Source organism: Bradyrhizobium cenepequi (genome assembly GCF_020329485.1).
GTDB classification, from domain to species: Bacteria; Pseudomonadota; Alphaproteobacteria; order Rhizobiales; family Xanthobacteraceae; genus Bradyrhizobium; species Bradyrhizobium cenepequi.
In genome coordinates this window covers 115,344-230,686 of the sequence record NZ_JAGKJI010000003.1, presented here as the reverse complement: position 1 = coordinate 230,686, position 115,343 = coordinate 115,344, and the positions used below count along the sequence as shown (strand labels likewise).

The window sequence follows — 115,343 nt, the reverse complement described above, 5'->3', positions numbered from 1 at the left end:
TGACCAGGATTGTTACAGGTCAGAAGACCGAATTCGCGATCGATCCGGCGATCCTCAACCTGCTTCCGGAGCAGGGCTCGATCGAATTGCAGCACGACGCTGCGGGCAAGATCCACAGCTTCCACACCCATCCGGTCGACGAGATCCTGATGATTATCAGCGGCAGGCTCAACTTCACCTGGGATGGCGGCGAGCGCATCGTCAGCGCCGGTGACACCATCTTCCTCCCGGCCGGCACGGTCCACCAATCGGAAGCGCTGGAAGGCGGTGCGGTCTATGCCATCGCGACCCAGCCACCGGCCAACCTGGCGCGGAACTGATCGTCTCGCTCGATGGAGCTCCGAGCCATCTATTGCAGCTCCGCAACACCACTGGGATTGTTCAACCGCATATTGAGAGAGGAAGAATTTATGGCATATCCAGGCAAACGCGACGGCTTGGCGAAGAAGGTTGAGACGGCCGCGCAGGAGGCCGAACGCCTCGGTCTGACCACGGCTACCTTGATACTCCGTATGGCACGCCTCGAGATCGATCGAGCCGAGCACAAGGAATCGGACGAGCGTCCAAACAATCTCCGCAGCCAGCCGAACTGAAGCTGCGGCTTGGCAGGTTCGCAGAGCAGATCAGCCCAAGGATAGAGATCGCCCCAGGCTGGTCCGCCGGACGACGGACCGCTCAGTCTGCCTTCCCCGTCTTCCCGAACGCACCAGCTTCGGCCAGCGTTGCGATACGGCGGTCGTCATAGCCGAGCGTATCGCGCAGCACGTCTCCGGTGTGCTGGCCGAGCAGCGGCGCAGCAACAGGATCGACGGTCGGCGTAACGCCCATCCCGATCGGCGGCTCGATGTTCGGAACAAAGCCGGCGGTCGGGTGCGGAATCCTGCTGAGGCGATCACGGTCGCGCACTTCCGGCGCGTTGAACCCCTGCTCGACCGTGCGCAGATAGCCGACGGGAATATTGGCCTTCTTCATCTTTGCCATCCAGTTTTCGAGCCGGTCGGTGGCAAAGATGCCGGCAATGATCGCGCGCAGCTTCTCCCTGTTTGCGGTCCGGTTCTTGCGATGCGCGAAATCGGGATGGGTGATGAGATCTGGTCGGTCGAACACTTCGGTGACGAGGCGACGGTACAGGCGGTCGTTGGCGCAGGCCATGTAGAGCGGACCATCGGCGGCCTGATAGAGGCCGACCGTCGGCGAACCGTTCGGAGAATTGCCGAAGCGGCCGGGGTTCTGGCCGCTGATCAGATAGGCCATGCCGTAGAATCCGGTCATGGCCACCGCCATGTCGATCAGCGCGACCTCGACATGCTGGCCGCGACCGAGCCGGTCGCGTGCCAGCAATGCAAGCAGGATCGCATTGCAGGCCGACATGCCGGTCGCCATGTCGACGATCGGCGGCCCGGTCCTCACCGGCTCGCCGTCGGGAAAGCCGTTCAGCGACATGAACCCGCTTTCGGCCTGCGTGATCGGATCGAAGCCCGGCCGCAAGGCAAATTCGCCCTTGCGGCCATAGGCCGAGATCGAGCAATAGATCAACCGCAGATTGCTCGGTGCGACCGAGGCATAGTCGAGGCCGAACTTCTTCATCACGCCGCCGGAAAAATTCTCCACCACGACATCAGCTTTGCTAATGAGCTCACGCACCACCTCGAGTGCGGCGGGATTGGTGAAATCGAGCGCAATACCCCGCTTGTTGCGATTCAGGCTGAGATAGGCCGCACTCTCGCCGCCGATTTCCGCATGTTCATAGGCGCGCGTGTCGTCGCCACCATCCGGATTTTCGATCTTGATGACCTTCGCGCCGAAGTCGGCAAGCGTCTGCGTACAAGCGGGACCAGCGACCACACGCGTGAAATCGATCACCAGCAGGCCATCGAGGGCGGTCGGTTCGCCCTTTGCGCGCGACGTGCGCTCGGGCAAGTGTGGTCCAGCGGTCATGGTTGGGCGCTTCCTCTTATTGTTGGTTGACGGGCAATGCCCACAATTTGTCGCCGAACGCGACGCCACGACGTTCTAGCGGAAGCACCGAGGTCAGGCCAAACCCGGATTTTGCAGGGCGGGATATCAGGCTGACATGGCTACCGACTTGGATGGGCAATATTCCGCAGCAAGAAAGCGTCTCTACTACCGCAGCAAGGGCTATGCCGATGCCAACGTTCGCCAGGATCTGGCCGGCCTCGGCGGCGACGTGAAGTTCCTGCGCACCTCCGAAGACGCCCGCTACTATCAGTCACCTCGCGGGTGACCATGGTGCGCGCTCAGGGCGGCTACGTCACCGGCTGGGGCGGTCAGCAGGTGCCGCCGATGAACAGCTTTTTCGGCGGCCCGACGATGGTCCGGGGTTTCACCACCAACGGCTTCGGCCCACGCGATCTGACGCCCGGCACCACCATGGATAACGTTGGCGGGAGCGCCTATTGGGCGACGACGGCCGAACTGCAGAGCGGAATTCCTGGCGTGCCCGACGAATACGGCCTCAGGGCATCGGCCTTCGTCGATGCCGGAAGTGTGTTCCGTTATACCGGTCCGACCAGCGTGGGCGGCACTGCGCTGCAAGTGGCTAACAAGAACGTCGTACGCTCCTCGGTTGGCATGGGCCTCACTTGGGCCTCCCCGTTCGGCGCCCTTACGGTGGACTATGCAGTGCCATTGACCAAGGCCGCCTATGATGTGGTGGAGCCGCATCGCTTCAGCGCTGGAGGCTTTTGACGGGAACGGGATGCGGCGTCGCAAAGCCGTAGATCAGCGCCAGCCGGTCGAGACATTCCTTGAGACGACGCGCAAAATAATCGTTCCAACGCTGCGTTCGCAGCCCCCGCCGCTCGCCGACCTGCTCCATTGTCATACCGAGAATCAGGACCTCGTGCACCAGTGCCGATCCGTCGGCACCGAGCTCGTGCTCGATCCGGTTGAGCCGCGATACCGCCTTGCGCTGAGCCTCGGTGATCGGCTCGCGCCGCGTGCCGCCGTCAACATATTCTCTTGTCGTGTCGACCGCGCGCGGTCCGCGCTCTGCCTTCTCCCAATCACTCTGAAACTCGCGGCCAGCCCGAAGCTGCGCATCATCGATCTGATGATGCGAATGCAGGCGTCCGAGCGGATCGTTGCGGATCGAACGCAGCGCGACGATTTTGTCCCCGGGCTCGAGCGCAAGGGGATCGTCGACCTCAACCGCAGCAACTTCAGCGTTGTAGGGCAGATCCTGTGCACGACGGTCATGCGCTGTTGCGGGATGATATGGCTTCTTGCGTTTGGCGCGCGGCATGGCTTGGCTCCTTCAAAGCAAAATTCGATCGGCGACCATCTCGCAGGCGGCAAGATGTGTCGTTTTGCAGGGTTGATGAGGTAGGAGGTGCGAAGGCGGCTATGCCGGCTCGCCCAGGTGCAGCGGTGCGACGCTCGGTGACGAGGCTGTCTCGAGCTCCGGGTTGCGGCTCAGGTGGAAATGGGGCGTGCAGTAGCTTGAGCCTGGCCGTCTCCGATGACCGCAGAAGGTGATGGGTTCGCCATCGCTGTCACCGCCATAGGGATATCGGCAGTCTCCGTGTTCAAGCTCCACCAGCGAAAGGTGGCGCGGCTCGATCTCGACGCAGCGGAGCTTGACCGGCGGCGCCTTCTCGAACATGGGCATCGGCCAAGGGAATTCGATCGATCTTGGCTCGCGTGGCTCGCTCGACCTGTTCAACTGCGGCACTGGCGTCAGCCGCGGCGGTGCTGGCGGCGAGCTGTCCGGCATCGTCAGACCGAGCCGCCTGGCACGGCCGATCGCGGCGCTTCTCGTATAGTCGGTGTTGAATCTGGCGTTGATCGCGTTGGCAATCTTCGCAAAGCTCATGCCTTGGGCAAAATATTCCCGCAGCGCGTCCGAATGTTCGGGCGCCCAGCCTGTCAGTTCCATTGTTGATGCTTGTCCTTCCCTTCGGCGCCGACGCCGCATCGCCAATTTCGGATATTCAGAAATTAAAGTCAAGCTTGATTTCTGATTATCAGAATTGCTATGGTCTCTCGCGGATTCGAGGAGGGATGCGCCATGCTGGACAACAGATTGATCGAGCGGGGACTGCAGAAGCCGGGCAAGACCAAGGGTGGGCTCGCGCAGGCGATGGGTGTTCGCCCTGGCGCGGTCTCCGAAATCCTGTCCGGGATACGCCAGATCAAGGCGTCGGAGATTGCACCGATCATGGAATATCTCGAGCTCAACTCGGTGCCGATCATGGGTCGTGTCGGCGCCGGCGCCTCGATCGAGCCGGAATATGAGCAAGTGCCGCCCGAAGGGCTCGGCGAAGTCGAGTTACCGTTCCCGATCGCAGAGGAAACCATCGCACTTGAAGTATCAGGCGATTCGATGCTGCCGAAATACGAGAATGGCGACATCATTGTCGTCTATCGCGAGCAGCGGCACCCCCTCTCGAGCTTCTATGGCGAAGAAGCGGCCGTTCGCTTGAAGACAGGCGAGCGTTATCTGAAGACGATCGAGCGCGGAAAGTCGCCGACGCTGGTCAACCTTACGAGTTTCAACGCCAAGCCGATCAACGGGGTGAAGCTCGAATGGATTGGCGAGATCTGCGTGACCTTACCGCGCGGACAAATCGAGCGCCTGCGCAGCAAGGCAGCCGCACGGTCCCGCAAAGCCGCCAAGGCGCTGGAGCCACGGAAGCCGGAGAAATAGGCGAAACCCGACTTCTGTTTTTCCGAAATCACACTTGACTTATTTCTGATCTTCGGAAATTATACGCCAATCGCTCCTGTCGAGAGAGGTGGCTGGTTTGGCCGACATGCAATACTTCGTCGTGATGATCGATTATGGCCGACGTGGCCGCGAGGCCGTCGTGGATCCCGAAATCACAAAGCGCGAAGTGATCGCGCGGGTTGCATCGGGCGAATATAGGAACATCAGCTTCATCCATGAAATCTCCGATTCGGCTGTCGAGGACGTGACGGCCGATATTCTCGCCGAGGCTGCCCTCCCCGATATCAGCGCTGATGAAGCCGATCTGCAGGCGAGCGCGTTCGACCATCGCCGAGACCTTCGCAAGCATGAGCAAGCCTGATCGGCCTCTCGCATGAATCGCGGTGGATCACATTCCAATTTCGAAAACGTGATCGTCCGCGGCTTTAATTCATCAATCGCGAACTAAATATTCCCCACGCAATGTCTATTCGGAGCAGCGGCGGGGCGCGATGGATTCGCGATTCGCTTCTCCGAACTTGTGAAGTCTTGCTCTCAATGAATCCATGTGTGAAGGCCGAGATCGCGGCACGCGACGGCGATCTACGCATCTTCCTTCTGCTCGGCATCGCGAATTGGTCCCTGTTCCTGGACCACATTCCGCATAACGCTGTCAGCGCGCTGACTTTGCGGAACTTTGGATTCAGCGGCGCAACCGAGCTGTTCGTATTTGTCATCGGTTATGCCGCTGCGATCATGTACGGGAAGGTCATTGTGGAACGCGGCTTCCTCGTGGGAGCGACTCGCGTCTTTAAGCGGGTATGGCAGCTCTACGCAGCCTACGTGGTGCTCTTCGTCATCTATGTCGACCTGATCGGATACGTCGCGGCCTGGTCCGCCGCGCCCGATCTCTTCGTTGAATTCAACATCACCGACTTCATCGAGCATCCAATTCGAGTTCTGATCCGTGGCCTGCTGCTACAGGCCAAGCCGCTCAACTTGGACGTATTGCAGCTCTCCATCGTCCTGATGGCGTTCCTTCCCGTCGTATTGTTCGGCATGACGCGCTGGCCACGCCTGACAATGATTGGATCCATTGCGCTCTATCTGTTGGCGCGCCACTTCGAGTGGAACCTGACCGCCTTTCCGGAGGGACGCTGGTATCTCAACCCGTTCTGCTGGCAATTGCTGTTTGTGCTGGGCATCTGGTTCGCGGTCGGTGGCGCGGGAGACGCGCATGCGATCCGCGCGATGCAGAAGCTTCCAGCCTTGCGTGCCACCGCATTGATCTATTTGCTCGTGGCCTTGGCGGTCATGTCGGCCGGGAAATCGCTCGCCCTGGCGGAGATGATACCCAACTCGGTGCTCGATGCGTTTCCGCCCAACGACAAGGAGAACCTCGCTCCCTATCGGGTGTTGCACCTGCTGGCGATGGCATTCTTCTTCACCATGCTGGTACCTCGCGACTGGTACGGACTTCAATTGCGGGCCCCGCAGCCCCTCATCAAATGCGGCGGGCAATGGCTCGCGGTCTTTTGCTCCGGCATCTTCCTTTCATTTGCCGGGCACCTGGTGCTGATCACTGGCCCCAAATCACTGGCGATGCAGCTGCTGGTCAGCGCCGCCGGCATCCTCGGTATGACCTGCGTCGCCTATTACGCGTGCTGGTCGAAGCGGCAGGATCAGAAATCCTCGGTTGGCGTGCGATCCTGACTGACGGACCATGGGGCCGTGCACGCTAGCGCTGCATTTGCATGATCTGGTCCATCGGCACCATGTTCTGATTGAGGTTCGCCATGATCCATAGCGAGCCGCCGATCACCAGGAAAACGATCAGCATGCCGAAGGCAAGCGCCATCACGTTGTTGGTGTTGTCGGGTCCGGTCGTGAGGTGAAGGAAAAAGACGAGATGCACGCCCATCTGGGCGATCGCGAGCACGATGATGGCGACGGGAATGCTCGGCTGCCAGACCAGGTCGGTGCCGGCAATAAAGAACGAGGTTGCCGTCAGCAGGAGCGCAAGGCCGAGGCCGGTGACATAGCCGAGTACGCGCAGGCCGACGCCGCCCTCACCTTCGTCGCCCGGCGCCAGATCGATGCGGTGCTGTTCCGAAATCTGATCGCTCATGGCTTGCTCCCGAGCAGATAGACCACCGAAAATACCGCAACCCAGATGATATCGAGCGCGTGCCAGAACAGCGCAAAGCACATGATGCGCCGCCCAATGTCGGCCCGAAACCCCTTCGCGAACACCTGCGCCATCATTGTCAGTAGCCAGAGGATGCCGGCAGAGACATGCAGGCCATGGCAGCCGACCAGACTGAAGAACGCCGTCAGGAATGCGCTGCGTGTCGGCCCCGCACCGCGTGCAACCAAATCCGCAAACTCGCGCGCCTCGAGGTACAGGAAGGCCAGGCCGAGGACGCAGGTCGCCGCCATGCCCACCTGGAACCAGAGCTTGTTTCGAATATCGGCCGCGATGTTGGCGAGGCCGCAAGTGAAGCTCGACAGCAACAGAAGGACGGTCTCGACCGCGACCCGCCTGAGATCGAACAGTTCGGAGCCCTTCGGCCCTCCTGCGGTCTGGTCTACCAGGACCGCGTAGGTCGCGAAGAAGCACGAGAACATGACGATGTCGCTAAGCAGGAATATCCAGAAGCCGAAGCCCGTGACGATCCGCTTCGGCGCTGGCCCCTCGTGCACGACCGCCGCATGTGGGATGCCGCGCAGACGATGCGGGTCGGGATGTGCATATGCCAGCGTCGTGTCGGCCATGGCTCAGGCCTCCGCAAGACTGGTCATGGCGCGCCGCTCCTCGACATTGGCGCGGTCGATGCGCGCCACCTCGTTCGCCGAGATGACGTATTCGTCATGGTCGCGCCATGCGAATGCGACGAAGGTAGTGAAGGCGCCGATCGCGCCGGCCGCGACCATCCACCAGATGTGCCAGATCAACGCAAAGCCCATAATGGTCGCGAAGAAGGCGCACACGAAGCCGGTCGGGGAATTGCGCGGCATCTCGATGTCCTTATAGTCCGGCTCGCGCTTCCCGAGGCTCTGCTGCTTGGCATGTACCTTCAGTGACCAGTAGGCATCTTCCCCGGTCACGTCAGGTGGAATCGCGAAATTGAACACTGGCGGCGGCGAGGCCGTTGCCCATTCCAGCGAGCGCCCGTCCCAGGGATCGCCAGTGCGGTCGCGCAACTCTTCGCGATGCCGAATGCTCACCACAAGCTGCATGATCTGGAAGACGATCCCGATCAGGATGATGACGGCGCCGGCCGCAGCGATCAGGAGCCAAGGCCGCCATTCCGGAACGTCGTAGTGCTGCATTCGCCGCGTCATGCCGAGAAAGCCGACCGCATAGAGCGGCATGAACGCAACGTAGAACCCAATCAGCCAGCACCAGAACGCCGCCTTGCCGAGTCCCTCATGCAGGCGGAATCCGAACGCCTTCGGAAACCAGTAGGCATAGCCCGCGAAAGCGCCGAACAGCACGCCGCCGATGATCACGTTGTGGAAATGCGCGACCAGGAACAGGCTGTTGTGAAGCAGGAAGTCCGCCGGCGGCACGGCGACCAGCACGCCAGTGAGGCCACCAAGGATGAACGTCACCATGAATCCGATCGCCCACAGCATCGGCGTATCGAAGCGGATCCGTCCACCATACATCGTGAACAGCCAATTGTAGATCTTCACGCCGGTCGGCACCGCGATGATCATGCTGGCGATCCCAAATATCGCATTGACGGTGGGACCGGCGCCCATGGTGAAGAAATGATGCAGCCACACCATGAAGGAGATGACACAGATCGCCATGGTCGCGAGCACCATCGAGCGGTATCCGAACAGCGGCTTGCCCGAAAACGTCGAGACCACCTCAGAGAAGATTCCGAACGCAGGCAACACCAGGATGTAGACCTCCGGGTGGCCCCACGCCCAGATCAGGTTCATGAACATCATCACGTTGCCGCCGGCCTCATTGGTGAAGAAATGGAAGCCGAAATAGCGATCGAGAATCAGCATCGCCAGCGTTGCTGTGAGGATCGGAAACGCCGCCACGATCAGGAGATTTGAGGCGAGCGTGGTCCAGCAGAACATCGGCATGCGCAAATATGTCATGCCCCTGGTGCGCAGCTTCAGCACGGTGGTGACGAGATTGATGCCGGCAACGAGCGTGCCGACGCCGGAGATCTGGAGCGCCCAGAGATAATAGTCGACGCCCACACCCGGAGAATAAGTGAGTTCCGACAGCGGCGGATAAGGCAGCCATCCGGTGCGCGCGAACTCGCCTACCACGAGCGAGATGTTGACCAGCAGCGCGCCTGTCGCCGTGAGCCAGAAGCCGACGGAATTCAGGGTCGGAAACGCCACGTCGCGCACGCCGAGTTGCAGCGGCACCACCAGATTCATCAACCCGATCACGAATGGCATCGCCACGAAGAAGATCATGATGGTGCCGTGCGCGGAGAAGATCTGGTTATAGTGCTCCGGCGGCAAATAGCCTTGCGACTGGAACGCAACCGCCTGCTGCGACCGCATCATCAGCGCGTCGGAAAATCCGCGCAGCAGCATAACCATGGCGAGCAAGGTGTACATGACACCGATCCGCTTGTGGTCGACGCTGGTGATCCATTCGCGCCAGAGATATGGCAGGTGGCCGGCAAGGACGACCCAAGCGAGAACGCCGAGAATGACGAGCGCGACCACCCCAGAGGCGATCATCGGAATCGGCTGATCGATCGGAATGGCGGACCAGCTCAGCTTACCGAACATCATGGTCTCCGATATGCGGCTGGACGCTTTCCGAGGTCAGCTTCGGTCCTGGACCAGCGGGTATCTGCTGGGTCACGATGGCGTGGAACAGCCGCGGATCTTCGAGCCGATAGGTCGATGTCGCCGTCTCGACTGATTGCTGGGCGAGCTTTCCATAGCTCTCCGCGTTCAAGACACGATCCGTCTGGGCCGTTCGTGCAACCCAATCAGGAAACTCAAGCTGCGGTACGACCTGAACGTCGAACATCATATTGGGAAAACCATCCCCGCTGAAATGGGATGACAGGCCCTGAAGGGTGCCTGGATTGTCGGCCCGCAGCTTCAACCGCGTCATCATGCCATTCATCGTGTAGATCATGCTGCCAAGCTGCGGGATGAAGAACGCATTCATCACGCTGCCAGAGGTCAGTTCAAGATCGAGGGGAGAGCCAACGGGCACCGTCAACGTGTTGACCGTCGCAATCCTCTGGTCCGGGTAGATGAAGAGCCATTTCCAATCGAGCGACACGACCTGGATACGAACCGGCGCGCCGGTCCCATCAATCGGCCGGGCAGGATCCAGTTGATGCGATCCGATCCATGCGACGCCGCCGAGCAGGATAATCGTCAGCGTCGGGATCGACCACACGACGAGCTCGAGGCGGCCGGAATACGCCCAATGAGGTTGATAGGTTGCCCGTGGATTGGACTCGCGAAACCAGAATGCAAAGGCAAAGATGGCAGCGATGGTCGGCAGGACGATCGCCAGCATGATCCCGATCGAATCGATCAGAATTGTCTTCTGGGCAGCGGCGATCGGACCTTGCGGATCGAGGATGTTCATCGCGAAGCCGTGACGTTGTTACTGCGAGGGCGTGTTGGAACGACACTTCAGCGGACAAGGATCGCCTTGGTCGGGAGCCAGGCAACGGCTTGCCGCAGCCGGGGTCCCGACAGGAAGATTATCGTAATGAGTTTAGAGCTTCATCCCGGAATTGTCCGATCAAATTTCACTCCCCCCGCGGCGATCCGCGGCCAGATCGTTCATTTTGAAAAAGGGTCGGCAGTTCTGCTGGCGCAATATTTGGCGCTCGTCATGATCGGGCCTCAGATCGAGTCGCGTGCTGGTTTCGGCTCTGACTCGATCAGAATCGAAAGCGCTTTACCGAAGACGTGGCACACGAGCTGCAGTTTCGCCGTGCTTGAATCGTCCCCGTCATACCCGCTCGATGATGATTGCGGGCGCCATGCCGCCGGCGGCACACATCGTCACCAGACCGCGCTTGAGATCACGCCGCTCCAGCTCGTCCAGCATCGTGCCGATCAGGATCGAGCCGGTCGCGCCGATCGGATGACCGAGCGCGATCGCGCCGCCATTGACGTTGACCTTCTCGCGATCGAGCTTGAGGTCGCGGATGAATTTCTCTGCGACCACGGCAAAGGCTTCGTTGATCTCGAACAGGTCGATGTCGTCGAGCGTCAGCCCGGCCTTGGCCAGCACCTTGCGTGCCGCCGGCACCGGCGCGTTCAGCATCAACGTCGGCGAATCCCCCATATTGGCCATCGCGACCACGCGCGCCCGCGGCTTCAGGCCGTGGCTCCTGGCGTAGTTGGGCGATGCCAACAGGATCGCGGCGGAGCCGTCGACCACGCCGGACGAATTTCCCGCGTGATGGACAAAGTCGATGTCGAGATAGGGATATTTCTCCACGATCAGCTTGCGATAGGTCGTGCCCTTGTCATCGAGGGCATAATCGGCGATCGCCGGAAAGGCAGGCTTCAGCGCCGCGAGCCCTTCCAGCGTGGTCTGCGGCCGCGGATATTCCTCCTTGTCGAGCGCAAGCGTGCCATCCTCGCGATAGACCGGAACCAGGCTCTTGTCGAAATGGCCGCCTTTGATCGCGGCTGCCGCACGTTTCTGGCTCTCCACCCCGAATTCGTCGACATCCCGTCGCGTGATGCCCTCGAGCGTCGCCACCGCGTCGGCGCAGACGCCTTGGTGCGATTGCGGATGCCTTGCGCGCAGGCGAAGATTGCCGGCATCCATCATGAACGGCCCCTCGCCGCGCCGCCCCTCCATCGACATCATTTCCGTGCCGCCGGCGATCACGAGATCCTCGGAGCCCGACATGATCGCAGCGGCGGCCATGTTGACGCTGGTGATGCCGGAACCGCAGAAGCGATCGAGCGTGACGCCACTCGCCTTCACGTCGTAGCCGGCATCCAGCGCCGACATGCGGCCGAGATCGCCGCTCTGCGCGCCGCGCTGGGAACTGGTGCCCCAGATGATGTCGTCGACATCTGCGGTATCGATGCCGGTGCGATCGGCCAGCGTGCGCAGCACCGTGGCGCCGAGCTGCTGCGGATGGATGCCTGACAGCGCGCCTTTGCCCGCCTTGCCGATGCCTCGCGGCGTCCTGCATGCATCAATGATCAGCGCGTCAACCATGGTGTGTTCCTCGTGATGTTGGTTGGTGCATTTGCGGCCGATCCCTCCGCAAAGTCAATTCGCGCCCGCGCGGGCCGCGCTTTCCGGTTGTGGCGGTTAGCGTCTTCAGCTTGCGCGCCGTTCTTGACGATCAATTTCGTTTATGCGCAGCTACTTCCAACAACAACACGTCTCAGGGAGGATATATGGTAGCGATCGGGCGGACCCTTGTCGGTTGCGCTTTCCTGGCTGCATCGACAGTTCTGGCGCAGGCCGCCGAACCGCTTCACCTGCGGGTGGCGGATTCCTTTCCAAAGGGCCATTACCTCGTCAAGCTCGTCCTCGAGCCCTGGATGGAGGAGGTCAAGAAGCGCACCAACAACGCGGTGACCTTCGAGCACTATCCGGCGCAGCAGCTTGGCAAGGCCGCCGACATGCTGAAGCTGACGCAGACCGGTGTCGCCGATATTGGCTATGTCGCGCCGGCCTATGTCTCCGACAAAATGCCGGTGTCGGAAGTCGCGATGCTGCCGGGCGCGTTTGAGCACTCCTGCCAGGGGACGCTGGCCTATTGGAAGCTCGCGCGGAACGGCGTCATTGCGCAGCAGGATTATACCGCCAACAATATCCGCCTGCTGCTCGCGGTCAGCCTGCCGCAATATCGCATCTTCACCGTCAAGCAGCCGGTCAAGGATGTCGGCGATGTCGCCGGCCTGAAGCTGCGTTCCACGGGCGGCGCGCAGGACCTCACGCTGCGCGCGATTGGCGCGGTGCCGGTGCGCATGGCAGCGCCCGATGCCTATGAATCGCTGTCGCGCGGCACCATGGACGGGCTCCTGTTCCCGCTCGAAAGCGTGGTCGCCTATGGCGCCGACAAGCTCGTGAAATACTCGACCGATGGATTGGGCTTTGCCAGTTTCGTCGTCGCCTATTCGATCAGCGAAACCGTCTGGAAGAAGCTTTCGCCCGAAGTGCAGAAGGCGATGGTCGATGTCGCCGAGGAGATCATTCCCTCCGCTTGCCAGCAGGTCCAGAAATCGGACGACGAGACCAAGAGATCGATGGAGGCCGCAGGCGTCAAGTTCGAGACGCTGTCGCCTGACGCCAGCGCGAAATTCAAGAACCTGATGAAGGGCGTCGGCAAGACCTGGTCGGAAGGCCTCGACGCGCGCGGCAAGCGCGGCAGCGAGGCGCTGAAGGAGTTTGACGCCGCAGTGGCGGCCGTTCCGGCCAAGTAAACTCGGGGGAGCTAATTTTGCTCGACGGAATATTGAAGGCGCTGGCGACGATCGAGAAGATCGCCTCCACCGTGGCGGCAGCGTTCATGTTCGCCATCATGATCATCGTGTTCGGCGATGTCATCATGCGCTACGCATTCAACAAGCCATTCTCCTGGGCCTATGACCTGATCTCGCTCTATCTGATGGCCGGCATCTTCTTCCTGGTGCTGTCGGAAGCCTATGCGAGCCATGCCCATGTGAGCGTCGATATCCTGCAGCAGAAGTTCTCGCCAGCGATGATCCGCATCTCCGAGATCATCACCTGCATCGTCGGCATCATGGTGTTTACCCTGATCGCCTATCTCGGCTTCCTCCGTGCCGTCGACAGTTTCCAGTCTGCCGACGTCATGGCAGGCGCCATTCCCTGGCCGATGTGGCCGTCGATTGCGCTCGTCCCCTTTGGGGCCGGGCTGATCACGCTGCGCCTTGCGCTGCACCTGATCGGTCACCTCCTCTCGCTGGCCACCGGCCGCGCGTTGATCGCGCTGCCGTCGTCGCACACCACTGGGGAAACCTTCGAATGACACTCACGCTCGCGATGATCGTGCTGTTCGTTCTGCTTGCGATCGGCACGCCGGTTGGCTTTGCCATGGCCGGTTCGGGGGTGCTCGGTCTCTATCTGATCGGCGGCATGCCGATGCTGTCAGGCATTCTGCAGACCGCGCCGTTGTCTGCAGTGACCTCCTACGAGCTCATCACCATCCCGATGTTCCTGCTGATGGCGGAGTTCGTGCTGGTCAGCGGCATCGCCGACGATCTATTCAAGGCGACCGCCGCCTGGGTCGGACGCATCCCGGGCGGGCTCGGCATGGCGACCGCGCTCGCCGGCGCCGGCTTCGGCGCGATCTGCGGCACCAGCACCGCTTCCGCTGCAACGCTGTCAGCAACCAGCCTGCCGGCGATGCTCAAGCAGGGATATGAGCCGAAAATGGCGGCCGGCGTGGTGGCGATCTCGGGCACGCTGGCAATGCTGATCCCGCCATCCGTGGCGCTCGTCATCTATGGCCTGCTCGCCGAAGTGAATATCGGCGCGCTGCTGATCGGCGGCGTCATTCCAGGTATCCTCGTCACCTTCACCATCATCGCGACAGTCTGGTTCCTGGCCTGGCAGGATCCATCACGCGCGCCGTCGGCTCCGCCGGTCTCGCTCGCGGAGAAACTCCGCATGCTCCAGGTGGTCGGCCCGATGCTGCTGCTGTTCGGCATGGTGACCGGCGTGATCTATACCGGCGTTGCTACGCCGACCGAAGCCTCCGCGCTCGGCGCCTTCGGCGCGTTCGTCCTCGCGCTCTGGAAGGGCAAGATCAGCTGGAAGAGCCTGCGCGCCGCGCTGCTGCGCTCAGCGCATGGCACCTGCATGATCGCGATGATCCTGTTTGGCGCCTCGATCTTCGGCTACTTCTTCACGCTGACGCAGGTGACGCAGAGCCTGGTCACCTGGGTCGGCGGCTTGCAGGTGCCGCCCTGGCTGATCCTCACTATCATCCTGTTCGGCTATATCGTGCTCGGCTCCTTCATGGACCAGATCGCGATCCTGGTGCTGACGGTGCCGATCGTGCTGCCGCTGATCAAGTCACTCGGCTATGATCCGCTCTGGTTCGGCGTCATCAAGATTGTCACCGCCGAAGTCGGCATGATCACGCCGCCAGTGGGGCTGAACTGCTTCGTGGTGGCCCGCTATTCCGGGCGCCCGGTCGGCGAGGTGTTTCACGGCGTTCTTCCGCATTTCATCGCCCACCTGATCGCAATCGCTGTCCTGGTGATCTGGCCGATGATCATCCTGTGGCTGCCGATGAAGATGGGCTACTGACATAAAGAAAGGGAGAGAAAACAAAATGAACTTTCGTCTGCAGAGACGCTTCGTCCTTGCTGCGCTGACAATTGCGGCCGTGACGTCTCCAAGCGCCGCCCAAGAAAAAATCACGTTGCGCCTCGCCGACAGCCTGCCCAACGGCCATGTCATCCACGAGCTGGTTGGCAAGCCGTTCTCCGAGCTTGTGACCAAGATGACCAACGGCCAGGTCACCTTCCAGCACTTCCCCGCCGAGCAGCTCGGCAAAGCCAAGGACATGGCGCAGATCACTGTCGCCGGCGTCGCCGACGTTTCCTATGTGGTGCCCTCCTATTCATCGGACAAATACCCGCTGACCGCGGTCGCCGAGCTGCCCGGCATCTTTGAGACCGAATGCCAGGGGTCGATCGCGTTCTACAAGATCTCGCACAATGGCGACATCCTCGAGACCAAGGAATTCGCGCCGAACCAGCTCCGCCCGCTGGTGACGATCGCGCTGCCCGCCTATCAGATCCAGCTCGCCAACAGCCGCGAGATCAAGACCGCGAAGGATCTCGAAGGCCTGAAGATCCGCACTACCGGTGGCGCGATGGACCTGATGACGCGCTCGATCGGCGCGGTGCCGGTGCGGATGGCGGCGCCAGAAATCTATGAATCGCTCACCCGCGGCACGCTCGACGGGCTGATCTTCTCCTACCAAAGCTCGGTTTCCTACGATTTCGGCAAGATCCTGAAATCCGGTACCGAAGGGCTCAATTTCGGCACAGCGATCTTCACCTATTCGATGGGCGAGGCGAAGTTCCGGTCGTTGCCCGAGAAGGTACGCAAGGCGCTGGTCGAAGCCGGCGAACAGACCACGCGCGAAGGCTGCAAGCGGTTCGAGGACGGCGAGAAGGCTGCGACCGAGAAGATCAAGTCGCAAGGCATGAAAGTCATCAACTTCAGCGCTGATGACAAGAAGCAGTTCGACACCGCCTTCAAATCCGTCGCCGAGGATTGGGTGAAGGACATCAACAAGCGCGGCAAGCCGGGCACCGAGGTGTTCAAGGCCTTCACCGAAGCTTTGGCTGCAGGCCGTTGAGCGCGCGTGCCCAAGACCACGCAGCGAAGCCGGCAGGTCCCCTCGCCGGCTTCAAGGTGATCGATCTCACCAGCGTCATGATGGGTCCCTATGCGACCATGATCCTTGGCGACTATGGCGCCGACGTGATCAAGGTGGAAAGTCCAGATGGCGACGTGATGCGCCATGCCGCGCCGATGCGCCATCCAAAAATGGGCGCGATGTACCTGCAGGGCAACCGTAACAAGCGTTCCATCGTGCTCGATCTGAAGACGTCGGGTGGGCGTGAGGCGCTGTTACGCCTCGCATCGACGGCCGACGTCTTCGTTCACAATGTCCGGCCGGCCGCTATGGCGCGTCTGAAGCTCGGCGCCGATGATCTGCTCGCGGTCAATCCGAGGCTGGTCTATGCGAGCCTGCACGGCTTCGGAGAGACCGGCCCCTATGCCGGGCGACCGGCCTACGATGATCTGATCCAGGGACTGACGGCGCTGCCGGCGCTCACCGGCAAGATCACCGGCGAACCACGCTACTCGCCGGCCACGATGGCCGACCGTATCGTCGGCCTGAACGCCACGCACGCGATCCTCGTCGCGTTGATCCATCGCGACCGTACCGGCGAAGGTCAGGCGATCGAAATCCCAATGTTCGAGACCATGGCGCAGTTCGTGCTCGGCGACCACATGGCCGGCCGGAGTTTCGAGCCGCCGATCGGCCCGCCCGGCTATTCGCGATTGCTGTCGCCGGACCGCAGTCCTTACCAGACCAGCGACGGTTATATCTGCGCGCTAGTTTATTCCGACAAGCAGTGGGACGCCTTCTTCCGCGAGATCGGCCTGAAGAACGAAGCCGATCGCGATCCTCGGCTGAACGGCATTTCGGCGCGCACACGCAACTATGATTTCGTCTACGACTGGTTTTCAAAAGTGATGAAGACCCGCAGCACCGCCGAATGGATGAACTTGTTCGAAGAGGCCGACATTCCGCACGCTCCCCTGCACGATCTCGACAGCCTGATCGACGATCCCCATCTCGCCGCGGTCGGACTCATCCAGTCCATCGAGCATCCGACCGAAGGAACACTCCGCGTCGCCGGCCCCGCCGCGACCTGGAGCAAAACCCCGCCCTCGATCCGCCGTCATCCACCGCGGCTCGGCGAACACGGCGAGGAAATCTTGCGCGAAGCAGGATTTTCGGAGGATGAGATAGCGCAGCTTGTCGCCGAGGGTGCGCTGATCAACTCAGATTCGTAGGGTGGGCAAAGCGCAGCGTGCCCACCTCTTCTAGCACCGACCGTAAATGGTGGGCACGCTGCGCTTTGCCCACCCTACGCACCACGCACCTTATCCCGCCGCAGCGCCAGGATCTTCTCCGCGGCGCGCAAATGCGGTTTGTCCAGCATCTTGCCATCCATCTTCACCACGCCGGACGGATTGCCCGCAAACACTGCAACGACGCGCTCCGACCACGCGATCTCCTCATCGGTCGGCATGAAGGCGGCATTGACGACGTCGACATGCTTTGGATGGATCACCGCCTTTGCCAGGAAACCGTCCTGCCGCGCCGTGATGCATTCCTCCCGCAGCGCGTCGAGATCGTTGATGTCGGTCGCGATCGTATCGATGGCGACGACGCCGGCGGCGGCCGCGCTGATCAGGCAGAGATCGCGCGCCAGCCAGAACGGGCTGTGAAAGCGGCCATTGGTGCGGTTGCGCGAGGCTCCGAGCGAAGCTGCGAGGTCTTCGGCGCCCCACATCATGCCCCACAGCCGCGGGCTCATGTTCTCGAAGTCGAGCAGTTTCAGCACCGCGCGCGCCGTCTCGGTCGCAACGGTCACAATGCGCGTCGTGCCCTGCTCGATATTGGACGTCGCTTCGAACGCATCGAGGTAAAGCGCGAGCTTGTTTACGTCGGTAGCCCCGGCACATTTCGGCAGGACGATGCCATCGGGTTTCCCCGGCATGACGGCTGCGAGATCGCCCAATGTCATGTCGGTATCGAGCGCGTTGACGCGGATATAGATCTTCTGATCCGGATTGCGGGAATTCAGCATTTCGCGCGTGATGCCCCGCGCCGCCACTTTCTGGTCTGGCGCGATCGAATCCTCGAGATCGAGGATCAGCGCGTCCGCGGCCGTCTTCTTCGCACTTTCGAATTTCCGGACACTGTCGCCGGGAACAAACAGGAACGAGCGCATCGTCTCACGCTTTCGGTTTGCAGAGCATCAAGCCGGTGCGGCGGCAGCTCGCCACCACCTCGCCGCGCTGGTTGGTCATGGTGTGCTCGAATTCCACGAGCCCCTGGGTCGGCCGCGACTTGCTCGGCCGCTTCGAGACGATCCTGGTGTGCGCCCGCAGCGTGTCGCCATGAAACACCGGTTTCGGAAACTTCACATCCGTCATGCCCAGATTGCCGACCGTCGTCCCGAGCGTCGTATCGTAGACGCTCATGCCGATCATGATGCCGAGGGTATAGAGGCTGTTGAACAGCCGCTGCCCATATTCGGTCTTCTCGGCGAAATGGGCATCGAGATGCAGCGGCTGCGGGTTCATGGTCAGCAGACTGAACATGGTATTGTCCATTTCGGTCACGGTCCGGCTGAATTCATGATGGAATTCCTGCCCGACCTCGAACTCCTCGAAAAATAGTCCTGCCATAGCTTCTCCTGTCCTTTGGCGCGCGTCGCTCAATTCGAGCAAGACTGGCGGACCGCACCCGCGTTGATCAATTCATCGATGGCCGCGCTGTCGAAGCCGGCCTCTGTCAGAACCTCGACACTGTCCTGCCCGATATCCGGCGAGGGACGCAAATCGTCCTCCGAAAGGCTGGCGATCCCCGGCGTCCGCGGTGCGTAGACCGGGCCGACGCCGGGCGTATCCTGGCAGACTGCGGCCTTGGTCGCCTCGACGTGCGCATTCCTCAGCCATTCGCCGGGATTGAGAATCCGCTCCGCGATGATATCGGCCGCATGCAGGCGCGTCAGCCACGCCTCGGCTGTTTGGGTCAAGAAGACCTCCCGTAGCTGCGGGATCAGCATATCAGCCGAATCCGCACGCCTGGCGAAATCGGCAAAGCGCGGATCGGTGGCGAGGTCTTCACGTCCGATCGCCGCACACAGCCGCTTGTACTGGGCTTCGTTCACCAAGGTGACCATCATCCAGCCGTCCTTGGCCTGGTAGGTGCCGGCCGGCACGTTGAGCGCGCGCGGTGCACCGCCCTCCAGGATGAACTCTGCAACCTTGTGGCCCAGCAGCGCCGCCGTCGACTGGCAGAGATTGACGTCGATCCAGCGCCCGGTGCCCGTCGTCGCGCGCGCGAACAGCGTGGTGGCGATCGCCTGGAAGGCATAGACGCCGGTGACCACGTCGGAGATCGTCGTGCCGACCCGGTGCGGTGTACCGTCGGCGCCAACATTGATCGAAACAAGGCCCGAAAACGCCTGCGCCACGGAATCCGATCCTGGACGCTTGGCATAAGGTCCGCTTTGTCCGAAGCCGCTGACCGAGAGATAGATCAGGCCGGGATTGTCACGCGACAGCGATTCATAGCCAAGCCCGAGCCGCGCCGCCACGCCGGGCCGAAAGCCTTCGATCAGGACATCCGCTTCCTTTGCCAGCTTCTGAGCAATTGCCATTCCATCCTTGTGCTTCAGATCGAGGCACAGGCTGCGCTTACCGCGGTTATAGACCGCCGACAGCGTGGTGTGGTTGCCATAGGTCGTACCGAGATAGCGCGACCAGTCGCCCTCGGGCGGCTCGACCTTGATGACATCGGCGCCGTAGACGCCGAGCAGCATCGCGCAATAGGGCGAGGCGATGCCCTGTCCGAAATCGAGCACGCGAAGGCCGCGATAGGGCGCCTCGTGCGTCGGCGCCAGCCTGTTTTCAACCGCCATTCATCCTCGCCATGGGACCGAAGGCTACAGCGCAAGATAACGCTGCCGAATGTTGTCGTTGGCCTTCAGCTCTTCGATGGGAGATGTGTAGACGATTTGGCCCTTGTCGATAACCGTCGCGTGGCTCGCAAGGCCAAGGCAAAAATGCATGTTTTGCTCGGCGATCAACACCGTGGCGCCGGTCGCGCGAAGCTGGCGCAGCAGTTCGCCTATCCGTTGCACGATGATCGGTGCCAGTCCCTCGCTCGGCTCGTCCAACAGCAGCAGCGCGGGGTTGCCCATCAGCGTCCGGGCGATGGCCAGCATCTGCTGTTCGCCGCCGGACAGCCGTCCCGCGATCCGGTAGCGCAATGGCTCGAGCAGTGGGAAGACGTCATAGATGCGCCGGATCGACCATTCGTCCTCGCCATTCGGCCCCTTCTTCTGGCCGATCACGAGATTGTCTTCCACCGTGTGCTCCGGGAAGATCTGGCGGTCCTCCGGAACAAAGCCGAGCCCGGCGCGCGCGATGCGATGCGGCCTCATCCCCGAGACGGTCTTGCCGTTCAGCGTTACCTTCCCGCGGCGCGCCGGCGCGAGCCCCATGATCGCCTTCATCGTGGTGGACTTGCCGGCACCGTTGCGACCAAGCAGCGCCATGGTCTCCCCCTGCCGCACCGACAAGCCGACACCGAACAAGATCTGGCTGGTGCCATAGTAGACGTCGAGATCCTCGATCTGCACGACCGGCAGAGCGCTCATGGCACGGCCTCGGCATGTTCTTCGGTGCCGAGGTAAGCCTCGATCACCGCTTCGTTGCGCCTGATGGCGTCAGGCGTGCCGGTCGCGAGGATGCGGCCGTAGCAGAGCACGACAATCCTGGGCGCGATCTTGAACACGATATCCATGTCGTGCTCGATGAAGACGACCGTGATCTTCTGCGTCTCCCAGAGCTCCCGGACCTTGTCGATCATGCGCCAACGCTCTTCGGTGCCCATGCCGGCGGTTGGCTCATCCAGCAGCAGCACCTTTGGGTCGAGCACAAGCGCCAATGCGATATCCAGAAGCTTCTGGTCACCATGCGACAGTGTCGCGGCGGTGCGGTGACGCTTGTTGGCAAGGCCCAGCAATTCCATCGCGTGCTCGGCGCGGTCCCGCGTCTCGGCGAGCGGGAAACGCCGGTGCAGCACGGTCGAGCGGCGCTGATCCGCGCACACTGCGGCGAGCATGGTCTCCTGAACCGTCAGCGAGGGAAAGATGCTGGCGACCTGGAACGCCCGCCCGATGCCATGCCGCACGATGTCGGATGGCGCCTTGCCGGCGAGATCGACGCCATTGAGCAGCACCTGGCCGGAGTCCGGCCTGAACGCACCTGTGATCAGGTTGAAGAACGTGCTCTTGCCGGCACCGTTGGGGCCGATCACAGCCGTCAGCGAACCATCGGTAAAATCCAGCGAAACATTATCCGTCGCTTTCACGCCGCCGAACGACTTTGAGAGCCCGCGAATATCCAACATGGCTAGCCGCGCTCCCCTGGCCCGCCGCGACGCTGCGCATACCACTCGAGCACGTAGTCCATCAGGCCTTTGCGCAGGCCGATGGCGAAGAACAGGATCACGACGCCGAGCACGATGCCATGATATTCCGTGAAGCGGGTGACGGTGTCGTTGAGGACCAGAAGCAGCACCGTGCCGACCGTTGGGCCCAGGAAGGTGGTGACGCCACCGAGCATGTTGATGAAGATGCCCTCGCCTGAAATCGTCCAGTAGGCGAATTCGGGGTAGGCACCGGAGACGAACAGCGCCATGACCATGCCGCCGGTGGACGCAAACAGCGCCGCCAGCACGAAGATCGTCAGCTTGGCGCGCCAGACATCGATGCCGATGAAGCTCGTGCGCCGCGCGTTGTCGCGGATCATGCGCAGCGTATAGCCGAACGGCGATTGCGCGATCTGGCGCATCAAGAGCAAACCGAGTACTAACAGCGCGCAGCTCGTGATGTAGAGATGCACATGATTGGCAAGGTCGATGCCCAGAAACGCCGGCCGCGGAATGCCGCCGCGCAGGCCCTGGTCGCCGCCGGTCAGCGACGCCCAGGTCAGGATCGTCGAATGGATCAGCATCTGGAATGCCAGCGTGACGAACGCGAAATAGATCTCCTTCAGCCGAACGCAGATCGCCCCAATGATCGCGGCGAAGACGGCAGTGATCGCGAGCGTTGCCACGAAAGCCACTGGTATGGGCACGCCGGTGCGCTGCATCAGCAGGCCGAAGCCATAGGCCCCGAGCCCGAAGAACATGCCGTGCCCGAACGAGATCATGCCGGTGTAGCCGACGAGGAGGTTGAGCGAGGTCGCGAACAGGCCGAAAGCCGAGCAGCGGATCACGAAATCGAGCAGCGCCTTGCTGCCGAAGAACAGCGGCAGCGCGGCCAGCACGGCAAAAGCTATCAGCGCGATCAGCACGTCGAGATAGCGCGAGCGGAACGAGCGCGTTTCGATGCGCGGCGTGCTCAAGGTCTCCGATGCCCGTTCAGCCTGCAATTCGGTCATGCGACCTCCTTGCCGAACAGGCCGCTCGGCCGCGACACCAGGACGATCACCATGAACAGGTACATCAGGCCTTCGGTGAACAGGGGAAAGCCGAGCGAGCCAAACGACCGGATCAGGCCAATGAGCAGCGCTCCGACCAGCGCCCCCAGGATCGAGCCCATGCCGCCGATCACGGTGACGATGAAGGATTCGATCAGAACCGAGAATCCCATTCCCGGCGTCAGCGAACGCACCGGCGCGGCAAGCGCTCCCGCCAACCCGGCAAGCATGCCGCCGAGCGCGAAGACCCCGCCATAGATCAAGCCGGTATTGATGCCTAGCGCCGATACCATGCCCGGATTATGGGCGGCCGCGCGGATCACCTTGCCGATCCGGGTGCGGGCAAGCCCAAGGCCGAGCACCATGGCGGCGGCCAGCGCAACGCCGATCAGCAGCAGATAATAAGGCGGCACGACGCCGCCGGCGATGAACAGTGGCGGCACCTGGAACGCCGATGGCATGCCCATCGACTTGAATTCAGGCCCCCACACCATGCGCACGACGTCGTCGAAGATCAGCACGAAGGCGTAGCAGACCAGCAATTGCATCAGCACGTCGGCGCCATAGACCCGGCTCATGAACACGCGCTCGAAGATCAGGCCGAGGATCGCCGTCCCCGCCGCCCCACAAAGCATCGCGAGCGCAAAGCTCTCGGAGAGCTGATAGGCCGTCATCGCGAAATAGGCGCCGAACATATAGAAGGCGCCGTGGCTGAAATTGACGACTTTGAGCACGCCGAAGATCAGCGTCAGCCCGACGGCGACGAGGAACAGCAGCATACCGATGATAAGGCCGCTGGTGGTTTGCGTCACCAGACAGGCCGGACTGGCGAGACAGCCAGCAAGCGCGTCTATATCCAATGCAGCATTTCCATCCCAGCGCGCCGAGACCCCCAGCGCGCAAACTTAAGCGAAAGCGTGAGTGGAAGCGGCCTGCCTGCCTCCACTCACGGACCGGTCAGGTATAGCCCTTGCTCTTCTTCCACTCGGCTTCGAGTTCGAAGATGGTCTTCCAATCGCCGGCTTTCACTTCCGGCACGTACGGCTCCTGCGGAATCGTGGTGCCCCAACCGATCGCATAGCCAACCAGGGTGTTGTCTTCCGCGCGCATTGTCACGGTGCCGTCGGCACCGAACGGGCATTTGATGGTCAGCCCGCGCAGCGCTTCCGCCACCTTCTTGCCGTCGGTGGAGTTGGCCTTCTTCGCCGCTTCAGTGAGCAGCATCACCGCAGTCGCATTCTGCCACGACCAGTTGGTCGGATATTCGTTGTACTTCGCCCGGTAGGCATCGCCCCACGCGGCGTTCTCAGGTGTTTTCGGGAACGTCTTGATGTAGCGGTTGCCGGAGTGAATGCCCTTCGGCAGGTTCTTCACCACCGTGAGGGCGGTATAGTCAGCCATGTTGACGGCGAAGAGCTCCATCTGCGTGAACAGCGCGTAGATGTTGGCCTGGTCGATATAGGAGGTGAGATCGCCGCCCCACAGGCACGTATACAGCGCCTGCGGCTTTGCCTGCAGGATCTTCGTCACCACCTCGGTGTAGTCAGGCTGGAACAGCTTTGGCCAGGACTCGCTGATGATCTCGACGTCGGGCGCAAAGCGCTTGAGGTAGAGCGCGAATTCGCCGGTGGTATCGCGGCCGTAGGCATAATCCGGCGAGCAGGTCGCCCATTTCTTCAGGCCCTTGGCTTTCGCGATCGCGGCCGCATAGCTGCCGCCGACGATGGAATCGTGGATGCCCTGCCGGACGCAGCGGAACGCGTTGGGAAGATGTTGCTTCGGATCAGCGGTCAGTGACGAGGCTTCCGAGCAGGTATGGATGCAGAGCACGCCGAGATCGCGTGCCACTTCATGCACCGCGAACGATCCGGACGAAGCCTCGGCGTCGAACAGCACCTCGCAGCCGTCGGTGTTGACGAGTTCACGCGCGACGCGGGCGGCTTCCTGCGGCTGGCCCTTGGAGTCACGGATCACCATCTCGATCTGCCGGCCGGCCAGGCCGCCCGCGGCGTTGACCTTCTCGACCTCCAGCAGCACGGCGTTACGCGAGGACGTGCCGAGCTGCGCAACGCGGCCCGACAGAATCGTCGGCATGCCGATCTTGATGGTTTTGGTCTGCGCGCGCACCACCCATGGCGCAGCAATCGTTACCGCACCGGCGCCCATCACCGCCAGAGTCGCACGGCGGCTGATGCCCGGTTGACGGGTTCTCGTCATTTTCCCCTCCCAGTCGGGTTGTCGTTCCCTATTCCCTTGCCGGAGATCATCTCGTCTCCGTGGTCACAAGGATTTCAGAGCATGGGGGGTGACGTCAAGCCAAAGATGAATTACGAGTCATGGTTCATCGGGGAAGGAAACAAGGCCGAAACGGCCCTTTGAGCGGCAGATGATCAACCTTTCGAGCTTCATCGCCTTTCATGCCAAGCGGACGCCTGATCGGTGTGCGCTGAAATATCGCGGGGAGGACATCTCCTATGGCAGCTTCGACCAGCGCATCCGCCGCGCGGCCGGCTGGCTCGCCTCCTGTGGCATCGGCCCCGGCGACGTCATCGCGGTGCTGATGAAGAACAGCGCCGCCTTTCTCGAACTGGTGTTTGCGACCAGCCATATCGGCGCGGTGTTCCTGCCGATCAACTATCGCCTCTCCGCCGATGAGGTCGGCTACATCGTCGGCAATTCCGGAGCGCGCATCCTGATCGCGGATGAAGAACTGGGGGCGATCACAGCGGGAAATGCGCCGGTCGTACTGCTCGATGAAGCCACGCAATCGACCGCCACGCAGCTCGCAGGCGATATCGCGCCCGCGCCGATGCATGTCCGCCAACCGCAGGATCTGATGCGGCTGATGTACACGTCAGGCACGACCGATCGTCCCAAGGGCGTGATGCTCAGCTACGAGAATATGTACTGGAAGTCGGCCGACCAGACGCTGGTGCTCGGCCTTGATGCGGATACGCGCCTCCTTGTCGTCGGCCCGCTCTATCACGTCGGCGCACTCGATCTGCCTGGAATCGCGGTGCTCTGGCACGGTGGAATGCTCTCGGTCCATCGCGACTTCAGGCCCGACCGGGCGCTCGCTGCGATCGAGACAGAGAAGCTGAACGCGGCGTGGTTCGCCCCTGTGATGACCACCGCGATCCTGACCTGCCCCACCCGCGACCGCTACGACGTCTCCAGTCTGCAATGGGCGATCGGGGGCGGCGAGAAGACGCCGGAGGTGCGTATCCGCGCCTTCTCCGACTATTTCAAGAATGCCCGCTACATCGACGCCTATGGTCTGACCGAGAGCGTCGGCGGCGATACCTTCATGGAGCGGGGCCGCGAGATCGAGAAGATCGGCTCGACCGGCCGCGCCATCGCTCATATCGAAATCGAGATCCGGGATGACCACGGCAATCGGCTTCCGGCCGGCGAGAACGGCGAGATCTGCCTGCGCGGACCGAAGATCACGAAAGGATACTGGCAGGATCCGGAGAAGACTGCGGCCGCCTTCTTCGGCGACTGGTTCCGCACCGGCGACGTCGGCTATCTGGATGAGGAGGGTTTCCTTTATCTCACCGACCGCAAGAAGGACATGATCATCTCAGGCGGCGAGAACATCGCCTCCTCCGAGGTCGAGCGCGTCATCTATGAAATGCCTGAGGTTCGCGAGGTCGCGGTCATCGGCGTGCGCGATGAGCGCTGGGGCGAGAAGCCGGTCGCGATCGTCGTGCTTGCGGAAGGCGCCGCGCTGGATCTGCCCGCCTTGACCGACTACTGCCGCGCGCGGCTCGCCGGCTTCAAAGTGCCGAAACAACTGATTATTCGTGACAGCCTGCCACGCAACCCTTCCGGCAAGGTACTCAAGCGCGTACTGCGCGCTGAACTGGAGGCTACTGCATGAGCCAAGCATCGCGCGCCGCTCCCGCCAAAGTCACCAAGCTCAATCGGGTCGAGCGCAACGCCTGGACCAAGCAAAAGATCTTCGATGCCGCGACCAAGGTGGTTGGTCAGTATGGCTACGCTGAAGCTTCCGTCGCCCGCATCACCGAGGAAGCGGGCGTCGCGCAAGGCACCTTCTACAACCATTTTGAGAGCCGCCAGGAACTGCTCGAACAGCTCTTGCCGAAGATTGGGCTGGACATGGTGCGCTTCATCCACGCGCGCACCGGCACCGCGCAAACGGCGCGGGAGGAGATCGAGCGCTTTTCCTCCTTCTTCGATTTCATCCTCGACGTGCCAGAGTTTCTGCGCATCCTCAACGAGGCCGAGTTCTTTGCGCCGATGGGCTACCAGAAACATTTCGAGAATATCTCGACCGCCTATGTGCGCATCCTCCGCCGTGCGCGGCGGGCCGGCGAGATCATTGATTTCAGCGACGAGGAGTTCGAGGCCGTCGTGCAGATGCTGATGGGCGCGCGCGGCTATCTCAGCCGCCGCTATTCCTACGCCGGCGGCAAGGTCACCGCCCCGCCCGACCATGTGATCTCCGCTTATCGCAAGCTTGTGACCCGCGGGCTGTTCAACAGAGCAAGTGAGGATAACGGTCATGAGCACTGACGGACTCGTTCTCGTCACCGGCGGCAGCCGCGGCATCGGAGCCGCCACCGCCACGCTGATGGCCGACCAGGGCCAGCGCATCGTCATCGTCGACATCGCGCCGGAACCGCTGGTCGGAACCGATGCGATCCTCTGGCCTGCCCCCTTCGACGTCGCGAGCGAGGCGACCGTCACAGCCGGCATTGCCGATATCGAGGCCGCGCACGGGCCGATCACCGGCCTCGTCAATGCTGCCGGCGTGTTCGGCAAGATGCATCGGATCGAGCGCGTGCGGATGGAGCAATGGGACCGCGAGGTCAATATCGACCTGCGTGGCACCTTTCTGGTCGCCCGCAGCGTCGGCGTGCGGATGGCTGCACGGCGAAACGGCGCCATCGTCAACGTCGCCTCCGTCGCCGGCATGACCTCCGGCCCGATCCACGCCTATACCGCGGCGAAGGCCGGCGTCATACAGATCACGCAAACGCTTGCAGCCGAGTGGGGCCGGGTCGGCGTGCGCGTCAACGCGGTATCGCCGGGCTTTACCCGCACGGCAATGCTGGAAGCCGGCATCGCCTCGGGCGCTCTTGACAAGGAACTGCTGTCACGGCCCACCGCCATGAACCGGCTGGTCGAGCCGTTCGAAGTAGCGCAGGCGATCGCCTGGCTGCTTTCCCCGAAAAGCAGTGGCGTCACCGGCATCAACCTGCCAGTCGATGCCGGCTTTATCGCGGGCAGCACATGGGCCGCCTATGGCGGGCTGCCGGAAGCACCGGAAGCGTGAGGACAACAGCATGAACATAGAAATGTCGCGCAAGAAACTGGACCTTGCCTCTGCGATCGCCGAAGGCGATATCCGCGTGCTGCTGATGGTGCTGGTGCACATGACCGGCGACGAGCGTTGGCTCGAACCGCCGTACAAGCCCAAGCGCGACGTGCGCCTGATCCCCGATCCGGACGCCGGCGTGCCGAAGGAGATCCAGGACGAAATCCGCGCGGCGGTCCTGAAGCTCTATGAGAACGGCGAGCCCAAGCCTGTTATAACCGACCCCGGCAATGAGTTGATGCTGAAGATGATGTGCGCGACGCTTGGCGAGAACGTCGCGGCGGAATATGCACCGCTGATGCGCGAGGAGATGGGCTTCATTCCGCGCGACGCGCGCTGGACCAAACGTCCATCGGACAAGAGGCTCGCCGAACAGCACGTCCTGATCGTCGGCGCCGGCGTGTGCGCGATTGCACTTGGTGTCGCGCTGGACCGGCTCGGTATTCCCTACACTATCGTGGAGAAACAGGACGAGATCGGCGGCACCTGGTACGTCAACCGCTATCCCGGCTGCGGCGTCGATACACCGAACCACTCCTACTCCTTCTCCTTCGGCGAGCGGAACCAGTGGACCCGCTACTTCGCGCCGCGACAGGAACTGCTCGACTACCTCTTGAAAGTGGTGCGCGAACACGGCATCCGCCGCCATGTTCGGCTCAACACCGAACTGACCGCGTCGCGCTGGGACGAGAACAAGCGGCGCTGGATTTCGATCCTCAAGACCAGGGATGGCGAAGAAACGTTCGAGTCGACGGTTCTGGTCAGCGCCATCGGCCAGCTCAATGACCCCGCCCCGGCTCGCTTCAAGGGCGAGGAGGACTATCAGGGTCTCGCCGTGCATTCGGCGCTGTGGTCCAATGATATCAACGTTGACGGCAAGCGCGTCGCCGTGATCGGCACTGGCGCTACCGCAATGCAGCTCGTGCCCACCATTGCCGATCGGGTTTCATCGGTCACGGTATATCAGCGCACCGCGCAATGGGCGCGGCCGGTCAAGGGCTACTCGGACCCGATCACGGAGGGCGCGCAATGGCTGCTCGCGCACTTGCCCTTCTATGTGCAATGGTACCGCTTCAACATGTTCTGGCGCTATGGCGACGGCCTGCTGCCGTTCCTGCGCAAGGATCCGAACTGGCCGCATCCGGCGCGCGCCGTCAACAAGGGCAATGACCGTCACCGGCAGGAGCTGACGGATTTCATCCTGTCCGAGCTCAAGGATCGCCCCGACCTCATCGAAAAATGCGTGCCGACCTATCCGCCCTATGGCAAGCGCATCCTGCTCGACAACAACTGGTTCAAGACACTAACAAAGCCGAATGTCGAACTGGTCACCGATCCCATCGATCACTTTGTACACAACGGCATCGTCACGGCGGATGGCAAGCAGCGTGCGCACGACGTCATCGTCATCTCCACCGGCTTCAGGGTTTCGGAGATGGCGGCACGGCTCAACATCACTGGGCGCGCCGGCAACAATCTCAGGAACGCCTGGGCCAACGACAACCCGACGGCCTATCTCGGTTTGACCGTGCCAAACTTCCCAAACCTGTTCCTGATGCTGGGTCCGAACTCAGGACCTGCGCATGGCGGCAGCGTGATTTTCCAGTCGGAATGCCAGAGCCGTTACATCTCGGCTTGCCTGGTCGAGATGATCGAGGAAGGCATCGCCGCCATCGATGTCAGCAAGGAAGCGCACGATCAATATGTCCGCAAGGTCGACGCCGAGCATGAGCAGTTGATCTGGACCCATCCGGGCATGACGACCTATTACCGCAACAGCCAGGGCCGCGTATTCTCGGCCATGCCCTGGCGCTTCGTTGATTACTGGGCGATGACCCACGATCCCGATCTCAGCCAGTATCGGCAGACGAAACGTGCAGATGCTTGAGAGCGGAAGGACGACCCGGGATGGAGAAGCCTCGCGTACGCATCTACACCGACTACAAGAGCCCTTACGCCTTCGTCGCCAACAAGCGCCTGTTCGAGCTTGAAGAGCAGCATGGCGTCGAACTGGAGTGGCTGCCCTATGCGTTGCGGGTCGCGGAGTTCATGGGGACGGTGGAAGAACGTACGCCGCATTTCTGGCGCAAGGTGCGCTACGCCTATATGGACGCGCGGCGTTTCGCCAACGCGCAAGGGCTGACGATGAAAGGGCCGCGGCGAATCTACGACGCGATCTATTCCAGCGCCGGCATGCTGTTCGCCCAACGCCATGGCCTGTTCAGGCCGTACCACGACACGGTTTTTCGCCGGTTTTGGAACCATGATCTGGAGATCGACGAACTATCTGAGATCGCTGGCGTGATCGCCTCGATCAGTGGCTCGGCGAAAGACTTCGAGGAATATGTTCATGGGCCCGCGCGAGCGGAACATGATCGGATCATCGGGGAAGCGGAAGCGCTCGGCGTGTTCGGCGTTCCGACGATGGTGTTCAACGGCGAACTGTTCTGGGGCGGCGATCGCATTGACGTGCTGATCGAGCGCATCAACGATCCGGTGTCCGCTGCGACGGCCCTTGGCAGCCGGCACAAGAAACGATCAGGCGCGTGATGGTTCCCTCGCCTCGTCAGGGAACCCCGACTTAACTTGACAGTCTCCAATATCTGCCGCAGCATTTTCTCGATGCACTTGTTGGGGTGCTGGAGCCTTGGCTCCCCGCCTCGCAGGAATTGCCGGCTGATCATGTGGTCAGACGGCAGGCAGAGGGTACGGACAGATGTCCGTCGGGCCCACTCTTGGAGAGGAGCATGACGCCACCGGGCCAGTCCAGTGACCTTGCTCACGAGCAAGGTCTCGGCGCACGTTGAGGTGAACAGCAGCTGCTAGCCGCCGCGTTGCGCCATCAACAATCTGAACATATCCGCAGGATTGGAGCGCAAAGGCCACGCGCTTGTCGATCCAGAGTTATCCTGGTGTCTACCAGAATCCTTCGCTAAAACGAAGATGCAGGGCCCCGCGATGCTCCAATGCACCGGGGCCCATTAATTTGCGGATGAGGCGGCACTGAGATCCGCCATCCCGATCCGGAACCGAACTCCCCTTCGCGCGCTAACTTCTCTCGAACCGAGGGAGGTCATGATGAAACGCTATCCGCTTTGTCTCGGCGTGGTCGCGGCGCTCGCGGCCGTCGCCCATGCCCCTGCTCTCGCCCAGAGCACGAGAACGGGTCCGACGTTCTATGTCGTGCTGAATTCGCTGACCAAGAGTTGCTCCGTCGCCGACAAGACGCCAAAGACGGATACGCCGAACATCACGGTCGCGAGCGACACGGTTTACAAGAGCCGGGCCGAGGCGGAGGAAGCCATCAAGACCTTGCCATCCTGCACGCGATAGGCAGGTTCGCTTGTTGCAAGGACAGCCGATTAGTCTAGTGGGCGGCGAGATGCACCCAGCATCCGGTGCGCTCGAGCAGCGGCTGCAGAGCGTCGCGGTCTGCCGCATTCAGCGCTGCAAATTTCTCGCGTAGCTGCTGCAGGCACTTGACCTGATATTTGAATGGCGCGAGCGCATAAGGCAGACCCCAGACGCTGATCTCGAGCCGCTCCAACCCCTTCGCAAGGGCCTCTGCATTGGCGACCAGGAACGGCAGATAGAGCTCGCCGGCAATCTTCAACAGCGCCTCGGCCCATCCATTCAGCGCCTGCTCGCGCGGATACCAGGCGCCATCGACGCCGGAAGCATCATCGAGCCGCCGCACCCAGTGGTCGGTGAATGGCGCCACGGCCCGCATGATTCGCATCGGCGTCGGATCGGTCGCCATTTCGCGGAGTTGGCCGAACCAAGCGAAATCCGCCAGCGAGGGCCTGCTGCCGAACAGATATCTGGTCATCCCGACATGCGGCTCGAACGCTGCGAGAATGCGCCGGTAGCTTTCTTCGAGCAGCGGCTTGTTCTCTGCGGTCGCCCCGAGGATCGCCATGCGCGAAATCTGTCGCTGCCGGAACTCCTCGATCTCCTCCGCGCTGCCGGTCTCCGCCTCCGAGGTCGACCATTCCTCGCCGGCCCAGCGCGAGACATAGGTCTGGTCTTCCACATCCCACCAACGGTAGAGGAACAACGGCTTCACCGCCCATTCGTCGGCGAGGTCTTCCAGGACATCGCAAATGAACGCGACCGACTTGTCCTCGGGGATCACCGATCGACCGGCATGCCGCGTCTCGAGATCGTAGGCGAGCGTCGTCGTTTCGCCACGATAGCTCCCGTCGGGATATTGCAGCACCGGGATCAGCATCGGCCGCAGATGCGCCGTTGCCTGACGCAGCGCCTTAGTCATGATCACCCAGTCATGCGGGATCCGGCGATAGCGCAGCAATGCGCGCAGCTTGAGCGCATAAGGCGACGCAGTGGATCCGATCAGCCGATAGCGTCCTTCGGTCATGACTGCCCTCGATTCCTCCCGAACTGTGCACGCCCAGTTTAGGCCATCGGATCCGGGCAAGCGATCTCGACGCGGCATCCCGCGCCGGGATGAATGGTCAGCCGGAAGCCGTGCAGCTTGACGATCGCAGCCACCAGATTGAGGCCGAGGCCGACGCCCGGCGTGTTACGCATCTTGTCGGACCGATAGAAGCGCCGCAGCACCGCGTCGCGTTCCTCTTCCGTGATCCCGCTGCCGGTATCGTGTACGCGGATCATCGTTTCGTTCCCGTTGCGCAACAGTTCGATGTCGACCTTGCCCCCCTCCGGAGTGAACTTGATGGCGTTGTCGACGAGATTGGTGACGGCTTCGATCAACAGGTCCCGATCGCCGCGCACGTTGAGCGGGTGCTCGGCGTGGACACTCAGCGCGATATTCTTGTTCTCCGCGATCGGCTCATAGATGTCGCAGACTTCGCGCAACATCTCATGCAGTGGCACGATGCCGAAGCCGGCCGACCGCCGGCTGTTCTCGATCTCGGCAAGCCGCAACAGCGCCGTGATGATCGTCAGCGACTGATCGATACCGGCGATCGCCTTGTCTGCGACCGTCTGAAGCTGCTCAAGCGACGTTGCATGGGTGCGCCCGCGCTCAAGCGCGAGCCTGGCGCGCGTCAGCGGCGTCCTGAGATCGTGGGCGATATCGTTGCCGACGCCGGCCAGAGCGTTGATCATCGTTTCCATCTCGTCGAGCATGCCGTTGACGACGACCGCGAGCTTCGAGAACGGCTCGCTGCCATCGCTATATGGCAGCCGTTCACGCAGATCACCGGCGATAATGCGCTGGACGCGCTGGTTGACCTCCTCGACCTGCCGCTGCGCGCGCACGCTCAGCCAGGCGCCGGCCAGAAGACAGATAATGAATGCCGGAAATAGTCCGAACGCAAGCGCTTCGCCGACGACATGCGAAATCTCGTTGGTCTCATCGACATTGCGCGCAATCACCAGGAGGTTGCCATTTGGCATCCGCTTGCTGATGGCGCGGACTGAGTGATCGTGATTGGGCTGGTCTACCCTCGCCGCCGTGACGCTCTGCGCCGGCGCGTCAATCTTGAGACCGATCGGAAGACGCTCCATGTTGCCGGCCAATCTCCGCCCGTCCGAGCCAAACACCCCTGCAAACTGAACGCCCCGCGAGTCCTGCCGCAAATGATCTTCAATAGCATCGAGCTGGCGCTCCATCGGCAGCATCGTCATGAAGGAGATCTGACGGGCGAGCATGCGGTCGGTCCGATCGATCAGATAGTTGTCGATCTTCACGTAGATGAAACCGAACAGCGCGATCATGAAGACGGCAAGGACGCCCGCCACCGCAAGTGCCCAGCGAAAGCTGTTCGAGCGGATGAATTGCCACTGGCCCATCGGGTTCGGATGTCTCTGCATGACGTCAACGGCCATCGATCGGAGCGCGCAATATCTCAGGAGGCAGCACGGAGGATGAAACCGGCACCGCGGACATTCTGGATCATCGGAGTTTCTCCCGGTCCGTCCACCTTGTGGCGCAAGCGGCCCATATGCACGTCGACCAGATTTGTCGCCGGGACGAACTTGTAGTTCCAGACCTCTTCAAGCAGCATGGCGCGCGTCAGCAGCTGGTCGCTGCGCCGCATCATATATTCGAGCAGGCGAAATTCGCGCGGCAGGAGATCGATCACTCGATCGGCCCGCTTGGCGCTACGCTCGATCAAGTCGAGTTCGAGCTGCCCCACGCGCAGCAGCGTCTCGCGCGATTCCACTGGCCGCCGGAGCAGCGCTTCTATCCGGGCGATCAGTTCCACGACGGCGAAAGGCTTGGTGAGATAGTCATCGCCGCCCATGCGCAAGCCCCGCACACGGTCATCCACCGCACCGAGTGCGCTTAGCACCAGCACCGGTGTGCGAACCTGCTCCTTCCGCAAGGTCTCGATCACGCTGAGCCCATCCATTCCGGGTAGCAGGCGGTCGACGATCATGGCGTCAGGCCTCAGGCTGCGTGCCTTGTCGAGACCCTCTCGACCATTGGCCGACCATTCAACCTCGAAGCCGCGTTCGGCGAGTTCGGCCGTGATCTCCTCGGCAGTCTCGCCGTCATCCTCGATCAAGAGCACCTTTGTCATCAGTCCGTTCTCGACAACCATCATGCCGGAGGCCCAATTGCCACCGGGGCCGCTCGGAGCGCGGCGCCGTCAGCCTGCACTTCAGGTCGGGGATGCGCCCGCTCAACGGCTGAACTGGTCTCCGCCTCGGGCGGTGGGGCCGCCTTCAACCAGCATAGGCTCGGCGGCGGAACCACGCCATTAAATTGCACTTTATGGAGAGGCTTCTACTGCCGATCAGCCAAATCGGCGGAGAGACGTCAGGAAACGGCCTGGGTCCTGAGGGTCACGCGGCTGCCGTCAGCGAGATCGACCGACGGATTGAGGATCACCTTGTCGCCCGTCTTGACGCCGCTGTTGATCTCCACTTGCCGGCCCAGGTCCCGAACGACGTTGATCTTGCGCAGGTGCACCACCCCGTTCTCGACCACGGCGACCTGCAGGCCGCCTTGATTGAAAATGATCGCGTCCGCAGACACTTTGAAGCTCGGCGTCTTGCGTGGAATGCGCAGCTCAATCGTGCAGTAGATGCCCGGCGTAAGCGTACCGTCCGGATTCGGGATATCGATCTCGGTCAACAGCGTTCGCGAGCCCGGCTGCATTGCGTTCGCGATCCGCGTCACCTTGCCAGGAAAGCTGCGATCGGGCAGTTCCGGAACGTGCACGATGGCGTCGATCCCCGGCCGCACTCCGAACGCCGCATCCTGCGGAACGAACACCTGGGTGCGGATGACATTGCTCTGCATGATCGTGAACATGAACGTGCCGCTGGTCGCATCCGCCTGCACCAGGCTGCCGACATCGATATTGCGCTGGGTGATCACGCCGTCAAAGGGCGCAACGACGTGCTGATAGATCTTCTGCTGATGCAGCACCTGGAGCTGCGCGTCCTCGGCGACTACATTGGCCTGCGCCACCGAGACCGCAGCCTCTTGCGCCTTGAGCGTCTGGGAATCGATCGTTCCCTGCTGCGCGGTGAGCCAGCCCTTCTCGACCAGCGGCTTGTCGCGGTCCCAGGTCACCTTGGCCAGCTCCCTGTTGGCCTGCGCCTGCTGCAGTGCGGACTTGAGCTGTCCGAGCGTCGCCTCGGCCTGCGCGATCTGATGGTCGAGCTCTGGCGCCACAATCTCCGCCAGCAATTGCCCTTCCTTGACGTGATCACCGATGTCCACCTCGCGCTTGGCTATATAGCCGCTGGCGCGTGCGAAGATATTGGCGGAGGCAAAGGCCGAGGTGGTTGCCGGCAGGTTCACAACGTCGATCCCGTCGCTGGGCTCGACGGTCGTCACACGAACATCCGGAACGAGATCGCGGCGCTCTTCGGCGGTGGCCATCGTCTGGCGATATTGAGCATAGTGACTCCAGGCCCCGGACGCCAGCGCGCCCGTTCCAATCAGCCCCAGCGCCACGCCCGCAATCCGGCCAATCCATGAACGGCCATGCCGCACCGGCGCCGGATCGTTCTTGCGATCCTCGGGCGTCGGCTCGATCCTGAAAGGCCGATTGAAATTCATTCCAGCACCTCGTCGAACACACCGTGATGTTTCCTGCCGTCGTTGCCCTTGCGCAGCATGGCAAACAGATAGGGTACCACCAGCAGCGTCGTCGGCGTCGCAAACAGCAAGCCACCGATCACCGCGCGCGCAAGCGCGGCATTCTGCTCTTCGCCGGCGGCACCGATCGCCATCGGAATCATGCCCACGATCATCGCGGCCGCAGTCATCAGCACCGGCCGGATTCTGGTATGCCCTGCCTCGATTGCGGCCTCAAAGGCGGTCTTGCCGGCAAGCTGCTGCTCGCGGGCGAAAGTCACGAGCAGGATCGAGTTGGCCGATGCGACGCCCACCGCCATGATCGCACCCATCAGCGACGGCACGTTCAGGGTCGTTCCGGTCACGAACAGCATGGTCAGGATGCCGCAAAGCGTCGCGGGCAAGGCCAGGATCACGACGAACGGATCGCCGAAATTCTGATAATTAACCACCATCAGCATGTAGACAAAGACCGCGGCAAACAACAGGCCGATGCCGAGATTGAGGAACGAGCTGTTCATGCTGTCGATCTGGCCGATCACCTGGATCGAGTTGCCCGGCTTGAGCTGCTTCTGCAGGTCACCGACAATATGACTGATCTGGCTCGCGACGCTGCCGAGGTCACGCCCTTGCGTGCTGGCATAGATCTCGTAGACCGGCTGAATGTTGGCCTGGTTGGCGTTGGTTGGGACACTGCCGCGCTTGAACGTGGCAACGTTGCTGAGCAGGCCGGGCACGGGTGTGTCGGTCAGCGATGCCAGCGTCGTCGAAACTGGCGTGTTGCCGAGATCGTTGATGGACGCGACCTTGCTCTCTGGCGTCTGCACCGCGATGTAATACGGAATGCCGGATTTGGGATCGGTCCAGAAATTCGGCTGCACCTGCTCGGACGAGCTCAGGCTGACATTGAGATTGGTCGCGATCGTATTGGCGTTCAGACCGAGCTGGGCCGCGCGGGTGCGGTCGATGTCGGCATAGAACGCGGGCGCGTTCACCTCCTGCTGCAGATGCGCATCCACCACGCCGGGGATATCGGCGATGCGCTGCCGCAGCTCCTGCGCGACGCGCAGATTATTGTCCTTGTCATAGCCGACGGTGCGGACGTCGATCTGCGCCGGCAGTCCGAAATTTAGGATCTGCGTCACGATGTCCGCGGCCTGGAAGTAGAAAGTATCCTCTGGGAAGGCCTTCGGCAGTTCCTCGCGCAGCTTGCGCACATAGTCGGCGGTCGGAGCGTGGCCTTCCTTGAGAGCAACAAGGATCACGCCGTCATTGACACCGATGGTAGAGCCGTCGCTAAAGGCAAGGTTATACGGCCGCGCTGGCAGTCCGATATTGTCGACGATCAGCTGGCGCTGATCGGCCGGGATGATCTCGCGGATCTTGTTCTCGACCTGCTGAAAGATGCGCTCCGTCGCCTCGATCCTGGTCCCGGCCGGCGCACGAACGTGAAGCTGGATCTGCCCACCGTCGATCGCCGGGAAGAAGTCGCGGCCGACCATGGGAAACATCACCGTACCCAGCAGCAGCACAAGCCCCATGCCGATGGGGATGATGAAGCGATGGTTCAAGAGTCCGGTCAGCCAGCGCGAATAGGTATGACGCACGGCTTCAAAACCACGTTCGAACGCCGCATGGAAGCGGGCGAACAAGCCGGCCGCGGCTGCTCCAGGCGTGCCGTGATGTTCGCCCTTGAGCAAGAGGCCGATCACGATCGGCGTCAGCGTTCGGGAAAGACCGTAGGAAGCCAGCATCGCAAATACGACAGCAAGCCCGAGCGGTGTGAACAGGTATTTTGCCGGCCCATCCAGGAACACGACGGAGGTGAAAACGCAGCTGATCGCGAGCGTCGAGACCAAGGTCGGTACGGCAATGCCGGCGGCGCCGTGCAGTGTCGCCTGCGGCAGTGGCATCCCTTCCTCGGTAAGCAGGCGATGGGTGTTCTCGATCGTGACTGTGGAGTCGTCGACGAGAATTCCGACCGCGAGCGCCAGCCCGCCGAGCGTCATCGTGTTCAACGTCTCGCCAAGGAAATAGAGCACGATCAGCGACGCCAGGATCGAGAGCGGGATCGAGATCATGACCACCGCCGTCGAGCGCCACGATCCGAGGAACAAGAGGATCATCAGCGCCGTCAGCGCCGCAGCGATCGCGCCTTCCCGTAGCACGCCCGCGACCGAGTCCTTCACGAATACCGACTGATCGAACAGTTCGTTGATCTGCATGCCTGGAGGCGCTGCGGCGCGCGCCGTCTGCAATGCCTTGTGCACGGCATTGACCACGGAGAGTGTGGAGGCATTGCCGTTCTTGATGATACTGAGCAGGACCGAGCGCCGGCCGTTCTGTCGCACGACGTTCTGCTGAACCAGCCAGCCGTCATGCACCTGCCCGACATCCTTGACGAACACGGTCGCGCCATTCACCACCTTGATTGGAATGTTGTTGAGGTCGTCGATGCTCGGCGGCGTCGCATTGGTGCGGACGGCATATTGCGTTTTGTCGAACTTCGCCGTGCCTGCCGGCAGCGTGAGGTTCTGGGTGTTCACGGCGTTCACCACGTCGAGCGGCGTCAATCCCTTGGCGAGCAGCTTTTCCGGATCGATGTCGACCATGATCTGGCGGTACTTGCCGCCTGCCGGCGTCGGTAGCGTGATGCCCGGGATCGGCGCCAGTTGCTGGCGGATCCGATAGATGCCGTAATCGTAGAGCTGCTGCTCATTGAGCGTGTCTGAGCTCAAGCTGATCTGCAGCACTGGAACGCTCGAGGCGTTGAACTGAACCACCACCGGCGGCTGGATCCCCGGCGGCATCAGCGCACGGATCGAATTGGTAGCGGAGACGATCTGGGAGATGGCGAGGTCGAGATTGACGTCAGGCTGGAAATAAATCTTCTGCACCGATAGCCCTGCCATCGTCTGGGCTTCGATGTTCCTGATGCCGTTGACGTTGGAGCTGATCGAATACTGGCTATAGGTGGTGACGCGCTGCTCCATCTCGGGCGTGCTCAGCCCGGTGTAGCTCCAGATCACCGTCACCACGGGGATGTTGATTTCCGGAAAGATGTCCGTCGGCGTCTTGTAGCTGGCGACGGCACCTAGAAACAGGATCAACGCGGCGACTACATAGAATGTATGTGGAAACCGCAGAGCGAAGCGAACGATACCCATCGTCAGTCCTTAACCGCGCACCGCCCTGCTGGTCCTCACACAACCCGGCAGCGCGTCTATTTCAATTGCACATGCACCACGTGACCGGGGTCGTCCGGCATACCTTCTGCGATCACCAGATAACGTCGCCGAGCTCTGTCTTCGCCACGCCCCATGCACGGGCGAGACGCGAGAGCCGATATCCTCGTGGTTTTCCATCCCCTATCGCATATGCATTGTATGGCGCGGCATCGCGTCAGGTGAATGCATGGCAGGCATCGCATCCGGCTGCGGCGCAGGCGCTGGCTGTGTCGGCGCCGCAACCGACGGCGGCAACTCCTCTCCAACCGCAAGCCGCATCGCCGCGATCTCCTGCTGCTGGGTGACGACAATTTCCTGGGCGAGACGGCGAAGCTGCTCATTATGGCCATAGCGAAGGACGGCCTTCGCCATGTCGATCGCACCTTGATGGTGCGGGACCATCATCGCGACGAAATCGCGGTCGACGTCGCCGGTCGGCTTGATCGTCATGTCCGCCATCATCTTGCTCATGGCGGCGTCGTTTTCCGAAAGGAAGGGCTGCTCGTCGGCATAGTCGGGGCGATCGGCTACATATTGAACCGGCATAGCTCCGCGAAGGTGATACGCCCTTGTGGGATTCTGAGCCAGCACGAACGATGTCGCCGCAACCGAAGCCGTCGTCGCAAGTGAGATCACGCGTTTGCGAACGAAAGAACGTGACAACACAATCATCCATGCCTCCAGACAAAGTTGGCCGTTGCGCGGAGCGATCCACGGCCCAGCCTCTTGCGTTTCCGAATATTTAAGGGGTGGTTCGCCGAACAGGCGGTCGGCAACCAAGACGCCACCTTGCCGACACCCTTCAAGGTGGGTGGCGAACGGCCCATCCTCAATTAAAAAACGATTTAGGTTCCGACAACGCCGATTGGACGTCGGATCGATGTGTTCGGCGTCAATAAACGGCAAGGATCAACCAATATTCGGTGATGACGCTGATTGCAGCGCTCAAGATCCGGTGAACTGGATTCGTGTCCTGTATCTGCGACCTGATCGACGATCACATCATCAGGAACGCGAACGACGCGCCGACGCAGCACGCACGCTTGCGCTTGATGAGGCGACAGAGGTTCTGATTCAACTGTCAAATAGCGGAGAGGATGTGAGTCTGCATTCTCGCGGCGTACTCCGCCCGAGCTTTGCTTCACTTTCCACCCTCCTCTATGTCAGAGGGCGCAGGGAAAGCCGGGTGCCGGTTGCACCCGTGGGCCCCGTGCAACAAAAAGCACGGGGGTAGGACCACAGGTCAACCGGAGCAACTCCGGCTTTCCCTGCGCAGTGGTTTTACGGCTTACTTCGTGCTCTTCCCGGTGACCGGGCTTTCTTGCCACCGTCACTCTGCGGACACTTGATCCACAGAACTTAGCGCCAGCGTCGGGGCGCCAGAACCACACGACTTCGCCGTCCGCTGATGCCGCGCTCGTCAGTCGCAACACCCGCGTCCACCGCATCCCACCGCAACGTTCGTGACGATCGCGAGCCGCCCCTCATTCGGGTGAGACGCGCGGAGTTAAATCACTGATTTGCCCGACGACGGAAGCGGAATGTTTTTTCCGCGAGGGCTGGACAGGGCAAATCACGTTGATTGGATTGGAGAAATTTCCGCGAGCGCGACTCGTCATTCCGGGGCGTCCGAAGGACGAGCCCGGAATCCATTTCACCGCGTGCGCAAGCGGCGCGATGGATTCCGGGCTCGCGCTGCGCGCGCCCCGGAATGACGAAGAGTGAGGCGCCCGTGGCCCATCCCTCGAGACGCCGCTTGCGCGGCTCCTCGAGATGAGGTCGGAGGTTGTTGCGCGAAGCCCTTTTCAACAAGGATCATTCGTATACTAATAAACAATCCGGCTTGATCGAAGCGTCAGGCCGCGGGCACAATCCACGGCGGAAGCATTGAGCGAAAAGGACAGAGCATGGCCCACGATGCACCCCAGGCGACCGGACCGAGCAAGCTGGTGATCCGCAATATCGGGCTGCTGCTGTCGGGCGCGCTGGAGCGGCCGATCCTCGATGCCGACACCATCGTGGCCGAGAACGGCAAGATCACGGGCGTTGGCCGCGCCAAGGACGTCGACACCGAAGGCGCCACCACCATCGTCGATGCCAACGGCACGACGGTGGCACCGGGACTGATCGACAGCCACGTCCATCCTGTGGCGGGCGACTGGACACCGCGGCAGAACCAGATCAACTGGATCGACAGCTATCTGCATGGTGGCGTCACCACGATGATCTCCGCGGGCGAGGTGCACATGCCGGGCCGCCCACGCGATGTCGTAGGCTTGAAAGCGATGGCGATCTTCGCGCAGCGCGCATTCTGGACGCTGCGGCCGGGCGGCGTGAAGGTGCATGCCGGCGCGCCGGTGATCGAATGCGAGATGGTGGAAGAGGATTTCAAGGAAATGGCCGCCGCCGGCGTCAAGCTGCTCGGCGAGGTCGGCCTTGGCGGCGTGAAGGACGGCCCCACCGCGCGGAAGATGGTGGGATGGGCGCGCAAATACGGCATCCAGAGCACGATCCACACCGGCGGCCCTTCGATCCCCGGCTCCGGTCTGATCGACAAGGACGTCGTGCTGGAGGCCGACACCGACGTGGTCGGCCATATCAATGGCGGTCACACCGCCCTGCCCGACGACCAGATCCGCTGCATCTGCGAGGGCTGCAAGCGCGGCCTCGAACTGGTTCACAACGGCAATGAGCGCTCGGCGCTATACACGCTGCGTATCGCGCGCGAGATGGGCGATCTTCACCGCGTCATCCTCGGCACCGATGCGCCCGCCGGTTCCGGCGTGCAGCCGCTTGGCATTTTGCGCATGGTCTCGCTGCTGTCCTCGCTCGGCGAACTGCCGGCGGAGATCGCGTTCTGCCTTGCGACCGGCAACACCGCACGGATGCGGGAACTGGACTGCGGGCTGGTGGAAGTCGGCCGCGCGGCCGATTTCGTGCTGATGGATAAGGCGCAGCATTCGCCGGGCAAGAACATCCTGGAGAGCGTGCAACTCGGCGATCTGCCGGGCGTCGGCATGACCATCATCGACGGTATCGTCCGCACCCAGCGCAGCCGGAATACGCCGCCGGCGGGCAAGGTGCCGGAGATCGTGGGGCGGTAAATGCAACGCCATCGCGCGCTTCACCTCGCCCCGCGTGCGGGGAGAGGTCGAATTCGAGCGCAGCTCGAATTCGAGTGAGGGGGAGCCTCCGCGAACTCATCTCTGACCGCATTCGCGGATAGAGCCCCTCACCCCAACCCTCTCCCCGTAAGAACGGGGAGAGGGAGGAAGTCCATCAATCGATCACCTGCACCACCTTCTGCTGCTGCGGATCGACCAGCACGATCTGGTCGCCGACGGCGAGATAGCGATAGTTGCCGAGATCGGGATTGTTGCGCACCATTTCCTCCGGCACCGGCTGCAGCGACAGGCAGTTCGACGCCGACATTCCGCCCGAGGGCGCCGTTGTGCCGACTGTGGCCGAAGACCCGCGCGCCAACTCCCTGAACCTCGGACGCATGTCGTCGCTGATGACGACGCGTTCGCGGCCATAGACTGCAGGCCCGCCATAGCCCGGCCCTTCGTCAAGGATGTCGACGACTTCGTGCCGTCGCGGATCGACGATAACGACCCGGTCGTCAACAAGCGTGTAGTCATAGTCGCGATATTGCGGAGCGATCCGCACGATGTCTGCCGGCAGCCGGTGAGGCTGGATGCTCGGCGGCAACCGCTGGCCGATATTGACGTTCACATTCGAGGTCCGGGTTGCCGTTCGCTCGCGCCGGAGCTGATCCACGATCTGCTTGCGCTGATCGTCATTGACGCTCGTGGTGCGCTGGCCCGCCTGTCCAGGCGCCCGGCCCATCTTTGTGCCCTGGTCCTGGGTGGTGTCGCTCGGCCGTGATGTCTGCTGCTGCGTGGACGTGCCGGAGGGCTGGGCCGCCTGATCGCGCTGATCCCTGCGGTCGCGATCCATCGGCTGCTGGCTCTGCTGCTTGGTGCGGTCCATCTCCTGCTGGGACTGCTGCTTGGTATCGGCAGGCTGCCTGGTGTCCTGCGCACGGTCCCGTCCGGTCCGGTCCATGCGGCCCCGCTGCTGTTCGGTGGCCTGACCAGAATCACGGTTGCGCTGCTCATCCCTGCTTTGCTGCCTCGTGCTCGCGGCCGGGCGATCGCGACGGTCCTGATCCTGGCTTTGCCGGGTGGGCTCCCTGCTCTCACGCCCCTGCGGCTCTTGAGCCTGCCTGCTTCGTTCAGCCGGCGACGGACCCTCGCCACGCTGCATGTCCTTGGCGCCGCCACCGCCGCCCTTCTGTTCAGACTGAGTGCGCTCCTTCGTGCGATCGGCCACACCGGGGCGCTCCGTCTCCCTGGACTGGGCACGCGAACGATCCATGTCTTTTGACTGACCCGCCGGAGCCTGTGCGCGTGGTCCTTCCTCGCGCTTCTGCGATTGATCCGGCGCCTGCGCGACGGCGACGCCGGCACCGATCGTCAAGGCGATTGCCGTTGTGTAAAGCCAATTAATCCTCATTGGGGGAACTCCTGTTGGTTCCCTGCCCGCCTCTTGAACCTTGGCAATGTCAGTCACCGGGTTTTGTTCCGCCGACAATCAAGCGTGCCCGGCGACGGTTCACCGCAGCTTGCCGAGCAGCTCGATCAATGTCTCCCGCTCCTTACCATCGAGCGGCGCCAGCGTTTCCTTGGTGATCGCCAGCGCATTCGGCGCGGCTTTTTCGACCGTCTGCTGACCGGCGCGGGTCAGGCTCACCAGCAAACGACGGCCGTCCTCGGGATCAGGACTGGTCTCGGTCAGGCCCCGCGCGGTGAGGCGGTCGATGACGCCCTTGATGGTGGCGACATCCATCGCCGTCAGCCGGCCGAGCTGGTTCTGCGAGCACGCGCCGGTCTCGGCGAGCTTCGACAGCGCCGCCCATTGCGGCGAGGTCAGGTCGACGCCGATCTCGCGCGCGAAGATGGTGGCGTGGCGCTGCCAAACCTGGCGCAGCAGGAAGCCGATCTGCTCGTCCAGAATGTAGCTGGTCTTCTGCGGCTTCGGGTTACGTTTCGCGACACCATTCCTGGCCATGATTCAATCTCCCCTGCCGCCACGCCCATTGTTGAGCAAGATCCCCGGGCAAACGCTTTGCGTTTGTCGCGAGGGAAAACCGCTACCCACTTTTCCGGATCATGCTGATCACAGCGACAAATGCGCGTCGCGGATATCAGGCCGGGCATCGAGCTCGTCCATCGTGCCGCCGAAGCAGATGCGGCCGCGCTCGATGATATAGGCGCGATCCGAGATCAGGCGCGCGAAATGCAGGTTCTGCTCTGAGACGACAATGCTGACACCCTCCTTCTTCATGGCAAGGATCGCATCGACCATCTGCTCGACAATCTTCGGCGAAAGGCCTTCTGAGGGCTCATCGAGCAGCACCAGTGACGGATTGCCCATCAGTGTGCGCGCAATCGTCAGCATCTGCTGCTCGCCACCGCTCATGCGGCCGCCCGCACGTCCCCGCATCTCGCCGAGATTTGGAAACAGCGTGAACAGTTTTTCGCGCGTCCAATATGGTGCGTTGTCGCGCCTCTGCTGGCGGCCGACCTCGAGATTCTCCTCGACCGTCAGGTCGGTGAAGATGCGTCGCTCCTCCGGCACATAGCCGAGCCCGCCGCGCACAATCGCATGCGTCGGTTCGCGCGAAACGTCCCTGCCCTCGAAGACGATGCGCCCCGAGCGATTCTCGACCAGGCCGACGATGGAGCGGAAGGTCGTCGACTTGCCGGCGCCGTTGCGACCGAGCAGTGCGACCACCTCACCCTCGCCGACATCGAGCGCGATATCGAACAGGATATGCGCCGGGCCATAGAAACTGTTGAGATCCTTAACCTGGAGCTTCATGCATGCGCTCCATCGCGGTGGCGCGCGTCATAGACCAGGCCTTCGCCGAGATAGATCGCGCGGACCTGCGCATTGCCGCGAACTTCCTCGGGCGATCCCTCGGCGATCAGGCTGCCGCGGTTCAGCACCAGAATGCGGTCGGCATGCTCGAACACGACGTCCATGTCGTGCTCGGTGAAGAGCACGCCGATCGACTGCTCACGTGCGATGGTGGCGGTGAGCCGCATCAAATCGATGCGTTCGCGTGGCGCCATGCCGGCGGTCGGCTCGTCCATCAAGAGCAGCTTCGGCTGGTTGGCGAGCGCCACCGCAAGCTCCAGCCGCTTGAGGTCGCCATAGGCGAGTTCGCCGCAGGGACGCTCGGCATAGGCGCCCATGCCGACGAGATCGAGCAGCCGGCCGGCCTCCTCGCGCGCGAAATTTGGCGTCGAGCTCCAGAGATTGAAGAGCTGATGCCGATACGACACCAGCGCGACCTGCACGTTCTCGCGCACAGTCATGGTCGGAAAGGTCGCGGTGATCTGGAACGTGCGCCCGACGCCGAGCCGCCAGATTGCGCGCGGCTTCTGGCCGACGGTTTCCTCGCCCAGGATCGTGATGCGGCCGGAATCCGGCATGTTCTGGCCGTTCAGCATGTCGAAGCAGGTGCTCTTGCCGGCACCGTTCGGGCCGATCAGCGCCAGGATCTCGCCGGCGCGCAATTCGAAGGAGACGCCGCGCACGGCATGCACGCCGCCATAGGATTTGGTCAGGCCTTCGACCGACAGCAATGTAGGGCCCATGCTCATTCGGCGGTCTCGATGCGCGAGGTGAGAAGCGGCGAATTCGACGAGGACGATTTGCGGCGGCGGCTGATGATCGATTCCAGCGTGCCGACGATGCCTTTCGGGAAGGCGACTACGATCAGCACGATGAAGGCGCCAAGCACCAGTTTCGACCAATCGGTCTGGCTGACCAGCCAGATGTTCAGCGCCTTGTAGACGATGGCGCCGACCACCGCGCCGGAGACCGTCTCGACGCCGCCGAGCAGCACCATGACCAGCGCATCGACCGAGAGCGAGATGCCCATGTTGTCAGGGAAGACGCTGCCCTTGAGATATGCGAACAACGCGCCAGCGAGGCCGGCGACGGTGCCCGCGATCACGAACGCGGTCCATTGGATGCGCTTACAGTTGATACCAATCGCTTCGCTCCGCAACGGCGAATCCCGCGTCGCGCGTAACGCAAAGCCGAACGGCGAGAACACGATGATGCGGAGGATCAGAACCGCGAGCGCAGCGATGCCGAGCGACAGCCAGTAGAAGTGCGACGGGCTTGCCGCCCATTTCTCCGGCCACACGCCGAGGATGCCGTTGTCGCCACCGGTGACGGCGACCCATTGGAACGCGATCGACCACACGATCTGGGCGAAGGCGAGCGTCAGCATCGCGAAATAGACGCCGGAGAGCTGCACGGCGAAGAAGCCGAACACGGCGGCACCGAAGAGCCCGAGCAGCGGGCCAAGCAGCAGGCAGGCGATCATCGGCAGGCCGGCCAGCTTGGCGAGGAAGGCGACGCCATAGGCGCCAAGGCCGAAATAGGCGGCGTGGCCGAAGGAGGCGAGCCCGCCGACCGACATCAGGAAATGCAGGCTGACGGCAAAGATCACGAAGATTGCAATCTCCGAGCCGACCGTGAGCGCGTAATTGCCGCTGAAGAACGGCAATGCGGCTGCGACGATCAGCATCGCAATTGCAGCTAGCCGTTCGTTCGACGTCAGTGGCCGCCATGGATTCACGGTGAGGCCCGGCGTGCGTCGCGCCGGCGCCTCCGGCTTGCCGAACAGGCCCCACGGCCGCACGATCAACACCACCGCCATCACCAGGAAGACCAGGATGATGGAGATCTTCGGGAAGATCAGGATGCCGAAGGCGTTGAGCTCGGAGACCAGCACGGCGGCGACGAAGGCGCCGATGATGCTGCCGAGGCCGCCGATGACGACGACGACGAAGACCTCGACGATGATGCGCAAATCCATCGCATGATGCACGGCATCGCGCGGGATCTGCAGCGCGCCGCCGAGCGCCGCGAGGAAGACGCCGACCGCAAACACGCTGGTGAACAACCATTTCTGGTTGACGCCGAGTGCCGCGACCATGTCGCGGTCCTGCGTCGCCGCGCGCACCAGGATGCCCCAGCGGGTGCGCTGGAATAAGAGCCAGAGAATGCCGAGCACGACAGGGCCGAGCACGATCAGGAACAGGTCATAGCTCGGGATGTTCTGGCCGAAGAAATCGACCGCGCCCTTGAAGCCCGGCGCGCGGCGGCCGAGCAGGTCGCTCGGACCCCAGATCAGCACGACGATATCCTGGACCATCAGCGTCAGGCCGAAGGTCGCGAGCAACTGGAAAAGCTCAGGCGAGTGATAGATCCGCCGCAGCAGCACCATTTCGACGAGCACGCCGACGACGGCGACGACAAGCGCGGCTACGAAAATGCCACCCCAGAAGCCGAGCGCGCCGGAGAAGCGCTCGGTCAGCGTAAAGGCGATATAGGCGCCGAGCATATAGAAGGCGCCATGCGCGAAATTCACGATCCGCGTCACGCCAAAGATGATCGACAGCCCCGAGGCGACCAGGAACAGCGAGGCAGCGCTGGCAAGTCCGGTCAGGAACTGAGCGATGTAAAAGGCCATTAGCGGTCCGCGTTGGAGTGGTTAGCTACGTGACTTCGTTTTGAGTGCGTGGCTCATCCTTCGAGACGGCCGCTGCGCGGCCTCCTCAGGATGAGGTCTGAGGTCCCCATGACGATCTGAGGTCCCGATTGCCAGACCCTCATGGTGAGGAGGCGCGAAGCGCCGTCTCGAACCATGAGGCCCCAGTCTTACCCGTGCATCAATCCTTCGGCCGGAGCTTTTCGATCTCGGCATCGCCAGGCAGATAGTCGGAGCCCTTCTTGTAGGAGGACTCCACCATCACGCCCTTGCCGTCCTTCAGTGCGGTCTTGCCGACGAAGGCGCCAAGCGTCGACTGGTGGTCGATCTTGCGGAAGGTGATCTCGCCGAATGGCGACGAGACCGACAAGCCCTCGGTCGCCGCGATCAGCTTCTCCGGATCGGTGGAGTGCGCCTTGATCAGGATCGCCGCCGCCGACTTGATGGTCTGGTAGCCGACGATCGAGCCGAGCCGCGGATAGTCTTTGAACTTCGCCTGGTACGCTTTCAGGAACGCCTCATGCTCCGGCGTCTTGATGGCGTACCAGGGATAGCCCGTGACGATCCACCCTTCCGGTGTCTCATCCTTCAGCGGATCGAGATATTCCGGCTCGCCGGTCAGGAAGGAGACCACCGCGCGGTCCTTGAACAGGCCGCGGGTGTTGCCTTCGCGCACGAGCTTGACGAGATCTGCACCGAAGGTGACGTTGAGGATCGCTTCGGGATTGGCGGCGGCGACCGCCTGGACCACCGGGCCGGCGTCGATCTTGCCCTGCGGCGGCCACTGCTCGTCGACCCACTGGATATCAGGACGCTTCTCCGACATCAGCTTCTTGAACACGGCGACCGCAGACTGGCCGTATTCATAGTTCGGCGCGATCGTGGCCCAGCGCTTGGCCGGTAGTTTCGCCGCGGCCTCCACCAGCATCGCGGCCTGCATATAATTCGAAGGACGCAGGCGGAAGGTGTAGCGGTTGCCCTTCGACCAGGTGATGGCGTCGGTCAACGGCTCCGCGGCAAGGAAGAATACCTTCTTCTGGTTGGCGAAGTCGCTGACGGCGAGCCCGATGTTGGAGAGGAAGGTCCCGGCGAGCATTGCGACGTTCTCGCTGGAGACCAGTTCGTTCGCCGCGGTCTGCGCATCGGCCGGCTTGCCGTTGTCATCCTTGGAGATGACGACCAGCTTCTTGCCATTGATGCCGCCGGCTGCGTTGATCTCTTCCACCGCGAGCTGCCAGCCCTTGCGATAGGGCTCGGTAAAGGCGGGCAACAGCGAATAGCTGTTGATCTCGCCGATCTTGATCTCGCTCTGGGCCATGGCGGCATCAGCCATGCCCGCGACCAGGACCGCGAGCCCTGCCCCAATCAAATAATTCCGCATCCCTTACCCTCCGATGTCCAACAAACTTATCTCAAACCGTCTTCGCCTTTGATCTCAGAAACCGTCAGTCCGCCGACGCGCGGCAGCGGCCGGCCAGAGTCGGTGACCGCGACCGCGACCATGATCTCGTTGGCCCGCGGCGCGTCGTTGATCTGCACTTCCATGCCATCGAAATGGCTGCGGACAAACGCCGCATCCTTGTGCCCGAGCGGGATATCCAGCGTCGTGCCTGGACCAGAACGCTTTTTCGAGGATGGAATCAATGCGGCTCCTTTACCCAGGACCTTGCGGACGGGCGCGCCCATCTTGGGATGCAAGATCGCGGCCGCATGCTCGAGTTCGCCGTTTTCGCCGACGGCGGCGGCCTTTCCATAGGAATGCGTCTTGGCGCCCTCGATGCCGAGCGCCGCCACCGCCCGTTTCGACAGCAATTCGCCGAGTTCCTCGCCAATCGCGATCAGGGGCGAGAGGTCCTCGACATAACGGCCGGCAAAGGGATTTTCGATCACCGCTATCGCCGCCGCGCGCCGGGTCGGCGGGGCGATGGCCTTGCCCATCTCGATGTGGGTCTCCTCGACCACGGTGACGATCTTGCGAATGATGGCACTCATCGTTTTCCGCCCTGTTCGTTTCCGGCCTGTTCTTGCTCAGGCCCGCGCATTCTCTATCGCGCATTCATGAACGAGTTGCGATTGGGCCATCTTCGGCGGACGCACCCTCACGACAACCGTCTCGCTGAAGAGGCGCAGCGCCGCGCCCTCGATCAATCCTGCCGCAAGGCATTCTCGCGCGCAAACCGCACCCGCTTCAAGGGCATCAGTGATCTCGCGCTCCGACAATCTGCCGACCTCCCGCGTCACCAGGCGCGGGCCGAGGTCGCTGTCAGGCTGCAATTCATTGGCTGGGCGGTGGACAATCGCGGGATGTCCGGGCAGATCGACCGCATTGGCGATGACGGTCGCTGCGGCATCGGCTTCCGAGGCGGTCCGCGCCAGCACGGTGACGGCATCGGCGATGCCGAAGGAGAAGCTGCGGCCGTGACGGCCGCTGGTAGCGATGCCACGGACGGGATCGTCGGCGTGGATCACCATGGTCTGCATCAGGCCGCTTCTGTCGGGACGGTCCATCAGGCCGACGGTGAACTGCTCGTCGCCTGCGAGATGCAAAGCGATGTCGCCACCATTATTGACATAGGCGCGATCGAGCGATGCAGCCTCCAGCATCGCGCCGAGGATCTCGTCCGCCACGCTGCCCGCCACCGCAGCCATCGGCGTGATGAAACGATCGGCGGCAAACGGGGCCACCGCCGCATGCATGCGCCGCGCGATCACACCTTCAAGGGCGCAATGCATCGGATGAGCCGCCTTGCGCAATTCGCCGAGTTCCATGCAGAGCCCATCCAAGAGGCCGGTGAAGCGGCACACCGCGGCGTCGTAGGCCGCCCGTATGTCACGCTCGCTTCCCGTCGCCTCTACGATCAGATCGATCGGTCCGTCCTGCAAATGCAGCCGCTTGTCATCAGGAAGAAGCGTGATCTGCGGACGTCTCGTCATGTTCGCCTCCCCGAGGTGAAGAGCATCGGCCGGATCTCGGCGCTGTCCTGCAAGGACGACAGCGGCCGCACATAATCCATGTGGCCGCCGAGCGCCGCATAATCGGAAAGTTTTAGCGTGAACTCGATCGGCGCCACCAGCGCCGGTGTCGGCACGTAACCAAATGCCCCTATCGGCATCTGCGTGACATCGACCATGAAGGTGATGCCGCCGCCCGGCCAGACGTACACAGGCGCGCCGCCGCTGGTGACGCGGGTCAGCGCGTCCTTCACCGAGCGCGTCAGCCGCACCGGGTTGTCGGTGACACCGGCGCGCAGCGAGCCGCCGGCGCCGGCCATGAACAGCACGGTGCACAGCGCCGGCTCGCAATTCTCCTGGATGCGTTCGACCGAGAATTTCAGCTCGGGCGGCATCTCCTGCTCGCTCGGGCGCAGCGCCTCGTCGAGCACGTAATACGCCGCGTGCTCGCCGGTGGTCGAGACCATCAGCATGGTCATCCCCGGCCGCGCTTCCTTCGGATCGAACGGCCCGAGCACGGAAAGCGGATCGGAGATCCTGGTGCCGCCCCAGCCGGTGCCCGGCTCAGCGACCTGGAAATAGCGGCCGGGCGTCGAGCGGCGGCCTTTCATCTTGATGCCGGTGTCGGCGATATCCAGCAGCTTGCCGGCCTGGTGCTCCGAGAGTACGCCGGTGATGTGGTCGTCGACGACGACGACCTCGTCGACCTTGCCGTGCCATTGCTTGGCGAACATGCCGATGGTCGCCGAGCCGCAGCCGACGCGCATGCGCTCTTCCCGGACGCCATTGACGATCGGCGCCTGGCCCGCCTGTACAACGACGGTAGCCCCGCCGTCGATGACAAGTTCCACCGGCTTGCAGTTGGAAAGATCCATCAGCGTGTCGCAGGTGACGCGGCCCTCCTTCTTGGAGCCGCCGGTCAGATGATGGACGCCGCCGAGCGACAGCATTTGCGAGCCGTATTCGCTGGTGGTTACATGCCCGACCACCTCGCCTTGCGCGCGCACGGCCGCGGTCTCGGGACCGAGATAGCGGTCGGTGTCGATCTTCACCTTGACGCCGCAATAGGAGAAGATGCCTTCCGTCACGACCGTGACCATGTCGACGCCCTCGACCTCCGACGAGACGATGAAGGGCGCCGGCTTGTAGTCGGGATAGGTGGTGCCGGCGCCAATCGCGGTGACGAAGATGTCGCCTTGATGGACGATCTTGCCGTCCCAGTCGCCGCTCGCCTGGAACGGCACCACACGCCCGCCATGTTCGAGCGCGCGCGACAGCACGATATGCGGATCGACGCGTACCAGTCTGCCGTCGTGATTGGCGTAGCGGTCGCAGGCGCCCGCAACTCCCGGCTTGATGTAGCACATCACCGGGCAGGCATCGCAGCGGATCTTGTCAGAAGCGGCAACGTCAGCCATCGCGAACAAGCCTGGTGTTGGGAGGCGGCGTCATCTGGTCCCGGGCTCAACCGCCGGGATATCATTCGTATACGAACGATCCTGCGCGCAGGTCATAGGCCTGTCAAGCAGGCGCAACGGCGAAAAACCACGGCTGCCGAATAAAACCTCATTTGCCTCCCCGCTTTGTCCAGAAAGCGGGCAGCGCAGTGCAGCAATAAGCCGGCGGCTTGCACGTTTGTACACAAACGTTATCCTCCGACGACATCGATCGGCGATTTTGCAACGCAATCATCGAAACTTAGTCGAAGCCTTTGGGGACCACGAGCTGATGCGCCTGACCGTCAACGGCAGGATTTTCGATCTCGACGCCGCTCCGGACACCACACTGCTTTACGTGCTACGCAACGATCTCGAACTGAACGGACCGAAATATGGTTGCGGGCTCGGCGAATGCGGCGCCTGCGCGGTGCTGATCGACGGCGTCGCGGCGCGCTCCTGTGTGATCCCGATTGAAGGCTGCGTCGGGCGTGACATTGTGACGCTCGAAGGGCTTGGCACGCGCGAGCGCCCCGATCCCGTGCAGCAAGCCTTCATCGCCGAGCAGGCTGCGCAATGCGGCTACTGCCTCAACGGCATGATCATCACGACCAAGGCACTGCTGACGCGCAATCCGCGCCCGACCGAGAATGAGGTGCTGGAGGCGTTGCGCTACAATCTCTGCCGCTGCGGCGCGCATATCGAGATCATCCGCGCCGCCATGCGCGCGGCTGGCGACGCAATCGAGGCGCGCGATTGATGGCCTCGCAGGAGAATCTTGCGCGGCCACAAGGGTCGCTATCCATTGTTCGGCAATCGGATGCGAACGGCGCGTTCGAGACCTTCATCAAGATCACGGCGGATGGCTTTGTCACCGCCTATAACGGCCATGTCGATCTTGGCACCGGCATCCGCACCGCGCTCGGGCAGGTCGTCGCCGAGGAACTCGACGTGTCGTTTGCGCGTGTCATCGTCGTGCTCGGCGACACCTCGCAAACGCCCAATCAGGGTCCGACGATCGCCAGCGAGACCATCCAGATATCGGCGGTGCCGCTCCGCAAGGCGGCGGCGCAGGCGCGGCATTTTTTGGTCGCGCGCGCGGCGAAGCGGCTGGAGCTGTCACCCGGAGAGCTCACCATCGAGGACGGACTGATCCGCGGCCGGAACAACCGCAGCATCACCTATGGCGAATTGATCGCGGACGAGACCATCCAGATCGAACTCGCCGATGATGTGCCGGTGAAGACCGTCGATGCCTACTCCCTGGTTGGACAATCAGTGCCGCGCGTCGATCTACCGGCCAAGGCGACCGGCGAACTGGTCTATGTTCACGACGTGCGTGTACCGGGCATGCTGCACGGCCGCGTGGTGCGCCCGCCCTATGCCGGCGTCGATGCCGGGCCGTTCGTCGGCACCAGCCTGGCCACAGTCGATGACGATTCGGTGCGGGATATCCCTGGCCTGGTTGCGGTCGTTCGGATCGGCGACTTCGTCGGCGTCGTCGCCGAGCGCGAGGAGAACGCGATCAAGGCGGCGGCGCAACTGAAGGTCAGTTGGAAGCCGGGACCGACGCTGGCCGATCTCGAGAACGTCGAACAGGCGCTGCGCGCCAATCCATCGACGCCGCGCACGCTGCTCGACAAAGGCGATGTCGATAGCGCGATCAAGGCCGCCGCGAAGCCGATGCAGCGGACTTACCTGTGGCCGTACCAAATGCACGGCTCGATCGGCCCGTCCTGCGCGGTGGCGGACTATCGGGACGATGCGATCCGCGTCTGGTCCGGCACGCAGAACCCGCACCTCCTGCGCGGCGACCTCGCGCTGCTGATCGAACGGCCGGAGACCGAGATCGAGGTGATCAGGATGGAGGCGGCCGGCTGCTATGGCCGCAACTGCGCCGACGACGTCACGGCTGATGCCTTGCTGCTCTCGCGTGCCGTTGGCCGTCCCGTACGCGTGCAGTTGACGCGCGAGCAGGAACACGCCTGGGAGCCAAAGGGCGCCGCGCAACTGATGGACGTCAATGGCGGCTTGAACGCCGACGGCAGCGTCGCGGCCTACGATTTTGCCACGCGCTATCCCTCGAACGGCGCGCCGACGCTGGCCTTGCTGCTCACCGGCCGGATCGCGCCGACACCGGCCGTGTTTGAGATGGGCGATCGCACGGCCATCCCGCCGTATGACTATGACCATATGCGCGTGGTCGCCAACGACATGCCGCCGATCGTGCGCGCCTCCTGGTTTCGCGGCGTATCGGCACTGCCGAACACCTTTGCCCACGAATCCTATATCGACGAACTCGCGGCGGAGGCCGGCGTCGATCCGATCGAGTACCGGCTGCGCTACCTCAAGGACAGGCGCGCGATCGACCTCGTCAATGCCGTCGCCGAGCGTGCCGGCTGGAAGCTGCGGCCGGTGCGCGAGGAGAAGCTCGCAGAGGGCGACATCGTGCGCGGGCGCGGCTTTGCCTATGCGCTCTATGTCCACAGCAAGTTTCCCGGCTATGGCGCGGCATGGTCGGCGTGGATCGCCGATGTCGCCGTCAACAAGGCAACCGGCGACGTCAGCGTGACGCGCGTGGTGGCGGGGCAGGATTCCGGCCTGATGATCAACCCGGATGGCGTGCGCCACCAGATCGAGGGCAATGTCATCCAGTCGACCAGCCGCGCGCTGATGGAGGAAGTCTCCTTCGAGCGCGGCGCGGTGACGGCACGGGAATGGGGCGCCTACCCCATCATCAAATTCCCCGAGCTGCCCAAGATCGACGTGCTGATGCTGCCGCGGCAGGATCAGCCGCCGCTCGGCGTCGGCGAGTCCGCGTCCGTGCCGAGCGCCGCGGCGATCGCGAACGCGATCTATGACGCGACCGGTGTCCGCTTCCGCGAATTGCCGTTCACGCCGGAGCGCATCCTGAAGGGATTGCAGGGCGAGCAACCGGCCGCACCGGCCACGCTGGCGCCACCCGCGCCTCCGGCCTTGAACAAATGGCACAAGCCGTTCGCGAAACGCACGGGCGTGGCGGCCGGCATCGCCGCACTATGCGCGGCCGTCGTCGGCATCGGCGCAGCCGTGCTGCCGTGGCGGGCGATCGCGCCGATCGCGCGGCCGGACGCATCGGTCTATTCGGCCGCGACCATTGCCCGCGGCAAGGAGCTGGCGTCGCTCGGCGCCTGCGCCGTGTGCCATACGACAGCAGGCGGAGCGCTCAACGCCGGCGGGCGGCCGCTGGAGACGCCGTTCGGCATCATCTACGCGACCAACATCACGCCCGATGTCGAGACCGGCATCGGTGCGTGGTCCTATCCCGCGTTCGAACGCGCGATGCGCGAGGGCATCCATCGTGACGGCCGGCATCTCTATCCGGCTTTCCCCTATACCCATTTTGCCAAGGCTACCGATGCCGACCTGCAGGCGCTCTACGCCTATGTGATGGCGCAGACACCGGTGCGCGCGACGACGCCGGAACACGAACTGAAGTTTCCGTTCAACCTGCGCCCGCTGCTCGCCGGATGGAATGCACTGTTCCACGATGCAAAATCGTTCCAGCCCGATCCGACCAAGTCGCAGATGTGGAATCGCGGCGCCTATCTGGTCGAAGGTCTCGGCCATTGCAGCGCCTGCCATTCGCCACGCAACGCACTCGGCGCCGAACTCCCCAACGCCTATCTCGCCGGCGGCCTTGCCGAGGGCTGGGAAGCACCGGCGCTGACGTCGCTGTCGAAAGCGCCGATCCCCTGGAGCGAGGATGAACTTTACGCGTATTTGCGCACCGGCGAGTCGCGCTTTCACGGCGTGGCGGCGGGGCCGATGGCGCCGGTCGTGAAGGAATTGGCCGCACTATCAGACCAGGACATCCGTGCCATGGCCGTCTATCTCGGCTCCTTCAACGATACCGCCAGAGACAGGCCGGCACAGGAGGGGGTCGCCGCGAAACTCGAGGCCGCGACGGCTACGAATGCCGTCATGCCCGCCTCATTCGGTGCCCGCCTCTATCAGGGCGCCTGCGCGGTCTGTCACGAGGTCGGCGGACCGCCTCTGTTCGGCAGCCGGCCATCACTGTCCCTGAACAGCAATCTGCATAGCACGGTACCGGACAATTTGATCCAGGTGATCCTGCACGGCATCAGCGAACCGGTTTCCTCCGATCTCGGTTATATGCCTGCGTTCAAGGACAGCATGACCGATGGCCAGGTCGCCGAGCTGGTTTCGTATCTCCGCCGCCAGTTTGCCCCGGACAAGTCGGCCTGGGCCGAGATCGAGGCGGCCGTCGGCAGGATCAGACAGGGAACACGCTGAGCTGCCATGCCTTGCTCGAACGCGTGGCAAAACCCACTGGTTGGGCGGCTTTTGGCAGGCTAGAGTTCCGCAATGACCTTTACGGATATTGCAACCCGGACCTACAACCATGGCTGGCGGCTCGACCCGATCGTGCGCAGCCTGCTCGACACCGATTTCTACAAGCTGTTGATGCTGCAGATGATCCGGGAGTTCTACCCGGACACGCGCACGACCTTTTCCGTGATCAACCGCACCACCCGGGTTCGGCTTGCCGAGGTGATCGACGAAGGCGAATTGCGCGCCCAGCTCGACCATGCCCGCACCATCCGCTTTGGCAAGAAGGAACTGATCTGGCTCGCCGGCAACACCTTTTACGGCAAGACCCAGATGTTTTCGCCCGAATTCATCTCCTGGCTCGCCAATTTCCGGCTGCCCGAATATGAGCTGCACAAGGTCGACGGCCAGTATGAACTGGATTTCCACGGACCCTGGACCCACACCACGATGTGGGAGATCCCGGCGCTCGCGATCCTGAACGAATTGCGCTCGCGCGCGGCGATGAAGGGCCAGGGCCGGTTCGCGCTCGACGTGCTCTATGCCCGCGCCAAGGCCAAGCTGTGGGCCAAGGTCGAACGCCTGCGCAAGCTCGAGGGCTTGCGGCTTTCGGACTTCGGCACCCGCCGCCGCCACGGCTTCCTCTGGCAGCGCTGGTGCGTCGAGGCCGTGAAAGAAGGCCTGGGGCCGTCCTTCACCGGCACCTCGAACGTGCTGCTGGCGATGGACAATGACCTCGAGGCGATCGGCACCAATGCGCATGAGCTGCCGATGGTGGCCGCGGCGCTCGCCAATTCCGACGAAGAGCTGCGCTGGGCGCCCTATCGCATCCTCGACCAGTGGCGCCATACCTATGGTGGCAACCTGCTGGTCGCCCTCCCCGACGCCTTCGGCACAAGGGTGTTCCTGCGGGACGCGCCGGATTGGGTCGCAGACTGGACCGGATTTCGCCCCGACAGCGCGCCGCCGATCGCGGCCGGCGAAGAGATCATCAAATGGTGGAAGCAGAAGGGCCGCGATCCCAAGGAGAAGCTGCTGGTCTTCTCCGACGCGATGGATGTCGATTCGATCGAGGAAACCTACAGACATTTCACCGGCCGCGTCCGCATCAGCTTCGGCTGGGGCACCAACCTCACCAACGACTTCGTCGGCTGCACGCCTGACGGTTCCGCCGACCTCGATCCGATCTCGATCGTCTGCAAGGTGACCTCGGTCGATGGCAGGCCGGCGGTGAAACTCTCCGATAATCCGGAGAAGGCGACCGGCATCCCGTCCGAGGTCGAGCGTTACGTGCGTGTGTTCGGCAACGCCGGCCGCGTGCGCGCCGCCGTGCACGTCTGATATAAGCCCGCATTTATCCCAAATCTCACCTCGCGAGTTCAGCATGCCCGCACCCAAGCCGCCTGCGTTCGAGACCCTCAGCCTGCATGCCGGGCAGCGCCCCGATCCCGTGACGGGATCGCGCGCGGTGCCGATCTACCAGACGACGTCCTACGTGTTCCAGGACGCCGATCATGCGGCGGCGCTGTTCAACCTGGAGCGCGCCGGCCACATCTACACGCGGATTTCCAATCCGACGACGGCGGTGCTGGAAGAGCGGATCGCGGCGCTCGAAAGTGGCGTCGGCGCGATCTGCACGGCGAGCGGCATGGCCGCGATGCATCTGGCGATCGCGACCTTGCTCAATGCCGGCGACCACATCGTCGCGTCCGCCTCGCTCTATGGCGGCACCATCAACCTGCTGGCGCACACGCTGCCGCGCTTCGGCATCACCACAACCTTTGTGAAGCCGCGGGCGCTCGCTGATTTCCGCGCCGCGATCAAGCCGAACACGCGCCTGGTGATCGCCGAGACCATCGGCAATCCCGGGCTCGAGGTGCTCGATATCCCCGCAGTGGCTGACATCGCGCATGACGCCAAGATTCCACTCTTGATCGACAACACGTTTGCGACGCCCTATCTCAGCCGCCCGATCGAGCTCGGCGCCGACATCGTGATGAACTCGGCGACCAAATGGCTCGGCGGGCACGGCATTGCGATCGGCGGCGTCATTGTCGATGGCGGCGGCTTTGACTGGCATGCGTCGGGCAAATTCCCCCAGCTCACCGAGCCCTATGCCGGCTATCACGGCATCGTCTTCGACGAGCAGTTCGGCAAGGCCGCTTTCATCATGCGCGCCCGCACCGAGGGCTTGCGCGATTTCGGCGCCTGCTTGTCGCCGACCAACGCGTTCCAGCTCCTGCAGGGCATCGAGACGCTCGGCGTGCGGATGGATCGCCACATGAGCAATACGCACGCGGTGCTGGAATTCCTGACCGCGAACAAGGCGGTCGACTGGGTGCTGCATCCCTCGCGGGAACATCACCCGGATTACGAGCTGGCGAAGAAGCTGCTGCCGCGCGGCGCCGGCTCGATGGTCAGCTTCGGCATCAAGGGCGGACGCGCGCCGGGCAAGAAGTTCATCGAGTCCTTGAAGCTGATCAGCCATCTCGCGAATGTCGGCGATGCCAAGACGCTCGTCATCCATCCCGCGAGCACCACGCATCAGCAGATGGACGCCGACCAGCTCAAGGCCGCCGGCATCGGCGAAGAGCTGGTGCGGCTGTCGGTCGGCATCGAGACCGCGCAGGACATCATCGACGATCTCGGCCAGGCGCTTCGCGCGTCGCAGAGGGTTTGAGCCATGCAGCTTTCGGTGAGCGGGATTGAGACCTTCGTGGCGACCGGCGGAAAGCCGTTCGATCCATCACTGCCTGCGGTGGTGATGATCCATGGCGCGGGCTTTGACAGCTCCACCTGGGCGCTGCACAGCCGATGGTTCGCGCATCATGGCTTTTCGGTGCTGGCACCGGACCTGCCGGGCCACGGCCGCTCGTCCGGCAAGCCCTTGCCAACGATTGCGGAGATGGCGGATTGGACCGCGGCACTGTTGCAGGCGGCCGGTGCGCCGAACGCGAAGCTGATCGGCCACTCGATGGGCTCGCTGATCGCACTGGAAACCGCGGCGCGGCATCCGGAGAAGGTGTCGGCACTGTGCCTGATCGGAACGGCGGCGACGATGACGGTTGGGCCTGATCTGTTGAAGGCGGCAGAGGCCAACGATCCGGCCGCGATCGACATGGTCTCAATCTGGGGCCTTGGCTTCAAGGCAGAACTCGGCGGCTCGCTCGCGCCGGGACTGTGGATGCACCAGGGCGCGCAGCGTGTGCTGCAGCAGACGCGACCGGGTGTGCTCTACAATGACCTCAACGCCTGCAATTCGTATCAGAATGCGCTGACTGCGGCAGCCGGCATTAGGGTGCCCACCACCTTCATCCTCGGCGAACGCGACATGATGACACCAGCGAAAGCCGGCAAGACGCTGGCGGCGGCGGCGCCGAATGCTCGCACTGTGGTGATGGCCGATGCGGGCCACATGATGATGGTGGAGCAGCCCGACGAATTGCTGGCTGCGCTCCGGGACTGAGATCGGCACGCCCTCTTCCCTTCTCCCCTTGTGGGAGAAGGTGGCGCGAAGCGCCGGATGAGGGGTTCTCTCCACGCGCTCCTGTGCTCGCGGAGAGAACCCCTCACCTAAGTGAGTTCGCTGCTGGCGCCTGAGCTGCCCTCTCCCACAAGGGGCGAGGGCACATCAACCCGCAGCGTTACTCCCTCGCCGGCTTGCGTTCGATCGGGTGGATGTCGATCGCGCGCAGGCGGCCCAGGCGCAGCACGTCCATCGAGAGCCGGCGGTCGATGCGGTCGCGGTCGAGTGCGCGGATCAGGTCGTCGACACCGTTGATGTCGACGCCGTCGAGCTTGATCACGACGTCGCCAGGCAACAGCCCCGCCTTCGCCGCAGGGCTGTCCAGCTCGATCTGGGCGAGAAGCGCGCCCATCTTGTTCTCGACGCCGGCGAGCACCGCGTGGCGCCGCGGGATCGGTGCGGTCTGGCCGGCGACGCCGATATAGGCGCGGCGGACATAGCCGTGGCGGATGATCTCCGACAGCACGAACTGCGCGGTGTTGCTCGCGACCGCAAAGCAAATGCCCTGCGCGCCGTTGATGATCGCGGTGTTGATGCCGATCACCTGCGAATTCGACGACACCAGCGGGCCGCCGGAATTGCCGGGATTGAGCGCGGCATCGGTCTGGATCACGTCCTCGATGGTGCGCCCGCTGACCGAGCGGATCGAGCGGCCGAGCGCCGACACCACGCCGGCGGTGACCGTCGATTCAAAGCCGAGTGGATTGCCGATCGCGACCACGAGCTGGCCGCGCCTGAGCTGCTTGGAGTCCCCGAGCGAGGCGTATGGCAGGTCGCGCGCGCCATCGGCCCGCAGCAATGCAAGGTCGGTGTCCGGATCGACGCCGAGCACATGGGCATCGGTGACAAAGCCCTCGGTGTCACGAAGTCGGATCTCTTTCGACGATCCGACCACGTGGCTGTTGGTCAGCACGAGTCCATCAGGCGAGATGACGATGCCGGAGCCGAGCCCACCCCGCTCGCGGACGTTGCGGACTTTCGGGCCGGTCTCGACACGCACCACCGCAGGGCCGACGCGTTCGGTCACGTCGATCACGGCGTTGGAATAGGCGTCGAGCAGCGCCCGGCCATTGTCCGGCGCAGCTTCGGTCGTTCGCGGTGACAGCGCGTCACCGGCGATATCTGAGGTAAAATCCAACATGATGAGATTCCTTCGGCCAACTCAGATGGGGACCGGGTTCCGCTGGTGCAAGATGTCCATGTCGGGCGCGGACCTGCCCAAACGGCCAGAACGGCCCTTCACCTCTCCCGCTCGCGGGAGAGGTCGGCGCGTGGCGCCGGGTGAGGGCTCTCTCCACTCGGGGAATCCCGATGCGGACGCACCCTCACCCCAGCCCTCTCCCGCAAGCGGGAGAGGGGGCGCAGCCTGCTCGCAGAGACGGCTCGATCCAATCTAACGCTATGCCCGCCGCAAGCTGCCGCCGCGCGCTTTCACCGGATCGAGCAACGACCAGTCGCCATTCTCCAGCGGGTGGCCTTTCGGGAAGGGCGCACGCAGTTCGTGGCCGAGCGAGCGCAGCACGCGGTCGTCGCGGTAGTAGCATTGCAGGACCACGCGAACGAGCGTTGCCGCGGGGACTCCGCCGGTTGCGCGGAATTCCTTTGCGACCTGATCGCGCTGCGCCGTGTCGAGTTCGGCAAGCGGTTTGCCGGCTAAACGCGCGAGATGATCGAGCGCGGCGCGTACCGGCTCGGTATCGCGGCCGAGCGTTGCCAGCATATCGGCCTGGATGGCCCGATCATCGGCACCCGGCGCCTTGTATTCGGCACTCTCGGGAATGATCATCGCCGCGATGATCCTGAGATCATCGCGCTGAGTTGTAGTGAGAGTTTCGACGGTCATCGCTTCCTCAGTCGAACAAATTGGCAAGGCGCTGCTTCATCTGGTCGGCGACGTAGAGCGCGACGGCCTGGATCGTGGAGGTCGGGTTGACGCCGCCGGAGGTGACGAACACGCTGCCGTCGACAATGAACAGGTTCTTCACATCATGCGAGCGGCCCCATTCGTTGACCACCGAGCGCGCAGGGTCCGTGCCCATCCGTGCGGTGCCAAGGAGGTGCCAGCCGCCCCAGGGGATCGGATTGTTGGTGCAGATATCGGTCGCGCCGGCGGCTTCGAGAATCTCGCGGCCGCGCGCCAGCGCATGCTCCATCATCTTCCGGCTGTTCTCGCTGATGGTGTAGTCGATCTTCGGGGCGGGAATGCCGTGGCCGTCCTTCAACACGGGATCGAGCGTGACGCGGTTGTGCTCCTCCGGAAGATCCTCGCAGATCGCTGAAACCGCAAGCCGGTGGCCGTTGAGCCTCCGGAAGACACGGTGATGATCCGCACCCCACGGCAGAATGCCCTTCTGCTCGCTGGCGACGGCCTCGAACACAGGCCCGGCGCCGCGGCCGAACTGAATGCCATAACCGCGGACAAAGCCGCGCGACAGATCGGTATCGTAGAACTGTTTGCTCCAGAGGCAGGTCGGCGGCGCCCGGTTGCTGTCGGTCGGCTCCTTCACGAAGCCGTAGATCTGCGCATAGGGATGGAACATCAGGTTCTTGCCGACAAGGCCCGATGAATTGGCGAGGCCATTCGGAAAGCGGCCGGAGACCGAGTTCAAGAGCAGCCGCGGGGTGCCGACACCGTTGCACGCGATGATGACGACCTCGGCTGGCTGAAACTGCTCGACGCCGTCCTTGTCGTAATAGACGACACCGGAGGCCATGCCATGCTCGTTGGTCAGGATCTCGCGGACGCGGCAATGCGTCTTGAGCTCGACGCCGGCGCGGATCGCATGCGGCCAATAGGTGATGTCGGTCGAGGCTTTCGCGCCCTGCGCGCAGGCCGGCGTGCAATGGCCGAGATTGATGCAGCGCGCCCTGCCCTCATAGTCCATTGTCGCGACCGTGGTGTCCGACGGCCACCAGTGCCAGCCCAGCTCGTTCATGGCCTTGCCGATCAGCGGACCGGAGAGTCCGAGCGGCTGCGGCGGCATCGGCGGGTGCGTGAGCGGCGAAAGCGGATCGCCTGACAGGCCCGATACGCCCATCATCCGGTCGTTCTCGTCGAAGAACGGGATGAGTGCATCATAGTCGATCGGCCAGTCATCAGCGACGCCGTCGAGCGTCCTCACCTTGAAATCGGAGGGATGCAACCGCGGCCAATGCGCCGTATACATCACCGTCGAGCCGCCGACGGCGTTGAAGTTGACAACCTTGATCGGCGAATTGTCGTCGTTAACAGGATAGTCCTCCGGGCAGCCGCGGACGTTCGGGCTGGTCGACCAGTCGCCATAGAATTTGGCTTCCCAGTCCCGCCCTGTGCTCGGATATTCCGCCGGATTCATCCAGCCGCCCTGCTCCAGGCAGAGGATGTGCATTTTCGTCTCGGCCAGCGACCACGCCACCGCGGCGCCGGACGCGCCAGCGCCGATGATCAGGACGTCAACGGGATCCCGGTGCAAGAGTGCCTCCCCAATATCATCGCTGCGCGACGCGCGATCGTTGTTCTTGTCGGGAGACGATAGGGGAAAACCGGATGTGGAGTAAAGCCGCGGCAGCGCAGGTCATGGCACGCGCGGCACGATCGTCACCTCAAGCTTGATGATCTCGTCCGGCGTTGCGCGGCGGGTCATCGCGCCCGGCGCTTCGACCAGCACTTGCAGCCGCAGCCGCCTGTTGATGACGTTCCGCGACGGAACGGGAAAGGTCTCGGAACGGGTGTCGTGCGGATTCGGCACACCATAAGACATAATCGAGCCGATCACGTCGCCCTGCTCGGTCTTGACGACAAGGCGTCCGCCGAACGGCAATGGACCGGTTACGACCCTGGCCCGGACCGCCTCATTTGGCCCGGGATCGCGCGGCACCAACACCTCGGTCATCCTTCGGTCCTGCGCCGAGACATTGCTCACGCCGGCGAGGCTTGCGAGAACGAGGGCAATCAGGAGTCCGTGTCGCATGTCGAGGCCTCGGAACGATGACGCTGATCTGGATTGTCATCCCACTCTGGCCTTTTGTTGGCGGCGGCTCGCTTACCACGCATCAACGCATGGCCGCTTGCGGTCCGTGCGCGGCGCGGGTTTCGGCACGGAGCGCAGACCGGACATGATCCAGTGGCGGGTTTGCGCGGGATCGATCACTTCGTCGATCTCGAGCACGGAGGCGATCGAGACCGCCTTGCCGTTGGCATAGAGCTCAGCGACCTTGGCCTGGTAATATCTTTCGCGCTCGGCCGGATCCTCGATCGCTTCCATCTCCTTGCGGAAGCCGAGCCGCACATAGCCTTCGAGGCCCATGCCGCCGAACTCGCCGGTCGGCCATGCCACGGTGAAGAAAGAGGCATGGAAGCCGCCGCCGATCATCGACTGCGCGCCAAGGCCATAGCCTTTGCGCAAGACGATGCCGAACAGGGGCACGGTGAGGCTCGCGCCGGTGACGAACATGCGCGAGACGTGGCGAACGATCGCGGTCTTCTCGGCCTCCGGCCCGACCATGAATCCTGGCGTGTCGCAGAGCGAGATGATTGGGATGTCGAAGGCGTCGCAAAGCTGCATGAAGCGCGCGGCCTTGTCGCCGGCGGGCGCATCGATCGCGCCGCCGAGATGCTTCGGATTGTTGGCGATCAGGCCGAACGGCTTGCCTTCGATGCGGATGAAGGCGGTGATCATGCCGACGCCGAAGTCGCGGCGGATTTCGAGCACCGAGCCCTCGTCGGCGAGGAGATCGATCACCTTGCGGATGTCGTAGACGCGCAAGCGATTCTCCGGGATCGCGCGGCGGAGCAGCCGCTGGTCCGGCGCCTTCCAGTCGCTGACCGCACCCTGGAAGTAGGACAGGTATTTTTGCGCGACCGTCGTCGCATCCGCCTCGTCCTCGACGAGGACGTCGATGACGCCGTTCGGCGCCTGGAACGACGCCGGGCCGACCTCGGCCGGATGATAGACGCCAAGCCCGCCGCCTTCGATCATCGCGGGCCCGCCCATGCCGATCGACGCGTTCTTGGTGGCGATGATGACATCGCAGCAGCCGAGCATCGCGGCGTTGCCGGCAAAGCAATAGCCGGAGACCACGCCGATGACGGGGACCAGACCGGAGAGCCTAGCGAACTGTACGAACGACGGGCCGTCGAGCCCGGTCATGCCAAGCCGGTCGGTATCACCCGGGCGGCCGCCGCCGCCCTCGGCATAGAACACCAGCGGCAACCGCCACTGCTCGGTCAGCGAGAGCATGCGGTCGATCTTCTTGTGGTTCATATGGCCCTGCGTGCCCGCGAGCACGGTGTAGTCGTAGGCGATCACCATGCAACGTGCAGCGTCCGCGCCGAACTTGTCGGCGTTCACGGTGGCAACGCCGGTGATCAGGCCGTCGGCCGGCGTGTTGTGGATGAGATCGTCGAGCTTGCGCCGGCGGCGCTGCGCTGCGATTGCCAGCGAGCCATATTCGACGAAGGAACCTGCGTCGACGAGATGGGCGACGTTCTCGCGCGCGGTGCGCTGGTTAGTCTTGCGCCTTCGCTCGACGGAAGCCGGCCGATTCTCATCCAGCGTGATCGCGTGACGCGCGATGACTTCGGCAAGATCGGGACGGACATAGTCGAGATCGATCTCCTCCTCTTTCGCAGCATGATGGCCATCAACCTCGGCGGGCTCGATGAACAGGATCGCCTCACCATGCATCAGCGTGACGCCGACGCCGCCCGCGATCTTCGTCACCTTGCCGCCATGCGGCGCAGTAACGAGATGCTCCATCTTCATGGATTCCAGCACCGCGATCTGCTGGCCGGGACGGACGAGATCCCCCTCAGCGACATCGATCGCGACGATGGTGCCCTGCAGTGGCGCCGGAACCGCGACGGAGCCTTCCGGAGCCGCCTCGCCTGTCGATGATTCAACGACTGGGGCACCGCCATTGACTTCGACCAGCACCGGTTCATCGGCTTCCTTCGCCGCGGCGACCAGCGAGCCGGCATGCGCATCGATGAAATTGGTGCTGATCCGGTTGGCACCAAAATCGGGATGCGCGAGGATCGCGCCGAGGAACGGGATGTTGGTGGCGACGCCACTGACGCGGAATTCGCGTAAAGCGCGCGTGGCCTTCTGCACCACATCGGCCCAGTTCGCGCTCGGCGAATGCACGATGACTTTTGCGAGCAGGGAATCGAAGGCAGCGCTCGTTTTGTAGCCGGTGTAGCCGAAGGTATCGACCCGCACGCCCGGGCCGGACGGCAGGTCGAACACCGACAGCGTCCCGCCGGTCGGCTTGGTCTCGCCCTTCTCGTTCATCACCTCCATGTTGACGCGGAGCTGCATCGCAAAGCCGCGTGGCGATGGAACCGCAGCCTGCGCGAGACCGAGCGAGGCCAGAGTCGCGCCCGAAGCGATCGCGAGCTGCGCCTTCACGAGATCGATGCCGAGCACCTCCTCGGTGACGGTATGCTCGACCTGCAACCGCGGATTGGCCTCGATGAAGGCAAATGCGCCCTCGCCTTCACGGGCGTCGTCGTCAACAAGGAATTCGAAGGTGCCGAGATTGTCATAGCGCGCGGCGGCGGCAAGTTTCTTTGCGGCTTCGATGATGCGCGAACGCAAGCCTTCGTTCAACGACGGGCTCGGCGCCACCTCGATCAGTTTCTGGTTGCGGCGCTGAATCGTGCATTCCCGCTCCCATAGATGGCTGATCTGGCTGGTGCGATCGCCGATGATCTGCACCTCGATATGGCGCGCCTTTCGGATCAGCCGCTCGACATAGACGCCGTCGTTGCCGAAGGCGGCTTTCGCCTCGGACTGGCAGCGCGCATGGGCCTGTTCCAGCTTGGCGGCGTCGTCGACGACGCGCATGCCGCGCCCGCCGCCGCCCGCAATCGCCTTGACCATGACGGCACTGCCGGGGCCGAGCGAGCCGAAGAATGCCTTGGCCTCCTCCAGGCTGGTCGGGCCGCTGGTTCCGGAGATGATCGGCACGCCGCAGCTTTTCGCCAGCGCCTTGGCCTTCGCCTTGTCGCCGAACAGCTCCAGCGCTTCCGGCGACGGACCGACGAAGGTGATCCCCTGCTCCGCACAGCGCTGTGCCAGCGTCGCGTTCTCGCTGAGGAAGCCATAGCCTGGATGCAGCGCGTCGCACCCCATCGCCTTGGCTGCGCTAATCACCGCTTCGATATCGAGATAGGCACGCGCGCCGCGGCCTGGAATTTCGTAGGCTTCGTCGGCCGCGCGGGCGTGCCGTGAGGTCGCGTCGTCGGCGGGATAGATTGCGACGGTGGCAAGCCCGCCATCGCCTGCGGCGCGGGCGATACGGATGGCAACCTCGCCACGATTGGCGATCAGCAATTTCTTAAAGGACATCAGCGGTTCCGTGAGTAGCTCTAGCGATCCTTCATGGTCGGATCGAGCACGATGCGCAAGGATTCTCCAAGTGCGTTGAAGGCCAGGGAGACGACCAGAATGGCGAGCCCGGGCGCGTACATCTGCTCCGGCGCGATCTCCATATATTGGTAGGCGCGCGCCAGCATAGCGCCCCAGCTAGGATTCGGCGGCTGGATGCCGAGACCGAGGAAGCTCAGGCTTGCTTCTGCCAGCAGCGCCGCGGCCAGCAGCAACGTCACCTGCACGATGACTGGCTGCAGCGTGTTCGGCAGCACATGCCGCCACAGGATGTGCCAGGCCGGCGCGCCGAAGCATCGGCTCGCATCCACATAAAGCTCCTGCCGCACCACCAGCGTCCGCGCCCGGACGATGCGGGCAAGCGCCGGAAACATCACGATGCCGACAGCAATCATGCCGTTGGTGAGCCCGATGCCGAGCGCGCCGGTGACCGCGATCGCCAGCACGATCGCCGGGAACGACAGGAAGGTGTCGATGATCCGGCTGACGATGTCGTCGGTCCAGCCGCCGAAGAAGCCGGCGACAAGCCCGACCGGCAGGCCGATGGCGACCGCCACAGAGACCGCGAGCACGCTGGCATAGACGGTCGCCGGCGCGCCGTAGATCAGGCGGCTGAAGATGTCGCGGCCGAGATCATCGGTGCCGAGCAGATGCTCCGGCGCCGGCGACGCCAGCATGTTGTTGACGTCCTGCGCGGTCGGCGAATAGGGCGCGATCCAGGGCGCGCCGATCGCCACGATGACGAGCGCAAGCAGCACGAGGATGGCGAGCACAGCCCGAAGATCGCCGGCCAACCAGCGCAGGAAGCGGCGCAGCCGTGTCGGCTTGGCCGGCAATCGCGGAGACGCCAGCGCGAGGTCGGTCATTGCTCGATCCTCGGATCAACCGCGGCGCAGAGCAGATCGGTGATCAAATTGACCAGGATCACCACGATCACCATCGTGAACACGACGCCCTGCACGATCGGGAAATCGCGCTGGATCGCGCCGCGCACAATCAGACTGCCGAGGCCGGGAATGGCGAAGACAGCCTCGACGACGACGGTCGCGGCGAGCATGCGGTTCACGAGCAGGCTGACGATGGTGAAGAGATTGACGCTGACATTCTTCAGCCCGTGCTGCCAGAGGATGCGGCTCATCGACAATCCCTTGGCGTGCAGCGTCCGCACATATTGCGACGACAGCACTTCCAGCAGTGAGCCACGGAGCTGCCGCGCCACCTCGGCCATGCCGTAGGCGGCGATCGCGATGCCCGGCAACATCGCGTGCCTGATAGCCTCGATCGGGGAGACGGTGAAGGATTTCGCGCCCGTCGCCGGCAGCCAGTTGAGCCTGAGCGAGATTTCGGCAACCAGGATCATCGCGAGCCAAAAGCCGGGGATGGCGACGCCAAGCGAGGCGATCATGCTCACGGCCTTGTCGACCCAGCCGTTTGGCTTGATCGCCGCGATCACGCCCATGGGAATGCCGGCCAAGAGCGCGAGGATCAGTGCAATCACCACGATCAGAAGCGTGTTCGGAAACGCCCGGCCGATCGAAGTTGCGACCTGCTCGCCGGTCAGGAGCGATTGCGAGAGGTCGCCCTGGACGACCTTGCCGAGCCAGACGCCATATTGCACCAGGAACGGCCGGTCGAGCCCGTAGATGTGCCGGATCTCGGCGATGCGCGCGTCGGAAGCGTTGTCGCCCGCGAGCGTCACCGCGACGTCGCCCGGCACGAGCTTGAGCAGCGCGAACACCATGAAGGTCGCGAGCACAATCACGGGCAGCGCCTGCAACAGTCGGCTGCCGACAACCCTGACCGGACTGCGTCGCGCCATCGTTCTTCAGCTCTCCAGCCAGACGTCGTCGTATTTCGGCTTGCCGAGCAGGTTCGGCCGATAGCCCTGCACCTTCTTGTTCATCGCTACCAGCTCATACTGGAAGGCGAGCGGCGCGACGAAGGCGTTCTCCATCACCAGCCGCTGCACGGTGGCAAAGGCCTTGCGGCGCAACTCGATGTCTTCCGACGCCCGCGATTCCTTGATCGCGGCTTCGAGCTCCGGCGGCACCGGCGCGCGGCCGGCATTGAAATAGGCGTCCTTGGTGAACATCAGCGAGTAGGTCAAGCTCGGGTCCGGGCGTCCGGTCCATGCTGCTAGCAGGCCCGAGCCGCGCTTCTCGCTGGCGAAGAAGGCGGCGGAAGCTTCCGCGATCGGTGCGTTAGCGAAGCGGACGTTCATGCCCGCTTTGCGAAGCTGTTCGATCAGGATTTCCTGGCGCTGCACCGAGTCCTGGTCAGGGTACCCGACGAGATCGATCGCAAGGCCATCCTTGAAGCCGGCTTCCGCGAGCAGCTTGCGCGCCTTGTCGGGATCGTAAGGGTAAAGCCCTGCGACGGATTTGTCGTAAGCCCAATGCGCCTTCGGCAGGTTCATGTAGGCCGGCTCGGCGAGGCCAGCGAGCGCCGCTTTCACGAAGGCTTCGCGGTCGATCGCAAAGTTGAAGGCTTGGCGAACCTTTGGATTGTCGAAGGGCGGCTTGGCCCAGTTCAGGAATATCTGGATGACATACAGCGTCGGACCGTGCACGACCTTGACACTGCTGACGCGATCGAGGATCGCCTTCTGGCGCGGCGGCAATTGGTAGATGAGGTCGTTCTGCCCGGCAGTGACCGAACGCGCGCCGGTGGTCAATTCGGGGATGATCGCGAACTCGATGCCATCTGGGTACGGACGGTTCGGCTTCCAGTATTTCTCGTTGCGCTTGACGACGATGCGCTCACCATCCGCCCAGCTTATGAACGTGTAGGCGCCGGCGCCGACCGGCTTGCGTGCGACAGTGCCACCTTCGGCCGCCTTCAGCGCCGCGGGCGAGACCATCATGCCGGCGCGGTCGGACAGGATGAGCGGCAACGCGGTGTCCGGTGCACTCAGCTTCAAGGTGACCTGCATCGGCCCGCTGACCTCGACCGAAGCCACCGACACCAGATCGGCCTTGATGTTGGACTTCTGGTCCGTCTTGTTGCGTTCCAGATTGAACTTCACCGCTTCAGCATCGAGCGGCGTGCCATCATGAAAGGTGACGCCAGTGCGGATGTCGAGCACCAAAGTGTTCGGATCGGTGAACTTCCAGCTTTCGGCAAGGCCGGGCTTCGGCGCCAACGTCTCGAAATCCCATTCGATCAGCGTGTCGTACATCGTGAACAGGAAAGCGTGGTCAGAGCCGGCGCCGCCTGTTGCGGGATCAAGGCTCGAAGGATTGGCCGGCGCCGAGATGCGCAAGGTGCCACCGCGCTTCGGGGCAGCCTCTGCCCACGCAGGGCCGCCGATCGTCACGCCAGCAATCGCGGCTGATGTCAGCGCGATGGCCTCGCGTCGCGTCATCTCTGTCATGTCATTCCCTCCCGGCAATTCTTGTTAGTTTGGTGCGAAGTCTCGATGTTCGGCGAAGTGGCAGGCGACCCAATGGTCGGGCTCGAGCTCGCGCCAATCCGGCGTCTTTTCGGCGCAGAGCTCCTGCGCGTAGGGGCAGCGGGTGCGGAAGCGGCAGCCTGAGGGCGGATCGATCGGGCTCGGGATCTCGCCTTGCAGCATGATGCGGCTGCCTTCGCGTAACGATGACGGCAATGGTCGCGGCTCGGCCGACAGGAGCGCCCGCGTATAGGGATGCAGCGGATGCTCGGACACACGCTCGGTCGGCCCAAGCTCGACGAAACGGCCGAGATACATCACGGCGACGCGCTCGCTGATGTGGGAGACCACGGCGAGGTCGTGGGTGATGAAGACATAGGTGAGCCCGAGCTCGCGCTGCAGGTCGGCGAAGAGATTGAGCACGTCGCCGCGGATCGACATGTCGAGCGCGGCCACCACCTCATCGCAGACAATCAATTTTGGTTTGAGCGTCAGCGCACGCGCAATCACCACGCGCTGCTTCTGCCCGCCGGAGAGCTGGTGCGGGTAGCGCTCGCCGACGTCCTGCGGCAGGCCGACACGATCGAGCGCCTCCCTCGCCTGCCGCTCGCGCTCGGTGCTGGTGCCGCCGCGTGCAAGCTCGAGCGGTTCCAGTACCGATGACAGGATCGTCATGCGCGGATTAAGCGCAGCATTCGGGTCCTGGAAGATGATCTGGTAGTCGCGGCGGTGGCTCTGAAATCGCTTCCGCGGCAGCACCAGCGGATCGATGCCTTCATGCCGGATGGCGCCCGCGCTTGGCTTCAGCAGGAATACGAGCGCGCGGCCGATCGTGGTCTTGCCGGAGCCGGATTCACCGATGATCCCAAACGTCTCGCCGCGGCGGACATCGAAATTAACGCCGTCGACCGCCCTCACGGTGGCGCGGCGATCGCTGGTCTGAAATCGCACTTCGAGGTCGCGGACCGAGACAATGGTGTCCTGCCTGCTATCGGGGGCAAGCGGCATCATGGCGTCCCCGTCATCGCGGCGATCGGCGCCGTCGCCGCGTGCTGCAGCGCGCCCGGCAAATCGAGCTCACGGAAACGCCAGCAGCGCACCTTGCGGCCAGCTCCCGCGTCGAGCAGTTCCTGCTCGGCCTCGCAGCCAGGTGCCGCATGGGCGCAGCGCGCACGAAAGCGGCAGCCGTTCGGCATGTCGACAATCGATGGCACCCGACCCGGGATCGACGGCAGGCGGCCGTGGCGCGGGCTCAAGTGCGGCAGCGAACGCAACAGACCGGAGGTGTAGGGATGCAGCGGCCGCACCAAGGCGTCGTCGACCGGACCATCCTCGATCACCTCGCCGGCATACATCGTAATCATCCGCGTGCAAGTTTCGGCAACCACGCCGAGATCGTGGGTGATCAGCATCAAGGCGGTATTCGAGGTCTCGCTGAGCTCGCGCAACAATTCGAGGATCTGCGCCTGCACGGTGACATCGAGCGCTGTCGTTGGCTCGTCCGCGATCAGGAGCTGCGGACCGCAGATCAAGGCGGCCGCGATCATCACGCGCTGGCGCATGCCGCCAGAAAGCTGGTGTGGGTAATCGTCGATCCGCCGCTCGGGCGAGGCGATGCCGACCCGGCGCAGCATTTCGAGCGTCCTCGCCCTCGCCTCCTCTTTTGCGATGCCGGTATGAACGCGCAAGGTCTCGGCGATCTGGTGGCCGACGGTGAAGACGGGATCGAGCGCGCTCATCGGCTCCTGGAAGATCATGGCGATCCGGCGTCCGCGGATCTCGCGCATCGCTCGCGCGCTGCAGGAGACGAGATCCGTGCCGTCGAACAGGATCGAGCCGTCGAGGCCGGCGAGATTGCCCGGCAAGAGCCGCAGGATCGAAAGGCCGGTGATGGTCTTGCCACAGCCGCTCTCGCCGACGATGCCGACGCGCTCGCCTGGCGCAATATCGAAATCAATCTTGCGCGTGGCCTGCCAGACGCCGAGCGACGTCTTGAAGCGTATGCCGAGGCCGCGCACCGACATCAGCGGCGGCGCACGCCCCGCCGCGGCCTCCGATCGGCACTGCCGTGGTGCAGCCGCCGGCATCAACCCGCTACCTGCTTCTTCTTCACGAGTTCCTCTTCCATCAGCATCTCGGTTCCGATGATGCCATCGCGAGCGAGCTGCTCAATCTCGGCGTCCGACAGGCCGAGCATGCCGGAGAGGATCTCGTGATTGTGCTCGCCGAGCGTCGGCGGTATCCGCCGGATCGGGAACGGGTGCGCGCTTTCACGAAACGGCATCGACGGCTGCGGATGCTTTCCTATGAAAGCGCGATTGACCTCCTGGATGAAGCCGCGCGCCTGCAGTTGCGGGTCACGCAGAAGATCAATCGGCAACCGTGCGATCCCGGCGGCGACGCCCGCCTCCTGCAGCAGGTTCATCGCCTCTTCCGCATCGCGCGCTGCGGTCCAGGCTGCGATGGCCGCTTCGATCTCGCTTTCGATCCGTCGCCGGCCGGCGGCCGTCTTCAGCGTCTCGTCGGTGGCCCAGTCGGCGCGTCCGAGCAGCCTTGCGAGCTTCGGCCACATCGCATCATTGGACACGGCAATCACGATCCAGTTGTCCTCGCCCGCGCAGTGGAAGCAGCCATGCGGGACAAAGTCCGGATGGCGGTTGCCATACTTGATCGGCGGCTTGCCGTCGATCGAATGCGCGACGATCCAGGGCGCAGCGAACGGCATCATGCACTCGATCTGCGCGAGATCGATGAACTGGCCCTCCCCCGTTAGTTTGGCATGGATCAGCGCAGTGAGCACGGCGGCGCAACCGTTGAGGCCACCGACGGCGTCGCCGAAAGCAGTATGGCTCATGACCGGCGATCCGCTGGCATCGCCGACCACGCTCGGCAGTCCCGAGCCCTGCTCCAAGGTCGAGCCATAGGCGCGGCAATCGCGATAGGCACTGCCCGCTCCGAAAGCCGACATCGACATCATCACGAGCTTCGGATTCAGCTTGCTCAGCACGTCAATGCCGAGGCCAAGTTTCGGCAGCACCTCGACGGAGTAATTGTCGACGACGAGGTCAGCATCCGCGAGCAGGCGCTTTGCAAGATTGAGCCCTTGCGGCCGCGTCAGGTCGAGCGTGATCGCGCGCTTGTTGCGGTTCATGATGCAATAGCGCACCGACTTCTCGTACATCTTCTCCAGCACATAGGCCGACCGCCGGTCGACGCCGCGCCACCAGTCGGGATACTGGATCGCCTCGATCTTGACGACGTCGGCGCCGAGATCAGCAAGCGTACGGGTGCAGATCGGGCCGGCCCAGCCCATCGAGAAGTCGATCACGCGGATGCCCTCGAGCGGCAGGCGGTTCGACCCGCGCGATTCCGGTGATGGGACACGAGGCGTTGCCTCGAGCTGCTGTTGCTCGCCGATGGCGGGAACCTTGCCACCGCGGCGCGGTGGCGTGCCAGTCAACCGCTGCATGCAACCGGCGGAAAATCCACACTCCTCGCCGATGGTGACAGGCACGATCGCGCCGCGCGCCAGCTTCTCTTCATCGGCGATCAGCTCGGCGATTTCGGGTACCGGAACGATGGGGATTTTTCGCTTCAATCCCTCGGCAAACCATTCCTGCGCCGTGCGCTGCTTCAGGCGCGGCAGGAACTTGGCTTCGATCGCCTCGACATGCTGCAGCCGATCGACACCAAGGAACAGCTTTGGATCGTCGCGCAGCTCGATCAGTCCCAGCATCTCGCAGAACGACCGCCATTGCGCTGGTGTCACCGTGGTGACGCCGAGCCATCCCTGCTTGGTCTCATAGATACCGACCGGAAAGGTTGGCCAGAAACGGTTGACGCCCATCCGACGCATGACGTCGCCGCGGGAGAACGACTCGAACATGATGTACTCGGTGACGGCGATGGTGGATTCGAAGATGCTCAGGCGGCTGGCGCGCCCGCGCCCGTCCTGCATCCGACCCAGCACCGACGATGATGCGGCGATAAAGCCCCAGAGCCCGGCCAGAATACCGGTCTGGAAATCCGGCGCGTGCATCGGCGGCCCTTCGATCGGCCCCGCCAGTTTGATCAGGCCAGTCAGCGCGCGAATAGTCGAGTCGGTTGCGGCAAAGCTGGCGTAAGGACCGGTGTCGCCGAACCAGTCCGCCTCGAGATGAATCAGGCCGGGATGCTTCTGCTTGATGGCGGCGAGATCAAAGGGCGGACAATCCGCCGCATCGATGTCGCGGCCGTCGAGCAGGATGTCGCAACTCTCCACTAGTTCCGTCAGGCGGAAGGATGCGCTGGCATCCCAGCGATCGAGCACGACGCTCGACTTGTTGAAGTTGAGGAACGCGAACCAGGCGCTCTCTCCTTTCGGCGTCAGCGGTGCCGCGCAGCGAAGCGGATCGCCCGCCCGCGGCTCGACCTTCTGCACGGTGGCGCCAAAATCGGCGAACAGACGCGCGCAATAGCTGATCGCAGCCGCGCTCCCGATCTCGACAATCCGCAGATGCGACAACGCGCCCATCACGTTTCCTTAAGACCCCGCGTGGCCAGCGCGAACGACGCACCGGCTCAGTTTTTTGTTGCGAACATGAAACCCCGCGCGCGCGATGATGCAAGCGGAAAATTCTCCCGCGTTGCGGAATTCGCTTTGATGTGCTTGCGTTTAGCGACAGTCGAATTGCGCTTCGAACCAGTTTTCGAGCGCAGCCAAAAGCGGCTGCCATGCGCGCTGGAAGTCCGTGAGTTTTGCAGCGCTGCCGCGATAGATCGCGCGCAGTTCCTGTTCAATCGCAGGAAGATCGACGCCGGTGACACGACCTTGGCTCACGATCACGCGTCCATCGACAACCACGTCCTTGAGCAGCGACGCATTGCCGCGCGCGAACAAGAGATCGAGCGGATCGACCGGCAGGAACTGATCGCGATCGAGGCGATCGAGATCGAGGGTGACGAAATCGGCCGGCGCACCTGGCTTAAGCTCGCCGCTTCCCGGAGCACCAGTCGCGCGGCGGCCGTTACGGATGGCGAGCGCGAAGAACTCGGCCGGCGTCCAGGTCCGCCTGAAACCCACGCCGCCGTGCATCATCTGCACCAGCCGCATCTCGCGCAGCACGTCGTCGTCCTCATCGAGCGCGAGCCCATCGACACCGACGGCGACCGCGCAGCCGCATTCGTGCGCGGCGGCGATCGGCGCAAGGCCGGACCGCAGATGCATGTTGGAACTGAAATTGGTGACAATGCGCGCACCGGATTCGGCAATCATTTCGAGTTCGTCAGGGCGCGCATGAATGCAATGAGCCAGCGTCAGGCGTTCGGAGAGAAAGCCGATGTCGCGGAGATAGCGGACGATGCCATCAGGAAAATTCCGGTCCGCCCAGGCGCGTTGGTAGACGGTTTCCAGAAGATGCATGTGAATGCGGCGGCCGGTCAGCACCGAATTCTCGGCGACGGCCTCTAGAAGTGACCTCGAGCACCACTGCACGCCCGCCGGGCCAAGCTGCACGTCGATCTTCGGGCCGGCAATCGCCGCGGCGATCGTGTCGGTCAATTCGATGTAGGCCTTCGGCGACATCGGCGCGCGGACGAACAGCTCCTCGATCGTCTTGCGATCATCGCCGGATAGATTTGAGAGCACCGGCTCGGCGTCGCCATAGACGACCGGATTCTGGTCGCGCACGGCGATCGCAAAGGCGATGCGGATGCCAACGTCGGAGGCCGCGCGCGCGATCTGCTTGGCTTCCTCCACCAGCGGCATGGTTCCGCTCGGGCGAGTGTAGTGCACCATCATCGCGGCACAGCCGGCGCGCGCCGCACGCGCCAGCGCGGAGACCGCCATCAGATAGGGATCAACCGGCGTGCCGAGTGCAGAGCGCAGCAGCCAGCTTTCCAGGGGCATGCCGAGCGCGCCGAAGGACGACGCGGTCGGCCGCGCATGATCGTGGGCGTTGACGAAGGCGGGAAGCACGAAGGAGCGCTGCCCCGCAGGCGGCGCTCCTTGATCGATGGCGGTGATGATGCCGCTGTCGTGCCGTAGCACGACATCATCAAGCACGCCGCGGCCAAGACCGGCGAACAGACAGTGTGCCGCAACATCGCTGGCCATGACCGCAGATTAGCTCAGTTCGTGATGTAGACCAACTCCCGCTCGGCGCGCGGCGGCAGCAACTCGCGGCTGAAGATTTCCGACGGCGCCGGCGTGCGGGTGAGCTGGTAGCCTTCGACGATGATGTCGATGGCGCGGGCCATGCGGTCATCCCTGATGTCGCCGACGCCGATCTCCTTCATCTCCGGTGAGACGATCAGCTTGTCGAAGGAATATTGCAGGCGGCGCTTCTCGACATCGACATTGATCAGATTGTCAAAATTCACCGCGGCCTTCATGCCGGCGTTCTGGTCCTTCGCAACCGCGATCAGCCCCTTGTTAATGGCGCGGACGAGGCCGGCGACGGCTTTCGGATTGGACGCGAGCAGTTTGCGCGAGACCATCACGCCGTTGGAATAGAGATCCATTCCATAATCGCCGAACGAGAACCATTTGAAGTCCTTGTCGGGATCCTGGCGATTCAGCACCAGGTTGAAATAGCTGGTGATGTTGAAGACGAGCGCGGCGTCGATGTCGCCCTTGATCAGCATCGGCTCCTGAAGGTTCGGCGCCATGTTGGAGATCTTGATCTTCTCGCCATCGAGCCCGTTCTTGTGCACGAATACCGGCAGCAGCCGCGTGGTCGGCGTGCCCTGCGCGCCGCCGAGCGTGTGGCCTTCGAAATCCTTGATGGTCTTGATGCCGCTCGAATTCTTCGCGACGATCGCGAACGGCGGCTGGTTCCAGATCATGTAGACCATGACAGGCGCGTCCTGCGGCTTGGTCGCGGCGTTCTGGATGATGGCGTTGACGTCGCCGAAGCCGGCGTCATAGGCGCCCGACATGATGCGCGTCACGGTCGCGCCCGAGCCTTCGCCCTGGTCGATGACGACGTTGAGGCCTTCCTCTTTGAAGAAGCCATGATCCTTGGCGTAGAAGAAGGCGGCATCCGACCCTTGCGTCTTCCATCCGAGCGTGAACTTGATCGTGGTTTCCTCGGCCGCCGCGGTCCCCGTGAACAGGGCCAATCCCAACAGCGCGGCGCTCACTTTCTTCAGCATGACGACCTCATGAACGGTGGTTGATAAAACTCTTTCTCAGGTGGCAATCACGTCGTTCTTGCGCGTGGCCCAGCCGGTGACCTGGCCTTCGATCAGCGAGAACACGACGTAGAGCGCGACGCCGAGGCCGGCGAGCACGAACAGCCCGGCGAACACCAGCGGCACGTTGAAATTCGATGACGCGGTCATCATCACATTGCCGATGCCGCGGTTGGAGGCAACGGTTTCCGACAGCACCGCGCCGACAAAGGCGTAGGAGATCGCGACTTTCAGCGATGCAAAGAAGAAGGGCATCGTGCGGGGCAGACCGACGTTCCAGAGGATGTCAAACTTGCTGGCGCCCAGCGCCTTAAGCACGTCCTCGAGTTCTGGCTCGGTGGTGGCAAGCCCGGTCGCGATATTGACGACGATCGGAAAGAAGCAGATCGACAGCGCGGTGAGCACCGCCGGCACCGTGCCGGAGCCGAACCACAGCACGAAGATCGGCACCACCGCGACCTTCGGGATCGAGGAGAAGCCGATCAATAGCGGATAGGCTGTGTCATAAGCCGTCTTGGAAACGCCAATGAAGGCGCCGAGCGCGACACCGAGCGCAACGCCGAGCACGAAGCCGAACATCGTGGTCGCCAGCGTCTGGATGATGTGCGGCCACAGCACCGGAAAACGCTCGAACAGCGTCACAAAGACCTGCGACGGACGCGGCAGCACGAGGTCTGACATGCCGGTCATCACGCAGAACAGTTCCCAGGCGATAAAGAACAGCACGATCAGCGCTGCTGACCACGCCTTCTGCCTGATATCGAGCCCTGACATCTCAGGCCGCTCCTTCCTGCGTCGCACTGCGCGCGTCGACGATCATCGCGCGCAGCTTCTGGTTCAGCGCAACAAAATCGGACTCGAAGGTCATCGCGACGGTGCGCGGCCGAGCAAAGCTTACATGGCTGTCGTCGAGGATGCGGCCGGGCCGCGCGCTCATCACGCAGATGCGGCTGGCGAGAAAGCCGGCCTCGCGCAGATCGTGCGTCACAAGCAGCACAGTCGGCTTATGCGTCATCCAGAGCCCTTGCAGGATCGACCACAATTCCTCGCGCGTGAACTGGTCGAGCGCGCCGAACGGCTCATCAAGCAGCAACAGCCGCGGTTCATGGATCAGTGCGCGGCAGAGATTGGCGCGCTGGAGCATGCCGCCGGAGAGCTGCCAGGGAAAACGACCGCCGAAGCCTTTGAGGCCGACCTGCTCCAACAGCGCGTTGGCCTTGTCGCGGAATTCGGTCTTGCGCAATTTTCGGAACTGCGAGCGGAACGGCTCCACGATCTTCAGCGGCAGCATGATGTTCCGCTCGATCGTCATCCACGGCAGCATGGTCGGGTTCTGGAAGGCCATGCCGACCCGCATCGCGCGCGCCGCCACCTCGCGCCCTCCGACAATGACGACGCCGGTGGTCGGCTGCACCAGGCCGCTGACCAATCGCAGGATCGTCGATTTGCCGCAGCCGGACGGACCGACCAGCGCGACGAACTCGCCCTCACTGATCCGCAGCGTCGTCGTCGATAGCGCCGGCACTGCGCGGGCGCCGCGGCCGAACGTCACCGAGGCATCAGATAGTTCAATGGCAATCGGCGCATTGCCGGAGGGAACCGGCGCGCCCGAGAACTCGGAATTTGCTTGCATGCGCATCACAGCGAAAAGTGCATGCAAGCCGGATGCCAGCGCGATTTTTCCGCGAATCAAGGCGACCAGGGAGATCAGGACCCGCATAGCCGGATTCAAATTAGGCAATCGGCGCATCAAAGTGCATGCAATTCGTGCGCACACTTGTTGAGCGCCTATGCTAAGAATGCCGCCGCAAGCATTTACGGGACCAATCGATGGCGCCGCGCGCGGCCAGCAAGACTGCTGAATCGTCCGACAAGGTCAGCGTGATCTGCCGTGCGCTCCGTCGCGCCATCATCGAGCAGGCGCTGGAGCCGGGCGCCAAACTGCCTGAGGATTCGCTCGGTGAGCGGTTCGGCGTCAGCCGCACCATCGCGCGCCACGCGCTTGGGCAGCTCGCGGCCGAAGGGCTGGTCGAACTACGGCGCAATCGCATCGCCGTGGTGGCGACGCCGAGCTGGCAGGATGCGCGCGACGCCTTCGACGTCCGCATTCAGCTCGAGCGCCTCGTGGTACGCCAGCTCGCCGGCAAGCTCACGAAGGTGCAGATCGAGGAACTGAATGCGCATGTCGATGCCGAGGATCGCGCCCGCGGCGGCTCGGATCCTGTCTCGATCCGCCTTGCGACCGAATTCCACATCCTGCTCGCGCACATGACGAACAGCCCGATCCTGATCCGCTATGTCAGCGAGATCGCCTATCGCTGCTGCCTGACGCTGTCGCTATTCAGCCGCCCGCATTCCTCCGAATGCGCCATCAACGAGCATCGCGCGATCATTGCAGCGCTGATCAAGGGCGACGAGGAGAAGGTGATGAGCCTGATGCACAGCCATCTGGACTCAGTGGCAGGCCGCGCACTGGTTTCTCCCGTTCCGCAGCGCGGGCGCGACTTGCTCGATATTCTCGCGCCCTATGCCGAAGCGGCGGAGGGTGGCCGCGTCGTAAAACTGCCGAAGGCTGTGCGCGGACGCTAGTGACGATGCGAACCGCTTTCGATCTTATCTTCCGCAATGCGCGCACGCGAAGTGCAAGCACGCCGATCGATATCGGCATCGCCGGCGGCCGGATCGCGGCGATCGAACCGCGCCTTGCCTGTGCGACGGTGGAAATCGACGTCGCCGGCAGACTGGTGCTGGCAGGCTTTGTCGACACCCACATTCATCTCGACAAGGCCTGCCTGCTCGGCCGCTGCGCCCATGACCATGGCGGCGTAAGCGAGGCGATCCGGGCGGTGGCGGCGATGAAGCGCGACTTCACGGTCGAGGACATCTATGCCCGCGGCGCGCGCGTGATCGAGCGCGCGACCACCTTTGGCACGACGCGGATGCGCACGCATGTGGAAATCGATCCGCGCATCGGCCTGCGCGGCTTCGATGCGATCAAGGCGCTGAAGCGCGATTATGCCTGGGCGATCGATATTTCCCCGTGCGTGTTTCCGCAGGAAGGACTGACCAACGATCCCGGCGCGGAGGAACTGCTGATCGCGGCGCTGCGCGACGGCGGCGAGGCGATCGGCGGCTGCCCCTATGTGGACACCGATCCGAACGCGCATATCGAAAAGATCTTCGATCTTGCGCATGAGTTCGACGTCGACATCGACCTGCATCTCGACTTCGACCTCGATCCGTCCTGGTGGAATATGGAAGAAGTCTGCCGCCAGACCGAACGCAGGAATTATCAGGGACGCGTCACCATCGGCCATGCGACCAAACTATCGGCGCTGCCACCGGAGCGGCTGAAGGGAGCGACCGAGCGGCTGGCAAAGGCCGGCGTCGCGGTGACCGTGCTGCCTGCAACGGACCTCTATCTGCTGGGGCGCGACGCGACGCATAATGCGCCGCGCGGCCTCACGCTAGCACACAAGCTCGTCGCCGACGGCGTGCTCTGCTCGGTCGCAACCAACAATGTGCAGAATCCGTTCACCCCGTTCGGTGATGCTTCGTTGCTGCGGATGGCGAATTTCTACGCCAACATCGCCCATGCCGCCGTCAACGAATTCGACGCCTGCCTCGATCTGGTGACGGACCTCCCTGCCCGCCTGATGAATTTGCGGGATTACGGCGTCGCGGTCGGCAATCCAGCTGACATCATCGTGCTCGATACCGACAGCGGCCGCGGCGCGATCGCGGAATTGCCAGACGTGCTCATGGGCTTCAAGAGCGGACGCCAGACCTTCGAGCGGCGTCGGCCGACCCTGTTTCCACCAAAGAGCTAGTCGCGACCTGCCGATCTGGATTGCCGCTGGTGCGATTGACGCGCCGGTCGTTCCATTGTTGTTATCGACCCAACGAAACAACAGCGTCGGGCAGGAAACCATGGGCAAGTCGTCCAACATCCGAAGCATCAAAACGCTCGCCTGCGATGCCGGCTGGCGGAATTACCATTTCGTCAAGGTAACCACCGAGGACGGCATCGTCGGCTGGAGCGAGTTCGACGAAGGCTTTGGCGCGCCCGGCGTCACCGCCGCGATCGAGCGGCTGTCGGCGCGGATCATCGGCAAGAACGCGCTGCAGCATGAGCGCATCTATGCGGAATTGTTCGCCGCGACCCGGCCGGCCGCCGGCGGCGTGGTGGCGCTGGCGCTCGGCGCGATCGAGAATGCGCTGCTCGACGTCAAGGCAAAGGCGCTTGGCGTGCCCTGCTATGAATTGCTCGGCGGCAAGATCCGCGACCGCATCCGGGTCTACTGGTCGCATTGCGCCACCTGGCGCATCAACCATCCCGACTGGTACAAGCCCGCCATCACCGATCTCGACGGGGTGAAGGCGATCGGCCGTGAGGTGCGCGAGAAGCGCTTCACCGCGCTGAAGACCAACATCTTCCTCTATACCGACGGCAAGCCGCACGGCTGGCGGCCCGGCTTCGGCTCACCATTCGAGCCCGAGATCAATGTCGACCGCACCGTGCTGCGCAATCTCTGCATGCATCTCGAAGCAATCCGCGACGGCGCCGGGCCCGATGTCGATCTCCTGCTCGACCTTAACTTCAACGCCAAGACCGAGGGCTATCTGAAGATCCTGCGCGCGATCAAGAAGATGGACATGTTCTGGGTCGAGATCGACACCTTCAACCCGCAGGCGCTCGGCTACATCCGCCGCCAGAGCCCGCATCCGATCTCTTCCTGCGAGACGCTGCTCGGCCTGCGCGAATTCCTGCCCTATTTCACCGAACAGGCGATGGACGTCGCGATCATCGACACGCCATGGAATGGCGTCTGGCAATCGATGAAGATCGCCAACGCCGCCGAACATTTCGAGGTCAACGTCGCCCCGCATAATTTCTACGGCCATCTCTGCACCATGATGAATGCGCACTTCTCCGCGGCGGTACCGAATTTGCGGATCATGGAAACCGATATCGACCGGCTCGCGTGGGATCATGAACTGTTCACGCATGTCCCTGACATCGTCGACGGCCACCTCGTGATTCCGGACCGGCCGGGCTGGGGCACCGAGCCGAACGAGGAAGGCCTGCGGGCGCACCCGCCGAAGAGCAAGGGCGGGCTGTTGAATTATGGGCAGGCGAAGAAGTAACGGTCTATCCACGCGTCGTCCCGGGCTTGACCAGGACCCATAACCACACGTGTTTGTAGTGCGCTCCGCTGCAACCGCTCGCTCGCGCCACAACAACTGCCTGTGGTTATGGGTCCCGGCTCAAGGCCGGGACGATGGCGAGTGTGTGGCGTCGCTCATCAGAAATCAATTGTCCCCGGGCTCATTCAAAAACGCGCTTTCGATCACGTCGCCGATCGGCTGCCACACATTGCCGTCGAACTGCACCAGGCGCATCTGCTTGATCGGTCGGAAGTCGGTCGGGCCAGTATTGATCGCAATCCCCGGCAGCACGACGGGATTTACATAATCCTTCAACGACGCCGCCTGGCGCATGATGTTCTCGCGCGACAGGTCGTCGCCGCACTGGGTCAGCACCTGGACCATGGTCTCGGCCGCGGCGTAGCCGAATATGGCGTAACCATCCTCCTTGTCGCCATCAGGGTAATATTTGTCCATGAAGGCGGACCATGCCTTGATCGGCGCGTCATCCTTCCATGCGGCATCGCCGGCGTCCTTCAGGAATGACGTCGAGATCACGCCGAGCGCATTCTGCAGCCCCGCCGGCCGCAGCGCGCTGGCGATCGAGGCCGAAGCATTGTCGAGGATGAATACCGGATGCCAATCCAGTTCGGCGGCAATGCGGATGGCGCGGGCGGCAATCGCCGGCGCGCCGTTGAACACCAATATGTCGGCGCCGGAATCCTTCAATATCTCGATCTGCACCTCGATCGAGGTATCGGACGCATCGAAGGCGAGGTCGGCCACGATCATGCCTGCCGTATCGCCGAGCCCTTCCTGCAATCCTTTGAACAGATCACGCCCGAACTGATCGTTTTGCCAGAGCACGGCGATCTTGCTGTCCGGATAGGAGGCCTGGATGTAGTTCGCATAGATCCGGCCCTCGGCATGGAAGGTCGGCTGCCAGCCCATGGTCCATGGATATTTCTTCGGCTGTGCCCATTCCTGGTCACCGGAGGCAACGAATAATTGCGGGACCTTCTTGTCGTTGAGATAGGGCCGGGTCACGAGATTGCTCGGCGTGCCGAACGAGCCGAACATCAGCAGCACATTCTCCTTCTCGACCAGGTCGCGCGTCTGCTGCAGCGCGGTGCGCGGATTGGAGCTGTCGTCGACGGAGATGAACTTGATCTTCCGTCCGTTGATGCCGCCGCCCTCGTTGACCATGTCGAAATAGGCGGCTTCCGCTCTGCCGATCGTCGCAAAAGCCGCCAGCGGGCCGGTATAGGGCATGATGTTGCCGATGCGGATTTCGCTATCCGCGGCAACAACCTCAGAAGCCTGCTCCGCGCGCGACGGCGCCCATGCAAGAAGCAACGCGGCGACAAGGGATAGCGACAGTCTTGCTCTTCTTCGTTGCATCAACATCGCTTCAAACCTGGCCGAATAGCGACCGGCTGCATTTCCCCGGCCCACAACAATAGCGCGCAAATGTGGGCGGAGAAATGAAATGTTGCATTGCGACAATCAGATAATCATCGACGGTCAGCGCAATGTGATGTCCAGCCATCCCAAGGCGTTGACGGACACGCGGTCGCCGGTGTCGACCAGCACTGTCGTGGTTTCGGCCTCGATGATCGCGGGACCGGTGAGCGACTGGCCGGGACGGAGGTCATCGAGCCCATAAACAGGCACCTCGCGCCATCCGCCAAACCAGGCCTGGCGTCGGCTCCGGGGCGAGCAGGGCTCGGCCGAGATCGCCGCTCGTGCCGCTTCACCGCGCCGTGCCACCTCGCCCACCGCCGCGACGCGGGCGTTGACGAACACGATCTCCTGGCCGGGTGAGGCGTAGGTGTAGAGTTCCTCGTGACGGCGGTGAAAGCGCTGCTCGATCTGGTCGACCACATCATTCGCGTCCAGATCGAGATCACCAAGCGGCACGTCGATCTCGAACACCTGCTCGCCATAGCGCATCTCGGCGGAGCGCTCGATGCTGATCGGACCGTTGAACCAGGAGCGGAGCCGGCCGGTGGCCTGCTCTTCGAGTTGGGAATACAGCTCGCGCACTTCGCCGGCGGAGATCCGCGCACCCGCGCCATAATGCGTGCGGCTGACTTCGTAGCGGAGATCGCTGGTCAGCATTCCCCACGCTGACAACACCGACGCCAGCGTCGGCACGACGATACGCCTGATCTCGAGCTCGCGCGCGACCTCCGCGGCGTGCAGGCCGGCGGCGCCGCCAAAACTGAGCAGCGCAAATTTTCTGGGGTCGACGCCGCGGCGCAGCGTCATCAGGCGGATGCCATCGGCCATCTTCAGGTTGATCATCTTGTAGATGCCGGCTGCGGCCTCCAGCCGCGGCAGTTCGAGCGCCGCCGCCACCTGGTCGATCGCCGCTTCCGAAGCTCTGCGATCCAGCGGACGCTTGCCGCCCATGAAGGCGCTGGCATCGAGATAGCCGAGCACGACGTTGGCATCCGTGACGGTGGCAGCGGTGCCGCCATTGCCGTAACAGGCCGGGCCCGGCACCGAGCCGGCGCTTTCCGGCCCTACCCGCAAGGTGCGGCTGCCATCGACGCTGGCGATCGAGCCGCCGCCCGCCGCGATGCTCGCGATGTCGAGGCTGCGCAGTGCGATGCGCTGGCCGGCCAGCATGCCGTCGGCCGAGAGCGATGCCTGCGCGCCCGAGATCAGCGAGATATCGGTGCTGGTGCCGCCCATGTCGAACGGCACGAGATCTGGAATTCCGAGGAGATCCGCGCAGCGACGGCTGCCGGAAATGCCGCCGGCTGGCCCCGACAGCACGGTGCCCGCGGCAAGCCGCGAGGCTTCCTCGACCGGCGCCATGCCGCCATGCGACAGCACCACGAACAGCGTGCCCCTGAAGCCGGCTTCGGTGAGGCGCTGCTCGAGATTGGTCAGATAGCGCCGCACGATCGGCTCGACATAGGCGTTCACGATCGTGGTCGAGACGCGCTCATATTCCTTGATCTGCGGCAGCACGTCGCTCGAACGCGAGATATCGATCCCGGGCAGTTCGTTCGCAAGCCGCTCGATGGCCGCGAGTTCGTGCGCGGGGTCAAGATAGGAATGCAGGAAGCAGACCGCGACCGAAGTCGCGCCTGAGCTCTTCACCGCTTCTATCGCGCTGCCAAGCGATCCGGCATCGAGCGGGATCGACGCGCTGCCATCCGCCTTCAGCCGCTCGCGCACGCCGAGGCGGCGCTCGCGCGGCACCAGCGGCTCCGGCGGCGGCGTGCGCAAATCGTAACGATCGGGCTTCAAGCCTTCGCGCATCTCGACGACATCGCGGTGACCTTCCGTGGTGAGCAGCGCGACCTTCGCGCCCTTACGCTCCAAGAGTGCGTTGGTTGCAACCGTCGTGCCGTGAACCAGGCGGTCGGCATTCGCCAGCATGTCCGCACGCGTGACGTTCAGGCGGCGCGCCAGCTCTTCCAGTCCGGCCATCACGCCGATCGATTGATCCGATGGCGTGGAAGGCGACTTCGCGAACACCGTCCGTCCCGCTTGATCCGTAGCGACCAGGTCGGTGTAGGTGCCGCCGACGTCAACTCCGATCGTGAACATCAGCTACGCTGCTCCGCGGGGACGTCGACCAGGCCCTGCTCGATGTCGCGCCGGCGCGCCTCGGCCGATCGCTTTGCCGGCGGTCCCCAGCCGCCGCCACCCGAAGAGCGGATTTCCAGGCAATCGCCGGGACGAAGCTCGATACCGACCTCCTTGGTCTTGAGCACACGCGGCTCGTGTCCTTCGGACAGCAGGCGATAGAGATGCGGCTTGCCGTCCTCGCCGCCGAGCATTCCACAAGGACCGTGACGCACGCCTTCTCCGGCGGTGTTGCCCTTTGCGGGCTTTTCGGTTTCCAGCACCATGTCCAAGGAAACGCCGAGGCCACCGCGAAACTGGCCGTCGCCGGCCGAACCCGGGCGGAATTCGTGATGGCGGAAATGCAGGGGAAAGCGCACCTCGGCGACCTCGATGCTCCCGAACTTGAGCCCGCCGACGGTGTGCCACTCACCGATCGACGACCAGCCGTCGCCGCCTGATGAGGCGCCGCCACCGGGGCGGGCCTGAAACATGTGCCAGATGAAGTTGCGTCCGGTGCGAGGATCCTCGCCCTGGATTGCGATCCGGAAGCGGCGACCCCAGCCGGCCATCGCGCGCTCCGGACAGGAGGCCGATAGCGCCTTGATGATCGCCTCGACGATCTCGTTGGAGGGATGGCTGGTGCACAGCGTCACCGGCCGGCCCGGATCGGCCCAAACGATGGTGCCCTGTTTCGCAATCACCTTCAGCGGGCGAAGCGCACCGGTGTTCTTCGGGATGTCGGCATCGATCAGATAGGCAAAGGCCATCGCCACTGCAGCCTGCATATTGGCATGCGAGGAATTGACGAAGCTCGTCGACTGCGGATCGGAATCGGACAGGTCGACTTCGACGTCGCTGCCATTTTTCGTCACCTTGGCCGCGATGCGGATGTCGCTGCGGCCATGGCCGTCATCGTCGAGGAACGCTTCGCCATGGAAGACGCCGTCCTTCCAGGTGGAGACGACTGCGCGGGTCTGCTGCTCGGTGGCATCGAGGATCGCTTCGATTGCGGCCTCCACCACGGGCGCGCCGAATTCGCCGAACAGTCTTGCGACGCGGCGCTCGCCGAGATGGGCGGCGCCCAGCATCGCGGCAAGGTCGCCGCGGAATTCCCTGGGGTTGCGGATGTTGAGGGCCAACAGATCTAGCAGGTCCTCGCGCAGCTTGCCGGCTTCGCAGAGCTTGATCGGAGGGATGCGCAATCCCTCCTGAAATATCTCGGTGGCATCGGGGTTGTAGGCGCCATGGGTGGCGCCGCCGATGTCGCTCTGATGGGCGCGGACAATCGTCCAGAGCAGGCGCTTGCCGCCGTCGAAGACCGGTACGAAGGCGGTGAGATCGGGCAGATGGCTGCCGCCGTCATAGGGATCGTTGAGCAGGATGACGTCGCCTGGCGCGATGTCCTTGAAGCGCTCTTCCACCGCCAGCGTCGCCCAGGGCAACGCGCCGACATGAACCGGGATGTGATCGGCCTGCGCGATCAGCCGCCCGCTTGTGTCGCAGATCGCCAGCGAAAAATCGCGGCTGGAATTGAGGATCTGCGAATAGGAAGTGCGAAGCATGGCTTCGCCCATTTCCCTCACAATGGAACTCAGCCGATGCTGGACGACGGACCGGGTGATGGGATCGATCTTGCCGGACATGCCACTATTTTATCTCCGGCCCCGGCGACGTATAGATCAAAAACACCGCCGTGCCGGCCAGCAGGGCGGCGGCCATGAAGATCATCACGGCCGGTAATCCATCGAGCGCCGCCACCGCGCCGGTTACGGACTGCATCAGCGCCGCGCCAAGGAAGAAAGAGAGATTGATCGCCGAAAGCGCCTTTCCGGCGCTCTGGGCGTCAACGAGCTGCCTTGTCATGCCATAGAGCAGCGGCTGCGCCGAGACGGCAAAGCCGATCAGGACGAACAGGACGAGATCATATTGCGGCGGCATGACGGCGACGCCGAACAGACTAGATACCGGGTAACCCGGAGCTCCCAAGGCCATCAGGAGAAGCAGCAGCGCCGATACGAAATGCGTGGCCGCGACGACAGTGCGCCGGTGACCGAACCTGCGGTCGACCATGCCGATGCAGACCGGGCCTATGATGAGCGCCAGCGTGAACAGGCCGAGTTGGTTGCCGGCTTCAATGCGCGTGAGGCCCTTGATGTCCATCAGCCACGGCCCGCCCCACAATCCCCTCAGCACCAGCGACGCTGCCAGCGAGACCAGTGACAAGGCGACCAGGCCGCGGAGCGGGCGAGACAGGCCAAGGCGCAAGACCTCCATCATCTGGGAAAGCGGCGACGAATCGTCCTTGTGTTGGGCCGGCTGTTTCGGCACCAGCACCAATACCGCGATCGCCACCGCGACCCCGCCAATCGCCGATATCCAAAACCCGGCCCGCCAGCCAAGACGATCGACCACGAGGGCCAATGGGCTCGACGACAACAGCATGCCGATGTTGCCGATCGACAGGATCGCGCCCGACCACAGACCAAACTGCGTCGGCGAAAGCTGTTTCGCGGCCAGCGTCATCGGGCACATCAGCATACCCGATGTTGCTATGCCCAGCACGAGCTGGCCCATGAGGAAGCTTGCCGGCCCGGTTGCAAACGCGGATGCCGTCGCCCCGAAGATGGTTCCAACGAGCAGACTCAGCGAGACCGGGCGAACGCCGAAGCGGTCCATCGCGGCGCCGACTGGAACCTGCGATGCGGCAAACGCGAGATGGTAGATCGAGGTCAGGCTCGCGAGCGTCTGCGGCGGCGTCGCGAAATCGGCGGCCATCAGGTCGAGGCTGATGGCCGGGATCGTCCGCAGCAGGGTCGATAGCATATGGCCGCAAGCCAGGGCCAGGAGAGCAAAAATCAGCGTGCGGGTACTCGATCCCGCATCATTTTTGGCAACGCCGTCCACGAATCTTCTCGTTCTCGAGGAATTTCGGGACGGCGTATCACCAATGGGCCACCAACGCCAATCTCTGCCTAGGTATTAGGCATCCTAGATCATGATCCGATTAGTCGGATCATGATCTCATCTGTTTGTTTGAGCATGATCTCCGCGCAAACGCTTCGCGTTGTCGCGAGGGAAAAGCGGTCTCCACTTTTCCGGATCATGCTCTAAGCGGCTCCTTCGCCAATCGATGTCATTGATGGGACATACGCACGGGATGCGTTTGTTGCGCGGCCCGGTCATCCCCTACGACTTGTGCAGCGGCCCAACGCGAGCCGTCACAGCGTATGGAAGGTCTTCAATGGCAAATCTTGGGCCAGCTTTCGAAATCGGCGATGTGTCCGTGACCAAGGTCGAAGAGCAGTTGCTGCGTACGGTTCCGCCCTCTTTTCTCTACCCTGGCTTGACCTCGGAAGAGTTCGCGATAGCGCAAGCGACGCTCGCAGCCAGCGATGTTGAGCCTCCCCGAGATGCGCTGATCTTGAGCGTGCATACGTGGGTGGTGAAAACGCCGCGCCATCTCATCCTGATAGATACGGCGAGCGGAAACGATAAAGAGCGACCGACGAATCCGCTATTTCATCGCCAAAATCTTCCTTACCTCGAACAACTGAGGCAGGCCGGGGTCTCTCCGGAGGCTGTCGATTTTGTCTTCAATACGCATCTTCACGTCGATCATTCTGGATGGAATACGCGTCTCTCGAACGGGAAATGGGTTCCAACGTTCCCGAACGCGCGGTACGTGTTTCCAATGGCCGAGCGCGACTACTATTCCAGTCCGGCCAGCCACAATGAAGCAAATCTTCCGAGCCTCGGTGTGTACGAGGATAGTGTCTTGCCCGTGGTCGAGGCGGGTCTAGCGGACTTCATAGGTCCCGAAGGCGGAAAATATCTCGACGTTTTTGAATTTATCCCGACCCCGGGACATAGCATCGGACATATGTCCATTGCTCTCGATTCTGGTGGCGCGAGCGCCATCTTCGCTGGCGACGTCATGCACACCGTTCTTCAGGTCGCCCGACCCGAACAAAACACGGTCTATTGCGAGTTCGCCGACGAAGCTCGGAAGTCGCGCCAAAAGATACTCAGCCGCGCCGCAGCCACCCGTGCGCTTTATCTCTCCACTCACTTTCCCGGTTCGTCTGCTGGCTTCGTTACATCGGACGCCGGCGGCTTTACCTGGCGCTACGCTTGAAGGAACATCGGCATGAAATCCTCCGAACGTCCCGACATCGAACAAATCGTCTTCGAAGAGCATCGCATCGAGAGCAACACGGCCGGCATTTCTCTATATCTTCGCAACAAGCATCCGCGGACCATGACAAGCTTCTCCGCGGAGCGGACGATAGTCATGGTCCATGGGGCCACCTATTCGTCCGGCAGCCTCTACGACGTGCGCCTCGGCGGCTTCTCGTTCATGGATTATCTCGCCGCCAAAGGTTACGACGTCTTCGCGGTCGATGTGCGAGGTTATGGTCTGTCTACTCGCCCCAAGACGCTGGAAGAAGATCCGCGCCTGAATCCGCCTTCGGTCGGTACTGACGTCGGCGTATCGGACTTTTCGAGCGCCGTGAATTTCGTTTTGAAGCACCGTGGATTGGAGCGGGTCAACGTATTCGCGATGTCGTGGGGCGGGACCGTGGCTGGCGCCTATGCGGTGGCAAATCCCTCAAAAGTGCGCAAGTTGTCACTTCTCGCGCCGCAGTGGCTGAGCGACAAGCCCATCCCGCTCGATACCGGTGGCGAACTGGTGTGCTACAGGCTGGTCCCTGTCTTCGAGACTCTGCCGCGGTGGTTGGGAACAGCCCCGAAGCACCACGCGGACTCACTCATTCCTGCTGGCTGGTTCGAGCAGTGGGCGCGAGCGACGCTTGCCGAAGATCCGTGGAGCGAAGATCGGGCGCGCGATCGGCTGCGTGCGACCAACGGCCCGATCGAGGATATTCGGAAGTACTGGCGGGCCGGAAAGCCGTACTATGAGCCCTCCGCGATCACTGTGCCGGTTCTGCTGCTTCACGGCGAATGGGACATCGATGTCCCGATCGAACTATCCCTGCAATACTTCCGCGAACTGCGATCTGCGCCCTATCGCCGATGGATCGAGATCGGCGAGGCCACGCACATGGCCCTCCTTGAAAAGAATCGAATGCAGGCGTTCCGCGCGATTACCGATTTCCTGTCCGAGGACTATGAGCCCGAATGATCGCCGAACGGATCGACGATGTCGCGGTCTCGCACGTATGAAACCGATAGATTGCTCCCATCAGGCGACGCCATTTCTCACCGTTTGAAGGGCGCTCTACATGTGGTGCACCGCCAACGGAGTAACGGACTTTCCATATGATCATTCGTTCTATTCTAACCGGTCTCGCCGCATCCGCGATGCTTAGCTGTTCGGCCGCGGCATATGCCGAAACGACTTCGCACCCACCCCAGATCGCCTTCACGGCCAACACGAGCTACCCCGAAACCGCAAGCTGGTCCGCAAGGCAGCAAGCATTTTTTGTTGGTTCGGTCCGTCATGGTACCGTCGGCAGGGTCACGATTGACGGGAAATACGCGCCATTCATCACGGATGAAAAGCTTGTTTCCACGGTGGGGCTTCTGGCCGACGACGCGCACAATACGCTGTGGGTCACCAATTCTGATCCTGGCGCGGGCGACCGCACTCAAGCGTCGACCCAAGGCAAGCTGGCGGGCGTAGCCGCTTACGACGCGACGACCGGCCAGCGCCGCGCCTACTACGATCTGGGAAGTCTCAAGCCTGGATCGCATTTCGCGAACGACTTGGCTTTCGATACCGCAGGAAACGTCTATGTGACAGACAGCTTCTCGCCGTCGATCTTTCGGATCGGCGCCAATGGCAAAGCGTCCATTTTCGCTGAGAATGCGCTGTTCGGTGAGGGGAACGGCTTCAACCTCAATGGAATCGCCTGGCATAAGGACGGATTCCTCATCGTGGGCAGATACAACACCGGCGAGCTGTTCCGGGTAAATGTCGCTGATCCCAAGAAGGTCGAAAAGATCGAACTACCTGAAGTATTGAAGGGCGCCGATGGCTTTCACCTCGTAGATGATCAGCATCTCGTCGTCGTTCAAAACCTTGGCGTGGATCGCACCGTGGAGTTGGTTTCCACCGACGGCTGGAAGTCGGCCAAAGTCGTCCGAGAACTGAAGAGCGAGATGTCCATGCCGAGTTCGGCGACACAAGTCGGCAAGGACGTCTATGTCCTCAACTCGCGCATCGATACGCTTTTCGATCCGAAGGCCGCGAAGGTCAGCGACTTCGTGCTGCAGAAGTTCTGATCGACCTGATGGTGTCGGGCAAAACGCCCGGCACCATCAAGTTTTCTCCTGAAGGAATCCTCCCGCCAATCGAATCCGACATGCCCTGCAGCGGCGTTACGCCTCGCGTTGCCGGCCGGTTGCTTCAAGGACCTGCTTACGTAGCCATCTGTGGGCCGGGTCCGTCCGCATTCTTGGATGCCAGAAGAGGTTCATCGAAAAGCGCGAGAGCGTGAGGGGCGGCGGATGGATCTCAAGCACGTTCTTGAAGCGTCCCAAAAAGCGGCTTGGTAACGTACAAATGCAATCGCTGTTGCTAAGGACAAGCGGTGCCAGAGCGTAGCTCTGGATAGAGATCGACACCGAGCGCTCTCGACCGACTTCGGCAAGTGCTGCATCGATCATGCCTTGGAACTGGCCGCCACTTGTCGAAATCAAGAGATGTTCGAGCAAGCAATATTCGTCGAGGGTAAATGGCTTGTCACCGCGCGGGTGTCCGATGCGTTGGGCGGTCACAAACTCATCGTCGAACAGCGTTGAAGCGATGAGTTCGTTTGAACCGTCTTCGGCCGCGCCGACGAACAGATCGATATCGCCCTGCTCCAGGTGGGTTGTGATTCTGGCCTTGTCAGGCAGCGTGAAAGCAATTTTCACGAAAGGCGCCTTTGCCTTGATCATAGGGATCAAATCGGGCGCGAGAATTGCGGCGGGATTGTCGGTCGCTGCGATCTTGAAGACGCGCTTGCTGCTTTGAGCATCGAAGACATGTGCCGTTTTGATGAAATCATTAATTCGCTCGATGAGCTTCGTTAGCTCTGGCTGAAGGGCGATTGCATGAGGTGTGGGAATCATTCCGCGGCCGGATGCTGCCGGGATGAATAAGGGATCGTTGAGGAGTTGACGGAGCCGGGTCAGTCTAGCGGAAAGCGCCGACTGAGTTATGTGGAGACGTGCTGCTGCGTGCGTTACGTTCTGATCTATTAAGAGCGCGTCAAGGGTCAGAAGCAGACCGGTGTCGAAATCCGTGAACTCGTTCGCCAAACTGTCACTCCATCGGTCGCAAAATGTCCTTTGGTAGGTCACTCAAGTCCACGCATAATTCGTTTCGACCTGAGCGCGCGAATTCGCTCGAAAGGACAGTAATAGGCCAAGGTCCGTTGCTGTTTAAAGTGTGAAACCCGTCTGTTATCTCGGATGCTAACCGCGAGCACGCCAGACCACCCCACCGCCGGGCTACGGGCGCTTCGGGCCGAACGGTGATCCAATTCTAACGAACTCGGGCGACCAATCAATGGAAGGCTACGCCGGCATCGTAGGCGCCAGCGGCGGTGGCGACACAACCTATTTCTGCGCCGCCGATCAGGACGGCAACGCCGTCAGCGGCATCCAAAGCAATTCTGCCGTATTCGGATCCGCCGTAGTCGCTGGACGTACCGGTATAGTCCTCAATAACCGCCTATCCACATTCCATCTTCAGGCGGGTCATGCGAACGAGTTGCTGCCTGGCAAGCGTGCCCGGCATACGATGAACAGTCCGATTCTCGTGAAAAAACGGCCAACTATGGGCGCTGCTCGGCACGCCTGGTGCCGACAACCAGGTTCAGGTTAATGCGCAGCTCGTCGATGCGCTGGTCGACTTCGGATGTGATCCACACACCGCGGTTGAATATCCGAGATGGAGCAGCAATCAGGATGGCCAAGCGGGCGCCTCCGGCAGTGCGAACCCGAGCTTAGTGATCGAGACGAGTTTTGGCTCCGAGGTGCTGACCGAACTCAGCGCCGGAGGGCACGAACTCCAGCTGGTCGCCCCGCTCGGTGGTCCCGGTTCTGCAGAGATCATAAGAATTTCAGATAACGGGCTGCGTATCGCCGGCTCCGACCCGCGACGGGACGGCTGGGCCGCTGCCTTTTGAATTTTGTTATGCCACACGTGAGCCGACGAGTACACGAGGAGACCAAGATGTTTCAGTGTTCCGGTTACGCGGCCGATGGGCCCCAAGCGACCCTTTCTCCGTTTTCGTTTGAGCGGCGCGATCCGGGTCCGAGTGATGGGTGCCCATGTGACCGTGCTGACGACGTCCGCCGGAAAGACGGACGACGCATTCAGGCTCGGGGCTAACGATGTAGTCGTAACGACCGATCCGGCGGCCCTCGTTCCGCTCGCCAACAAGCTTGATCTGGTGATCGACACGATTTCGGCCGACCACGACGTCGCGATGTATCTCGACACATTGGGATTGGACGGCACTTACGTCCACGTCGGTATTCCCGAGAAGCCGCTATCCGTTCCTGCGTTCAGTGTCATCGCACGTCGACGAAATTTCACCGGCGCCCGCATCGGCGGCTTGCCGGAGACGCAGGAGATGCTCGATTTTTGCGCGGAGCACAGCATTGTCGCGGATATCGAATTGATCTCGCCCGATGAAATCAATGCTGCCTATGAGCGCATGGTGAAGAATGACGTCAAATACCGCTTCGTGATCGATATGGCGTCACTCCATCAGCCAGCTTGAGGGCTTGTCACGCTGATCCAGCCGTTAGTGCTTGTGGAACACCAACGTCCGCACTTCGATGCTTTCGCGGGGTTCGGCATCCGGCGGCGTGGTCGGATCGATGAAAGCCGTATGCGGCGCGAAGCGCGTGCGGCCGTCGGTTGCCGAATCGTAGCACTTCAGCAGCAGCGCTTCGTCGGGCGTCATTTCCGGGAAGTAGAACCAGCGGTGGTTCGCATTGTATTTCACGGAATATGTCTCGCCCTGCCGGTTCGGATAGATCAGGTCGGATGCGATCAGATCGCCCGGCTGCAGTGACTGACCGTCGCACATCGCCAGCGGCGCATCGCGCAGCGGGCCGCGGATCGGCCGCCACAAGTTGATCACCTGCACGCGACCTTTGAGGAGTTCGTTGGCCTCCTCGGGCAGATGTTCGAACACGCGGTTGCGGCCGGACAGGTCAGTCTGATCGACGTGGACGCGCGTCGCCGGCTGGCGGGGCGTGCCGTCGCGCACATCAGGGGCGCCCTCGACACGCTTGCGCACGGTATGATCGAAGATGAAGACACGATCCGCCTTCAACGTTGCCTTCAGGAAGGCTTCGACGGCGGGATAGTAGACCCGCCTGATTTCGTTTTCGTCGTAGTAGTTCTTCACCGCGGTCGGATGCTTGACCAGGGCGAAGCCTTCGCGGTCCGGCGAGAATTGATCGGCGATCAGCCGGCCATCGAAGATCGGAACGTTATGGGGTTCGGGCAGCGCCGTCGACTTGGGTTCGCCGGGCGGCGGATCAAAGGCGTAGGTGCGTGGCTTGCCCGCTACCGGGGCGAGATAGTTGAGTTCGGCGGTGACGAAGGGAAGCGACTCGATCTTGGTTTCATGCAGGCCCATGGTGGTCTCCAGGACTCCCAATTGTTCGTTCTGTTTCATTTTGGCCGGGTGAACTGCCCCGGCAAGGGAGCCCACAAAATAGCAACGTTGACATTCCCGCGAGGATGAAACGTGGAAAATCCTTTCGGCGCCCTCGACTCGCCCAGCGGATTATTTCTGCCGATCACGCTTTCGGGAGGTGCGCTCCTCTCCGGCTTATGGCCTTTCAGGGGGAGGGAGTGGGAGTAAGGAGTAAAGCGAGAAGACGTGTGGTGCCCGGTCCTCTTCATCTCGCGCTCATCGTCGCGGGCCACCTGGCCTGCATGGCCTTGCTCGCGACGTTTTCGCTTTGATGGCTTGTTCACGCGAGCGCCGGTTGCCGCGCCCACGTTGCGGAGGGATAGGGAGTCAGGCCTTACGCGAACGCCGGGCGCTTCGTAGCAAAAAGGCCTCCGCTTCCGGAGGCCTCTTGCCTTAGACCGCGTCCTTGGCAGCCTTGACCGGGCGAGCCCGGACGACCTTGCGGGCCGGCTTGGCCTTGAACACCGTCTCTTCGCCGGTGAAAGGGTTGGTGCCCTTGCGCGCCTTGGTCGCGGGCTTCTTGATCACCACGAACTTCGCAAAGCCGGGGACGAGGAACACGCCGTTCTTCTTCAGCTCCTTGTGACCGACGTCCGTGAGGGTATCCATCACGTTCTTGACGTCGCGCTTGGAGAGTTCGGTGGTGGTCGCGATCTTCTCGATCAGTTGCGACTTCGACAATTGGGTAGCCATGGTTGCTCCATTGATTCTGGAAATGGCACGTTATGGCCGAAACCGGCTAAAAAAACAGGGTTTTCAGCATTCTTCACAGCTATATCGCCGCTGATACACCGGAATCATGCGTTTTTCCCGGGTTTTTTGGCTGGTCGAGGCCCTCCGTCGGCTCAGCCAGCCATTCTGCACGCCCGCCAACCGGCCATACGACACCCCGCTCACCCCTATTTTTCCGCTGCAGATTCGCAATCGGTGATTCGCGGGCCGGGTGCGAAAGCCCATTTTGTCCAGCCGCGGCCGAATATAGCGGCGGGCTCAAAGTCCGGAGAATGATCCGTTCGAATTGGGCGGCAATTAAGAAAATGACCCGGGTTCCCCTCGCATCGTAACATCGGCTAAAGACGGGCTGCGGCCGATGCCGCGCGCTGCCTGAGCTACTCCTGGAGACCTTGTATGGATTTGACCCGCCTCGAGATCAACCGACGCACCGCGCTCCTGACGTCGGCCGCCATCGCCGCCAATGTCATCAACCCGATGCGGGCATTTGCGCAGCAGACCCCGCGCAAGGGCGGCGTATTCAACGTCCATTACGGCGCCGAGCAGCGTCAGCTCAATCCGAGCCTGCAGGCCTCGACCGGCGTCTACATCATCGGCGGCAAGATCCAGGAGAACCTGGTCGACCTCGACGCGGACGGCAAGCCGGTCGGCGTGCTCGCCGAGAGCTGGGAAGCCACCCCCGACGGCAAGACGGTCACCTTCAAATTGCGCAAGGGCGTCACCTGGCACGACGGCAAGCCGTTCACCTCTGATGACGTCGCGTTCACCGCGATGAACATGTGGAAGAAGATTCTGAACTACGGTTCGACGCTGCAGCTGTTCCTGACCGCCGTCGACACGCCTGATCCGCAGACCGCGATCTTCCGTTACGAACGGCCGATGCCGCTCAGTCTCCTGCTGCGCGCCCTGCCCGACCTTGGCTACGTCTCCGCCAAGCACCTCTACGAGAATGGCGACATCCGCCAGAACCCGACCAATCTGGCGCCGGTCGGCACCGGCCCGTTCAAGTTCGTCAAATATGAGCGCGGGCAATACATCATCGCCGACCGCAACCCCGACTACTGGCGCACGAACGCGCCCTATCTCGACCGCATCGTCTGGAAGGTGATTACCGACCGAGCCGCCGCAGCAGCACAGATGGAAGCCGGCGAGTTGCACTACAGCCCGTTCTCGGGACTGACGATCTCGGATATGGCACGGCTCGGCAAGGACAAGCGCTTTGTCGTCTCCACCAAGGGCAATGAGGGCAACGCCCGCACCAATACGATCGAGTTCAACTTCCGCCGCAAGGAGCTTTCCGACATCCGCGTCTGTCGCGCGATCGCGCATGCGATCAACGTGCCGTTCTTCATCGATAACTTCCTTGGCGACTTCGCCAAGCTCGGCACCGGCCCGATCCCTTCGACCTCGATCGACTTCTATCCCGGCGCCAACACGCCGCAATACCCTTATGACAAGGCCAAGGCGATCGCACTGCTCGACGAGGCCGGCTACAAGCCGGGCGCCGGCGGCACGCGCTTCTCGCTCCGCCTGCTGCCCGCGCCCTGGGGCGAGGACATTTCGCTGTGGTCGACCTTCGTCCAGCAGTCGCTGCAGGAAATCGGCATTCCCGTCGAGATCGTGCGCAATGACGGCGGCGGGTTCTTGAAGCAGGTCTACGACGAGCACGCCTTCGATCTTGCCACCGGCTGGCACCAGTACCGCAACGATCCCGCGGTCTCGACCACGGTCTGGTATCGTTCCGGCCAGCCCAAGGGCGCGCCCTGGACCAACCAATGGGGCTGGGAGGACAAGACGGTCGACAAGACCATCGACGATGCCGCCACCGAGGTCGATCCGGTCAAGCGCAAGGCGCTCTATGCCGAGTTCGTCAAGGAAGTGAATACGGAACTGCCGGTCTGGATGCCGATCGAGCAGATCTTCGTCACCGTCATCACGGCGAAAGCCCGCAACCACTCAAACACGCCCCGCTGGGGCTCGACGAGCTGGTACGATCTTTGGCTTTCCGCCTGACCCCATATCCGTCAAGATGAAAGCATGCGCATCTTGAGCCTTGCGGGGCGGCGGCTCGCCGCCTCGATCCCGACCCTGTTCCTGATTTTGATCGGCGTCTTCCTGCTGCTGCAGATGGCGCCGGGCGACACCGTCGACGCGCTGATGGCGCAAATGGGCGGCGGCGACGCCGCGACCGCGCGCGAGCTCCGCAAATTCTACGGGCTCGACCTGTCGATCCCGGCGCAGCTCGCCAATTACCTCTGGCACCTGGTGCGGCTCGATCTCGGATTCTCCTCGATCTACGGCAAACCCGTCGCCTCGGTGATCCTGGAGCGGCTGCCGCCGACGATCCTTTTGATGACAGCCTCCCTCTCGTTTGCATTCTTCTTCGGGCTCGTGTTCGGCGTGATCGCGGCGCGCGGCGTCAATCGCTGGCCGGATACGCTGATCTCGACGCTGGGGCTGATCTTCTATGCGACGCCGTCGTTCTGGTTCGGCCTGATGGCGATCGTGGTATTCTCGGTCTATCTGCAATGGCTGCCGCCCGGCGGTTTCGAGGACATCGGCACCGTGCAGACCGGCATCTGGCGCGTGCTCGATATCGCCAGCCATCTCGTGCTGCCGACGCTGACGCTAGGGCTGATCTTCCTTGCCATCTACCTGCGGATCATGCGCGCCTCGATGCTGGAGGTGCTCAATCTCGATTTCGTCCGCACTGCCCGCGCCAAGGGCTTGGACGAGACCCACGTCGTGACCCGCCATGTGCTGCGCAATGCGCTGCTGCCGATGGTGACGCTGATCGGGCTGCAGGCGGGCACCATGCTCGGCGGCTCGGTGGTGGTCGAAAGCGTGTTCTCGCTGCCGGGCCTCGGGCGGCTGGCTTACGAGTCCGTGGTGCAGCGCGACCTCAACACGCTGCTCGGCATCGTCTTTGTCTCGGCCCTGCTCGTGATCGTCGTCAATTTCGTAACCGATCTCCTCTATGCGCGGCTTGATCCGCGCATCTCGGCGGATAGCTGACATGGATGCGCTGAAACGCTATTTCCGCAGCCCCGCCGCGGTGATCGGCCTGATCCTGCTGCTCATCGTGATCGCGATGGCGATCAGCGCCGGCTGGCTCTATCCGCGCGATCCACTGTCACTCGCGGGCCGCCCGCTGATCTGGCCGTTCGCCAGTCCGCGTTTCCTGCTCGGCACCGACAATTCCGGGCGCGACATCGCCGCCCAGATCTTCTACGGCGCGCGGATTTCGCTTCTGATCGGCGGCGTCGCGACCGCGATCGCGATCCTGATCGGGATCCTGGTCGGCGCCTTCGCCGGCTATTACGGCGGCTGGGTCGATAACATTCTGATGCGGATCACGGACGCGTTCCAGACCTTACCGAATTTCGTGCTGCTGCTGGTGCTGGTCGCGGTGTTCGGCTCGACGCTCACCACGGTCACCATCGCGGTCGGCATCGTATCCTGGCCGGCGCCAGCGCGACTGACCCGCGCCGAGTTCCTCTCGTTGCGCAACCGCGAATTCGTTCAGGCCGGCAGGACGCTGGGGATGCGGGACGTCAAGATCATCCTCGGCGAGATCCTGCCGAACGCGCTGCCGCCGGTCATCGTCTATGCCAGCGTGGTGATGGCGGTCGCAATCCTGCTGGAGAGCGCGCTTGCGTTCCTCAGGCTATCGGATCCTAATGTCGCCTCCTGGGGCAATCTGATCGGGCTTGGCCGCGACGTGCTGCGGGTGCAGTGGTACGTCTCGGCGATCCCCGGGATCGCCATTCTAGCCACAGTGCTCGCGGTATCGCTGGTCGGCCAGGGGCTGAATGATGCGCTCAATCCGAGGCTGAAGAGCCGATGAGCGACGCCATCCTTTCGCTCGAGCACTTGAGCGTGCGCCTGCCCGAGGGCGCCGACCGGCCCTATGCGCTGTCGGACGTTTCGCTTTCTATCGCCTCGAACGAGATCCTTTGCGTGGTCGGCGAATCCGGTTCCGGCAAGTCGATGATGGCGAATGCGATCATGCGGCTGTTGCCGAACGAGGTCAGGATCGAACATGGCCGGATGCTGTTTGAAGACCGCGATCTCTGCGCCGCCGACGTCGCCGAGATGCGCGAGGTGCGCGGCGCCGGCATCGCCATGATCTTCCAGGAGCCGATGACCGCACTCAATCCGCTCCGCACCATCGGCGACCAGATCGGCGAGATGTTCTCGATCCACACGGAACTGTCGAACGCCGAGATCAACGCACGCGTGCTGGCGCTGCTCGCCGACGTCCGCATTCCCGATCCGAAACTGGCCGCGAAAGCCTATCCGCACGAGCTCTCCGGTGGCCAGCGCCAGCGCGCCATGATCGCGATGGCGCTGGCGCTCGATCCAAAACTCCTGATCGCGGATGAGCCGACCACGGCGCTCGACGTCACCACCCAGGCGCAGATATTGAAGCTGATCCGCGACCTGCAGCAGCGCAAGCAGACCGCAGTGCTGTTCATCACCCATGATTTCGGCGTCGTGGCCGAGATCGCCGATCGCGTCGTGGTGATGCAACACGGCAGGATCGTCGAACAGGGGACGGCGGGCGAGGTGCTGAACCAGCCGACGCACCCCTACACCAAGCAGCTCATTGCCGCTGTACCACCGCTGAAAGCACCGCCGCCGCGGCCGCTGTCGAGCCAGAACATCCTCACGATTTCGAACGTGTCAAAGACCTATCGCACCGGCGGCTTCCTGGGACGCGGCGCGCGAATAACGGCCGCGGTCAGGGACGCCTCTCTTGAGCTGCCCAAGGGAGCGACGCTTGGCATCGTCGGCGAATCCGGCTCGGGCAAGTCGACCTTGGCCCGCTGCATCGTGCGCCTGATCGATCCCGATACTGGATCGATCGTGCTCAATGGCAAGGACTGGGCAAAACTGTCGCGCGAGGAGGTTCGTCGCGAGACCCGGCATATCCAAATGGTGTTTCAGGATCCGTTTGCCTCGCTCAACCCGCGCCGCAAGGCAGCCGAGCTGGTCGCGCAAGGACCGATCGTCCACGGCACGCCGCGCGCCACGGCGATTGCCGAAGCCAGGAAACTGTTCGAGTTGGTCGGGCTTGATCCATCCGCCGGCGACCGCTACCCGCACGAATTCTCCGGCGGCCAGCGCCAGCGCATTGGGCTCGCGCGCGCATTGGCGCTCAAGCCCGAGGTGCTGGTCGCGGATGAGCCGGTCTCTGCGCTCGACGTTTCCGTGCAGGCGCAGGTGCTGAAACTGCTGGCCGATCTGCGCCAGCGGCTCGGCCTCTCCATCATCTTCATCACCCATGACCTGCGGGTTGCAGCGCAGATCTGCGACCTCGTCGCTGTCATGAAGGATGGTGCGGTGGTCGAGCATGGAGTGGCCGCCGAGGTGTTCGGCAATCCACAGCATCCCTATACGCCGGCGCTGCTGGATTCGATTCCCGGCGGCGAGTTTGCGCGGGAGCACGAAACAGTGAGCATGTAGCCAGGCGCGCGCTGCAGCCGAGGATTTCGGCGGCATAGACGGCCCTCGCGCTCGCCGACTCAACAGCGCCGCGTTCTTTATAGCTGGCAGCAATCCAGATAGCGCGGCTAAGGGGATCAGCCGCTCTCGTCCGTGACTGCCACAGCGGCGGAAAGTCCGACTAGGCGGCGCGCCGTTCGATAGTCTGAGCCATGCGCTTTGCGGTATCGTCCGCCGCCTTGAGCGACATGTCGGCCATTCGTCGGCCGCTTTCCACGGCATTCTCCATGGTTTCCCGCACAAAGTCACTTTGGACGGCGACAACATCCTGAGGAGTTCGGCAGCGCCACAATTCGTTCATGTGGCTCATACTACTCTCGATTTGGTGCCGGACGAACGCGAGGTACTCTTGGGACATTCCACTCATCCCTTTGGCGATTGCGGTGGTGGAATGAAAGACGCTGGAAGTGCTGTGAGCCGACCTTTCAGCTGCACGCTGCGCTTCCTCCGATAGTCCCAGTACATGGCCAAGTTCATCGGTAGAGCGCCCCATGGCTGCTGTCGTCATGTCCAGGCCGAACCGCAGGGCGCTCTGTACCGCCTCGGCATTTTGCCGTAGCAGATCGGTGCTGGCCCGAGCCATCTCTTGACTGGCCTCAGCGGCGTTTTCTCCGATCCGTCTGGTCTGCTCAGCAGTTTTCTCGCTGACGCGCCGGACTGCATCTTCGGCGGCTTGAGTGGACTTATCCTCGTGGCGCGGATTTGCCATCTTTGTTGCCTCCTCGTTATTGATTGTAGTTGGATGGTCGCAGTCGGGATTCCCGTGCGATTTGCTCGCTGAACGAAGGTGGAATCCTTCGCAACCAAACGCGGTGACTCTAGAACCGTTCCGGCATTTTCTTGAGCTTTCGGGATACTCTGCAGGCGCCGGATCCAAACTCCGATTTTTGTCCGGACCTGGAACTCGGGAGCCATCCAGCCTGCTCATCAAGCCGGGAGCGATTGCGGTCTGTTAGGTCAGAGTTTCGAACAGCTTGCGGCAAGCCGCTTGTGGTTTCGACAGACCCCGCGCAACATTGGACCACACCCAAGTTAAGTCAGGAATGCTCTCTTAACGGATATCGCGCTCGGCACGGCTTGGTATCTTTGGCGAATGATCTTACCAAACCGATCTCCAATCTGCACGGCGCTCCCATATTCTAGATCTCGTTCTAGATCTCGCGCGCGTCGCGGCGGCGATAGACCAGCAGCATCAGCGGCGCGAGCTTTCGTAACAGCCCATGAGCCGGGATCGGCTGCGGCTCAGTGAAAGGCAGCGCCAATTCCTCCAACGGCACGCCGCGCACCGCCTTTGCAAGCTCGGCGCCGATCCCGATCGTCAGTCCAACCGCGCGGCCATTGCAGCCGGTCCAGCCATAGGCGTCGGGACCGAGCTGATGGAAGCGCGGCAGGAAATCCGTGGTCATGCCGACATAGCCGTTCCAGACGTGGTCGAACGAGACTTCGCCGATCTGCGGCCACAGACGTTGCAATCTCTCGGTCACCCTCGCCTTCAACCGCGCGGTCTTGTCGCCCGGACCGATCACGGCGCCGCCGGTGACGAGCCGGTTGCGTGCATCGTAGCGCGCGAAATAGAGCTCGCCATGCGTATCAGACATCGCCTGCCGGCCAGGGATGATGGACTTGCGGACATTGTCCGACAATGGCTGCGTCGCCATCTGCCAGGACAGCACCGGCATCACCTCCGTCGCGATCGCCGGCACCAACGATTTCACGATCTCCCCGCTGTAGGCATTGGTCGCGACCACCAGCGCGCGACCGACAATCTCGCCCTTGGCCGTCTTCACAACCCAGCGGTTATTCCGCCGCTCGAAACTCTCCACCGGCGAGCGCGCGTAGATGCGGCCATCTTGATCAAGCACGGCGCGCGCGAGCCCCCGCGCAAATGCCAGCGGATTGACGTGGCCGCCGCTTCTGTTCCAGAAGCCGCCGTACCACGCATCCGAGCCCAGCATGTCGCGAACCTGCTCACGCGACAGCAACTCGACGGGCGCGCCGAATTTCGACCATTGTCGCACCCGCCGCTCGGCGATCCTGATGCGGCCAGGCGAATGCACCGGCTGCACCCAGCCCGCCTGCTCCTGTTCGGCCTGGATGTTGTATCGCTGCGCAACGTCGAACAATGTCGAGGCGCTGTCGCGCAGCAGGCCGACGAAGCGCTCGCCGGCGGCGCCATGCCTGGCGATGATGTCTTCGGGATCAGGTCGCGACAAGGTCGGGATCACCTGGCCGTTGTTGCGTCCCGAGGCGCCCCAGCCAGGCTCCATAGCCTCGACAACAGCGACATCGACGCCGGCCGCGCGCAAATGCAGCGCGGTCGACAGCCCCGTGAAACCGCCACCGATCACGACCACGTCGGCCTGCTGGGCGCCAGTCAGTTCCGGCAGGTCGGGCCCGACGGGCGTCTCCGCTGCCCACAGGGAATCGGGCCAGCGGACATCTATTCTTTCCATCATCAATCTCTTCATGATCGTTGCTCGGCGGCGCCGCATCAATGGGAACGTCGGCTTGCGGGCGCCGGATCGATCTGTTTAGTGTAGCACGCCTCTTATCCAATGCCGGGGAAACAGCAGAGTGTCACTCAAGAACGTCATCGGAATCGATCACGCCGTGATCATGGTGAAGAACCTCGACGGAGCCGCCGACAACTGGAAGCATCTGGGCTTCACCGTTTCGCCGCGCGGCACCCATAGCGCACATATGGGATCTGGCAACTACACCATCATGCTCGACCCCGACTATATCGAACTGCTCGGCGTGCTCACCCCGACCGAGCACAACGCGCCGGCGCGGACATTCCTGGAGAAGCGCGGCGAAGGCATCGAGCGCATCGCATTCACCGCGGTCGATTCGGCTGATGGCGCCGAGGAGATCCGCGCGCGGGGCTATACGCCGATCGGCCCGACCGATTTCGAGCGGCCGGTGGCCATGCCCGATGGCACGTTGTCGGCGGCTAAATTCCGGACCTTCCAATGGCCGACCGAGGAGGCGCCAGGCGGCGTGCGCATCTTCGCCTGCGAGCACAAGACCCGCGAGGCGGTGTGGATACCCGAATTGATGACACACGCCAACGGTGCAAAACGCCTGAGGCAGGTGCTGATGGTGACGCCCGAGCCGGCCAAGGATGCTGCGCATCTATCCAAAATGATCGATGTAGCCGTGAGAAACGAAGCAGACGGCGCCCTCGCCGTGCCCTCGGGCTCGGACCGCGCCGACTTCGTGTTCGTGAGCAAGGATCAACTCGGCAAGCGCTATCCCGGCGTGTCGCTGGCCGCCCTGCCCGAGCGTGGCGGCGCCGGCCTCGTGATCGCGGCCGACCTTGCCGCTGCGGAAAAGGCGCTGGGCTCGACCGGCGTGCGCAGCGCAGGTGCCATCTGCGTGCCGCCGGCGGCCGGCAACGGGACGTTGCTTGCCTTCGTCAAGGCATAACCGACGCCCTACTCGCGCGGCGATTGTAGTGCACAGCCGCGCACATTGGGACTAGGCAGACGCCGCGCAGACGCTAGTATCTCTCCCAAACAAAAAAGAGCAGGGAGAGAAACATGACGGATCACCAGATCTCGCGCCGGCAACTTTTGGCCGGCACGGCTGCGGCCGGCGCGCTCAGCCTCACCGGATTTCCGGCGCGCGCCGACGTTGACTGGAAAAAATACAACGGCACCAAGCTCGAGGTGATCCTCGCCAAGGGACCGCGCGGCGACAATCTGCAAAAATACATCAAGGAATTCACCGCGCTCACCGGCATCCAGGTCGAGTCGGAGCAGATCCCCGAGCAGCAGCAGCGCCAGAAATGCGTCATAGAGCTCGCTTCGGGCAAGCCGAGCTTCGACGTCATTCATTTGAGCTATCATGTGCAGAAGCGGCAATTCGAGAAGGCCGGCTGGCTCGCCGATATCTCCGGCTACCTGAAGGACCCGAACCTCACGCCGCCCGACCTGGTCGAAACCGACTTCTCTGCCGCCGGACAGCAATACGCCAAGAACGACAAGGGCCAGATGCTGTCGCTACCATGGTCGGTCGACTACTTCATCCTCTATTACAACAAGGAGCTATTCCGGAAGAAAGGCGTCGAGGTGCCGAAGACGCTGGACGAGATGGTGGTGGCCGCCGAGAAGCTCACCGACTCCAAGGAAGGCATCTTTGGCTTTGTCGGGCGCGGCCTGCGCAACGCCAACATGACGATGTGGACCAATTTCTACCTGAACTATGGCGGAGAATTCCTCGACAGCAAGGGCAACATCCTGACTGACGGCCCCGAGGCGATCGAAGCGACCAAGCTGTACCAGCGGCTATTGACCAAATCAGCGCCTCCCGGCGTCGCCGGCTTCAACTGGATGGAGTCGATGGCGTCGTTCACGCAAGGAAGATCCGCGATGTGGATCGATGCCGACGGCTGGGCGCCACCGCTGGAAGATCCGACCGCATCGCGCGTCGTCGGCAAGGTCGGCTACACCCTCGTCCCCGCCGGGCCCAAGGGCGCGTTTTCCTCGACCTATGGCGACGGCATCGGCATCGCCGCGGCAAGCAAGAACAAGGAAGCCGCTTACCTCCTGTGCCAATGGGTCGTCTCCAGGGCGCAAGCCGCGCGATTGCTGCAGGCGGGCGGCGGCGTGCCGTTCCGCAATTCGATCGTAAACGACCCTGATGTCGCCAAGAGCGTGAAGACCCAGGAATGGCTGAAGTCGGTGATCGACTCCGCCAAGATCAGCAAGCTCGGACTACCCGTCATCATTCCTGTCGCCGAGTTCCGCGACATCGTCGGCGCGGCGCTGACCGCGACGCTGTCGGGCGCCGATCCCGCGACCGAACTGAAGAAAGCGCACGAGCAATTCCGGCCCATCCTGGAACGCAGCGAAAAAGCGTGAGCACGATAACAGAAACTACTCCGGCCGCGGCGGAAAGCGTCGCCGCGGCGGAGCAGCAATGGCATCGCCCCACCTACTGGCCCTTCGTGCTGCCGGCGCTGATCGTCGTGCTGGCCGTGATCGTGTTCCCATGGCTGTTCACGATCTGGATGAGCTTCAACGAATGGAAGGTCGGTTCGCCCACGACCTTCGTCGGCTTCGCCAATTATCTGCGCTTGCCGAACGATCCACGTTTCGTCGAGGCTGTCGGACACACCATCTTCTACACGGCGCTGTCGGTGATATTGCCGCTGATCTTCGGCACGCTCGCAGCAGTCGTATTCCACCAGCGCTTCGCCGGGCGCGGTTTCCTGCGCGGCGTCTTCATCATGCCGATGATGGCCACTCCCGTGGCGATCGCGCTGGTCTGGACCATGATGTTCCACCCGCAGCTCGGCGTGCTCAACTATCTGCTGTCGGTGGTCGGCCTGCCGCCGCAGCTCTGGGTGTTCGATCCCGCGACCGTCATTCCATCGCTGGTGCTGGTCGAGACCTGGCAATGGACGCCGCTGGTGATGCTGATCGTGCTCGGCGGGCTGGCCGCGATCCCAACCGAGCCTTATGAGAGCGCGGAGATCGACGGCGCCGGCTTCTGGCAGATGTTCCGCTACATTACGCTGCCGCTGATCATGCCGTTTCTGTTCATCGCCGGCATGATCCGCATGATCGACGCGGTGAAGAGCTTCGACATCATCTTCGCGATCACGCAAGGAGGGCCGGGCTCGGCGTCGGAGACCATCAATCTCTATCTCTACAGCGTCGCCTTCGTCTATTACGATCTGGGCTACGGCTCGGCGATCGCGGTGGTGTTTTTCTTCTTGATCGTGCTGCTCGCCGCGGTGCTGCTTTACTTGCGCAAGCGGATGCTGTGGACCGAGATCGGAGGTGGCGCATGAGCCCGCGTCAGCTCCTGGGCCGGATCGGCCTCTGGTTCTCGGTGTTCGTCATCGTGTCGCCGGCGATCCTGTTCTTCCTCTGGATGATCTCGCTGTCGCTGAAGTACGAGATCGACAACGCCGCCTATCCGCCGGTGTTCATCCCCGAGCAGTTCGCCTGGAAGAACTATGCCGACGTGCTGGCCTCCAACCGCTTCCTGACCTATTTCGTCAACAGCCTGATTGTGACCGGCGGCGCGACGCTGCTAGCGATGCTGGTCGGCGTGCCGGCAGGCTACGGCATCGCGCGCATGGCGGCGCACAAATCCGCGATCGTGATCCTGATCGCGCGCATTACGCCAGGGCTGTCGTACTTGATCCCGCTGTTCCTGCTGTTCCAGTGGCTGGGGCTGCTTGGCACGCTGGTGCCGCAGATCATCATCCATCTCGTGGTCACGGTGCCGATCGTGATCTGGATCATGATCGGCTATTTCGAGACCACGCCCTTGGAATTGGAGGAAGCGGCGCGGATCGATGGCGCCACGCGCTGGCAGGTGTTCCGTCACGTCGCGCTGCCGATCGCGCGCCCGGGCCTCGCGGTCGCCTTCATCCTCGCGGTGATCTTCTCCTGGAACAATTTCGTGTTCGGCATCGTGCTGGCGGGACGCGAGACGCGCACCCTGCCGGTTGCCGTCTACAACATGATCTCGTTCGATCAGTTGAGCTGGGGACCGCTCGCTGCGGCCGCGCTGCTCGTGACCTTACCGGTGCTGCTGCTTACGGTATTTGCCCAGCGCCAGATCGTCGCCGGCCTGACGGCGGGGGCTGTGAAGGGCGGATAAATTTGCCGCGGATCTGCTAGCAGCCCCTCATCCTGAGGAGCGCGTAGCGCGTCTCGAAGGATGAGGCCACAGCGGGGCCTCATGGTTCTCCCGGCGATGCGAAGCATCGTCCGGAGACGGCGCTGCGCGCCTCCTCACCATGAGAGTCATTCTGTTTTCGACGTCTTCAATGCCTCCAGTACAGCGGCTGAGCTGGCAACCCAGCCGAAGATACCGCCCTGAGCCTTGATCATCTTCAGGCCTATTTCGTGGAATTCGGGAAAGTAGGACGCGCAGCCGTCGGAGATGACGATGCAGCGATAGCCGCGGTCATTGGCCTCGCGCACGGTGGTGTTGACGCACACTTCGGTGGTGACGCCGCACACCAGCAGATTCTCGATGCCGTATTTCTGCAAGATGTCGCTCATCTCGGTCGCATAGAAGGCGCCCTTGCCGGGCTTGTCGATCACGATCTCGCTGTCGAGTGGATAGAGCTCGGGAATGATGTCGTGGCCGGTCTCGCCGCGAATGAGGATGCGGCCCATCGGACCGGGATCGCCGATGCGCAACGACGGCGCACCGCGTTCGACCTTGGCAGGCGGCGCGTCGGAAAGGTCCGGCAGATGTCCTTCGCGGGTGTGGATGACCAGCATGCCGACGTCGCGCGCCGCCGACAGCACCGAGCGGATCGGTTGCACGGCACGCGCTAGCTGGCTGACGTCATTGCCGAGCGTTTCGCCGAAGCCGCCGGGCTCCATGAAATCGCGCTGCATATCGATGATGACGAGCGCCGTCTTGGTCCAGTCGAGTTCGATCGGCTCCGGCTCCGCAACGATCTTCCCCAACCGATCGCTTGAGTTCGTCATGACGTGCGTGCCCCGAAACGAGCGAATTCTGCACGGAGGTCAAGCAAGCGACGTGCCAGGTGTACAAGTCGCGCCGCTGGACTCGCTCTCATCTGAAGAGATGGACGAGCCCGATGCTGATGGCGAGCAGCACCAACAGCGACAGCGTGACCGCGGCGGTCACCCGTCCGCCCACGGTCGCGATGACGCGAATATCGACGCCGAGACCAAGGGCCGCCATCGACAATACGGTGAGAAGAACCGCCGTCTTTGTCACCAAGGGGATCACCGCATCAGGCACGAGCTGGAACGATCGCAGCGCGGCAAGGACCAGGAAGCCGATGATGAACCAGGGCACCAGCTTGAACGGACTGATCGAGGCCGCCTTGTCGTGCTTGCGCCGGCTGGCCACGAACAGAGAGAGGCCGATCACGATCGGCCCGAGCATCAGCACGCGTACCAGTTTCACCAGCGTCCCGATCTGCGTGCTGACGATGCCGGCGGGAACGGTCGCCGCGAGAACCTGGGGAACGGCGTAGACTGTAAGTCCGGCCAGGATGCCATATTGCGTTGCCGACAATCCCAGGAGCGGGATCAGCAGCGGCAATCCCAGCACCATCAGCACGCCGAGAATGGCAGTAAATGAGATCGACGAGGCGATGTCGTCGCTGTGGGCGTCGATCACGGGGGCAACGGCCGCAATCGCCGAGTTTCCACAGATCGAATTGCCGCAGGCGATCAGGATCGACAGCTTGGTCGGCAGGCCCAGCATCCGGCTGACCCCAAAACTGAGCACCAGCATGATCGCGACCGTCCCCGCGATCGCGCCAATCAGCGCCAGGCCGGACGCTGCAATCGCGGCGAAGCTGATCGAGGCTCCCAGCAGCACGACGGCGACTTCAAGCAGTTGCTTGGCGCTGAAAGCGATCCCGGAACGCCATCGCTCGGACGGATTCCAGACGGTGCGGATCGCCATTCCTAAGAGGATCGCGATCACCAGCGCTTCCACATAGGGATGGTCGAAAGCTCGCTCCTCCAGATGCTGGACGCCGACCGCGACAAGCGTGATCGCTCCGCACAACGCGATGCCTGGAAGAAGCGAAAATGTGCGGGCGACGGCGCTGGGGCGCCGCGCTGTTTCGTTGATGCTATTGATATTGTCCGCCACGGTGGCACTCCCTGTCGGGAATATTTTATGCGCCTACGGCGGTATTTTGGCTAATATATTCTACGGCTTCCCCAGTAACGAGAAGTTATGCGCTGGGAGATGACATAGCCGAAGGCGCGCGCATTCGCTTCAACCGGGCTCGTGGCCGGTGCACTGGCCGACTGCGGCTGGAACTGTGTAAAAGAGAAGATCGGATCGAACGTCAGAGCGCCGCGAATAGGCCCTGAGCCCAAGCAACGGCGCGGTCGAAATTGAAGACGCCGGCCTCGAAATAGGCCGCGCGCGCGATCACGATGCCAGCAACGAGCAGCCAGAATGCACTGGTGCCGGCACGGAGCAGCCACGAGGACGCCCGCCCAGGCGCACGAACGCTCTCCGCCGCTATCGGCTCGCCAAACGCATCAAACCCCGGATTGCTCATGGCCACTTCCATTGAAACCGGCCTCAAATGTCGTCAATTACGGCCAGGAAGCAATGGTAGTGAAATGTCTTTTGCGGCAGCGACTTGGAAGCGTGTTCCCTGCAACGCTCGCGGAGAAGAATTTTTGTCCTCCGCCGCCCAGCCGCGCTGACTTCGGGGCAACCACGGCGCCTGAAAAATGGCCTTTCGATGCAGGCAAAAATCGGATTTGCTTCTCTTAATCCCGCAAACGATCAGCAACGGAACCAGGAGTTCGACATGAACGGACTTGGCGGCCTCAACAAATCTCCCAACGGCGTCGTGATCGGGCTCGTTCAATTGCAATTGCCCGTCGTGGTGACGAAAGCCGATCTGGCGAAGCAGACCGAGAAGATCGTCTGGATGGTCGGCAAGGCGCGGCGCAACCTGTCGACGATGGACCTCGTTGTGTTTCCGGAATATTCGCTGCACGGCCTGTCGATGGACACCAATCCCGAGATCATGTGCCGGCTCGATGGGCCGGAGGTCGGCGCTTTCAAGCAGGCTTGCATCGACAACAAGATCTGGGGCTGCTTCTCCATCATGGAGTACAACCCCGACGGCAATCCCTATAATTCGGGGCTGATCATCGACGACCACGGCGAGATCAAGCTCTACTATCGTAAATTCCATCCCTGGATTCCGGTCGAGCCCTGGGAGCCCGGCGACATCGGCATCCCCGTGATCGAGGGACCGAAGGGCGCTAGAATCGCGCTCATCATCTGCCATGACGGCATGTTCCCGGAGATGGCGCGCGAGTGCGCCTACAAGGGCGCGGAGATCATGATCCGCACCGCCGGCTACACCGCGCCGATCCGCGAGAGCTGGCGCTTCACCAACCAGGCCAACGCATTCCAGAATCTGATGGTGACCGCCAATGTCTGCATGTGCGGCTCCGACGGCTCCTTCGATTCCATGGGCGAAGGCATGATCGTCAATTTCGACGGCACCATCATCGCTCACGGCACAACCGGGCGGCCTGATGAGATCATCACCGCGGAGGTGCGGCCCGATCTCGTGCGGGAAGCGCGGATCAACTGGGGTGTCGAGAACAACATCTATCAGCTCTGGCACCGCGGCTACGTCGCGGTGAAGGGCGGTGCGATGGATTGTCCCTATACGTTCATGCAGGACATGGTCGCCGGTACTTTCCGACTGCCGTGGGAAGATCAGGTCAAGATCACCGACGGCACATCCTGCGGTTTCCCCGCACCGACGCGGATGTTCGGCAAGACGGCGAAGGCGGCGGAGTGATTTCATCTTCGTAGGATGGGTAGAGCGAAGCGAAACCCATCAAACATCCTCGGGGAGCGATGATGGGTTCCGCTGCGCTCTACCCATCCTACGATTGCACCATCTCGCGCGGCCAAAAATTCTCTATCAGCCGCAGCAGCACGCGCGCGCCGGCGTCAGCATCGGCCAGCTCGACATGCTCGTCGGGGTGATGGCTGATACCCGCGCGGCAGCGGACGAAGAGCATGGCGACGTCGGCGATGTCGATCATCGCCATGCCGTCATGCCCCGCCCCGCTCGGCAGTTCAAACACCGGAAAACCTTCGCCTGCCACTGCCTCGGCAACCTGCTCCTTCAGCCAGGGCGCGCAGGGCACGGTGCGGTTCTCGTGGGTGACATCGACCTGCAGCGCAAGCGTGCGGCGCTTTGCGATCGCCTCGATCCGGCGAACGATGTCGGCAACCGCGCGCTTGCGGTGCATGTCCGTAGGCGCGCGGATGTCGATCGTGAAGGAGACCTTTCCTGGAATTACGTTGGTCGCCCCCGGCAATGCATCGATATAGCCGACGGTGCCGACCAGGCCACCGCCGTCGGTCTTGCAGAATTCCTCTATCGCCGTGATGGATTCGGCGGCGCCCGTCAGCGCGTCACGCCTGAGCCCCATTGGCACGGTGCCGGCATGGCCAGCCATGCCCGTGAGCTTTGCCGCAAGCCGCGTAGCGCCGGCAATCGCGGTCACCACGCCGACCGGCAATTCCTTCTCTTCCAGCACCGGCCCCTGCTCGATATGCAGTTCGACATAGGCGAGCAGTTCGCGGCGGGCGCGGGCGGCGGCGCCGATATGGTCGGGGTTGAGTCCGAACGCGATCATCGCCTCGCGCATGGAGATGCCGGCGTGGTCGTGCGCGTTCAGCACGCTTTCATCGAAGGTCCCGGCGACCGCGCGGCTGCCGAGCAGCGTCGAAGCAAAGCGCACGCCTTCCTCGTCGGCAAAGCCGGTCACCTCGATCGCGAACGGCAACCGGCGGCCGCGTCGGTTGAGATCGGCGACACAGGAGATCGCAGTGATCAGGCCGAGCGGGCCATCCCATTTGCCGGCGTCGCGCACCGTGTCGTAGTGCGAGCCGAGCATCAGGCACGGCAGGTCCGGCGCTTCGCCCTCGTAGCGGCCGCAGACATTGCCGATCGCGTCAAGATGGGCGCTCATTCCAGCCTCGCGCATCCAGGACAGAAGGAGGTCGGCCGCCTTGCGATGCTCGGGCGTCAGATAGATTCGCGCCAGGTGCTCGGGCGTCTCCGATATCGCCGCAAGCTCGTTGATGCGGGCGACGATCTCCTCGCCAAGCAAGGATGGCATCGTCCCGGCTCCGGCCGTGTCTGTCTTGCTCATGCGTTTCCAATGAAGAGCCGTTTCGATTCCCAGCGTCGGGACCGATACAAGTTCAATGCCAGCGCTGTGGCGCGCGATCAACGGCCCGACAGCGCTTAACCGCCTTGCATACAATAGTTGGATCACGCTCAATAATTAGGCTTACGCAACAACGCTCAAACTTGGGGCGGAAGGTATCATCGAAAAATATTCAAGTAATTTCAATAAATTGGAATTTCATGCCCTCTAAATAGGCTCTGGCACGAAGCTTGCGACATCCTGTCTGCGCTCCGCCGTTGGCGCGGATGCGAAACGACCGGCGGCCAGACCGCCCCAGGGGAGCAGGCCATGGATTTCAGCAGGATTTCACGACGGCATTTGTTGCAAGGCGGCGCCGCGCTGGCGCTGGGCGGCACGGTCGGCGCGCGTACGGCGCAGGCGGCCGAGACCACCATCGGCTTCATCTATGTCGGGTCGCGCGACGACTACGGCTACAACCAGGCGCATGCGCAAGGCGCAGCGGCGCTGAAGAAACTGTCCGGCATCAAGGTGATCGAGGAAGAGAAGGTGCCGGAGACGGATGCGGTCGAGAAGACCATGGAGTCCATGATCAATCTCGACGGCTCCACGCTGCTGTTCCCGACCTCGTTCGGATATTTCAATCCGCACGTGGTCAAGGTCGCAACCAAGTATCCAAGGATCCGCTTCGAGCATTGCGGCGGCCTGTGGACCGACAAGGACCCGAAGAACGCCGGCAGCTATTTCGGCTATATCGACGAGGCGCAGTTCATTTCCGGCATCGTCGCAGGCTATTCGACCAAGAGCGGCAAGCTCGGCTTCGTCGCGGCCAAGCCGATCCCGCAGGTGCTGCGCAACATCAACGCCTTCACGCTGGGCGCCAAGCTCGCCAATCCGAAGGCGATGACGCAGGTGATCTTCACCGGCGACTGGTCGATGCCGGTCAAGGAAGCCGAAGCCACCAACAGCCTGATCGACCAGGGCGTCGACGTGCTGACCTGCCATGTCGACGGTCCCAAGACCATGGTCGAGAACGCCGCGCACCGCGGCGCGTTTGTCTGCGGCTATCACGTCAACCAGTCCCCGCTCGCGCCGAAGGCGTATTTGACCGGCGCCGAATGGAACTGGGAAGCGCTCTATCCGAAATTCGTGAAGATGGTCACGTCGGGTGAATCGATCCCGAACTTCTATCGCGGCGGCCTGAAGGAAGAGATCGTCAAATGCTCG

General features: G+C 62.8%; 103 protein-coding genes (3 of these 103 running past the window's edge). 44 read left to right on the top strand and 59 right to left on the bottom strand.

Features of this window, described 5'->3' with window-relative positions; genetic code table 11:
* Nucleotides 1–3 carry the 3' end of a YqcI/YcgG family protein gene (locus tag J6497_RS06515; protein WP_225703421.1) on the top strand. 705 nt of this gene lie to the left of the window's left edge, so the window shows 3 of its 708 coding nt (coding positions 706–708); its start codon lies beyond the left edge, outside the window; its stop codon occupies nt 1–3.
* Nucleotides 1–320: the 3' portion of a cupin domain-containing protein gene (locus tag J6497_RS06510; RefSeq protein ID WP_225703420.1), read on the top strand. The gene continues 1 nt to the left of window position 1, outside the view; the window shows 320 of its 321 coding nt (coding positions 2–321); the start codon is cut by the window's left edge — 2 of its three bases fall inside, at nt 1–2; the stop codon is at nt 318–320. The genes J6497_RS06515 and J6497_RS06510 overlap by 4 nt, the downstream gene beginning before the upstream one ends.
* Nucleotides 321–410: 90 nt before the next feature.
* Nucleotides 411–593, top strand: coding sequence for a hypothetical protein (locus J6497_RS06505; RefSeq protein WP_225703419.1), 183 nt, complete (start codon nt 411–413; stop codon nt 591–593).
* 82 nt (nt 594–675) lie between these two features.
* Here the strand turns inward: J6497_RS06505 and J6497_RS06500 are convergent, their stop codons facing one another.
* Nucleotides 676–1,938: a CaiB/BaiF CoA transferase family protein gene (locus tag J6497_RS06500; protein ID WP_225703418.1), complete on the bottom strand. Its 1,263-nt coding sequence runs from the start codon at nt 1,936–1,938 to the stop codon at nt 676–678.
* 136 nt (nt 1,939–2,074) lie between these two features.
* Between J6497_RS06500 and J6497_RS06495 the strand changes: the two genes are divergently transcribed.
* Nucleotides 2,075–2,245, top strand: coding sequence for a hypothetical protein (locus J6497_RS06495; protein ID WP_225703417.1), 171 nt, complete (start codon nt 2,075–2,077; stop codon nt 2,243–2,245).
* Nucleotides 2,246–2,247: 2 nt separating this feature from the next.
* Nucleotides 2,248–2,709 (top strand): BamA/TamA family outer membrane protein, encoded by a 462-nt coding sequence (locus tag J6497_RS06490; protein WP_249793403.1) that lies wholly within the window; start codon nt 2,248–2,250, stop codon nt 2,707–2,709.
* Here the strand turns inward: J6497_RS06490 and J6497_RS06485 are convergent.
* Both J6497_RS06485 and J6497_RS06480 read right to left on the bottom strand, forming a co-directional pair.
* Entirely contained in the window at nt 2,690–3,265 is a 576-nt protein-coding gene (locus J6497_RS06485) for a DUF6456 domain-containing protein (RefSeq protein ID WP_225703415.1), read from the bottom strand. The genes J6497_RS06490 and J6497_RS06485 overlap by 20 nt on opposite strands.
* A 99-nt stretch (nt 3,266–3,364) precedes the next feature.
* On the bottom strand, nt 3,365–3,898 hold the full coding sequence (locus J6497_RS06480; protein ID WP_225703414.1) for a GcrA family cell cycle regulator: 534 nt from the start codon (nt 3,896–3,898) through the stop codon (nt 3,365–3,367).
* A 132-nt stretch (nt 3,899–4,030) separates the two neighbouring features.
* Here J6497_RS06480 and J6497_RS06475 point away from each other — a divergent pair, with 132 nt between their 5' ends.
* From J6497_RS06475 to J6497_RS06465, 3 genes are all read left to right on the top strand, one after another.
* Nucleotides 4,031–4,669: a S24 family peptidase gene (locus J6497_RS06475; protein WP_225703413.1), complete on the top strand. Its 639-nt coding sequence runs from the start codon at nt 4,031–4,033 to the stop codon at nt 4,667–4,669.
* A gap of 106 nt (nt 4,670–4,775) precedes the next feature.
* Nucleotides 4,776–5,051, top strand: coding sequence for a hypothetical protein (locus J6497_RS06470; RefSeq protein ID WP_225703520.1), 276 nt, complete (start codon nt 4,776–4,778; stop codon nt 5,049–5,051).
* Between the two features lie 176 nt (nt 5,052–5,227).
* Complete coding sequence (locus J6497_RS06465) at nt 5,228–6,382, top strand: OpgC domain-containing protein (RefSeq protein WP_225703412.1); 1,155 nt, start codon at nt 5,228–5,230, stop codon at nt 6,380–6,382.
* 25 nt (nt 6,383–6,407) lie between these two features.
* On the opposite strand, the gene cyoD is transcribed toward J6497_RS06465, so the two are convergent.
* From cyoD to J6497_RS06440, 5 genes are all read right to left on the bottom strand, one after another.
* Complete coding sequence (gene cyoD, locus J6497_RS06460) at nt 6,408–6,797, bottom strand: cytochrome o ubiquinol oxidase subunit IV (protein ID WP_225703411.1); 390 nt, start codon at nt 6,795–6,797, stop codon at nt 6,408–6,410.
* Nucleotides 6,794–7,444 (bottom strand): cytochrome (ubi)quinol oxidase subunit III, encoded by a 651-nt coding sequence (locus J6497_RS06455; protein ID WP_225703410.1) that lies wholly within the window; start codon nt 7,442–7,444, stop codon nt 6,794–6,796. The genes cyoD and J6497_RS06455 overlap by 4 nt, the downstream gene beginning before the upstream one ends.
* 3 nt (nt 7,445–7,447) lie before the next feature.
* Entirely contained in the window at nt 7,448–9,445 is a 1,998-nt protein-coding gene (cyoB, locus tag J6497_RS06450) for a cytochrome o ubiquinol oxidase subunit I (RefSeq protein WP_225703409.1), read from the bottom strand.
* Nucleotides 9,435–10,268 (bottom strand): cytochrome ubiquinol oxidase subunit II, encoded by an 834-nt coding sequence (locus J6497_RS06445; protein WP_225703408.1) that lies wholly within the window; start codon nt 10,266–10,268, stop codon nt 9,435–9,437. Before J6497_RS06445 ends, cyoB begins: the two co-directional genes overlap by 11 nt.
* A 372-nt stretch (nt 10,269–10,640) precedes the next feature.
* Nucleotides 10,641–11,873 carry an acetyl-CoA C-acetyltransferase gene (locus J6497_RS06440; protein ID WP_225703407.1) on the bottom strand — a complete coding sequence of 411 codons (1,233 nt, stop codon included), beginning with the start codon at nt 11,871–11,873 and terminating at the stop codon, nt 10,641–10,643.
* Between the two features lie 185 nt (nt 11,874–12,058).
* Here J6497_RS06440 and J6497_RS06435 point away from each other — a divergent pair, with 185 nt between their 5' ends.
* From J6497_RS06435 to J6497_RS06415, 5 genes are read left to right on the top strand one after another with little or no spacing between them, the layout of a single operon-like run.
* Nucleotides 12,059–13,090 carry a TRAP transporter substrate-binding protein gene (locus J6497_RS06435; protein WP_225703406.1) on the top strand — a complete coding sequence of 344 codons (1,032 nt, stop codon included), beginning with the start codon at nt 12,059–12,061 and terminating at the stop codon, nt 13,088–13,090.
* A gap of 17 nt (nt 13,091–13,107) precedes the next feature.
* Nucleotides 13,108–13,656: a TRAP transporter small permease subunit gene (locus J6497_RS06430; protein ID WP_225703405.1), complete on the top strand. Its 549-nt coding sequence runs from the start codon at nt 13,108–13,110 to the stop codon at nt 13,654–13,656.
* Nucleotides 13,653–14,942: a TRAP transporter large permease gene (locus J6497_RS06425; RefSeq protein ID WP_225703404.1), complete on the top strand. Its 1,290-nt coding sequence runs from the start codon at nt 13,653–13,655 to the stop codon at nt 14,940–14,942. The genes J6497_RS06430 and J6497_RS06425 overlap by 4 nt, the downstream gene beginning before the upstream one ends.
* Nucleotides 14,943–14,967: 25 nt before the next feature.
* The gene (locus J6497_RS06420; protein WP_225703403.1) at nt 14,968–16,005 is read left to right on the top strand and encodes a TRAP transporter substrate-binding protein; all 1,038 of its coding nucleotides are present in this window, start codon (nt 14,968–14,970) and stop codon (nt 16,003–16,005) included.
* Nucleotides 16,002–17,237 (top strand): CaiB/BaiF CoA transferase family protein, encoded by a 1,236-nt coding sequence (locus J6497_RS06415; protein WP_225703402.1) that lies wholly within the window; start codon nt 16,002–16,004, stop codon nt 17,235–17,237. Before J6497_RS06420 ends, J6497_RS06415 begins: the two co-directional genes overlap by 4 nt.
* A gap of 74 nt (nt 17,238–17,311) precedes the next feature.
* Here J6497_RS06415 and J6497_RS06410 read toward each other — a convergent pair whose 3' ends face one another.
* The 8 genes from J6497_RS06410 to J6497_RS06375 all read right to left on the bottom strand — a co-directional run bounded on the left by J6497_RS06410 (nt 17,312) and on the right by J6497_RS06375 (nt 24,665).
* Nucleotides 17,312–18,181: an HpcH/HpaI aldolase/citrate lyase family protein gene (locus tag J6497_RS06410; RefSeq protein ID WP_225703401.1), complete on the bottom strand. Its 870-nt coding sequence runs from the start codon at nt 18,179–18,181 to the stop codon at nt 17,312–17,314.
* A gap of 4 nt (nt 18,182–18,185) precedes the next feature.
* The gene (locus J6497_RS06405; protein ID WP_376708171.1) at nt 18,186–18,674 is read right to left on the bottom strand and encodes a MaoC family dehydratase; all 489 of its coding nucleotides are present in this window, start codon (nt 18,672–18,674) and stop codon (nt 18,186–18,188) included.
* Nucleotides 18,671–19,879: a CaiB/BaiF CoA transferase family protein gene (locus J6497_RS06400; protein ID WP_225703399.1), complete on the bottom strand. Its 1,209-nt coding sequence runs from the start codon at nt 19,877–19,879 to the stop codon at nt 18,671–18,673. The genes J6497_RS06405 and J6497_RS06400 overlap by 4 nt, the downstream gene beginning before the upstream one ends.
* Nucleotides 19,880–19,903: 24 nt before the next feature.
* Complete coding sequence (locus J6497_RS06395; RefSeq protein WP_225703398.1) at nt 19,904–20,620, bottom strand: ABC transporter ATP-binding protein; 717 nt, start codon at nt 20,618–20,620, stop codon at nt 19,904–19,906.
* A complete protein-coding gene (locus J6497_RS06390; protein WP_225703397.1) occupies nt 20,617–21,375 on the bottom strand; it encodes an ABC transporter ATP-binding protein in 759 nt (252 codons plus the stop codon). Before J6497_RS06390 ends, J6497_RS06395 begins: the two co-directional genes overlap by 4 nt.
* A 2-nt stretch (nt 21,376–21,377) precedes the next feature.
* Nucleotides 21,378–22,409: a branched-chain amino acid ABC transporter permease gene (locus tag J6497_RS06385; protein WP_225703396.1), complete on the bottom strand. Its 1,032-nt coding sequence runs from the start codon at nt 22,407–22,409 to the stop codon at nt 21,378–21,380.
* The gene (locus J6497_RS06380; RefSeq protein ID WP_225703395.1) at nt 22,406–23,308 is read right to left on the bottom strand and encodes a branched-chain amino acid ABC transporter permease; all 903 of its coding nucleotides are present in this window, start codon (nt 23,306–23,308) and stop codon (nt 22,406–22,408) included. Before J6497_RS06380 ends, J6497_RS06385 begins: the two co-directional genes overlap by 4 nt.
* A 97-nt stretch (nt 23,309–23,405) precedes the next feature.
* Nucleotides 23,406–24,665 (bottom strand): ABC transporter substrate-binding protein, encoded by a 1,260-nt coding sequence (locus tag J6497_RS06375; protein ID WP_225703394.1) that lies wholly within the window; start codon nt 24,663–24,665, stop codon nt 23,406–23,408.
* Nucleotides 24,666–24,834: 169 nt separating this feature from the next.
* Here J6497_RS06375 and J6497_RS06370 point away from each other — a divergent pair, with 169 nt between their 5' ends.
* The 6 genes from J6497_RS06370 to J6497_RS06345 all read left to right on the top strand — a co-directional run bounded on the left by J6497_RS06370 (nt 24,835) and on the right by J6497_RS06345 (nt 31,125).
* Nucleotides 24,835–26,331: an AMP-binding protein gene (locus J6497_RS06370; RefSeq protein WP_225703393.1), complete on the top strand. Its 1,497-nt coding sequence runs from the start codon at nt 24,835–24,837 to the stop codon at nt 26,329–26,331.
* Entirely contained in the window at nt 26,328–26,987 is a 660-nt protein-coding gene (locus J6497_RS06365; RefSeq protein WP_225703392.1) for a TetR/AcrR family transcriptional regulator, read from the top strand. The genes J6497_RS06370 and J6497_RS06365 overlap by 4 nt, the downstream gene beginning before the upstream one ends.
* The gene (locus J6497_RS06360; RefSeq protein ID WP_225703391.1) at nt 26,977–27,750 is read left to right on the top strand and encodes an SDR family NAD(P)-dependent oxidoreductase; all 774 of its coding nucleotides are present in this window, start codon (nt 26,977–26,979) and stop codon (nt 27,748–27,750) included. The genes J6497_RS06365 and J6497_RS06360 overlap by 11 nt, the downstream gene beginning before the upstream one ends.
* 10 nt (nt 27,751–27,760) lie before the next feature.
* On the top strand, nt 27,761–29,680 hold the full coding sequence (locus tag J6497_RS06355) for a flavin-containing monooxygenase (protein ID WP_225703390.1): 1,920 nt from the start codon (nt 27,761–27,763) through the stop codon (nt 29,678–29,680).
* A gap of 20 nt (nt 29,681–29,700) precedes the next feature.
* On the top strand, nt 29,701–30,342 hold the full coding sequence (locus J6497_RS06350) for a 2-hydroxychromene-2-carboxylate isomerase (protein ID WP_225703389.1): 642 nt from the start codon (nt 29,701–29,703) through the stop codon (nt 30,340–30,342).
* 528 nt (nt 30,343–30,870) lie between these two features.
* Nucleotides 30,871–31,125, top strand: coding sequence for a hypothetical protein (locus tag J6497_RS06345; RefSeq protein WP_225703388.1), 255 nt, complete (start codon nt 30,871–30,873; stop codon nt 31,123–31,125).
* A gap of 34 nt (nt 31,126–31,159) precedes the next feature.
* Here J6497_RS06345 and J6497_RS06340 read toward each other — a convergent pair whose 3' ends face one another.
* From J6497_RS06340 to J6497_RS06315, 6 genes are all read right to left on the bottom strand, one after another.
* Nucleotides 31,160–32,170, bottom strand: coding sequence for a glutathione S-transferase N-terminal domain-containing protein (locus tag J6497_RS06340; protein ID WP_225703387.1), 1,011 nt, complete (start codon nt 32,168–32,170; stop codon nt 31,160–31,162).
* A gap of 38 nt (nt 32,171–32,208) precedes the next feature.
* Nucleotides 32,209–33,606, bottom strand: coding sequence for a sensor histidine kinase (locus J6497_RS06335; protein ID WP_312010230.1), 1,398 nt, complete (start codon nt 33,604–33,606; stop codon nt 32,209–32,211).
* 20 nt (nt 33,607–33,626) lie between these two features.
* Nucleotides 33,627–34,304: a response regulator transcription factor gene (locus J6497_RS06330; RefSeq protein WP_225703386.1), complete on the bottom strand. Its 678-nt coding sequence runs from the start codon at nt 34,302–34,304 to the stop codon at nt 33,627–33,629.
* A 239-nt stretch (nt 34,305–34,543) separates the two neighbouring features.
* Nucleotides 34,544–35,797, bottom strand: a complete 1,254-nt coding sequence (locus J6497_RS06325) for an efflux RND transporter periplasmic adaptor subunit (protein WP_225703385.1) — start codon at nt 35,795–35,797, stop codon at nt 34,544–34,546.
* A complete protein-coding gene (locus J6497_RS06320) occupies nt 35,794–38,982 on the bottom strand; it encodes an efflux RND transporter permease subunit (RefSeq protein WP_225703384.1) in 3,189 nt (1,062 codons plus the stop codon). Before J6497_RS06320 ends, J6497_RS06325 begins: the two co-directional genes overlap by 4 nt.
* A gap of 201 nt (nt 38,983–39,183) precedes the next feature.
* Complete coding sequence (locus J6497_RS06315) at nt 39,184–39,588, bottom strand: DUF305 domain-containing protein (RefSeq protein ID WP_225703518.1); 405 nt, start codon at nt 39,586–39,588, stop codon at nt 39,184–39,186.
* Nucleotides 39,589–40,949: 1,361 nt separating this feature from the next.
* Between J6497_RS06315 and J6497_RS06310 the strand changes: the two genes are divergently transcribed.
* Nucleotides 40,950–42,146, top strand: a complete 1,197-nt coding sequence (locus J6497_RS06310) for an amidohydrolase family protein (protein WP_225703383.1) — start codon at nt 40,950–40,952, stop codon at nt 42,144–42,146.
* Nucleotides 42,147–42,321: 175 nt separating this feature from the next.
* Here J6497_RS06310 and J6497_RS06305 read toward each other — a convergent pair whose 3' ends face one another.
* The 9 genes from J6497_RS06305 to J6497_RS06265 all read right to left on the bottom strand — a co-directional run bounded on the left by J6497_RS06305 (nt 42,322) and on the right by J6497_RS06265 (nt 51,990).
* A complete protein-coding gene (locus tag J6497_RS06305) occupies nt 42,322–43,560 on the bottom strand; it encodes a DUF1236 domain-containing protein (protein ID WP_225703382.1) in 1,239 nt (412 codons plus the stop codon).
* A gap of 99 nt (nt 43,561–43,659) precedes the next feature.
* Entirely contained in the window at nt 43,660–44,115 is a 456-nt protein-coding gene (locus J6497_RS06300) for a MarR family winged helix-turn-helix transcriptional regulator (RefSeq protein ID WP_225703381.1), read from the bottom strand.
* Between the two features lie 108 nt (nt 44,116–44,223).
* Nucleotides 44,224–44,928: an ABC transporter ATP-binding protein gene (locus J6497_RS06295; protein WP_225703380.1), complete on the bottom strand. Its 705-nt coding sequence runs from the start codon at nt 44,926–44,928 to the stop codon at nt 44,224–44,226.
* Nucleotides 44,925–45,716 carry an ABC transporter ATP-binding protein gene (locus J6497_RS06290; RefSeq protein ID WP_225703379.1) on the bottom strand — a complete coding sequence of 264 codons (792 nt, stop codon included), beginning with the start codon at nt 45,714–45,716 and terminating at the stop codon, nt 44,925–44,927. Before J6497_RS06290 ends, J6497_RS06295 begins: the two co-directional genes overlap by 4 nt.
* A complete protein-coding gene (locus J6497_RS06285) occupies nt 45,713–47,602 on the bottom strand; it encodes an ABC transporter permease (RefSeq protein WP_225703378.1) in 1,890 nt (629 codons plus the stop codon). Before J6497_RS06285 ends, J6497_RS06290 begins: the two co-directional genes overlap by 4 nt.
* Nucleotides 47,603–47,801: 199 nt before the next feature.
* Complete coding sequence (locus J6497_RS06280; protein WP_225703377.1) at nt 47,802–49,001, bottom strand: ABC transporter substrate-binding protein; 1,200 nt, start codon at nt 48,999–49,001, stop codon at nt 47,802–47,804.
* Nucleotides 49,002–49,027: 26 nt separating this feature from the next.
* Entirely contained in the window at nt 49,028–49,612 is a 585-nt protein-coding gene (locus J6497_RS06275) for an amino acid synthesis family protein (RefSeq protein ID WP_225703376.1), read from the bottom strand.
* A gap of 36 nt (nt 49,613–49,648) precedes the next feature.
* Nucleotides 49,649–50,554, bottom strand: coding sequence for a UPF0280 family protein (locus J6497_RS06270; RefSeq protein ID WP_225703375.1), 906 nt, complete (start codon nt 50,552–50,554; stop codon nt 49,649–49,651).
* Entirely contained in the window at nt 50,551–51,990 is a 1,440-nt protein-coding gene (locus J6497_RS06265; protein WP_225703374.1) for a 6-hydroxynicotinate reductase, read from the bottom strand. The genes J6497_RS06270 and J6497_RS06265 overlap by 4 nt, the downstream gene beginning before the upstream one ends.
* 310 nt (nt 51,991–52,300) lie before the next feature.
* On the opposite strand from J6497_RS06265, the gene J6497_RS06260 reads away from it, so the two are divergent.
* The 5 genes from J6497_RS06260 (at nt 52,301) to J6497_RS06240 (ending at nt 59,806) form a co-directional block, all read left to right on the top strand.
* Nucleotides 52,301–52,768, top strand: coding sequence for a (2Fe-2S)-binding protein (locus J6497_RS06260; protein ID WP_225703373.1), 468 nt, complete (start codon nt 52,301–52,303; stop codon nt 52,766–52,768).
* A complete protein-coding gene (locus tag J6497_RS06255) occupies nt 52,768–56,304 on the top strand; it encodes a molybdopterin cofactor-binding domain-containing protein (RefSeq protein ID WP_249793402.1) in 3,537 nt (1,178 codons plus the stop codon). Before J6497_RS06260 ends, J6497_RS06255 begins: the two co-directional genes overlap by 1 nt.
* A 72-nt stretch (nt 56,305–56,376) precedes the next feature.
* Entirely contained in the window at nt 56,377–57,681 is a 1,305-nt protein-coding gene (gene pncB / locus J6497_RS06250) for a nicotinate phosphoribosyltransferase (protein WP_225703372.1), read from the top strand.
* 43 nt (nt 57,682–57,724) lie between these two features.
* Complete coding sequence (locus tag J6497_RS06245) at nt 57,725–59,020, top strand: O-acetylhomoserine aminocarboxypropyltransferase (protein WP_225703371.1); 1,296 nt, start codon at nt 57,725–57,727, stop codon at nt 59,018–59,020.
* 3 nt (nt 59,021–59,023) lie between these two features.
* Nucleotides 59,024–59,806 carry an alpha/beta fold hydrolase gene (locus tag J6497_RS06240; protein ID WP_225703370.1) on the top strand — a complete coding sequence of 261 codons (783 nt, stop codon included), beginning with the start codon at nt 59,024–59,026 and terminating at the stop codon, nt 59,804–59,806.
* Between the two features lie 178 nt (nt 59,807–59,984).
* On the opposite strand, the gene J6497_RS06235 is transcribed toward J6497_RS06240, so the two are convergent.
* The 15 genes from J6497_RS06235 to J6497_RS06165 all read right to left on the bottom strand — a co-directional run bounded on the left by J6497_RS06235 (nt 59,985) and on the right by J6497_RS06165 (nt 79,433).
* The gene (locus J6497_RS06235; protein WP_225703369.1) at nt 59,985–61,007 is read right to left on the bottom strand and encodes a S1C family serine protease; all 1,023 of its coding nucleotides are present in this window, start codon (nt 61,005–61,007) and stop codon (nt 59,985–59,987) included.
* A gap of 258 nt (nt 61,008–61,265) precedes the next feature.
* Entirely contained in the window at nt 61,266–61,709 is a 444-nt protein-coding gene (locus J6497_RS06230) for a gluconate 2-dehydrogenase subunit 3 family protein (RefSeq protein ID WP_225703368.1), read from the bottom strand.
* 7 nt (nt 61,710–61,716) lie between these two features.
* The gene (locus tag J6497_RS06225) at nt 61,717–63,318 is read right to left on the bottom strand and encodes a GMC family oxidoreductase (RefSeq protein WP_225703367.1); all 1,602 of its coding nucleotides are present in this window, start codon (nt 63,316–63,318) and stop codon (nt 61,717–61,719) included.
* A gap of 102 nt (nt 63,319–63,420) precedes the next feature.
* Entirely contained in the window at nt 63,421–63,816 is a 396-nt protein-coding gene (locus tag J6497_RS06220; protein ID WP_225703366.1) for a hypothetical protein, read from the bottom strand.
* Nucleotides 63,817–63,888: 72 nt separating this feature from the next.
* Nucleotides 63,889–67,197: a carboxyl transferase domain-containing protein gene (locus J6497_RS06215; protein ID WP_225703365.1), complete on the bottom strand. Its 3,309-nt coding sequence runs from the start codon at nt 67,195–67,197 to the stop codon at nt 63,889–63,891.
* Nucleotides 67,198–67,217: 20 nt separating this feature from the next.
* Complete coding sequence (locus J6497_RS06210) at nt 67,218–68,102, bottom strand: ABC transporter permease (RefSeq protein WP_225703364.1); 885 nt, start codon at nt 68,100–68,102, stop codon at nt 67,218–67,220.
* Nucleotides 68,099–69,055 carry an ABC transporter permease gene (locus tag J6497_RS06205; protein ID WP_225703363.1) on the bottom strand — a complete coding sequence of 319 codons (957 nt, stop codon included), beginning with the start codon at nt 69,053–69,055 and terminating at the stop codon, nt 68,099–68,101. The genes J6497_RS06210 and J6497_RS06205 overlap by 4 nt, the downstream gene beginning before the upstream one ends.
* A gap of 6 nt (nt 69,056–69,061) precedes the next feature.
* Nucleotides 69,062–70,609: an ABC transporter substrate-binding protein gene (locus tag J6497_RS06200; RefSeq protein ID WP_225703362.1), complete on the bottom strand. Its 1,548-nt coding sequence runs from the start codon at nt 70,607–70,609 to the stop codon at nt 69,062–69,064.
* 24 nt (nt 70,610–70,633) lie between these two features.
* Nucleotides 70,634–71,638 (bottom strand): ABC transporter ATP-binding protein, encoded by a 1,005-nt coding sequence (locus J6497_RS06195; protein ID WP_225703361.1) that lies wholly within the window; start codon nt 71,636–71,638, stop codon nt 70,634–70,636.
* Nucleotides 71,635–72,714 carry an ABC transporter ATP-binding protein gene (locus J6497_RS06190; protein WP_225703360.1) on the bottom strand — a complete coding sequence of 360 codons (1,080 nt, stop codon included), beginning with the start codon at nt 72,712–72,714 and terminating at the stop codon, nt 71,635–71,637. Before J6497_RS06190 ends, J6497_RS06195 begins: the two co-directional genes overlap by 4 nt.
* Entirely contained in the window at nt 72,714–75,140 is a 2,427-nt protein-coding gene (locus tag J6497_RS06185; protein ID WP_225703359.1) for a CaiB/BaiF CoA transferase family protein, read from the bottom strand. Before J6497_RS06185 ends, J6497_RS06190 begins: the two co-directional genes overlap by 1 nt.
* 141 nt (nt 75,141–75,281) lie before the next feature.
* On the bottom strand, nt 75,282–76,721 hold the full coding sequence (locus J6497_RS06180; RefSeq protein WP_225703358.1) for an amidohydrolase family protein: 1,440 nt from the start codon (nt 76,719–76,721) through the stop codon (nt 75,282–75,284).
* Between the two features lie 14 nt (nt 76,722–76,735).
* Complete coding sequence (locus J6497_RS06175; protein WP_225703357.1) at nt 76,736–77,761, bottom strand: ABC transporter substrate-binding protein; 1,026 nt, start codon at nt 77,759–77,761, stop codon at nt 76,736–76,738.
* Between the two features lie 36 nt (nt 77,762–77,797).
* The gene (locus J6497_RS06170) at nt 77,798–78,574 is read right to left on the bottom strand and encodes an ABC transporter permease (RefSeq protein ID WP_225703356.1); all 777 of its coding nucleotides are present in this window, start codon (nt 78,572–78,574) and stop codon (nt 77,798–77,800) included.
* A gap of 1 nt (nt 78,575) precedes the next feature.
* Nucleotides 78,576–79,433 carry an ABC transporter ATP-binding protein gene (locus J6497_RS06165; RefSeq protein WP_225703355.1) on the bottom strand — a complete coding sequence of 286 codons (858 nt, stop codon included), beginning with the start codon at nt 79,431–79,433 and terminating at the stop codon, nt 78,576–78,578.
* 197 nt (nt 79,434–79,630) lie between these two features.
* On the opposite strand from J6497_RS06165, the gene J6497_RS06160 reads away from it, so the two are divergent.
* The 3 genes from J6497_RS06160 (at nt 79,631) to J6497_RS06150 (ending at nt 82,948) form a co-directional block, all read left to right on the top strand.
* Entirely contained in the window at nt 79,631–80,389 is a 759-nt protein-coding gene (locus J6497_RS06160) for a GntR family transcriptional regulator (RefSeq protein ID WP_225703354.1), read from the top strand.
* Nucleotides 80,389–81,630, top strand: a complete 1,242-nt coding sequence (locus J6497_RS06155) for an amidohydrolase family protein (protein WP_225703353.1) — start codon at nt 80,389–80,391, stop codon at nt 81,628–81,630. The genes J6497_RS06160 and J6497_RS06155 overlap by 1 nt, the downstream gene beginning before the upstream one ends.
* Before the next feature lie 100 nt (nt 81,631–81,730).
* A complete protein-coding gene (locus J6497_RS06150; RefSeq protein WP_225703352.1) occupies nt 81,731–82,948 on the top strand; it encodes a mandelate racemase/muconate lactonizing enzyme family protein in 1,218 nt (405 codons plus the stop codon).
* 165 nt (nt 82,949–83,113) lie between these two features.
* Here J6497_RS06150 and J6497_RS06145 read toward each other — a convergent pair whose 3' ends face one another.
* The 4 genes from J6497_RS06145 to J6497_RS06130 all read right to left on the bottom strand — a co-directional run bounded on the left by J6497_RS06145 (nt 83,114) and on the right by J6497_RS06130 (nt 89,440).
* A complete protein-coding gene (locus J6497_RS06145; protein WP_225703351.1) occupies nt 83,114–84,349 on the bottom strand; it encodes an ABC transporter substrate-binding protein in 1,236 nt (411 codons plus the stop codon).
* 123 nt (nt 84,350–84,472) lie between these two features.
* The gene (locus J6497_RS06140) at nt 84,473–86,515 is read right to left on the bottom strand and encodes a hydantoinase/oxoprolinase family protein (protein WP_225703350.1); all 2,043 of its coding nucleotides are present in this window, start codon (nt 86,513–86,515) and stop codon (nt 84,473–84,475) included.
* Complete coding sequence (locus J6497_RS06135; protein WP_225703349.1) at nt 86,515–88,179, bottom strand: hydantoinase B/oxoprolinase family protein; 1,665 nt, start codon at nt 88,177–88,179, stop codon at nt 86,515–86,517. The genes J6497_RS06140 and J6497_RS06135 overlap by 1 nt, the downstream gene beginning before the upstream one ends.
* A 4-nt stretch (nt 88,180–88,183) precedes the next feature.
* The gene (locus J6497_RS06130; RefSeq protein WP_225703348.1) at nt 88,184–89,440 is read right to left on the bottom strand and encodes an MFS transporter; all 1,257 of its coding nucleotides are present in this window, start codon (nt 89,438–89,440) and stop codon (nt 88,184–88,186) included.
* A 379-nt stretch (nt 89,441–89,819) separates the two neighbouring features.
* On the opposite strand from J6497_RS06130, the gene J6497_RS06125 reads away from it, so the two are divergent.
* The 3 genes from J6497_RS06125 to J6497_RS06115 all read left to right on the top strand — a co-directional run bounded on the left by J6497_RS06125 (nt 89,820) and on the right by J6497_RS06115 (nt 92,782).
* On the top strand, nt 89,820–90,671 hold the full coding sequence (locus J6497_RS06125; RefSeq protein ID WP_225703347.1) for an MBL fold metallo-hydrolase: 852 nt from the start codon (nt 89,820–89,822) through the stop codon (nt 90,669–90,671).
* A 12-nt stretch (nt 90,672–90,683) separates the two neighbouring features.
* Nucleotides 90,684–91,679: an alpha/beta hydrolase gene (locus J6497_RS06120; RefSeq protein ID WP_225703346.1), complete on the top strand. Its 996-nt coding sequence runs from the start codon at nt 90,684–90,686 to the stop codon at nt 91,677–91,679.
* 137 nt (nt 91,680–91,816) lie between these two features.
* Complete coding sequence (locus J6497_RS06115) at nt 91,817–92,782, top strand: hypothetical protein (protein ID WP_225703345.1); 966 nt, start codon at nt 91,817–91,819, stop codon at nt 92,780–92,782.
* Between the two features lie 96 nt (nt 92,783–92,878).
* Here the strand turns inward: J6497_RS06115 and J6497_RS06110 are convergent, their stop codons facing one another.
* On the bottom strand, nt 92,879–93,802 hold the full coding sequence (locus J6497_RS06110; protein WP_225703344.1) for a LysR family transcriptional regulator: 924 nt from the start codon (nt 93,800–93,802) through the stop codon (nt 92,879–92,881).
* Nucleotides 93,803–94,052: 250 nt separating this feature from the next.
* On the opposite strand from J6497_RS06110, the gene J6497_RS41890 reads away from it, so the two are divergent.
* From J6497_RS41890 to J6497_RS06100, 3 genes are all read left to right on the top strand, one after another.
* Nucleotides 94,053–94,370 (top strand): gamma-glutamyltransferase, encoded by a 318-nt coding sequence (locus J6497_RS41890; RefSeq protein WP_512699956.1) that lies wholly within the window; start codon nt 94,053–94,055, stop codon nt 94,368–94,370.
* Nucleotides 94,330–94,674, top strand: coding sequence for a gamma-glutamyltransferase (locus J6497_RS41885; RefSeq protein WP_376708169.1), 345 nt, complete (start codon nt 94,330–94,332; stop codon nt 94,672–94,674). The genes J6497_RS41890 and J6497_RS41885 overlap by 41 nt, the downstream gene beginning before the upstream one ends.
* A 135-nt stretch (nt 94,675–94,809) precedes the next feature.
* Nucleotides 94,810–95,274, top strand: coding sequence for a zinc-binding dehydrogenase (locus J6497_RS06100; protein WP_249793398.1), 465 nt, complete (start codon nt 94,810–94,812; stop codon nt 95,272–95,274).
* A gap of 24 nt (nt 95,275–95,298) precedes the next feature.
* Here J6497_RS06100 and J6497_RS06095 read toward each other — a convergent pair whose 3' ends face one another.
* Both J6497_RS06095 and J6497_RS06090 read right to left on the bottom strand, forming a co-directional pair.
* A complete protein-coding gene (locus J6497_RS06095) occupies nt 95,299–96,144 on the bottom strand; it encodes a CmcJ/NvfI family oxidoreductase (protein ID WP_225703342.1) in 846 nt (281 codons plus the stop codon).
* A gap of 453 nt (nt 96,145–96,597) precedes the next feature.
* The gene (locus J6497_RS06090) at nt 96,598–96,897 is read right to left on the bottom strand and encodes an HU family DNA-binding protein (RefSeq protein ID WP_027579467.1); all 300 of its coding nucleotides are present in this window, start codon (nt 96,895–96,897) and stop codon (nt 96,598–96,600) included.
* A 435-nt stretch (nt 96,898–97,332) separates the two neighbouring features.
* Between J6497_RS06090 and J6497_RS06085 the strand changes: the two genes are divergently transcribed.
* The 4 genes from J6497_RS06085 to J6497_RS06070 are packed head-to-tail and all read left to right on the top strand — an operon-like array spanning nt 97,333 to nt 102,405.
* Complete coding sequence (locus J6497_RS06085) at nt 97,333–98,949, top strand: ABC transporter substrate-binding protein (protein WP_225703341.1); 1,617 nt, start codon at nt 97,333–97,335, stop codon at nt 98,947–98,949.
* Between the two features lie 24 nt (nt 98,950–98,973).
* A complete protein-coding gene (locus tag J6497_RS06080; RefSeq protein ID WP_225703340.1) occupies nt 98,974–99,951 on the top strand; it encodes an ABC transporter permease in 978 nt (325 codons plus the stop codon).
* Between the two features lies 1 nt (nt 99,952).
* On the top strand, nt 99,953–100,783 hold the full coding sequence (locus tag J6497_RS06075; protein ID WP_225703339.1) for an ABC transporter permease: 831 nt from the start codon (nt 99,953–99,955) through the stop codon (nt 100,781–100,783).
* On the top strand, nt 100,780–102,405 hold the full coding sequence (locus J6497_RS06070) for an ABC transporter ATP-binding protein (RefSeq protein WP_225703338.1): 1,626 nt from the start codon (nt 100,780–100,782) through the stop codon (nt 102,403–102,405). The genes J6497_RS06075 and J6497_RS06070 overlap by 4 nt, the downstream gene beginning before the upstream one ends.
* A gap of 160 nt (nt 102,406–102,565) precedes the next feature.
* Here J6497_RS06070 and J6497_RS06065 read toward each other — a convergent pair whose 3' ends face one another.
* Both J6497_RS06065 and J6497_RS06060 read right to left on the bottom strand, forming a co-directional pair.
* A complete protein-coding gene (locus J6497_RS06065) occupies nt 102,566–103,153 on the bottom strand; it encodes a phasin family protein (RefSeq protein WP_225703337.1) in 588 nt (195 codons plus the stop codon).
* A 442-nt stretch (nt 103,154–103,595) separates the two neighbouring features.
* On the bottom strand, nt 103,596–104,897 hold the full coding sequence (locus tag J6497_RS06060; RefSeq protein WP_225703336.1) for an NAD(P)/FAD-dependent oxidoreductase: 1,302 nt from the start codon (nt 104,895–104,897) through the stop codon (nt 103,596–103,598).
* A 121-nt stretch (nt 104,898–105,018) separates the two neighbouring features.
* On the opposite strand from J6497_RS06060, the gene J6497_RS06055 reads away from it, so the two are divergent.
* From J6497_RS06055 to J6497_RS06040, 4 genes are all read left to right on the top strand, one after another.
* Complete coding sequence (locus tag J6497_RS06055) at nt 105,019–105,873, top strand: VOC family protein (RefSeq protein WP_225703335.1); 855 nt, start codon at nt 105,019–105,021, stop codon at nt 105,871–105,873.
* A gap of 113 nt (nt 105,874–105,986) precedes the next feature.
* On the top strand, nt 105,987–107,309 hold the full coding sequence (locus J6497_RS06050; protein ID WP_225703334.1) for an ABC transporter substrate-binding protein: 1,323 nt from the start codon (nt 105,987–105,989) through the stop codon (nt 107,307–107,309).
* A complete protein-coding gene (locus tag J6497_RS06045; RefSeq protein WP_225703333.1) occupies nt 107,306–108,244 on the top strand; it encodes a carbohydrate ABC transporter permease in 939 nt (312 codons plus the stop codon). Before J6497_RS06050 ends, J6497_RS06045 begins: the two co-directional genes overlap by 4 nt.
* The gene (locus J6497_RS06040) at nt 108,241–109,065 is read left to right on the top strand and encodes a carbohydrate ABC transporter permease (RefSeq protein WP_225703332.1); all 825 of its coding nucleotides are present in this window, start codon (nt 108,241–108,243) and stop codon (nt 109,063–109,065) included. Before J6497_RS06045 ends, J6497_RS06040 begins: the two co-directional genes overlap by 4 nt.
* 146 nt (nt 109,066–109,211) lie before the next feature.
* Here the strand turns inward: J6497_RS06040 and J6497_RS06035 are convergent, their stop codons facing one another.
* From J6497_RS06035 to J6497_RS06025, 3 genes are all read right to left on the bottom strand, one after another.
* Nucleotides 109,212–109,910 carry a cysteine hydrolase family protein gene (locus tag J6497_RS06035; RefSeq protein WP_225703331.1) on the bottom strand — a complete coding sequence of 233 codons (699 nt, stop codon included), beginning with the start codon at nt 109,908–109,910 and terminating at the stop codon, nt 109,212–109,214.
* A gap of 88 nt (nt 109,911–109,998) precedes the next feature.
* Nucleotides 109,999–111,057: a YeiH family protein gene (locus J6497_RS06030; RefSeq protein WP_225703330.1), complete on the bottom strand. Its 1,059-nt coding sequence runs from the start codon at nt 111,055–111,057 to the stop codon at nt 109,999–110,001.
* 202 nt (nt 111,058–111,259) lie between these two features.
* Nucleotides 111,260–111,478 (bottom strand): hypothetical protein, encoded by a 219-nt coding sequence (locus J6497_RS06025; RefSeq protein WP_225703329.1) that lies wholly within the window; start codon nt 111,476–111,478, stop codon nt 111,260–111,262.
* A 258-nt stretch (nt 111,479–111,736) separates the two neighbouring features.
* Here J6497_RS06025 and J6497_RS06020 point away from each other — a divergent pair, with 258 nt between their 5' ends.
* Nucleotides 111,737–112,750: a formamidase gene (locus J6497_RS06020; protein WP_225703328.1), complete on the top strand. Its 1,014-nt coding sequence runs from the start codon at nt 111,737–111,739 to the stop codon at nt 112,748–112,750.
* 88 nt (nt 112,751–112,838) lie between these two features.
* Here J6497_RS06020 and J6497_RS06015 read toward each other — a convergent pair whose 3' ends face one another.
* Nucleotides 112,839–114,119, bottom strand: a complete 1,281-nt coding sequence (locus J6497_RS06015) for an allantoate amidohydrolase (protein WP_225703327.1) — start codon at nt 114,117–114,119, stop codon at nt 112,839–112,841.
* Between the two features lie 327 nt (nt 114,120–114,446).
* Here J6497_RS06015 and J6497_RS06010 point away from each other — a divergent pair, with 327 nt between their 5' ends.
* A protein-coding gene (locus J6497_RS06010) for a BMP family ABC transporter substrate-binding protein (RefSeq protein WP_225703326.1) crosses the window boundary here: on the top strand, nt 114,447–115,343 show its 5' portion. Its footprint extends 213 nt past the window's final position; 897 of the gene's 1,110 nt are visible here — the first part of the coding sequence; it begins with the start codon at nt 114,447–114,449; its stop codon lies off the right edge, out of view.

Excerpts from the sequence above, each read along its gene's own strand:
- J6497_RS06505 (WP_225703419.1), top strand. The coding sequence starts at position 411 with ATGGCATATCCAGGCAAACGCGACGGCTTGGCGAAGAAGGTTGAGACG.
- J6497_RS06500 (WP_225703418.1), bottom strand. The coding sequence starts at position 1,938 with ATGACCGCTGGACCACACTTGCCCGAGCGCACGTCGCGCGCAAAGGGC.
- J6497_RS06495 (WP_225703417.1), top strand. The coding sequence starts at position 2,075 with ATGGCTACCGACTTGGATGGGCAATATTCCGCAGCAAGAAAGCGTCTC.
- J6497_RS06490 (WP_249793403.1), top strand. The coding sequence starts at position 2,248 with ATGGTGCGCGCTCAGGGCGGCTACGTCACCGGCTGGGGCGGTCAGCAG.
- J6497_RS06485 (WP_225703415.1), bottom strand. The coding sequence starts at position 3,265 with ATGCCGCGCGCCAAACGCAAGAAGCCATATCATCCCGCAACAGCGCAT.
- J6497_RS06480 (WP_225703414.1), bottom strand. The coding sequence starts at position 3,898 with ATGGAACTGACAGGCTGGGCGCCCGAACATTCGGACGCGCTGCGGGAA.
- J6497_RS06475 (WP_225703413.1), top strand. The coding sequence starts at position 4,031 with ATGCTGGACAACAGATTGATCGAGCGGGGACTGCAGAAGCCGGGCAAG.
- J6497_RS06470 (WP_225703520.1), top strand. The coding sequence starts at position 4,776 with ATGCAATACTTCGTCGTGATGATCGATTATGGCCGACGTGGCCGCGAG.
- J6497_RS06465 (WP_225703412.1), top strand. The coding sequence starts at position 5,228 with ATGAATCCATGTGTGAAGGCCGAGATCGCGGCACGCGACGGCGATCTA.
- cyoD (WP_225703411.1), bottom strand. The coding sequence starts at position 6,797 with ATGAGCGATCAGATTTCGGAACAGCACCGCATCGATCTGGCGCCGGGC.
- J6497_RS06455 (WP_225703410.1), bottom strand. The coding sequence starts at position 7,444 with ATGGCCGACACGACGCTGGCATATGCACATCCCGACCCGCATCGTCTG.
- cyoB (WP_225703409.1), bottom strand. The coding sequence starts at position 9,445 with ATGTTCGGTAAGCTGAGCTGGTCCGCCATTCCGATCGATCAGCCGATT.
- J6497_RS06445 (WP_225703408.1), bottom strand. The coding sequence starts at position 10,268 with ATGAACATCCTCGATCCGCAAGGTCCGATCGCCGCTGCCCAGAAGACA.
- J6497_RS06440 (WP_225703407.1), bottom strand. The coding sequence starts at position 11,873 with ATGGTTGACGCGCTGATCATTGATGCATGCAGGACGCCGCGAGGCATC.
- J6497_RS06435 (WP_225703406.1), top strand. The coding sequence starts at position 12,059 with ATGGTAGCGATCGGGCGGACCCTTGTCGGTTGCGCTTTCCTGGCTGCA.
- J6497_RS06425 (WP_225703404.1), top strand. The coding sequence starts at position 13,653 with ATGACACTCACGCTCGCGATGATCGTGCTGTTCGTTCTGCTTGCGATC.
- J6497_RS06420 (WP_225703403.1), top strand. The coding sequence starts at position 14,968 with ATGAACTTTCGTCTGCAGAGACGCTTCGTCCTTGCTGCGCTGACAATT.
- J6497_RS06410 (WP_225703401.1), bottom strand. The coding sequence starts at position 18,181 with ATGCGCTCGTTCCTGTTTGTTCCCGGCGACAGTGTCCGGAAATTCGAA.
- J6497_RS06400 (WP_225703399.1), bottom strand. The coding sequence starts at position 19,879 with ATGGCGGTTGAAAACAGGCTGGCGCCGACGCACGAGGCGCCCTATCGC.
- J6497_RS06395 (WP_225703398.1), bottom strand. The coding sequence starts at position 20,620 with ATGAGCGCTCTGCCGGTCGTGCAGATCGAGGATCTCGACGTCTACTAT.
- J6497_RS06390 (WP_225703397.1), bottom strand. The coding sequence starts at position 21,375 with ATGTTGGATATTCGCGGGCTCTCAAAGTCGTTCGGCGGCGTGAAAGCG.
- J6497_RS06385 (WP_225703396.1), bottom strand. The coding sequence starts at position 22,409 with ATGACCGAATTGCAGGCTGAACGGGCATCGGAGACCTTGAGCACGCCG.
- J6497_RS06375 (WP_225703394.1), bottom strand. The coding sequence starts at position 24,665 with ATGACGAGAACCCGTCAACCGGGCATCAGCCGCCGTGCGACTCTGGCG.
- J6497_RS06370 (WP_225703393.1), top strand. The coding sequence starts at position 24,835 with ATGATCAACCTTTCGAGCTTCATCGCCTTTCATGCCAAGCGGACGCCT.
- J6497_RS06365 (WP_225703392.1), top strand. The coding sequence starts at position 26,328 with ATGAGCCAAGCATCGCGCGCCGCTCCCGCCAAAGTCACCAAGCTCAAT.
- J6497_RS06360 (WP_225703391.1), top strand. The coding sequence starts at position 26,977 with ATGAGCACTGACGGACTCGTTCTCGTCACCGGCGGCAGCCGCGGCATC.
- J6497_RS06355 (WP_225703390.1), top strand. The coding sequence starts at position 27,761 with ATGAACATAGAAATGTCGCGCAAGAAACTGGACCTTGCCTCTGCGATC.
- J6497_RS06350 (WP_225703389.1), top strand. The coding sequence starts at position 29,701 with ATGGAGAAGCCTCGCGTACGCATCTACACCGACTACAAGAGCCCTTAC.
- J6497_RS06345 (WP_225703388.1), top strand. The coding sequence starts at position 30,871 with ATGAAACGCTATCCGCTTTGTCTCGGCGTGGTCGCGGCGCTCGCGGCC.
- J6497_RS06340 (WP_225703387.1), bottom strand. The coding sequence starts at position 32,170 with ATGACCGAAGGACGCTATCGGCTGATCGGATCCACTGCGTCGCCTTAT.
- J6497_RS06335 (WP_312010230.1), bottom strand. The coding sequence starts at position 33,606 with ATGGCCGTTGACGTCATGCAGAGACATCCGAACCCGATGGGCCAGTGG.
- J6497_RS06330 (WP_225703386.1), bottom strand. The coding sequence starts at position 34,304 with ATGACAAAGGTGCTCTTGATCGAGGATGACGGCGAGACTGCCGAGGAG.
- J6497_RS06325 (WP_225703385.1), bottom strand. The coding sequence starts at position 35,797 with ATGAATTTCAATCGGCCTTTCAGGATCGAGCCGACGCCCGAGGATCGC.
- J6497_RS06320 (WP_225703384.1), bottom strand. The coding sequence starts at position 38,982 with ATGGGTATCGTTCGCTTCGCTCTGCGGTTTCCACATACATTCTATGTA.
- J6497_RS06315 (WP_225703518.1), bottom strand. The coding sequence starts at position 39,588 with ATGCCGGTTCAATATGTAGCCGATCGCCCCGACTATGCCGACGAGCAG.
- J6497_RS06310 (WP_225703383.1), top strand. The coding sequence starts at position 40,950 with ATGGCCCACGATGCACCCCAGGCGACCGGACCGAGCAAGCTGGTGATC.
- J6497_RS06305 (WP_225703382.1), bottom strand. The coding sequence starts at position 43,560 with ATGAGGATTAATTGGCTTTACACAACGGCAATCGCCTTGACGATCGGT.
- J6497_RS06300 (WP_225703381.1), bottom strand. The coding sequence starts at position 44,115 with ATGGCCAGGAATGGTGTCGCGAAACGTAACCCGAAGCCGCAGAAGACC.
- J6497_RS06295 (WP_225703380.1), bottom strand. The coding sequence starts at position 44,928 with ATGAAGCTCCAGGTTAAGGATCTCAACAGTTTCTATGGCCCGGCGCAT.
- J6497_RS06290 (WP_225703379.1), bottom strand. The coding sequence starts at position 45,716 with ATGAGCATGGGCCCTACATTGCTGTCGGTCGAAGGCCTGACCAAATCC.
- J6497_RS06285 (WP_225703378.1), bottom strand. The coding sequence starts at position 47,602 with ATGGCCTTTTACATCGCTCAGTTCCTGACCGGACTTGCCAGCGCTGCC.
- J6497_RS06280 (WP_225703377.1), bottom strand. The coding sequence starts at position 49,001 with ATGCGGAATTATTTGATTGGGGCAGGGCTCGCGGTCCTGGTCGCGGGC.
- J6497_RS06275 (WP_225703376.1), bottom strand. The coding sequence starts at position 49,612 with ATGAGTGCCATCATTCGCAAGATCGTCACCGTGGTCGAGGAGACCCAC.
- J6497_RS06270 (WP_225703375.1), bottom strand. The coding sequence starts at position 50,554 with ATGACGAGACGTCCGCAGATCACGCTTCTTCCTGATGACAAGCGGCTG.
- J6497_RS06265 (WP_225703374.1), bottom strand. The coding sequence starts at position 51,990 with ATGGCTGACGTTGCCGCTTCTGACAAGATCCGCTGCGATGCCTGCCCG.
- J6497_RS06260 (WP_225703373.1), top strand. The coding sequence starts at position 52,301 with ATGCGCCTGACCGTCAACGGCAGGATTTTCGATCTCGACGCCGCTCCG.
- J6497_RS06255 (WP_249793402.1), top strand. The coding sequence starts at position 52,768 with ATGGCCTCGCAGGAGAATCTTGCGCGGCCACAAGGGTCGCTATCCATT.
- pncB (WP_225703372.1), top strand. The coding sequence starts at position 56,377 with ATGACCTTTACGGATATTGCAACCCGGACCTACAACCATGGCTGGCGG.
- J6497_RS06245 (WP_225703371.1), top strand. The coding sequence starts at position 57,725 with ATGCCCGCACCCAAGCCGCCTGCGTTCGAGACCCTCAGCCTGCATGCC.
- J6497_RS06240 (WP_225703370.1), top strand. The coding sequence starts at position 59,024 with ATGCAGCTTTCGGTGAGCGGGATTGAGACCTTCGTGGCGACCGGCGGA.
- J6497_RS06235 (WP_225703369.1), bottom strand. The coding sequence starts at position 61,007 with ATGTTGGATTTTACCTCAGATATCGCCGGTGACGCGCTGTCACCGCGA.
- J6497_RS06230 (WP_225703368.1), bottom strand. The coding sequence starts at position 61,709 with ATGACCGTCGAAACTCTCACTACAACTCAGCGCGATGATCTCAGGATC.
- J6497_RS06220 (WP_225703366.1), bottom strand. The coding sequence starts at position 63,816 with ATGCGACACGGACTCCTGATTGCCCTCGTTCTCGCAAGCCTCGCCGGC.
- J6497_RS06215 (WP_225703365.1), bottom strand. The coding sequence starts at position 67,197 with ATGTCCTTTAAGAAATTGCTGATCGCCAATCGTGGCGAGGTTGCCATC.
- J6497_RS06210 (WP_225703364.1), bottom strand. The coding sequence starts at position 68,102 with ATGACCGACCTCGCGCTGGCGTCTCCGCGATTGCCGGCCAAGCCGACA.
- J6497_RS06205 (WP_225703363.1), bottom strand. The coding sequence starts at position 69,055 with ATGGCGCGACGCAGTCCGGTCAGGGTTGTCGGCAGCCGACTGTTGCAG.
- J6497_RS06200 (WP_225703362.1), bottom strand. The coding sequence starts at position 70,609 with ATGACAGAGATGACGCGACGCGAGGCCATCGCGCTGACATCAGCCGCG.
- J6497_RS06195 (WP_225703361.1), bottom strand. The coding sequence starts at position 71,638 with ATGATGCCGCTTGCCCCCGATAGCAGGCAGGACACCATTGTCTCGGTC.
- J6497_RS06190 (WP_225703360.1), bottom strand. The coding sequence starts at position 72,714 with ATGCCGGCGGCTGCACCACGGCAGTGCCGATCGGAGGCCGCGGCGGGG.
- J6497_RS06185 (WP_225703359.1), bottom strand. The coding sequence starts at position 75,140 with ATGGGCGCGTTGTCGCATCTGCGGATTGTCGAGATCGGGAGCGCGGCT.
- J6497_RS06180 (WP_225703358.1), bottom strand. The coding sequence starts at position 76,721 with ATGGCCAGCGATGTTGCGGCACACTGTCTGTTCGCCGGTCTTGGCCGC.
- J6497_RS06175 (WP_225703357.1), bottom strand. The coding sequence starts at position 77,761 with ATGCTGAAGAAAGTGAGCGCCGCGCTGTTGGGATTGGCCCTGTTCACG.
- J6497_RS06170 (WP_225703356.1), bottom strand. The coding sequence starts at position 78,574 with ATGTCAGGGCTCGATATCAGGCAGAAGGCGTGGTCAGCAGCGCTGATC.
- J6497_RS06165 (WP_225703355.1), bottom strand. The coding sequence starts at position 79,433 with ATGCAAGCAAATTCCGAGTTCTCGGGCGCGCCGGTTCCCTCCGGCAAT.
- J6497_RS06160 (WP_225703354.1), top strand. The coding sequence starts at position 79,631 with ATGGCGCCGCGCGCGGCCAGCAAGACTGCTGAATCGTCCGACAAGGTC.
- J6497_RS06150 (WP_225703352.1), top strand. The coding sequence starts at position 81,731 with ATGGGCAAGTCGTCCAACATCCGAAGCATCAAAACGCTCGCCTGCGAT.
- J6497_RS06145 (WP_225703351.1), bottom strand. The coding sequence starts at position 84,349 with ATGCAACGAAGAAGAGCAAGACTGTCGCTATCCCTTGTCGCCGCGTTG.
- J6497_RS06140 (WP_225703350.1), bottom strand. The coding sequence starts at position 86,515 with ATGTTCACGATCGGAGTTGACGTCGGCGGCACCTACACCGACCTGGTC.
- J6497_RS06135 (WP_225703349.1), bottom strand. The coding sequence starts at position 88,179 with ATGTCCGGCAAGATCGATCCCATCACCCGGTCCGTCGTCCAGCATCGG.
- J6497_RS06120 (WP_225703346.1), top strand. The coding sequence starts at position 90,684 with ATGAAATCCTCCGAACGTCCCGACATCGAACAAATCGTCTTCGAAGAG.
- J6497_RS06115 (WP_225703345.1), top strand. The coding sequence starts at position 91,817 with ATGATCATTCGTTCTATTCTAACCGGTCTCGCCGCATCCGCGATGCTT.
- J6497_RS41890 (WP_512699956.1), top strand. The coding sequence starts at position 94,053 with ATGGAAGGCTACGCCGGCATCGTAGGCGCCAGCGGCGGTGGCGACACA.
- J6497_RS06100 (WP_249793398.1), top strand. The coding sequence starts at position 94,810 with ATGGGTGCCCATGTGACCGTGCTGACGACGTCCGCCGGAAAGACGGAC.
- J6497_RS06095 (WP_225703342.1), bottom strand. The coding sequence starts at position 96,144 with ATGGGCCTGCATGAAACCAAGATCGAGTCGCTTCCCTTCGTCACCGCC.
- J6497_RS06090 (WP_027579467.1), bottom strand. The coding sequence starts at position 96,897 with ATGGCTACCCAATTGTCGAAGTCGCAACTGATCGAGAAGATCGCGACC.
- J6497_RS06085 (WP_225703341.1), top strand. The coding sequence starts at position 97,333 with ATGGATTTGACCCGCCTCGAGATCAACCGACGCACCGCGCTCCTGACG.
- J6497_RS06080 (WP_225703340.1), top strand. The coding sequence starts at position 98,974 with ATGCGCATCTTGAGCCTTGCGGGGCGGCGGCTCGCCGCCTCGATCCCG.
- J6497_RS06075 (WP_225703339.1), top strand. The coding sequence starts at position 99,953 with ATGGATGCGCTGAAACGCTATTTCCGCAGCCCCGCCGCGGTGATCGGC.
- J6497_RS06070 (WP_225703338.1), top strand. The coding sequence starts at position 100,780 with ATGAGCGACGCCATCCTTTCGCTCGAGCACTTGAGCGTGCGCCTGCCC.
- J6497_RS06065 (WP_225703337.1), bottom strand. The coding sequence starts at position 103,153 with ATGGCAAATCCGCGCCACGAGGATAAGTCCACTCAAGCCGCCGAAGAT.
- J6497_RS06060 (WP_225703336.1), bottom strand. The coding sequence starts at position 104,897 with ATGGAAAGAATAGATGTCCGCTGGCCCGATTCCCTGTGGGCAGCGGAG.
- J6497_RS06050 (WP_225703334.1), top strand. The coding sequence starts at position 105,987 with ATGACGGATCACCAGATCTCGCGCCGGCAACTTTTGGCCGGCACGGCT.
- J6497_RS06040 (WP_225703332.1), top strand. The coding sequence starts at position 108,241 with ATGAGCCCGCGTCAGCTCCTGGGCCGGATCGGCCTCTGGTTCTCGGTG.
- J6497_RS06035 (WP_225703331.1), bottom strand. The coding sequence starts at position 109,910 with ATGACGAACTCAAGCGATCGGTTGGGGAAGATCGTTGCGGAGCCGGAG.
- J6497_RS06025 (WP_225703329.1), bottom strand. The coding sequence starts at position 111,478 with ATGAGCAATCCGGGGTTTGATGCGTTTGGCGAGCCGATAGCGGCGGAG.
- J6497_RS06020 (WP_225703328.1), top strand. The coding sequence starts at position 111,737 with ATGAACGGACTTGGCGGCCTCAACAAATCTCCCAACGGCGTCGTGATC.
- J6497_RS06015 (WP_225703327.1), bottom strand. The coding sequence starts at position 114,119 with ATGAGCAAGACAGACACGGCCGGAGCCGGGACGATGCCATCCTTGCTT.